The organism is Janthinobacterium sp. SUN100 (assembly GCF_030397705.1).
GTDB lineage: Bacteria > Pseudomonadota > Gammaproteobacteria > Burkholderiales > Burkholderiaceae_D > Janthinobacterium > Janthinobacterium kumbetense.
Genome location: NZ_JAPUBU010000003.1, coordinates 689,023 through 784,282, shown reverse-complemented (window position 1 = coordinate 784,282; position 95,260 = coordinate 689,023). Strand labels below are relative to the sequence as shown.

89 protein-coding genes, 1 tRNA gene and 1 rRNA gene (1 of these 91 cut by a window edge) are annotated in these 95,260 nt (G+C 64.0%); 54 read left to right on the top strand and 37 right to left on the bottom strand.

The genetic code is table 11. The annotated features are described in order from the left end of the window. A 16S ribosomal RNA gene (locus O0881_RS20070) occupies nucleotides 1–91 on the bottom strand; the annotation flags it as partial. A 481-nt stretch (nucleotides 92–572) separates the two neighbouring features. Here O0881_RS20070 and O0881_RS20065 point away from each other — a divergent pair. Further along, nucleotides 573–1,952 carry a sodium-dependent transporter gene (locus O0881_RS20065; protein WP_289912646.1) on the top strand — a complete coding sequence of 460 codons (1,380 nt, stop codon included), beginning with the start codon at nucleotides 573–575 and terminating at the stop codon, nucleotides 1,950–1,952. Here the strand turns inward: O0881_RS20065 and O0881_RS20060 are convergent, their stop codons facing one another. From O0881_RS20060 to O0881_RS20030, 7 genes are all read right to left on the bottom strand, one after another. After that, a complete protein-coding gene (locus tag O0881_RS20060; protein ID WP_289912645.1) occupies nucleotides 1,953–2,567 on the bottom strand; it encodes a M15 family metallopeptidase in 615 nt (204 codons plus the stop codon). It lies immediately after the preceding gene. Continuing rightward, nucleotides 2,567–3,469 carry a LysR substrate-binding domain-containing protein gene (locus tag O0881_RS20055; protein ID WP_289912644.1) on the bottom strand — a complete coding sequence of 301 codons (903 nt, stop codon included), beginning with the start codon at nucleotides 3,467–3,469 and terminating at the stop codon, nucleotides 2,567–2,569. Before O0881_RS20055 ends, O0881_RS20060 begins: the two co-directional genes overlap by 1 nt. Nucleotides 3,470–3,552: 83 nt before the next feature. Then, nucleotides 3,553–4,353, bottom strand: coding sequence for an N-acetylmuramoyl-L-alanine amidase (locus tag O0881_RS20050; RefSeq protein WP_289912643.1), 801 nt, complete (start codon nucleotides 4,351–4,353; stop codon nucleotides 3,553–3,555). After that, on the bottom strand, nucleotides 4,350–5,330 hold the full coding sequence (locus O0881_RS20045; RefSeq protein WP_289912642.1) for a BadF/BadG/BcrA/BcrD ATPase family protein: 981 nt from the start codon (nucleotides 5,328–5,330) through the stop codon (nucleotides 4,350–4,352). The genes O0881_RS20050 and O0881_RS20045 overlap by 4 nt, the downstream gene beginning before the upstream one ends. Before the next feature lie 94 nt (nucleotides 5,331–5,424). Continuing rightward, the gene (locus O0881_RS20040; protein WP_289912641.1) at nucleotides 5,425–7,086 is read right to left on the bottom strand and encodes a family 10 glycosylhydrolase; all 1,662 of its coding nucleotides are present in this window, start codon (nucleotides 7,084–7,086) and stop codon (nucleotides 5,425–5,427) included. 90 nt (nucleotides 7,087–7,176) lie between these two features. Next, entirely contained in the window at nucleotides 7,177–8,487 is a 1,311-nt protein-coding gene (locus O0881_RS20035) for an MFS transporter (protein ID WP_289912640.1), read from the bottom strand. A 45-nt stretch (nucleotides 8,488–8,532) separates the two neighbouring features. Continuing rightward, nucleotides 8,533–9,414 carry an N-acetylmuramic acid 6-phosphate etherase gene (locus O0881_RS20030; RefSeq protein ID WP_099666046.1) on the bottom strand — a complete coding sequence of 294 codons (882 nt, stop codon included), beginning with the start codon at nucleotides 9,412–9,414 and terminating at the stop codon, nucleotides 8,533–8,535. Nucleotides 9,415–9,750: 336 nt separating this feature from the next. Between O0881_RS20030 and O0881_RS20025 the strand changes: the two genes are divergently transcribed. After that, on the top strand, nucleotides 9,751–10,701 hold the full coding sequence (locus O0881_RS20025) for a helix-turn-helix transcriptional regulator (protein ID WP_289912639.1): 951 nt from the start codon (nucleotides 9,751–9,753) through the stop codon (nucleotides 10,699–10,701). 142 nt (nucleotides 10,702–10,843) lie between these two features. Further along, entirely contained in the window at nucleotides 10,844–11,977 is a 1,134-nt protein-coding gene (locus O0881_RS20020; RefSeq protein ID WP_289912638.1) for a nuclear transport factor 2 family protein, read from the top strand. A 2-nt stretch (nucleotides 11,978–11,979) separates the two neighbouring features. On the opposite strand, the gene O0881_RS20015 is transcribed toward O0881_RS20020, so the two are convergent. Then, nucleotides 11,980–12,720, bottom strand: a complete 741-nt coding sequence (locus O0881_RS20015) for a GntR family transcriptional regulator (RefSeq protein ID WP_289912637.1) — start codon at nucleotides 12,718–12,720, stop codon at nucleotides 11,980–11,982. A gap of 227 nt (nucleotides 12,721–12,947) precedes the next feature. Between O0881_RS20015 and O0881_RS20010 the strand changes: the two genes are divergently transcribed. From O0881_RS20010 to O0881_RS19945, 12 genes are all read left to right on the top strand, one after another. Further along, nucleotides 12,948–14,285, top strand: a complete 1,338-nt coding sequence (locus O0881_RS20010; protein WP_289912636.1) for a serine hydrolase — start codon at nucleotides 12,948–12,950, stop codon at nucleotides 14,283–14,285. Nucleotides 14,286–14,376: 91 nt separating this feature from the next. After that, the gene (locus O0881_RS20005) at nucleotides 14,377–15,663 is read left to right on the top strand and encodes a D-amino acid dehydrogenase (RefSeq protein WP_289912635.1); all 1,287 of its coding nucleotides are present in this window, start codon (nucleotides 14,377–14,379) and stop codon (nucleotides 15,661–15,663) included. Nucleotides 15,664–15,743: 80 nt separating this feature from the next. Further along, nucleotides 15,744–16,196, top strand: coding sequence for a YchJ family metal-binding protein (locus O0881_RS20000; RefSeq protein WP_289912634.1), 453 nt, complete (start codon nucleotides 15,744–15,746; stop codon nucleotides 16,194–16,196). 40 nt (nucleotides 16,197–16,236) lie between these two features. Then, the gene (locus O0881_RS19995; RefSeq protein WP_251349687.1) at nucleotides 16,237–17,859 is read left to right on the top strand and encodes a carboxyl transferase domain-containing protein; all 1,623 of its coding nucleotides are present in this window, start codon (nucleotides 16,237–16,239) and stop codon (nucleotides 17,857–17,859) included. Between the two features lie 21 nt (nucleotides 17,860–17,880). After that, nucleotides 17,881–18,669: an enoyl-CoA hydratase/isomerase family protein gene (locus O0881_RS19990; protein WP_251349686.1), complete on the top strand. Its 789-nt coding sequence runs from the start codon at nucleotides 17,881–17,883 to the stop codon at nucleotides 18,667–18,669. A gap of 45 nt (nucleotides 18,670–18,714) precedes the next feature. Next, nucleotides 18,715–20,043 carry an adenosylmethionine--8-amino-7-oxononanoate transaminase gene (gene bioA / locus O0881_RS19985; protein WP_289912633.1) on the top strand — a complete coding sequence of 443 codons (1,329 nt, stop codon included), beginning with the start codon at nucleotides 18,715–18,717 and terminating at the stop codon, nucleotides 20,041–20,043. A gap of 1 nt (nucleotide 20,044) precedes the next feature. Beyond that, nucleotides 20,045–21,241, top strand: coding sequence for an 8-amino-7-oxononanoate synthase (bioF, locus tag O0881_RS19980; protein WP_289912632.1), 1,197 nt, complete (start codon nucleotides 20,045–20,047; stop codon nucleotides 21,239–21,241). Beyond that, on the top strand, nucleotides 21,231–22,022 hold the full coding sequence (gene bioD, locus O0881_RS19975) for a dethiobiotin synthase (protein ID WP_289912631.1): 792 nt from the start codon (nucleotides 21,231–21,233) through the stop codon (nucleotides 22,020–22,022). Before bioF ends, bioD begins: the two co-directional genes overlap by 11 nt. Nucleotides 22,023–22,054: 32 nt before the next feature. Next, nucleotides 22,055–23,101, top strand: coding sequence for a biotin synthase BioB (gene bioB, locus O0881_RS19970; protein WP_099666034.1), 1,047 nt, complete (start codon nucleotides 22,055–22,057; stop codon nucleotides 23,099–23,101). Nucleotides 23,102–23,195: 94 nt separating this feature from the next. Beyond that, nucleotides 23,196–25,223: an acetyl/propionyl/methylcrotonyl-CoA carboxylase subunit alpha gene (locus O0881_RS29235; RefSeq protein ID WP_354670220.1), complete on the top strand. Its 2,028-nt coding sequence runs from the start codon at nucleotides 23,196–23,198 to the stop codon at nucleotides 25,221–25,223. Between the two features lie 21 nt (nucleotides 25,224–25,244). Further along, nucleotides 25,245–26,177, top strand: coding sequence for a glyoxylate/hydroxypyruvate reductase A (locus O0881_RS19950; RefSeq protein ID WP_289912659.1), 933 nt, complete (start codon nucleotides 25,245–25,247; stop codon nucleotides 26,175–26,177). 1 nt (nucleotide 26,178) lies between these two features. Further along, nucleotides 26,179–27,099 (top strand): hydroxymethylglutaryl-CoA lyase, encoded by a 921-nt coding sequence (locus O0881_RS19945; protein WP_289912630.1) that lies wholly within the window; start codon nucleotides 26,179–26,181, stop codon nucleotides 27,097–27,099. 105 nt (nucleotides 27,100–27,204) lie between these two features. Here the strand turns inward: O0881_RS19945 and O0881_RS19940 are convergent. After that, a tRNA-Pro gene (locus O0881_RS19940) sits at nucleotides 27,205–27,281 on the bottom strand. A gap of 112 nt (nucleotides 27,282–27,393) precedes the next feature. Here O0881_RS19940 and O0881_RS19935 point away from each other — a divergent pair. Beyond that, nucleotides 27,394–28,080 (top strand): hypothetical protein, encoded by a 687-nt coding sequence (locus O0881_RS19935; RefSeq protein ID WP_289912629.1) that lies wholly within the window; start codon nucleotides 27,394–27,396, stop codon nucleotides 28,078–28,080. Between the two features lie 40 nt (nucleotides 28,081–28,120). Here the strand turns inward: O0881_RS19935 and rsmI are convergent, their stop codons facing one another. Continuing rightward, nucleotides 28,121–29,029 (bottom strand): 16S rRNA (cytidine(1402)-2'-O)-methyltransferase, encoded by a 909-nt coding sequence (rsmI, locus tag O0881_RS19930; RefSeq protein ID WP_289906072.1) that lies wholly within the window; start codon nucleotides 29,027–29,029, stop codon nucleotides 28,121–28,123. A 213-nt stretch (nucleotides 29,030–29,242) separates the two neighbouring features. Between rsmI and O0881_RS19925 the strand changes: the two genes are divergently transcribed. From O0881_RS19925 to O0881_RS19895, 7 genes are all read left to right on the top strand, one after another. Then, entirely contained in the window at nucleotides 29,243–30,385 is a 1,143-nt protein-coding gene (locus O0881_RS19925; protein WP_289912628.1) for a penicillin-binding protein activator, read from the top strand. Between the two features lie 9 nt (nucleotides 30,386–30,394). After that, nucleotides 30,395–30,754, top strand: a complete 360-nt coding sequence (locus O0881_RS19920; RefSeq protein ID WP_289899750.1) for a YraN family protein — start codon at nucleotides 30,395–30,397, stop codon at nucleotides 30,752–30,754. Between the two features lie 57 nt (nucleotides 30,755–30,811). Next, nucleotides 30,812–31,408: a phosphoheptose isomerase gene (locus O0881_RS19915; protein ID WP_034752465.1), complete on the top strand. Its 597-nt coding sequence runs from the start codon at nucleotides 30,812–30,814 to the stop codon at nucleotides 31,406–31,408. Continuing rightward, entirely contained in the window at nucleotides 31,401–32,087 is a 687-nt protein-coding gene (locus O0881_RS19910; protein WP_215410182.1) for a BON domain-containing protein, read from the top strand. The genes O0881_RS19915 and O0881_RS19910 overlap by 8 nt, the downstream gene beginning before the upstream one ends. Before the next feature lie 93 nt (nucleotides 32,088–32,180). After that, nucleotides 32,181–32,702 (top strand): TlpA disulfide reductase family protein, encoded by a 522-nt coding sequence (locus O0881_RS19905; RefSeq protein WP_099666024.1) that lies wholly within the window; start codon nucleotides 32,181–32,183, stop codon nucleotides 32,700–32,702. A 218-nt stretch (nucleotides 32,703–32,920) separates the two neighbouring features. Then, nucleotides 32,921–33,511 carry a sigma-70 family RNA polymerase sigma factor gene (locus O0881_RS19900; RefSeq protein ID WP_077398290.1) on the top strand — a complete coding sequence of 197 codons (591 nt, stop codon included), beginning with the start codon at nucleotides 32,921–32,923 and terminating at the stop codon, nucleotides 33,509–33,511. After that, complete coding sequence (locus O0881_RS19895) at nucleotides 33,508–34,203, top strand: anti-sigma factor (protein ID WP_099666023.1); 696 nt, start codon at nucleotides 33,508–33,510, stop codon at nucleotides 34,201–34,203. Before O0881_RS19900 ends, O0881_RS19895 begins: the two co-directional genes overlap by 4 nt. Before the next feature lie 2 nt (nucleotides 34,204–34,205). Here O0881_RS19895 and O0881_RS19890 read toward each other — a convergent pair whose 3' ends face one another. Beyond that, a complete protein-coding gene (locus tag O0881_RS19890; RefSeq protein ID WP_076564607.1) occupies nucleotides 34,206–34,628 on the bottom strand; it encodes a PaaI family thioesterase in 423 nt (140 codons plus the stop codon). 90 nt (nucleotides 34,629–34,718) lie between these two features. Further along, nucleotides 34,719–35,876, bottom strand: a complete 1,158-nt coding sequence (locus tag O0881_RS19885) for a PepSY-associated TM helix domain-containing protein (protein WP_289912627.1) — start codon at nucleotides 35,874–35,876, stop codon at nucleotides 34,719–34,721. A gap of 220 nt (nucleotides 35,877–36,096) precedes the next feature. Here O0881_RS19885 and O0881_RS19880 point away from each other — a divergent pair, with 220 nt between their 5' ends. The 4 genes from O0881_RS19880 (at nucleotide 36,097) to O0881_RS19865 (ending at nucleotide 40,129) form a co-directional block, all read left to right on the top strand. After that, nucleotides 36,097–36,642, top strand: coding sequence for a YbhB/YbcL family Raf kinase inhibitor-like protein (locus O0881_RS19880; protein WP_099666021.1), 546 nt, complete (start codon nucleotides 36,097–36,099; stop codon nucleotides 36,640–36,642). Then, nucleotides 36,632–37,453 carry a helix-turn-helix transcriptional regulator gene (locus O0881_RS19875; protein ID WP_218965292.1) on the top strand — a complete coding sequence of 274 codons (822 nt, stop codon included), beginning with the start codon at nucleotides 36,632–36,634 and terminating at the stop codon, nucleotides 37,451–37,453. Before O0881_RS19880 ends, O0881_RS19875 begins: the two co-directional genes overlap by 11 nt. Before the next feature lie 67 nt (nucleotides 37,454–37,520). Continuing rightward, nucleotides 37,521–37,865 carry a hypothetical protein gene (locus O0881_RS19870; RefSeq protein WP_289906067.1) on the top strand — a complete coding sequence of 115 codons (345 nt, stop codon included), beginning with the start codon at nucleotides 37,521–37,523 and terminating at the stop codon, nucleotides 37,863–37,865. 92 nt (nucleotides 37,866–37,957) lie between these two features. Further along, complete coding sequence (locus O0881_RS19865; protein WP_289912626.1) at nucleotides 37,958–40,129, top strand: TonB-dependent receptor; 2,172 nt, start codon at nucleotides 37,958–37,960, stop codon at nucleotides 40,127–40,129. A 68-nt stretch (nucleotides 40,130–40,197) separates the two neighbouring features. Here the strand turns inward: O0881_RS19865 and O0881_RS19860 are convergent, their stop codons facing one another. The 6 genes from O0881_RS19860 to O0881_RS19835 all read right to left on the bottom strand — a co-directional run bounded on the left by O0881_RS19860 (nucleotide 40,198) and on the right by O0881_RS19835 (nucleotide 44,919). Beyond that, nucleotides 40,198–40,860, bottom strand: coding sequence for a uracil-DNA glycosylase (locus O0881_RS19860; RefSeq protein ID WP_289912625.1), 663 nt, complete (start codon nucleotides 40,858–40,860; stop codon nucleotides 40,198–40,200). Nucleotides 40,861–40,950: 90 nt separating this feature from the next. Continuing rightward, a complete protein-coding gene (locus O0881_RS19855; protein WP_289912624.1) occupies nucleotides 40,951–41,256 on the bottom strand; it encodes a Txe/YoeB family addiction module toxin in 306 nt (101 codons plus the stop codon). Continuing rightward, on the bottom strand, nucleotides 41,237–41,506 hold the full coding sequence (locus O0881_RS19850; RefSeq protein WP_289912623.1) for a type II toxin-antitoxin system prevent-host-death family antitoxin: 270 nt from the start codon (nucleotides 41,504–41,506) through the stop codon (nucleotides 41,237–41,239). Before O0881_RS19850 ends, O0881_RS19855 begins: the two co-directional genes overlap by 20 nt. Before the next feature lie 121 nt (nucleotides 41,507–41,627). Then, on the bottom strand, nucleotides 41,628–42,629 hold the full coding sequence (lipA, locus tag O0881_RS19845; RefSeq protein WP_289912622.1) for a lipoyl synthase: 1,002 nt from the start codon (nucleotides 42,627–42,629) through the stop codon (nucleotides 41,628–41,630). Nucleotides 42,630–42,666: 37 nt separating this feature from the next. Continuing rightward, nucleotides 42,667–43,371 (bottom strand): lipoyl(octanoyl) transferase LipB, encoded by a 705-nt coding sequence (lipB, locus tag O0881_RS19840; RefSeq protein ID WP_289912621.1) that lies wholly within the window; start codon nucleotides 43,369–43,371, stop codon nucleotides 42,667–42,669. A gap of 75 nt (nucleotides 43,372–43,446) precedes the next feature. Then, complete coding sequence (locus O0881_RS19835) at nucleotides 43,447–44,919, bottom strand: PLP-dependent aminotransferase family protein (protein ID WP_289912620.1); 1,473 nt, start codon at nucleotides 44,917–44,919, stop codon at nucleotides 43,447–43,449. A gap of 125 nt (nucleotides 44,920–45,044) precedes the next feature. Here O0881_RS19835 and O0881_RS19830 point away from each other — a divergent pair, with 125 nt between their 5' ends. Then, nucleotides 45,045–46,244, top strand: coding sequence for a multidrug effflux MFS transporter (locus tag O0881_RS19830; protein ID WP_289912619.1), 1,200 nt, complete (start codon nucleotides 45,045–45,047; stop codon nucleotides 46,242–46,244). Here the strand turns inward: O0881_RS19830 and O0881_RS19825 are convergent. Further along, entirely contained in the window at nucleotides 46,237–46,533 is a 297-nt protein-coding gene (locus O0881_RS19825) for a DUF493 family protein (protein WP_070257888.1), read from the bottom strand. The two genes, O0881_RS19830 and O0881_RS19825, sit on opposite strands and share 8 nt — an antisense overlap. Between O0881_RS19825 and O0881_RS19820 the strand changes: the two genes are divergently transcribed. Continuing rightward, a complete protein-coding gene (locus tag O0881_RS19820) occupies nucleotides 46,532–46,801 on the top strand; it encodes a hypothetical protein (protein WP_289912618.1) in 270 nt (89 codons plus the stop codon). The two genes, O0881_RS19825 and O0881_RS19820, sit on opposite strands and share 2 nt — an antisense overlap. An 82-nt stretch (nucleotides 46,802–46,883) precedes the next feature. Here O0881_RS19820 and O0881_RS19815 read toward each other — a convergent pair whose 3' ends face one another. Both O0881_RS19815 and O0881_RS19810 read right to left on the bottom strand, forming a co-directional pair. After that, entirely contained in the window at nucleotides 46,884–48,716 is a 1,833-nt protein-coding gene (locus O0881_RS19815; RefSeq protein WP_289912617.1) for a DUF6600 domain-containing protein, read from the bottom strand. A 112-nt stretch (nucleotides 48,717–48,828) separates the two neighbouring features. After that, nucleotides 48,829–49,470: a LysE family transporter gene (locus O0881_RS19810; RefSeq protein ID WP_099666012.1), complete on the bottom strand. Its 642-nt coding sequence runs from the start codon at nucleotides 49,468–49,470 to the stop codon at nucleotides 48,829–48,831. A 191-nt stretch (nucleotides 49,471–49,661) separates the two neighbouring features. On the opposite strand from O0881_RS19810, the gene O0881_RS19805 reads away from it, so the two are divergent. The 14 genes from O0881_RS19805 to O0881_RS19740 all read left to right on the top strand — a co-directional run bounded on the left by O0881_RS19805 (nucleotide 49,662) and on the right by O0881_RS19740 (nucleotide 65,445). After that, a complete protein-coding gene (locus tag O0881_RS19805; protein WP_251349665.1) occupies nucleotides 49,662–50,609 on the top strand; it encodes a DUF808 domain-containing protein in 948 nt (315 codons plus the stop codon). Nucleotides 50,610–50,693: 84 nt separating this feature from the next. Next, nucleotides 50,694–51,125 carry an inner membrane protein YiaA gene (gene yiaA, locus O0881_RS19800; protein WP_289912616.1) on the top strand — a complete coding sequence of 144 codons (432 nt, stop codon included), beginning with the start codon at nucleotides 50,694–50,696 and terminating at the stop codon, nucleotides 51,123–51,125. 42 nt (nucleotides 51,126–51,167) lie between these two features. After that, nucleotides 51,168–53,279, top strand: a complete 2,112-nt coding sequence (locus tag O0881_RS19795; RefSeq protein ID WP_289912615.1) for an EAL domain-containing protein — start codon at nucleotides 51,168–51,170, stop codon at nucleotides 53,277–53,279. Between the two features lie 195 nt (nucleotides 53,280–53,474). Next, nucleotides 53,475–55,133, top strand: coding sequence for a PAS domain-containing methyl-accepting chemotaxis protein (locus tag O0881_RS19790; RefSeq protein ID WP_289899735.1), 1,659 nt, complete (start codon nucleotides 53,475–53,477; stop codon nucleotides 55,131–55,133). 24 nt (nucleotides 55,134–55,157) lie between these two features. Further along, nucleotides 55,158–56,606 (top strand): oxygen-independent coproporphyrinogen III oxidase, encoded by a 1,449-nt coding sequence (hemN, locus tag O0881_RS19785; RefSeq protein WP_289912614.1) that lies wholly within the window; start codon nucleotides 55,158–55,160, stop codon nucleotides 56,604–56,606. Nucleotides 56,607–56,615: 9 nt separating this feature from the next. Beyond that, nucleotides 56,616–57,383: a sulfite exporter TauE/SafE family protein gene (locus O0881_RS19780; RefSeq protein ID WP_289912613.1), complete on the top strand. Its 768-nt coding sequence runs from the start codon at nucleotides 56,616–56,618 to the stop codon at nucleotides 57,381–57,383. 22 nt (nucleotides 57,384–57,405) lie between these two features. After that, a complete protein-coding gene (locus O0881_RS19775; protein ID WP_289912612.1) occupies nucleotides 57,406–59,844 on the top strand; it encodes a heavy metal translocating P-type ATPase in 2,439 nt (812 codons plus the stop codon). Then, the gene (gene ccoS, locus O0881_RS19770) at nucleotides 59,844–60,020 is read left to right on the top strand and encodes a cbb3-type cytochrome oxidase assembly protein CcoS (protein ID WP_251349659.1); all 177 of its coding nucleotides are present in this window, start codon (nucleotides 59,844–59,846) and stop codon (nucleotides 60,018–60,020) included. Before O0881_RS19775 ends, ccoS begins: the two co-directional genes overlap by 1 nt. A 237-nt stretch (nucleotides 60,021–60,257) precedes the next feature. Further along, nucleotides 60,258–61,685: a cytochrome-c oxidase, cbb3-type subunit I gene (gene ccoN, locus O0881_RS19765; protein ID WP_034782722.1), complete on the top strand. Its 1,428-nt coding sequence runs from the start codon at nucleotides 60,258–60,260 to the stop codon at nucleotides 61,683–61,685. A gap of 15 nt (nucleotides 61,686–61,700) precedes the next feature. Beyond that, on the top strand, nucleotides 61,701–62,315 hold the full coding sequence (ccoO, locus tag O0881_RS19760) for a cytochrome-c oxidase, cbb3-type subunit II (RefSeq protein ID WP_070278467.1): 615 nt from the start codon (nucleotides 61,701–61,703) through the stop codon (nucleotides 62,313–62,315). Between the two features lies 1 nt (nucleotide 62,316). Then, on the top strand, nucleotides 62,317–62,520 hold the full coding sequence (locus tag O0881_RS19755; protein WP_034782719.1) for a cbb3-type cytochrome c oxidase subunit 3: 204 nt from the start codon (nucleotides 62,317–62,319) through the stop codon (nucleotides 62,518–62,520). Then, on the top strand, nucleotides 62,513–63,433 hold the full coding sequence (gene ccoP, locus O0881_RS19750) for a cytochrome-c oxidase, cbb3-type subunit III (RefSeq protein ID WP_070278469.1): 921 nt from the start codon (nucleotides 62,513–62,515) through the stop codon (nucleotides 63,431–63,433). The genes O0881_RS19755 and ccoP overlap by 8 nt, the downstream gene beginning before the upstream one ends. A gap of 2 nt (nucleotides 63,434–63,435) precedes the next feature. Continuing rightward, nucleotides 63,436–64,818 carry a cytochrome c oxidase accessory protein CcoG gene (gene ccoG, locus O0881_RS19745; protein ID WP_099666002.1) on the top strand — a complete coding sequence of 461 codons (1,383 nt, stop codon included), beginning with the start codon at nucleotides 63,436–63,438 and terminating at the stop codon, nucleotides 64,816–64,818. 102 nt (nucleotides 64,819–64,920) lie between these two features. Beyond that, nucleotides 64,921–65,445, top strand: a complete 525-nt coding sequence (locus O0881_RS19740; protein WP_251349655.1) for a FixH family protein — start codon at nucleotides 64,921–64,923, stop codon at nucleotides 65,443–65,445. Nucleotides 65,446–65,582: 137 nt separating this feature from the next. On the opposite strand, the gene fnr is transcribed toward O0881_RS19740, so the two are convergent. After that, entirely contained in the window at nucleotides 65,583–66,341 is a 759-nt protein-coding gene (fnr, locus tag O0881_RS19735; RefSeq protein ID WP_092609777.1) for a fumarate/nitrate reduction transcriptional regulator Fnr, read from the bottom strand. Nucleotides 66,342–66,590: 249 nt separating this feature from the next. Here fnr and O0881_RS19730 point away from each other — a divergent pair, with 249 nt between their 5' ends. Further along, entirely contained in the window at nucleotides 66,591–69,665 is a 3,075-nt protein-coding gene (locus tag O0881_RS19730) for a response regulator (RefSeq protein ID WP_289912611.1), read from the top strand. A gap of 1 nt (nucleotide 69,666) precedes the next feature. Here the strand turns inward: O0881_RS19730 and O0881_RS19725 are convergent, their stop codons facing one another. Genes O0881_RS19725 through modA form a run of 4 tightly spaced genes read right to left on the bottom strand, consistent with a single transcriptional unit; the run spans nucleotide 69,667 to nucleotide 72,639 of the window. After that, complete coding sequence (locus tag O0881_RS19725) at nucleotides 69,667–70,434, bottom strand: TOBE domain-containing protein (protein WP_289912658.1); 768 nt, start codon at nucleotides 70,432–70,434, stop codon at nucleotides 69,667–69,669. 40 nt (nucleotides 70,435–70,474) lie between these two features. Beyond that, the gene (locus O0881_RS19720) at nucleotides 70,475–71,185 is read right to left on the bottom strand and encodes an ATP-binding cassette domain-containing protein (RefSeq protein WP_289912657.1); all 711 of its coding nucleotides are present in this window, start codon (nucleotides 71,183–71,185) and stop codon (nucleotides 70,475–70,477) included. 8 nt (nucleotides 71,186–71,193) lie between these two features. Beyond that, nucleotides 71,194–71,865 carry a molybdate ABC transporter permease subunit gene (gene modB, locus O0881_RS19715; RefSeq protein WP_289912610.1) on the bottom strand — a complete coding sequence of 224 codons (672 nt, stop codon included), beginning with the start codon at nucleotides 71,863–71,865 and terminating at the stop codon, nucleotides 71,194–71,196. A 15-nt stretch (nucleotides 71,866–71,880) separates the two neighbouring features. Next, complete coding sequence (gene modA / locus O0881_RS19710) at nucleotides 71,881–72,639, bottom strand: molybdate ABC transporter substrate-binding protein (RefSeq protein WP_099665997.1); 759 nt, start codon at nucleotides 72,637–72,639, stop codon at nucleotides 71,881–71,883. Nucleotides 72,640–72,805: 166 nt separating this feature from the next. Here modA and O0881_RS19705 point away from each other — a divergent pair, with 166 nt between their 5' ends. After that, nucleotides 72,806–73,588: a sterol desaturase family protein gene (locus tag O0881_RS19705; protein WP_289912609.1), complete on the top strand. Its 783-nt coding sequence runs from the start codon at nucleotides 72,806–72,808 to the stop codon at nucleotides 73,586–73,588. Here the strand turns inward: O0881_RS19705 and O0881_RS19700 are convergent. The 5 genes from O0881_RS19700 to O0881_RS19680 form a co-directional block, all read right to left on the bottom strand. After that, the gene (locus O0881_RS19700; protein WP_289912608.1) at nucleotides 73,585–74,589 is read right to left on the bottom strand and encodes a bile acid:sodium symporter family protein; all 1,005 of its coding nucleotides are present in this window, start codon (nucleotides 74,587–74,589) and stop codon (nucleotides 73,585–73,587) included. The two genes, O0881_RS19705 and O0881_RS19700, sit on opposite strands and share 4 nt — an antisense overlap. 212 nt (nucleotides 74,590–74,801) lie before the next feature. Further along, the gene (locus O0881_RS19695) at nucleotides 74,802–75,164 is read right to left on the bottom strand and encodes a BON domain-containing protein (RefSeq protein ID WP_034752546.1); all 363 of its coding nucleotides are present in this window, start codon (nucleotides 75,162–75,164) and stop codon (nucleotides 74,802–74,804) included. 267 nt (nucleotides 75,165–75,431) lie between these two features. Continuing rightward, nucleotides 75,432–76,799 carry a sigma 54-interacting transcriptional regulator gene (locus tag O0881_RS19690; RefSeq protein WP_289912607.1) on the bottom strand — a complete coding sequence of 456 codons (1,368 nt, stop codon included), beginning with the start codon at nucleotides 76,797–76,799 and terminating at the stop codon, nucleotides 75,432–75,434. Further along, on the bottom strand, nucleotides 76,796–77,338 hold the full coding sequence (locus tag O0881_RS19685) for a hypothetical protein (protein WP_251349649.1): 543 nt from the start codon (nucleotides 77,336–77,338) through the stop codon (nucleotides 76,796–76,798). Before O0881_RS19685 ends, O0881_RS19690 begins: the two co-directional genes overlap by 4 nt. Continuing rightward, on the bottom strand, nucleotides 77,335–78,747 hold the full coding sequence (locus O0881_RS19680; RefSeq protein WP_251349647.1) for an ATP-binding protein: 1,413 nt from the start codon (nucleotides 78,745–78,747) through the stop codon (nucleotides 77,335–77,337). Before O0881_RS19680 ends, O0881_RS19685 begins: the two co-directional genes overlap by 4 nt. Before the next feature lie 283 nt (nucleotides 78,748–79,030). On the opposite strand from O0881_RS19680, the gene O0881_RS19675 reads away from it, so the two are divergent. Beyond that, entirely contained in the window at nucleotides 79,031–81,901 is a 2,871-nt protein-coding gene (locus O0881_RS19675; protein WP_289912606.1) for an insulinase family protein, read from the top strand. A gap of 148 nt (nucleotides 81,902–82,049) precedes the next feature. Here the strand turns inward: O0881_RS19675 and O0881_RS19670 are convergent, their stop codons facing one another. Continuing rightward, complete coding sequence (locus O0881_RS19670) at nucleotides 82,050–82,460, bottom strand: VOC family protein (RefSeq protein ID WP_099668299.1); 411 nt, start codon at nucleotides 82,458–82,460, stop codon at nucleotides 82,050–82,052. A gap of 55 nt (nucleotides 82,461–82,515) precedes the next feature. Next, a complete protein-coding gene (locus tag O0881_RS19665) occupies nucleotides 82,516–83,412 on the bottom strand; it encodes an AraC family transcriptional regulator (RefSeq protein ID WP_289912605.1) in 897 nt (298 codons plus the stop codon). A 129-nt stretch (nucleotides 83,413–83,541) separates the two neighbouring features. Between O0881_RS19665 and O0881_RS19660 the strand changes: the two genes are divergently transcribed. Further along, nucleotides 83,542–84,582, top strand: coding sequence for a class I SAM-dependent methyltransferase (locus O0881_RS19660; protein WP_289912604.1), 1,041 nt, complete (start codon nucleotides 83,542–83,544; stop codon nucleotides 84,580–84,582). Nucleotides 84,583–84,748: 166 nt separating this feature from the next. Further along, the gene (locus O0881_RS19655) at nucleotides 84,749–85,048 is read left to right on the top strand and encodes a hypothetical protein (protein WP_289912603.1); all 300 of its coding nucleotides are present in this window, start codon (nucleotides 84,749–84,751) and stop codon (nucleotides 85,046–85,048) included. A gap of 87 nt (nucleotides 85,049–85,135) precedes the next feature. Here the strand turns inward: O0881_RS19655 and O0881_RS19650 are convergent, their stop codons facing one another. Continuing rightward, nucleotides 85,136–86,035, bottom strand: coding sequence for a LysR substrate-binding domain-containing protein (locus tag O0881_RS19650; RefSeq protein ID WP_289906038.1), 900 nt, complete (start codon nucleotides 86,033–86,035; stop codon nucleotides 85,136–85,138). A gap of 112 nt (nucleotides 86,036–86,147) precedes the next feature. Between O0881_RS19650 and O0881_RS19645 the strand changes: the two genes are divergently transcribed. Beyond that, nucleotides 86,148–87,425, top strand: a complete 1,278-nt coding sequence (locus tag O0881_RS19645) for an MFS transporter (RefSeq protein WP_289912602.1) — start codon at nucleotides 86,148–86,150, stop codon at nucleotides 87,423–87,425. Here the strand turns inward: O0881_RS19645 and O0881_RS19640 are convergent. Continuing rightward, nucleotides 87,422–88,081: a MarR family transcriptional regulator gene (locus O0881_RS19640; protein WP_289912601.1), complete on the bottom strand. Its 660-nt coding sequence runs from the start codon at nucleotides 88,079–88,081 to the stop codon at nucleotides 87,422–87,424. The genes O0881_RS19645 and O0881_RS19640 overlap by 4 nt on opposite strands. A 125-nt stretch (nucleotides 88,082–88,206) precedes the next feature. On the opposite strand from O0881_RS19640, the gene O0881_RS19635 reads away from it, so the two are divergent. The 5 genes from O0881_RS19635 to O0881_RS19615 are packed head-to-tail and all read left to right on the top strand — an operon-like array spanning nucleotide 88,207 to nucleotide 94,948. After that, nucleotides 88,207–88,689, top strand: coding sequence for a DUF2165 family protein (locus tag O0881_RS19635; RefSeq protein ID WP_289912600.1), 483 nt, complete (start codon nucleotides 88,207–88,209; stop codon nucleotides 88,687–88,689). A gap of 58 nt (nucleotides 88,690–88,747) precedes the next feature. Then, nucleotides 88,748–89,848 (top strand): efflux RND transporter periplasmic adaptor subunit, encoded by a 1,101-nt coding sequence (locus O0881_RS19630; protein ID WP_289912599.1) that lies wholly within the window; start codon nucleotides 88,748–88,750, stop codon nucleotides 89,846–89,848. Between the two features lie 15 nt (nucleotides 89,849–89,863). After that, a complete protein-coding gene (locus tag O0881_RS19625; RefSeq protein ID WP_289912598.1) occupies nucleotides 89,864–92,962 on the top strand; it encodes a MexW/MexI family multidrug efflux RND transporter permease subunit in 3,099 nt (1,032 codons plus the stop codon). Continuing rightward, nucleotides 92,959–94,347, top strand: a complete 1,389-nt coding sequence (locus O0881_RS19620; RefSeq protein ID WP_289912597.1) for a TolC family protein — start codon at nucleotides 92,959–92,961, stop codon at nucleotides 94,345–94,347. Before O0881_RS19625 ends, O0881_RS19620 begins: the two co-directional genes overlap by 4 nt. A gap of 25 nt (nucleotides 94,348–94,372) precedes the next feature. After that, nucleotides 94,373–94,948 carry a DUF1349 domain-containing protein gene (locus O0881_RS19615; RefSeq protein ID WP_289912596.1) on the top strand — a complete coding sequence of 192 codons (576 nt, stop codon included), beginning with the start codon at nucleotides 94,373–94,375 and terminating at the stop codon, nucleotides 94,946–94,948. Between the two features lies 1 nt (nucleotide 94,949). Here the strand turns inward: O0881_RS19615 and O0881_RS19610 are convergent, their stop codons facing one another. Beyond that, nucleotides 94,950–95,260, bottom strand: the 3' portion of a protein-coding gene (locus O0881_RS19610; RefSeq protein WP_289912594.1) for a DUF4440 domain-containing protein. 88 nt of this gene lie beyond the right edge of the window; only the last 311 of its 399 coding nucleotides appear in the window; the start codon falls outside the window, past its right edge — the gene reads right to left on this strand; its stop codon occupies nucleotides 94,950–94,952.

Genomic DNA, 95,260 nt, shown 5'->3' with positions numbered 1-95,260 from the left:
CACCAGAGCAAGCTCCGTGCTGCCGTTCGACTTGCATGTGTAAGGCATGCCGCCAGCGTTCAATCTGAGCCAGGATCAAACTCTTCAGTTTAATCTCTGTTACTTTGCCGTTTTACCGGCACCATCATTGCTGATGGGTCGCTCACTCAAAAAACTGACAGGCCACTACTTTCGTAGCGCCTATTTCATTATTTCTTGTGAACATTTGATATTTTAAGTTTGACGCTGCTTACGCAGCGCTGCACTTACATCAAATGCCCACACTTATCGACTGTTAATTGTTAAAGAACTGTATTCAGTACTGCTTTCGCGCTATCGACAAAGCGTTGTGTTTGTCAGCTGCGAAGAAGGAAGAGTATGAAGCATTTCAGCACAATCGTCAACACCTTCTTTTCTACTACCCAGCCCCTGAAGGCTGTCCCTTTTGTGCCGCAAACTAGTGCGTCTCATTGGGGAGGCGAACTATAGCAAAGCGCCCCGGGAGTAGCAAGGCTTTTCCGGGGTATTTGCGGCCAACTGCTACAATTTCGCCCCCTCAGCGCACATTCGCGTCCATCCATAGAAGATTCACCATGAAACAACAAGCTCAAGGATCAGGCCTGACCCTGAAACGAGCTGGCTTTACCACTGGCTTCGGCGTGCTCGCCGCCACCCTCGGTTCCGCAGTCGGTCTCGGCAATATCTGGAAATTTCCCTACTTGACGGGCGCCAATGGCGGCGCCGGCTTCCTGCTTATCTATTTACTCGCCACCTTATTAGTAGGGTTGCCCGTGATGATCGCGGAAATCACCCTGGGACGCCGCGCCAAGGTCAACCCAATTTCCACCATGGAACAGTTGGCACCGAAGGGCAAGCCCTGGTGGCTGGTCGGCGTCATCGGCATGGTAGCCGCCTTCCTGATCGTGGCGTTTTACTCGGAAGTGGTGGGCTGGGTGTTTGCCTATATCGCCAAGGCCATCGACGGTTCCATCCTCAGCAGCGACAAACTGGTGACGGAAGCAGCCTTCGCCTCCCTGATCAGCAATCCTTTGCAATCGCTGTTGTGGCAATGGGGCGTGCTGCTGTTTATCGGCGGCATCTTGATGCTGGGCGTGACCAAGGGCATCGAGGCGATTGCCAAGAAACTGATGCCACTACTGTTCCTGCTGCTGCTGCTGCTGTGCGCGGTCAGCCTGTCGCTGGATAAAGCGGGCGAAGGCCTGGCCTTCCTGTTCCGTCCCGATTTTTCCAAGCTGACGGCTTCCGTCGTGCTGACGGCCATGGGCCTGGCCTTCTTTAAATTGTCCGTCGGCATGGGCACGATGATGACCTACGGCAGCTATTTCCGTGACGACCAGAATATCCCCGTCACCACCTTGCGCGTGATGGCGGCCGACCTCGGCGTATCGATGCTGGCCGGTATCGCCATCTTCCCCGCCGTGTTCACGTTTGGTTTCGCTCCCAGTGCGGGGCCGTCGCTGGTGTTCATCACAATTCCTGCCGTGTTTTCGCAAATTCCCATGGGACAAGTTCTGATGGTGGTGTTCTTCATCCTGGCCGCCGTGGCCGCCACGGGCGCGATGTTGTCGCTGATGGAAGTGCCCGTGGTGATTTTCCATGAACGTTTCGGCTGGACGCGCACCAAGGCCACCGTCGTGACCATGCTGCTGCTGGCCGTGCTCGGCTCCGTATGCGCCCTCAGTAACAGCACCCTGGCGGACTTCAAGTTATTCGATTTGAATATGTTTGATCTGTTCGACTTTCTCTCGTCGAATATCTTCCTGCCCGTGGGCGGCATCGCCATTGCCTTGTTTACAGGCTGGGCCTGGGGCAAGCAGCATTTCATCGATGCGATCAGCAATCACGGCCAGTTGCAGAATCAAACCTTGGCGCATGTGCTGCTGTTCCTGCTGCGCTTTGTCTCGCCCGTATTGATCCTGATCGTGATGCTGAAGGGATTAAAGGTCTTTTAATCAGAGTACCCGGGTGTAGGTCTGGCGCACCAGCACCCGGTCGCCGCAATCGAAATGCCACCATTCGCTGTTGATGCCGAAGAAGCCCGCCTGGAACATGGCGTCGCGCAACAATCGGCGATGTGCCACCTGCTCCTGCGTAATTTCTCCCTTTTCCAGTAAAACCAGCTCCAGTGCCGGGTGCGAGCGCTCACTTAGATCGTCAAACCCTGTCCCCATATCCAGTTCCTGTCCGTCCGGCCCGACGATGGTGATGTCGAGTGCCATGCCGAACGAGTGGATCGAGCCGCGTGACGGTTCGGCGATATAGCCGAGCAACTCCGTCCCCTGCAACGCGTCCCACAGTTGCTGCTGCACCCGCTGCGGGCGCAAGGCGTCGAGCACCAATAAATGATGATCGGGGCGCCGCGCGGCCAGCCACGCCACGGCCCGCTCCAGCGCGGCGGCCGCATCGCGGTGCAGCCAGGCGCAATCAATGGGGCTGTATAAGTCGCGGCCGACGAAATTGTCGGGCGTGGCATAGCGCAAGTCGACGGCGATGCCGGCGATGCTGCTCAGGTGGCGAAATTGCGGATCGTTGCCAACCGCTTCCAATTGCAAACTTGCAACAGACATCAGACTCCTCTTTCCAGGCAATTACGCGCCGCCACGCCGATGCTGTCGGCCAGGCGCCGCGCGCCATGCGACAGCGGCGAGTGGCTCGCCGTCAATAAATACAGTTGGATGGGGATAGCTGGCGCCCAGGGACGGCGCTGCAGGCGTTCGGGCGAGCCGGAGGCGGCCGTAAACGGGTCGACCACGGCCATGCCGGCGCCCGCTTCCACCAGGGAACGGGCAATTTGATAGGTCTGCACCACGGTGGAAAACACGGGGCGAATGTCCTGCGCTTCGCAGGCGGCCACCACCAGTTCGCCCAGCGGATCGTTGTCGGCATGGCCGATCAGTTCGCCATTCAGGCCATGCGCCGTCAAGGGCGTACCGCAATCGGCCGCATGCCAGGTACCGGCGGGCGCGATCACCGTCATGACGCCATGCGCGAGCGGCTCGGCCACGATGCCAGGATGGCGCGGGTCTTGCAGGGACACGGCCAGGTCCGCTTCACCGAGGCGCAAGGTGTTGACGATCTCGCCAGTGTGGTGGGTGGCCAGCTGGCAACGCGTGTGGGGAAAGTCGCGCCGCCACTCCGTCATGGCGAACGGCAAGACGCTGATGGCGATCGTCGGCGTGGACACCAGGCGGATGGTTTCCACCGCATGGCCCTTCAGGCTGGCCGCCAGGCGGCGGATGCCCAATAAATCGCGGTTGAGCTTTTCCGTCTCGACAAACAGCCGGTGCGCCTCGGGTTTCGGGTACAGCTTGCCCCGCACGCGCTCGAATAGCGGCATGCCCAGTTGCAATTCGCAGTGTTGCAAGACCTTGGTCACGGCCGGCTGCGAGATATGCAGCACCTGGGCGGCGCCGCTGATGGTGCCAACTTGCATGATGGCGTGAAACACTTCGATATGACGCAACCGCATGAGCTATTCCTTTACCTTGCCGTGGCCGCCAGGGCCGTCAATGTTCAGCATATAAGAAAAAGTCACGGGCTGGAACGGCCATGCTACTTTGTTGCAACAGCCGGGGCCGGCGTCGTCAGCACTTCCAGCAGGGCCGCCGTTTCACCATCGGGCGTGCCATCGAACAGCTTGTTGCGGTATTTCATCTGGAAAGCGATCAGCACATTGCGCGTCGCTTCGTCGAACACGCCCGTAGTCGGCGTCGCATAGCCGTGCTGGGCCAGCTTTTTCTGGAACCAGACGGCGTCCGGCACTTGCTGCTCAAAAATCAGGCGTTGCGCGGCGACACGGTTGGCGTCCGGCCACACGATCAAGCCCGCATCGGCCAGCTGGCGCCAAGGGAACAATGGACCCGGGTCTTGCTTGCGCTGGGGGGCGATCTCGTTATGGCCGAGGATATTTTCCGGCGCGATGTTGTAGCGGGCCTGGATATCTTTCAACAGGGGAATGAGCTCATCGATCTGTGCCTGGGGAAACGGATACCAGAGGCGGCCTTCCGGCGTGTCCTTGTAGCCTGGGTTAACGATCTCGATGCCGATCGAGCTGACATTCAACTGTGTATAAGTCTTCCAGTTACTCACACCCGCGTGATTGGCCTGGCGCGATTCATCGACCAGCACGTAAAACTTCGGCTTGTCCGTGTCCGTCAGCAAATAATGGCTGCTGACCACTTGTTCCGTCAGGATCTTGATCGAGCGGGGCAGGTCGCTGACCGTGTAATGGATGACGATGAATTTCACGCGCGGGCTCTGGCTGCGCGCCGTCAAACTGTGGTCGAGGTGCGGCGCGGGCGTGGTACAGGCGGAGAGCAAGGCCACCAGCAGGGCGAGAGCGATTTTTTTCATGAAAGATCCGTGTTCGGGTTAATAAAATGTTCAGTGCTGGCCTGTGTCTTGACAGCCGTCTTGACGGCGATCCTGGCCGCCGCTTCATGTGGACGGGCAACTTTCTGTTCCAGCGTCAACGATACAGGCAAAGCGGCGCGCATGGCAGCCGCGATGGCCGGGTGCAACTGCGCCGCGCGGCCCGCCAGCACGACGGGACGCGTACCATGGCGCGCCGTCAGGGCCAGCGCCAGGCGCGCCAATTCCTGTCCCGCGCGCTGCAAGATGTCCAGCGCCAGCGGATCGGCATCCGCACTGGCGGCCACGGCCAGCGCCAGCCGGCCGATGGCGCCCCGGTCCTGGCCATACATGAAGGCGCGCGACAGCGACCAGTCGCTGCCGCCCAGTTGCGCAAACACGGCCTCGGCCATAGGCGAGCCTTGCCAGCTGCCCGGCGCCTCGTCTTCACGGCGCCAGATGTGGCGCAAGGCTTCGCGCGCGATCCAGTAGCCGCCGCCGCCATCGTCGAGCAGCACGCCGCGCCCGCCTGCGCGGTGAAAGCCGCCATCCGCATCGATCCAGGCGGCAATCGAGCCCGTGCCAGCGTAGACCAGATAACCTTCGCCGGGTTCAAAACTGTCGCGATAAGCGATATCGATATCGTTGCCCAAGCGCACGTCGCCGGCGTGCAGCGCCAGCAACTCTGCCAGCATAGGCGCCAGCGTTACATCGTCGCCGCCAAAACCCGTCAAGCCCGCCACCACGGCGCGCGGTTGGCCGACAGCCAGCACGGCCTGGCACAGCCGGGTAAACGTGGCGTGCACGGCTGCGCGGCCCGCATCGCTGCTCATTTGCAAGGCAGACAAGCCTTCCACGACGCCGTCGGCCACGATGGCGCCGTCCCCGTTGGCCAGGGCCCAGCGCGTCTGCGTGCCGCCCGCGTCGATGCCCAGCCCGAGCACGGCAGTATCAATATGGGTGGCAGGGAAGAAAATCATGGCATGAGTGTAAAGCCAAGCGGAGCTTGCAGGCATGAAAGCTTGCGCATGTTTCATGCCTGCAGGTTATGGACTACTGATAAACGCTCAGCAACTACTTGGCGAGGGCCGCAAACGGTTCGCGCACGGTGACGCGGGGGCTTTCATTGCCGAGGCGGTCGACGGCGCTGACCACCACCGCATTGACCTTGCCGGTGGCATCGTCGACCAGGGTCAGTTCGCCCTGCACGCCCGTGACCACGGTAAAGCGCCAGTCTTCGCCATAGCGGGCCCAGACGGCGTACTGCGCCACGGGTTTGCCGCCGCCCGCCGCCAATTTGACGTTCAGGCTGGTGGAATCGCGGCGCAAGGCCAGCACGGGCGTACCGGGCGCTTCCTTGCCCAGCCACGGCGTGGCGGGAATCAGGGCAGGGCTTTGATACACGGTCGCCTTGAGCTGGTCGCTGACACCCTTGCGGTTCTGCATCAGCGGCACCATGCTGAAATGCACCTGGCCATTCGCGCCGGGGCGCGTGCGCGTCACTTCGATCTGCTTGATGATCTCTTGCGGCGTGAAGGACTTGGCGGAATTGTCGATGCGGCTCGTATACAAACCCGGCCACACGTGGCGGCCATACGGGTTTTGCGCCAGCCAGTAGTCGAGCAGCACGCCGAACGCTTGCGGCGCCTGCGCCACGGGCCAGTACAGCTGCGGCGACAGGTAATCGAGCCAGCCCTTGGCCAGCCACAGTTCCGCATCCGCATACAATTTGTCGTACTGGCTGAAACCGACGATGCCGGCAGGACGGCGATCCGGGCGGCCGATGCCGAACGGGCTGATGCCGAAGCGCACCCAGCTCTTTTCGCGGTGAATGCCTGTATATAACGCTTCGATCAACTGGTTGACGTTCTGGCGGCGCCAGGACGGACGATCCAGCTGACCGCCAGCCAGCAGATATTGCTGCCAGGAAGGCTCATCGGGAAACGGCAGTTCGCGCTTGGCGCCGCCATTGCCCGCGTCCAGCGCGGCTGTTTCCGCACCGGCGCCGGCGCCAGGCGCGTCGATCGGATACGGGTAAAAGTAATCGTCGATGTGCACGCCATCGATATCGTAGCGGCGCACCACGTCGAGCACCACGTCCGTCGTGTGCTTGGAAGCGGCGGCGTCGCCCGGGTCCATCCACAGGTAGCGGCCGTATTGCTTGACGGACGCCGGGTTGGTGGACGCGAAACTGTCGCGCGCCAGCGGCGACTTGGCCGTCGCGTGGCGGGCACGGTAGGGATTGAACCAGGCGTGCAATTCCAGTCCCCGCGCATGCGCCTGGGCCACCCAGAAGGCCAGCGGGTCATACAAAGGCAACGGCGGCTGGCCTTGCTTGCCGGTCAGGTATTCCGACCACGGCTCCAGCTGGGACGGATATATCGTGTCGGCGCTGGGCCGCACTTGCAGCACAATCGCGTTCAAATTCAAGGACTTGGCGCGGTCGAGGATGGCCAGAGCTTCCGCTTGCTGCTTGGCCACCGGCAAATTGCTGCGGCTGGGCCAGTCGATATTCGCCACGGTTGACACCCAGGCGGCGCGGAACTCGCGCGGCGCCGGCGGCGGCACTTCGCCCGTGATGTGCTGCACGGGCGGCACGGCCGGCAAACCCGCTTCACCCGGCGTCACTGCGGAAGGCAGCTTGGTGCTGGTACAGCTGCTGAGCAATGTGGCGGTGGCCAGCGCGGCCAATACGCCGGCGCTGGCGCCCAGGCGTTTTTTAAAAGTAGACAACAAAACAATTCCTTGCAGTGGTGGAGCGCAGGTCTATCGGTGGGGCATTTTACTGTGCGCCCGCCATCCTTGCGGGCGCACCGTTCAAAAGAATCAGGCCTCGGCCTTCTTGCCGAATTCGGGATCGATCTTGACCAGCGCGGCCATGATGAAAGCAGGAATGGTGGCGATGCACACCCAGATGAAGAAATGCTGGTAACCGAGCATTTGCTGTATCCAGCCGCTGGCCATGCCCGGCAACATCATGCCCAGGGCCATGAACCCCGTGCAAATGGCGTAATGGGCCGTTTTATGCGCGCCATCGGAGACCATGATCATGTACAGCATGTAGGACGCGAAACCGAAGCCATAGCCAAATTGCTCCAAAGCAATACCGCCGGCGATCACATAAATGCTGCTGGGCAAGGCGGTGGCCAGGTAAACGAAGACCAGGTCGGGCAAGTGGACGGACAGCACCATGATCCACAGGCAACGTTTCAAGCCGAAGCGGGAAATGATGAATCCGCCCAGCAAGCCGCCCAGGGTCAGGGCGATGACGCCGATGGTGCCATAGACGAGGCCCACCTGTTCCGTGCTGAGGCCCAGGCCGCCTTTGGCGACGGGGTCGAGCAGGAAAGGTGCGGCCAATTTGAGCAGTTGCGCTTCGCCGAGGCGGAACAGCAGCAAAAATCCCAGGATGACGAAAATATCCTTCTTCCTGAAGAAGGCGGCAAAGGTGGCGACGAACTCTTGCAGAGGGGAAATACCGGCGCCCTGGATGCTGGGCCGGTCATCCTTGGGCTTGGGCAAAATAAAATAGTGATACAGGAAGAGGGCGATGAACAAGCCCGCCAGGATGGCGAACACGACGGACCAGGCCAGCTGCACATTGCCTGTCGCATGCGTCAGATAGCCGGCCAGATACACGAGGCCGCCCTGGCCGGCGATCATCGCCAGACGGTAAAACGTGCTGCGCACGCCCACAAAAGCCGCCTGCTGGTGCTCTTCCAGGCCCAGCATATAAAAGCCGTCGGCGGCGATGTCATGCGTGGCGGAACTGAAAGCCATCAGCCAGAAGATGGCCAGGCTGATCTGGAAAAAATGGGGCAGGGACGTCGTCAAGGCCACCAGCGCCAGCGCGGCGCCGATCACCAGCTGCAAGCCGACGATCCAGAAGCGCTTGGTGCGGTACATATCGATGAAGGGCGACCACAGGGGCTTGATAACCCAGGGCAAATACAACCAGCTCGTATACAGCGCGATATCCGTATTGGAAAAACCGTAGTTCTTGTACATGATCACGGACAGTGTCATGACAACAACATAGGGGATGCCCTGGCCAAAATACAGGGAAGGGATCCACAGCCACGGCTTATTTGACGGCTTATTCGCGCGCGCCGGGGCGGTTTGTTTCACAAGCTCCATACATCCTTCTTTGTCTCCCAGACAGAAGAATGCCGCGCCATCGGATCACGCCGCCAGTGCCGCCCGCACACTGCCGTCCGCGCCGGCCAACAATGCCTGTGCCTGGTTTGTGTTGATTTTTTTGATCAAGGCAACAATCGCCACCTTGACGTGATAGTGGCATTGCTCCAGCACGGTCCTGGCCTGCACTTCGCTGGCGCCTGTGGCGTGCATGGTCAGACGCACGGCCCGCCAGATCAGCTTGGCGTTGGTCGGCTTCAAGTCTACCATCAAGTTTCCGTAAGTTTTGTGCAAACCGACCATCAGGGCGCTGGAAATCGTGTTCAAGGTGATTTTTTGCGCCGTGCCCGCTTTCAGGCGCGTGCTGCCGGAAATGACTTCCGTGCCTGTGTCGAGCACGATGCCGCACTGCGCCTCGTGCGCCACGGGGGCGTCCACATTGTTGGCGATGCCGATCGTCAAGGCGCCCGCCTTGCGCGCGGCCAGCAGCGCGCCCAGCACATACGGCGTGGCGCCGGACGCGGCCAGCAGGATCACCACGTCATTGCTCTGCGGCTGCAGGGCCAGCAAGTCCGCCTCACCTTGCTGTAAATCATCTTCCGCCCCTTCGACGGCCGTAAACATGGCGCCCGCGCCGCCAGCCAGGATGGCGACGGCCCGTTCGGGCGGCCAGGAAAACGTGGGATTGAGTTCAACGCTGTCGAGCACGCCCAGGCGTCCCGACGTGCCCGCGCCCACGTACAGCAGGCGCCCGCCGGCCGCAATGCGGGGCAGGGCGGCCGTGATGGCGGCAGCGATGCCGGGCGACGCCAGCCGCACGGCTTCGACGGCCCAGAACTGGTCGTCGACCAGCGCCGCCACCAGTTGCTCCACCGGATACAGGTCCAGGTCCGGATGCCGCCGGCTCGGGGTTTCAGTTTTCAACATGATTTCAGAACATGGTTGACCGTGAAACCAGTTTAATACCAACGAGCGGGATCAACCATGAAAGGATGGCGGGCGGGCATAACGGGAGTTTATGGCCAGTGCAACTAGGCGTACTTCGCTACGGCGGCAAACCAGTTGCTGAATTTGTTCATTCAGTGGCCCAGAAGCAAGTTTTAGACCCGTTTATGTCTATACTTCAGTTCGACGCCAACATCCACGACACGCCCCATGATCGCTCGCCAATTGCTGTTCCTGTTTAGCGCCCTTGGCGCCATCAACGGCATTTTCCTGGCCGTCTATTTTTTCAGCCGCCGGCCCCGCTGCCTCGCCGACTGCATGCTGGGGGCATTGCTGCTTGCCGTCGGGGTGCGCACCGCCAAGTCCGCTTTCCTCTACTTCAACCCTGCGATCGCCATCGAATTCCGCCAGCTGGGCCTGTCGGCCTGCCTGCTGATCGGCCCCTTGACCTATTTATATGCACGCGCCTTCATCGCCGGGCTGGCGCAACGGCCTGCCGGACAAGCATGGCGCTGGCATCTGGGCTTGTCCTTCCTGCTGATCGGCATTGGTGTTGCCTTTCCGTATTCCGCGTATCGTGCTGTGTGGAACCAGTCGAGCCATGCCATTCATGTGTTCTGGCTATGCTACCTGCTGGCAACCGCCAGGCTGCTGTGGCAAAGCCGCCGCGCATGGTGGAACGAGGGACAGCGGATGGCGACCAGCAGCGTACTCCTGCTGAGCGTCTTTGCAGGCAGTTGTCTCATGTTGGCGGCGTACGCAAGCACGCCGTTCACGTCCTATATTGTCGGCGCCTTGTCGTTCACCTTCTCGCTGTATGTGGCGGTGATGGTCTTTCTGCTGAGAAAGGAAATCCTGGCGCCTGCCGACCCGCAGCAAAAGTACCGGAATAGCCGCCTGACGCACGAAGACACGCTTGCCGTGCTCGCCGCGCTGGAACAACAGATGAGCGGGCAGAAATCCTATCTGAATCCGAACCTGACCCTGGCCCAACTCGCCAAACGGGCGGGCTGCACGCAGGCGCAGGTGTCGCAGGTATTGAATGACAAGCTGGGCAAGAGCTTCACGACCTACGTCAACGAATACCGTATCGCCGAGGCGAAACAGGTATTGAGCGACGAGCCGCAATGGAACATGGATAGCGTCGCCGAGCGCTGCGGGTTCAATTCCAGTTCCACCTTCTACTCGACCTTCAAGAAAGTGGCTGGCCAGACTCCCGCCAGCTTCCGGGCCCAATCCAGCCAGGCGGCCAGGGCCATTTCCGCATGAAAGCACTCCGGAATCGCCATTCCGGAGTCTGAAATCATGTTTGGCGACATCAATTCCCCTGCATTTCGATAAATTATCGACCACCAGCGATCTGAAATAGTCGTTGCTCCGATAAACGCAGTTCTACATGCAGGGTACATCCATGATTCAGTTTTTATTGCGAACGATACTCGCCTGTTGCTTGTTAAGCATCACCGCCGTCAGCACCGCCGCAACCGCAGACCAGGACGAAAATGCCATCCGGGAAACCGTGCGCTTGTATATGCATGGCACCAGCTTTAACGTGCAGAGCGAGATCAACCAGGCCTTTTATGCCAATTCCCGCCTTTACCTGGATGGCAAAAACGATGCGGAATGGGAGTTGAGCGGTCCGGAATACGCCAAACTCTTTTCCCAAGAGAAAATAGGGCAATTCAATGGGCGCCACGGGCGGCTGATCAAGGTGGATGTGAGCGGCAAGGTGGCCACCGCCAAGGCCGAGATCCACATTCCCCAGCAAGGGGTGCGCTATGTGGATGTCTTTCTGTTGAAAAAGATCGCCGGCAACTGGAAGATCATCAGCAAGTCGGCAGATCGCGAGCCAGCAGCCCCGCGCCAGACACGCAAGGTGCTGCTGGTGGTGTCGAATGTGCATCAATATCCCGGTACAAAGGTTAACGCCGGCAATAATTTCCCCGAGCTGGCCTATACCTATGATGCATTTCGCAAAGCAGGGTACGCCGTCGACTTCGTCAGTCCCGAGGGGGGCGCCATTCCCCTGGAAATGATCGTCACGTCGGACGCGCTGCTCAAGAAGCATCTGTACGACAGTGATTTCATGTGGGCACTGGCCCATACCAAGCCCGTCTCCGAGATCAAGGCAAACGACTATGCAGGCATGGCTTTCGTCGGCGGCGGCGCGGCCATCGTCGGCATCCCGGACAACAAGCCGCTGCAGGACATCGCCTTGCGTATCTACGAACAACAGGGCGGGGTGATCGCGGCCATCTGCCATGGCACCGAGGGCATCAAGAATCTGAAGCTGCGTGATGGTACTTTCCTGATCCAGGGCAAGGTGCTCACCTCGTTCCCCGATGCGTTTCTCAACAAGGAATCGCCGGTATACAAGGCCTACCCCTTTTCGGCAGAAGCCAGCATCAAGGGCCATGGCGGCATATTCAGGCACGGCGCCAACGGCAAGAGTCACGTCGAGGTCGACGGCCGGCTGGTGACGGGCATGAGCTGGGAGTCGTCCGTCGGCGTGGCGGAATCCATGATCCGCCTGATCGAGCAGTAGATTTACGGAGCGCGGCGCATTTCCGCCACAAAATCGTAATGATCGCTGCGGCAATACGAATGCGTGAGTTCCACCGCTTCGCCCGACTCCAGGTAGGCGATGCGCGTGATGAACAGCACGGCCTGGCCATCGGGGATGCCCAGCTGCTTGGCCAGCACGTCCGTCGCATTCATGGCGCGGATGTGCTGCAAGGCGCGCACGGGGGCCTTCTTGATGCTGCTCAAGTATTCATACAGCGAGTCGCCCATGGTATCCGGGTCCGGCACCACGCTGAACGGCAGCACGCTCACTTCATACGCCATCACGACGTCGTCGGCCAGGCGCAAGCGCTCCAGGCGCGCCACTTTCGTGTTCTGCGCCAGGCCCAGGCTCAGCTGTTCATCGCTGCTGGCGATGACGACATCGCGCTTGAGCCAGCGCGAACCGGGGCGGTAGCCGCGCTGCTGCAGCTGCTCGGAAAAGCTCGACAGGTTCGACAGCGGCTGTTCGATGCGCGGGGCAATATAGTTGCCCGAACCGCGGCGGCGCACGACGAGGCCTTGCTCGACGAGCTGGTCGATGGCCTTGCGGGCAGTCACGCGCGATACGTCAAGCAGTTCGGACAGGGTACGTTCGGATGGCAGGGCCTGGTCTACCTGGTAGCGGCCGTTGCGTACGTCATCGCTCAGCTTGCGGGCGATCTGCATATATAAAGGCGAATTGTCATTTAAATCGACCTTGAGTTCTACGCTGGTCTGGCTCATACAGTTCTCCTTGTCCTCCTAGTGTAATAGCGATGGCGCCTGCGCGTAGCCCGTCCACCCATGAATAAATGGAAAATGACCATAAATAACGGTTATACACTTAAAAAAACAATGTTTTACCGTACGTATAGCTTTGCATTATAGATAAATAAGCAATTTTCATTAGCCATGTAAACCATCGCGCCCTATGCTGGTGACGCCTCCACCACATCGGACAACAGGGAAACATGCACAATAAAATGACGGGTTTACTGGGCTTGCTGCTGCTGGGCACGACCTGGAGCGCGCTGGCCGCCCCGCCCGGCAGCGGCAGCGACTTGGTCTCTCAAAACGCAGGGCCGCGCGCGCTCGATGCCACGCTGGCCGCCATCGTCGACGATACGGCCCACCCGCTGGCCAGCCTGTCCGTGCTGGCCATCCGCCATGGCAAGGTGTCTTATCAGCAACAATTTGGCTACCGGCACATAGCCGCCACGCCGGCGGACAGCTTGCCCGTGACGCCCGCCACCCTGTTCCGCATCGCTTCCGTCTCGAAGATGATGACCACGCTGGGCCTGATGCGGCTGGTTGAACAGGGCAAACTGAGCCTGGATCAGGACGTGGGCATTTATCTGGGCTTTTCCCTGCGCAACCCGCATTTCCCCCAGCAACCGTTGACCCTGCGCAGCTTGCTCAGCCACACTTCCTCGCTGCGCGACGCGGGCGGCTACGCCTGGGGACCGGAACGCAGCCTGCGCGACGTGTTTACGGCCGGCGGCGACAGCATGTGGGATCGCGCCGCAGCGCCGGGCCGCTACTTTACGTATTCCAACCTGAACTGGGGCGTGATCGGCACGGTGATGGAAAAAGTCACGGGCGAGCGCTTCGACTTGCTGATGCGCCGTCTGCTGCTCGATCCCCTCGACGTGCGCGGCGGCTACAACCCGGCCGCCTTTTCCCCGGAAGAGGTGGCCAATACGGCCACCCTGTACCGCAAGCGCACGCTGAAGACGGAAGTGTGGCAGCCGCACGGGCCATGGATCGCCCAGGCCGACGATTTTTACCAGCGCCCACCGGCCGGCCTGGCCAGCTATGTGATCGGCAGCAACGCCACCGTCTTCAGTCCCACGGGCGGCTTGCGCATTTCCGCCGCGGGACTGGGCAAGGTCATGCAGATGCTGCTCGACGGGGGCCGCTACCAGGACCAGCAGCTATTGCAGCCGGCCAGCATTGCGCTGATGTTTGGCCGGCAATGGCAATTGGCGCCAGACGCCAGCAATGGCGACAGCGAGCGGGGCCTGTACCGCGCCTGGGGGCTGGGCAACCAGCAATTCGACGCGGTGGCGGGGCAGGGCAACGGCCTGGTCGAGGGCGCCGGCTTCACGGCCGTGGGCCATTTGGGCGACGCGTATGGCCTGGTGTCCGCCTTCGTGCTCGATTTCAAGAACAGGAACGGCATGGTGATGCTGGTGGGCGGCACGGGCAGCGATCCCGAACGCTATCCGGGCACGTATTCCGCCATGGGCCGCAGCGAAGAATTGATACTCACCACCCTATACCGTGGTGCGATTGACAAGCATGAATAATTTGCACTGAAATAGTGCATTCCTGAAAGTTATGGCTGCACCATGATGTTTCATTGGCTCCCCGACCGGCCAGCCTCTAAGCTCTTCCCGAATGCTCCCGCACCATGGGAGCGCAACGCAGCGAGGCAACATGCAGCAACAAGTCATCATCATCGGCGGCGGCATCGTCGGTCTGACATCGGCCTGGTGGCTGGCCGAGGCCGGCTACAGGGTCACTGTACTGGAACGCAATGAACAAGTGGCGATCGCCGCCAGCTACCGCAATGGCGGCCAGCTCAGCTATCGCTATGTGGCGCCCTTGGCGGACGCGGGCGTGCCCTTCAAAGCCTTGCAGTGGCTGCTGCAAAAAGACGGTCCGCTGCGCTTCCGTCCCGAAGCGGACTGGCGCCAATGGCGCTGGATGGCCAGTTTCTTGCGCAATTGCAACAGCGCCAGCAATGCCCGCACGACGGCCAAGCTGCTGCAACTGGGAGAATGGAGCCGCGCCGGCATGGCGCAGCTGGAGTTGACGGTGCCGCCGGAAGCGTATGCCTGGCGCGATGCAGGTAAACTCATCGTCTACCGCACACCCGCCGTCTTTCAACGGGCCGTGGCGCGGCCCGAGTCGGAAGAGGCGCGCGTCGTGCTGTCGCCGCTGGAAGCCGTGCAGCGCGAACCGGCGCTGGCGGCCCTGCAGGGTGCCCTGGCGGGCGGTATCTTTACCGAAGGGGAAGCCGTGGCCGATTGCCACGCCTTTTGCCTGGCCCTGGAAGCGCGTTTGCTGCAGCACCCGAATTTTTCACTGCTGCTGAAGGGCGAGGCGCGCCGCCTCGTCACGCACAAGGGCAAGGTCACGGGCGTCGACACCAGCCTGGGGCTGTTGCAGGCAGATCACTACGTGCTGGCGGCCGGCATCCAGAGCCGCGACCTGGCCGCCACGGCGGGCGTCTACCTGCCCCTGTACCCGCTGAAGGGCTACAGCCTGACGGCGCCCATCCGCGCACAGGACCAGGCGCCCGAGATCAGCATCACGGATTTCGAACGCAAGGTGCTGTATGCGCGCATAGGCGGCGACCTGCGCGTGGCCGCCATGGTCGACATGGTGGGCGCCGACAACAGCATCGACTGGAACCGCATCGCCGGCCTGACGCGGCTGGCGCGCGAAGCCATGCCGCACGGCGCCGATTACGACCAGGCCACGGCCTGGGCCGGCCTGCGCCCCGCCACGCCGAACAGCGCGCCGCTGGTGGGCGCCAGCAAAGTCGGCAATCTGTGGCTGAACGTGGGCCATGGTCCGCTGGGCTTTACCTTTGCCGCCGGCACGGCGCGCATCCTGGCCGACCTGATGCAGAACAAGGCGCCGCCGTTCGCGCTGGACTTCCTCAGCCCGAAAAAATAGCAGCCCAAGGCGGCGTGCACGCGCCGCTGCCTTTATGGCGGATAATTGCGGAACTTTTCAGTTCTCCTGTCTGCCAGCGCATGCTCACACCCTCGACATCTGCCGCCTGCCCCTGTGGCGGCGCCTCCTACGCCAGTTGCTGCGGCCCGTATATCGCGGGCGACGCCGTGCCGCCCACGGCCGAAGCCCTGATGCGCTCGCGCTACACGGCCTTCACCTTGCGCGACGAGCCCTATCTGCGCGCCACCTGGCACGCCAGCACCTGTCCCACCGACGCCTTATTCGCCGAAGAAGAAAAAGTCCACTGGCTGGGACTTGAGGTAAAATCTGCTTTACGTTTACGTCAACGTAAAGCAGAATCAGCAGATCAAGCCGAAGAGATACAGCGCGACAGCGTGGAATTCGTGGCCCGCTACAAGGTCAACGGCCGCGCGCACCGCCTGCATGAAGTGAGCCGCTTCGTGCGCGAGGCGGACAATAGCGGTGGTGGCGCCCTGCGCTGGTTTTATCTCGACGGCAGTTTTCCCGAATAGCGCGACCCGAGAGACCGGGCGATAATAAAAAGGAACCGCAATGCCGCACATCGAAAGCAAACTCAATCCGCGCAGTGAAGATTTCAAGGCCAATGCCGCGGCCATGCAAGCCATCGTCGACGATTTGCGCGACAAGGTGGAGAAAATCGCGGCCGGCGGCGGCGAGGCGGCGGCCGCCAAGCATCTGGCGCGCGGCAAGCTGCTGCCGCGCGACCGCGTGCAGATGCTGCTCGATCCCGGCACGCCCTTCCTCGAGTTTTCCCAGATGGCGGCTTACGCCATGTACCAGGACGCCAAGGGCGTCGATGCGGCGCCCGCCGCCGGCATCATCACGGGCATCGGCAGGGTCTCGGGCCAGGAATGCGTCATCGTCTGCAACGACGCCACCGTCAAGGGCGGCACGTATTACCCGATGACGGTGAAAAAGCATTTGCGCGCCCAGGAAATCGCCGACCAGAACAACCTGCCCTGCATTTATTTGGTCGATTCGGGCGGCGCCAACTTGCCGAACCAGGACGACGTCTTCCCCGACCGCGACCATTTCGGCCGCATCTTCTACAACCAGGCGAACCTGTCGGCCAAGGGCATCCCGCAAATCGCCGTGGTGATGGGCTCTTGCACGGCGGGCGGCGCCTACGTTCCGGCCATGAGCGACGAATCGATCATCGTCAAGGAACAGGGCACGATTTTCCTCGGCGGCCCGCCGCTGGTGAAAGCGGCGACGGGAGAAGTGGTGACGGCCGAAGACCTGGGCGGCGGCGACGTGCACACGCGTTTGTCCGGCGTGGTCGACCACCTGGCGCAGAACGACCTGCATGCGCTGTCGCTGGCGCGCACCATCGTCTCGAACCTGAACCGTAAAAAACCGCAGCAGATGGCCTTGCGCGACTCCGTCGAACCGAAATACCCGACCCAGGAACTGTATGGCGTGATCCCCGTCGACACGCGCAAACCGTTCGATGTGCGCGAGGTGATCGCGCGCATCGTCGACGGCAGCGATTTCGACGAATTCAAGGCCCGCTACGGCACGACCCTGATCTGCGGCTTCGCGCATATCTATGGCGTAAAAGTCGGCATCATCGCCAATAACGGTATCTTGTTCTCCGAATCGGCCCTGAAAGGCACGCATTTCATCGAATTGTGCTGCCAGCGCAAGATCCCGCTCGTCTTCCTGCAAAACATCACGGGCTTCATGGTGGGCCGCAAATACGAAAACGAGGGCATCGCCCGCAATGGCGCCAAGATGGTGACGGCCGTCGCGACGGCTGCCGTGCCAAAGTTCACGGTAATCATCGGCGGCAGCTTCGGCGCCGGCAATTACGGCATGTGCGGCCGCGCGTTTTCGCCCCGCTTCATGTGGATGTGGCCGAATGCGCGCATTTCCGTCATGGGCGGCGACCAGGCCGCATCCGTGCTGGCCACCGTCAAGCGTGACGGTATCGAAGGCAAGGGCGGGCAGTGGAGCGCGGACGAGGAAGCGGCCTTCAAGCAGCCGATCAAGGAGCAATACGAACACCAGGGCCACCCGTACTACGCCACCGCGCGCCTGTGGGACGATGGCGTGATCGACCCGGCCGATACCCGCATGGTGCTGGGCCTGGGCCTGTCGGCCGCCTTGAACGCGGAAATCCCGGACACGAAGTTCGGCGTATTCCGCATGTAAGCGGCATTCAGGGAGAAGATAATGGAATTTGAAACCTTAAAGCTAGTCATCGAAGGCAATGTCGCCACCGTGACCCTGAACCGCCCCGACGTGCGCAATGCCTTCAACGAGACGACGATCGCCGAACTGGCGCGCGCCTTCGAGGGCCTGGGACGCAGCGACATGGTGCGCGCCATCGTGCTGGCCGCCAATGGCGCGGCCTTTTGCGCCGGCGCGGACTTGAACTGGATGAAGAAGATGGCAGGCTACACGCATGCCGAAAACCAGGCCGACGCGCTGCAGCTGGCGCAGATGCTGCGCACGATTTACCTGTGTCCGAAACCCGTGGTGGCGAAGGTCCAGGGCGACTGCTATGCGGGCGGCATGGGCCTCGTCGCCGCATGCGATATCATTCTGGTTGCGGAAGACGTGCATTTCTGCCTGAGCGAAGTGCGGCTGGGACTGATTCCCGCCACTATTTCACCGTATGTCATCAAGGCCATGGGCGAAAACGCGGCACGCCGCTATTTCCTGACCGCCGAGCGATTCTCCGCTCAGGAAGCGCTGCGCATCGGCTTTGCCCACGAGGTAGTCGAGGCAGACGCGCTGGACGCGAAAACGGCCGAGGTGCTCAAGGCGCTGACGGGCAACAGCCCGCACGCCGTGGCGCAAGCGAAAACGCTGGTGCGCGAGATCGTCGGCCAACCCGTCGACGAGGCGCTGCTGGCGGACACCGCCGAGCGCATCGCGCAGATCCGCGCCTCGGAGCAGGGACGCGAAGGCGTGCAATCGTTCCTCGACAAGCGCAAGCCGAGTTGGCTCATGGGCTAGTTAATAGTCCAAAGCTCATGGACTAAGAATATCATTGGAGCAGTTTTGAAAGCAGAAAAACAATCGGGCTGGGTCGAACGCAGTCTGCGCAGCGTGTGGCATCCGTGCACGCAAATGCAGCATCACGAGACGGTCCCATTGATCCCCGTCAGCCACGGCCGCGGCGCCTGGCTGTATGATCACGAAGGACGACGCTACCTGGACGCCATCAGCTCCTGGTGGGTGAACCTGTTTGGCCACGCGAATCCGCGCATCAATGCGGAGCTGAAGGACCAGTTGGACCGGCTGGAACACGCGATGCTGGCCGGTTTCACGCATGAACCGGTGATCGAGCTGTCGGAAAAGCTCTCCGCCTTGACGGGCGGCGTGCTTGGCCACAGCTTTTACGCGTCCGACGGGGCGTCGGCCGTGGAAATCGCCCTGAAAATGAGTTTTCACGCCTGGCGCAACAGCGGCAAGGGTGAAAAACAGGAATTCGTCTGCCTGAAAGGCAGCTACCACGGCGAAACCATCGGCGCGCTGGCCGTCACGGACGTGGCCCTGTTCAAGGATGCCTACGGCCCCTTGCTGCGGGCAACGCAGACGGTGATGTCGCCCGACTTCCGCCAGGCGACGGAAGGCGAGTCCGCCGAGGACGTGGCGCGCCGCGCGGCGGCCGAAGTGGAACAGCTGTTCCAGCAGAAATCAGAAAAAATCGCCGCCATCATCATCGAACCGCTGGTGCAATGCGCCACCGGCATGGCCATGCACGACCCGCTGTACCTGTCGCTGGTGCGCGCCCTGTGCGACCGTTATCAAGTCCATCTGATCCTCGATGAAATCGCCGTCGGCTGCGGGCGCACGGGCACCTTCTTTGCGTGCGAACAGGCCGGCATCTGGCCCGATTTCGTTTGTCTCTCAAAGGGCATCAGCGGCGGCTATCTGCCTTTATCGCTGGTGATGACGCGCGAAGACATCTACCAGGCGTTCTACAGCACCGACGTGCGCCGCGGCTTTTTGCATTCGCACTCGTACACGGGCAACCCGCTGGCCTGCCGCGCCGCGCTGGCGACGCTGTCCATCTTCGAGGAAGACGATGTGCTGGCCACCAACCGCGTGCGCGCCGCCAAAATCACGCAAGCGCTGGCGCCGCTGGCGCAGCATAACAAGGTAAAAAACTTCCGCCAGCAGGGCATGATCTGGGCGTTTGACGCCGTCGACGCGGCGCCCGATTTCTCGCGCCGCTTCTTCAGCACGGCGCTGGAACACGAACTGTTGATGCGCCCCATCGGCTCCACCGTCTACCTGATGCCGCCGTACATCCTCGACGACGCAGAGATCGCGGGCCTGGGCCAGCAGACCCTGGCCGTCTTCAATCATGTGATCGGGGCCTGAAATGGAACTGATCGCCCGATTACAACAGCAGCTGCAAGGGCTGGAAGAGCGCAGCCTGATCCGCCGCCGGCGCACCGTCGACACGCCGTGCGCGCCGCGCCTGACGGTCGATGGCCGCGCCATGCTGGCCTTTTGCAGCAATGACTACCTGGGCCTGGCGTCGCATCCGCGCATCGTCGCGGCGCTGAAAGAGGGCGCCGACCTGTATGGCGCGGGCAGCGGCGCGTCGCACCTGATCAGCGGCCATGGCCGCGCCCACGCGCAGCTGGAAGAGCGTCTGGCGACGTTTGTGGGCGCCAACCTGGAAAACGCCCGCGCCCTGTATTTCTGCACCGGCTACATGGCCAATCTGGCCGTGCTGACGGCCCTGTCGGCGGGCGACGCGGACGCGGAGATTTTCTCGGAAGCGCTGAACCACGCTTCGCTGATCGACGGCACGCGCCTGGCCCGCGTGAAAACGCGCGTATATCCGCACGCCGACCTCGACGCCCTGGCGGCCCTGCTGGCAGCCAGCACGGCAAAAACGAAAATCGTCGTCACCGACAGCGTCTTCAGCATGGATGGCGACCTGGCGCCGCTGCCCGCGCTGCTGGCCCTGTGCGAACAATACGGCGCCTGGCTGGTGGTCGACGACGCGCACGGCTTCGGCGCGCTGGGAGCCAACGGCCGCGGCGCGCTCGAACACTTCGACCTGCATTCGCCCTACCTCGTGTACGTGGGCACCCTGGGCAAGTCGGCCGGCGTGGGCGGCGCCTTTGTGTGCGCGCACGAAGCCGTGATCGACACCCTGATACAAAAGGCGCGCCCGTACATCTTCACGACGGCAACCGCCCCCGCGCTCGCGCATGCGCTACTGACCAGCCTGGACATCATCGCTGGCGAGGAAGGCCGGCAACGCCGCGCCCACCTGGCGGCGCTGGTGGCGCAATGGAACGACGGCCTGCAGCTGCAACGCTGGCAAGCCTTGCCCTCGGTGACCGCCATCCAGCCCGTCATCATCGGCGAGAACGCGGACATGCTGGACATCGCCGCCACCCTGTATGAACAGGGCCTGTGGGTCGGCGCCATCCGCCCGCCCACCGTGCCAGCCGGTACGGCGCGCCTGCGCGTAACCCTGTCGGCCGGCCATACGGCGCAGGAAGTGGCGCAATTGATCAACGCAGTCAACACCCTGGAAAGGACTCGCCATGAGCCTTGATGATCCTATCGTGGCGGAAGTGCTGGCGGACCTGGTGCCGGCCGTGCAGCCGGCTCCGGCCATTGCCGGCCTGCCCTCGCGCTTTGCCTGTTTCGTCACCGGTACCGACACGGAAATCGGCAAGACATTGACGTCGTCGGCCCTGCTGCACGCGCTGGTCGCGCGCGGCGTGCGCGCCTGCGGCATGAAACCGGTCGCCGCCGGCGCCGAAATGCGCGACGGCGAACTGCATAATGAAGACGCCGACAGCCTGATCGCGGCCGGCAACGTTACCATGCTGCGCAGCCTGACGACGCCCTACATGCTGAAGGAGCCGGCCGCGCCGCACATCGCCGCCGCGCTCGAAGGCGTCAGCATCGAATCGGTGCCCATCCTGGCCGCCTACCTGGAAATCGCCGCCGCCTCGGACGCCGTGGTGGTCGAAGGCGTGGGCGGATTCCGCGTGCCGCTGTCGCCCGGTTTCGACTCGGCCGACCTGGCGCAGCAGCTCGACCTGCCCGTGATCCTCGTGGTCGGCATGCGCCTGGGCTGCATCAGCCAGGCCTTGCTGACGGTGGAAGCCGTCGAAGCGCGCGGCTTGACGGTCATCGGCTGGGTCGCCAACACGCTGGAAGTGGAAATGCGCTTCTTCGACGAAAATATCGATGCGCTGATCGAGCGCATCCCGGCGCCGCTGCTGGGCAGGGTGCCGCGCCTGGCGCAGCCGAGCGCGCAAGCGGCGGCGGCGTATCTCGATTTCACCGGCTTGCCCAACTGGCCGGCGCAGCATCCCAACACTTAATGTAGCTAAAAAATAGAAGCGAAGGAATCACCATGTCTTTAGTCCAAGAAGCAGCAAAAACCGTCGAACTGCACCGCCCTGCGGCGCGCATCACCGTGCCGGAAGCGGCCACCTGGCCCGTCGCCGACGTGCTGGCCCTGTTCGACCTGCCATTCAATGACCTGATGTTCAAGGCCCAGCAAACCCACCGCGTCAACTTCCCCGACGGCGACGTGGAACTGGCGACCCTGTTGTCGATCAAGACGGGCGGCTGCGAGGAAGACTGCGGCTATTGCCCGCAGGCGGCCCGCTACGACACGGGCGTGGAAGCGAAAAAAATCCTCGACATCGACACGGTGCTCGACGCGGCCCGCCAGGCCAAAGCCAACGGCGCCACGCGCTTCTGCATGGGCGCCGCCTGGCGCAGCCCGAAAGAGCGCGACATGGAAAAAGTCGAAGAGATGGTGACCAAGGTCAAGGCGCTGGGCCTGGAAACATGCGCTACTTTGGGTATGCTGGAAGAAGGACAAGCGGACCGCCTGAAGAACGCGGGCCTCGACTTCTACAACCACAACCTCGATACGGCGCCCGAGTTCTACGACAACGTCATCTCGACGCGCGAATACCAGGACCGCCTCGACACCCTGGGCCGCGTGCGCGAAGCAGGCTTGAAAGTATGCTGCGGGGGCATCGTCGGCATGGGTGAAACGCGCTTGCAGCGCGCCGGCCTGATCGCCCAGCTGGCCAATCTGAATCCGTATCCGGAATCGGTGCCCGTCAACCACCTGGTGCAGGTGGAAGGCACGCCGCTGTACGGCATGGAAGCGCTCGATCCATTCGAATTCGTGCGCACCATCGCCGTGGCCCGCATCACCATGCCGAAGGCGCGCGTGCGCCTGTCGGCGGGCCGCCGCCAGATGGGCGAAGCCGTGCAAGCCATGTGCTTCCTGGCTGGCGCCAATTCCATCTTCTACGGCGACAAGCTGCTCACCACCGACAACCCGGAAGCGGAAGACGACCGCGTCCTGTTGAACAAGCTGGGCCTGCAAACGCGCGGCGCCATGCTGGACTCGGTACAGAAAGAGAAGTGCGGCTGCTGATCCAGCCATCGGAATGCGCCCCACCAGGGCGCATTCCTTCATCGCGACACCTCAGATAAAAAACTTCCAGCCACGAGCTGCAAAGAGAGAGACCATGTTCACTAAAATCCTGATCGCCAACCGCGGCGAAATCGCTTGCCGTGTCGCCGCTACCGCGCGCCGCATGGGCATCCAGACCGTCGCCGTGTATTCGGAAGCGGACGCCAACGCCAAGCATGTCGCCGTGTGCGACGAAGCCGTCCTGATCGGCCCCGCGCCGGCCAAGGAAAGCTATCTGTGCGGCGACAAGATCATCGCCGTGGCGCTGGCCACTGGTGCGCAGGCGATCCATCCCGGCTACGGCTTCCTGTCCGAAAACGCGGATTTCGCCGACGCCTGCGCCACTGCGGGCCTCGTCTTCATCGGCCCGCCGGCGTCCGCCATGCGCGCCATGGGCTCCAAATCGGCCGCCAAGTCGCTGATGGAAAAAGCCAACGTGCCACTGGTGCCCGGCTACCATGGCGAGGAACAGGATGCGGACTTTTTACACACGCAAGCCGACAAGATCGGCTACCCCGTCCTGCTGAAGGCTTCGGCCGGCGGCGGCGGCAAGGGCATGCGCGTCATCGACAACAGCGCCGACTTCAAGGCCGCGCTGGCCTCGTGCAAGCGCGAAGCGATCAGCTCTTTCGGCGACGACAAGGTGCTGGCCGAAAAATACCTGTCGCGCCCGCGGCATATCGAAATCCAGGTGTTCGCCGATACGCTCGGCAACTGCATCTACCTGTTCGAGCGCGATTGTTCGGTGCAGCGCCGCCATCAAAAGGTGCTGGAAGAAGCGCCGGCGCCGGGCATGCCGGCCGAGCGCCGCGCAGCCATGGGCGAAGCGGCCGTCGCCGCCGCCAAGGCCGTCGGCTACGTGGGCGCGGGCACGGTGGAATTCATCGCCAACCAGGATGGCTCGTTCTACTTCATGGAGATGAACACGCGCCTGCAGGTCGAGCATCCGGTGACGGAAATGATCACCGGCACCGACCTGGTGGAATGGCAGTTGCGCGTCGCCTTTGGCGAGCCGCTGCCGAAAAAACAGAGCGAACTGGCGATCCACGGCCACGCCATCGAGGCGCGCATCTACGCGGAAAATCCGGAGAAGGGCTTCCTGCCGTCGATCGGCACCCTGCGCCACATGCAGTCGCCATCGGCCGTCACGTTCGAACTGGGTGGCACGATCGTTCCGGCGTCCGTGCGCATCGATTCGGGCGTGCGCGAAGGCGACGCCATTTCGCCATTCTACGACCCGATGATCGCCAAGCTGATCGTCTGGGGCGCGGACCGCCGCGAAGCGCTGGCGCGCATGGCGCAAGCGCTGTCGGAATACCAGATCGTAGGACTGGCCAGCAATATCGCCTTCCTGAAACGCCTGGTCGAAGGCCGGGCATTTTCCAGCGCGGACCTGGACACGGGTTTGATCGAGCGCAATCAGGAATCGCTGTTCCCCGCCCTGCAGGCGGCGCCCGACACGGCCCTGGCGCTGGCGTCCGTGGCCCTGCTGCTGGAAGAAAAGGCAGCCGCCGAAACGCAATCGGCCAACCGCGCCGACCCATGGGGCAATGCCCTGGGCTGGCGCTTGAACAGCACCCTGGGACGCAGCCTGGCGTTTGCCGACGAATTCGCGCTGGCCGGCGACAGCAAGGCCTATGCCGCGCGCATCGCCTACCAGACGGATGGCTGGCTGTTCAACGGCCAGCCTCTGACATTGACGGCGCGTAAAGGCAACGAGCTGCACATCAAGCTGGGCGCGCGTGCCGTGCATGGCACCGTGCTGCGCGACGGCGAGCAATTCCACGTGTTTACCAGCGGCTTGCACCACACCCTGCACTACAGCGACCCGATGGCGCATGCGGGCGAAACGGAAGCGGAAGGCGGCCGCCTGACGGCGCCGATGCCGGGCAAGGTCGTCGCCGTGCTGGTCAATCAAGGCCAGGACGTCAAGAAGGGCGAGCCGCTGGTCATCATGGAAGCGATGAAGATGGAGCACACGATCGCCGCGCCGCACGACGGCCTGGTGGAGGAGGTGCTGTACGCGGTCGGCGACCAGGTGGCCGATGGCGCGCCGCTGCTGGCCTTCAAGGCCGCCGCCTGAGGAGCGCTCTTGGAAACCTCGATGCGCATCCTGTTACAGCGCGCGGACGGCAAGGAAGCGGCGTGGATCAGCGACTTCCGCGACTTGCTGCCCGAAGCCGAGATTGTCTTCTGGCGCGAGGGCGAGGCGGTCGCGCCCTGCGACTATGCCGTCGTGTGGCAGCCGCCCGCGGCCATGCTGCCCGTATTGAGCGAAGTCAAAGCCATCTTCAACACGGGCGCGGGCGTGGACGCGCTGCTGAAATTCGGCGAGGCGCTGCCGGCCCACGTGCCGCTGGTGCGCCTCGATGATGCGGGCATGGGCGTGCAGATGGCCGAATATGTGAGCCACGCCGTGCTGCGCCACTTCCGCCGTTTCGACGACTATGAGGCGCAGGGCCGCGCCGGCATCTGGCAACCGCTGCCCGCCTTCGACAAGGGGGATTTTCCCGTCGGCGTGCTGGGCATGGGCGTGCTGGGCACCCGCGTGCTGCAAGCGCTGGCGCAGTTCGAATTCCCCCTGCGCGGCTGGAGCCGCAGCCAGAAGCACGTCGACGGCGTGCAGTGCTTTGCGGGCGAAGAGGGACTCGAAGCCTTTTTACGCGGCACGCGCGTGCTGGTCTGCATGCTGCCTCTCACGCCGGACACGCACAACCTGCTCGACCGCGCGCGCCTGTCGATGCTGCTGCCGGGCGCCTACATCATCAACGTGGCGCGCGGCGCGCATCTCGCCGAACCGGATTTGCTGACCCTGATCCGCTCCGGGCACATCGCCGGAGCGACCCTGGACGTGTTCCGCAACGAGCCGCTGCCGCAGCAGCACCCGTTCTGGCAAGAACCACGCATCACCATCACGCCGCATATTTCGGCCGCCACCCTGCGCCGCGAAAGCGTGGCGCAGATCGCCGCCAAGATGCGCCGCCTGCACGCCGGCGACTCTGTCGCCGGCATCGTCAACCGTTTGCAAGGATATTGAGATGAACCCTACTACCAGTCTGCCCAAGCAGGTCAAGATCGTCGAAGTGGGTCCGCGCGACGGCCTGCAAAACGAGAAGGAAACCATCAGCGCCGCCGTCAAGATCGAACTGGTCGACCGCCTGACGTTGGCCGGCTTCGCCAATATCGAGGCGGCGTCCTTCGTCTCCCCGAAATGGGTGCCGCAGATGGCCACCAGCGCGGAAGTCATGCAGAAAATCGCGCGCCGCCCCGGCACCATTTATTCGGCGCTGACGCCGAACATGCAGGGTTTCGATGCCGCGCTGGCGGCGAAGGCCGATGAAGTGGTGATCTTCGGCTCCGCCTCCGAAGCGTTCTCGCAAAAGAACATCAACTGCTCCATCGCCGAATCGATCGCCCGCTTCGAAGGCGTGGCGAAAGCGGCCAAGGAACACGGCCTGCGCCTGCGCGGCAGCATCAGCTGCGCCTTCGGCTGCCCCTACCAGGGCGACGTGCCGCTCGACGCCGTGGCCGACGTGGTGAAACGCATGCGCGACCTGGGTTGCGACGAAATCGACATCGCCGACACCATCGGCGTGGCCACGCCGCGCAAGACGCAGGCGGTAATGGAGCGCGCGATCCAGGCTTTCCACGTGGGAGGCCTGTCCGGCCACTTCCACGACACCTACGGCCAAGCGCTGGCGAATATCTACGCCAGCCTGGAAACGGGCATCGCGATCTATCACTCGTCCGTGTCCGGCCTGGGCGGCTGCCCGTACGCCAAGGGCGCCACCGGCAACGTGGCCACCGAAGACGTGCTGTACCTGATGCAGGGGCTGGGCATTGCCACCGGCATCGACCTGGATCTGGTCGTCGATGCGGGCCAGTTCATTGCGCAGCAGCTGGGGCGCAAGGGTTCTAGCCGCGCCGGCAACGCCATCGCGGCGAAACGCCTGGGGTAAATGCAAAGGGGCTGCGGCCCCTTTTTGCTGCCGGCCTCGCGCCGCAGGCGCTACAGACGAAAAAAAACCCAAGAGCCTAAACTCTTGGGTTTTTTTCTACAAATTTGGTCGGAGTACAAGGATTCGAACCTTGGACCCCCTGGTCCCAAACCAGGTGCGCTACCGGGCTGCGCCACACTCCGAAGACCAAGATAATACAGGCCGTATCGACTTCGGTCAAGGGTCAGGTGAAACTCTGTGTAAATTATTTACGCGCGGCACTGGAACCCATGTATTTTTCAAAACGATTGAAGTATGCGACACTGGCTTGGCAAGTTTTCCCGATCAGACATGAAGGTGACGACGGCAATGGAGTTCAGGATAGAAAGAAGCGACGGTGGCCGGCCCCTGCCGAACCGCCGCGGCATCGTGCTGGGCATCGCCGTGTCCCTGCTGCTGCATGGCGCCTTGATCACTCTGTGGCGCCATGTGCAGCCGGCCGCGCGGATGGACACGGCCCCGCGCGTGGAATTGATCGCCGTGTGGATACGTCCGCTGGCCGCCAAGCCGCCTCCGCCGCCCGTCGAAGTGCTCAAGCCGAAACGCGAACCCAAGCCCATCAGCAAGCCGAAGGTCGCCACGGTCCGGGAAACGCCGGCGGCGACCACGGCGCCAGCGGCCAGCCCGCAAGCCATCACGGTCGTGCCGGCCACGCCGGCGGCCAGTGCCGATACCTTCAGGCAAGAAACCCCGGAAACACCGAAATTCGACATGGACGCGGCCAGGCGGACGGCGCGCAAGATGGCAGGCGAACGCGATCCGTCCAAGGTGGGCACGGCCGTGGGGCAAATCCCCGACAAGCCACTGCAAACGGAAACCCAACTGGCGCGCGACATCGCACAAGGCAAGCGCGGCGATTGCCGCACCGCCTATTCCGGTGCGGGCTTGCTGGCGCCCGTGCTGATGCTGCTCGACAAGAAGGATAGCGGCTGTAAGTGGTGATTATTTAGCAACATCCCATCATGGGTATGCCGCCATCAGATTATTCCTGCCCCTTCAACTGCAGCGCCCGCTCATACAGGGCGTTTTTCTTGCGGCCCGTGATCTGCGCCGTCAAATTCGCCGCCTGCTTGACGCTGCATTCGGCCAATAAAATATTCAGGATGCGTTCCGCTTCCACGTCTTCCGCGTCCTGCGCTTCCGTGGCGCCTTCCAGCAGGACGACAAATTCTCCCTTTTCCCGGTGCGCGTCGGCGCGTATCCACGCCTCCGCCTCGGACAGGGGGCAGCGGTGGATTTCCTCGAACAGTTTCGTCAGTTCGCGCGCGAACACCACCTGGCGCGTCGGCTCGAACGCCGCCGCCAGGGCCGTGGCGCAATCGAGGATGCGGTGCGGCGCCTCATAGAACACCATGGTGGCCGTCACGCCGCGCAGGCTGTGCAGCATGTTTTCGCGCTGCTTGGCCTTGGCTGGCAAGAAGCCGACAAAGTAAAACTGGTCATTCAGCAAGCCGCTAGCGGAAATGGCCGTGATCGCCGCCGACGGGCCGGGCAGGGGCAGCACGCGCAAGCCGGCCGCGCGCACGGCGTCGACGATGCGCGCGCCCGGGTCGGACACGGCGGGCGTGCCGGCGTCGGAGACGAGGGCGATGCGCTCGCCGGCGTGCAGGCGGGCAATCAAAGTTTGCGCCACTTCGCGTTCGTTATGTTGATGCGCCGCAATCAACGGCTTGTTCAAGCCAAAGCGCGTCAGCAGGTGCGCCGTATTGCGCGTATCTTCACAGGCGACGGCATCGGCAAGGCTCAGCAAATGCAGCGCGCGCAGGCTGATATCGGTCACATTGCCGATCGGCGTGGCCACTATATACAATGTTGCGATAGGATAGACCTGGTGCGCCGCCTCTGTCATGATGGGCAGGCTGGCGATGGAACTGATTTCTTGTACGGTCATTTTGGAGGTTAAATGCTTGCTAATAGTGTGAAGTTACTGCTTGTTTGTGCCGCGACCGGCATGCTGAGCGCTTGCAGCACGCCTTGCGACGCGCCCGGGCAATTGTGCGCGCCTATTGAATCTAACACAAGGGCGCTGCCGCCACCGAAGCCGCTGCCACCGCCCCTGCCGCCGAAGCCGCCCGCACCCGAACCCGTCACTTTCGCCGTGGCCGTGCCCGATATTACCGCGTACGACGGCAACGGCGCGCCACTCGCGCCTATCAAGAACAAACCGGCCACCGGCACGCCGCTCGACATGCCGGCCGCCACGGCACCGGCGCCGTCCGACGGCAATGTCCACCACATCGGCCTGCTGCTGCCGCTGCGCTCGGCTTCCCTGGGACCGGCCGCCGAATTGCTGCGCGCCGGCTTCATGGCCGCGTACGAGCGCGACCGCAGCGGCTTTGAAGTGACGGTGATCGATACGGGCGATGGCAGCAGCGACGTCCTGAACAAGTTTGCGCAAGCGCAAGAGGAACAGGACATCGTCGTCGGTCCCCTGTCGCGCTCGGCCGTCACGGCCGTGGCGAACAGCGACCTGGTGCGCAAACCCACGATCGCCCTGAACCACCCGGACAACCGCGGCGACGCGCGCCTGCCGGCCAAGCTGCTGGTGATGGGCTTGTCGATCGAGGCGGAAGCGCGCCAGGTTGCCGCCTGGGCCGCCAGCGAACAGCCGGGCGCCAGCGCGCTGGTCCTGTCGGCCGGTTCGCCCTCGCAGCGCCGCATCAGCGCCGCCTTCAAGCAGGAATGGCTGCGCCAGGGCGGCAAGATCGAGACCATGGACTTGACGGCCACGAATGGCTACCTGAGCGATGCCGAGCTGGTGCAGCTGCGCGCGCGCCTGGCCGCCACGCCGCCGGGCCTGCTGTTCGCCGCGCTCGACGCCGACCAGGCGCGCCAGCTGCGCGTGGCCATCGGCAGCGATCTGCCCCTGTATGGCACCTCGTCCTTGAATCCCGGCGCCGGACGCGGCGCCAGCGGCCCGGAACTCGACGGCGCGCGTCTGCTGGACTTGCCATGGCAAGTGCAGCGCGACCATCCGCAAGTGATGGTGTATCCACAACCCGAGCAGCCCGCCGAACGCCGGCTGACGGCCGACATGGAACGCCTGTACGCGCTGGGCATCGATGCCTTCCGCGTGGCGCGCGAAGTGGCGCTGCGGCCGAACGCGCCATTTATCCTCGATGGCGTGACGGGCCGCCTGGCCGTGCGCTTTGACGGTGATCAAAGCGTGTTCGAACGCACGGAACAGGCCGCCACCTACCAGCAGGGCGTGCTGGGTACCTGGCCGCCGGCCCCGGCAGCGCAATAAGGACACGCCATGCCGCCCTTCGCTTTCTGGAACAAACGGGAACGGGGACGGCAGGGAGAAGACGATGCGCTCGCGTATCTGTTGCTGCAAGGCTTGGTGCTGTTGCAACGCAACTATCTGTGCAAGGGCGGGGAACTCGACCTGATCATGCGCGACGGCGCCGCCATCGTTTTCGTCGAAGTGCGGCTGCGCAGCAGTACGGCCTACGGCGGCGCCCTGGCCAGCATCACGCCGGCCAAGCAGCGGCGCATGGTGCTGGCCGCGCAAACCTGGCTGCTGGGGCAAAAGACGCTGCCGCCATGCCGCTTCGACGCGCTGGCCATCGATGGCGGGCGCATCAGCTGGCTGAAGAACATCCTCGATATGTAAGCATTTTTAACAGTGCTTGTCCGCCATGCCGCGCGCCTGCACTATAATCGGCAGACTATGAATAATCAACGCATCCTCTCGCACTTCCACGAAAGTGCCGAACTCAAGATCCAGGCCGCCACCGTACTGGCGCAACCGATTGCGCAGGCGATCGACCTGATGTTTTATGCATTGTCCAACGGCAACAAGATCCTCGCCTGCGGCAACGGCGGTTCCGCCGCCGACTGCCAGCATTTCGCAGCCGAGCTGGTCGGACGCTTCGAACGCGAACGCTTTCCGCTGCCGGCCCTGGCGCTGACGACGGATACGTCCATCCTGACGGCCGTGGCGAACGATTACAGCTACCGCGAGATCTTCTCGAAGCAGGTGCAGGCGTTCGGCCAGGCCGGCGACATCCTGCTGGCCATCTCCACGTCGGGCAATTCGGCCAACGTGATGGCGGCCGTGGAAGCGGCGCTCGAGCGCGAAATGCGCGTCGTGGCGCTGACGGGCAAGGACGGCGGCGCCATCGGCAAGATGCTGACGGACGCCGACGTGCATATCTGCGTGCCGGCCGAGCGCACGGCGCGCATCCAGGAAGTCCATCTGACCACCATACATTGCATCTGCGACGGCATCGATGTCGCCCTATTCGGAGGAGACGTGAATGACTAAATTCGGTACTGGCCCAGGCTGGAAACGCGTACAACGCCCGCTGGCCACCGCACTGCTGTGCGGCGCCATGCTTACCTCGCTCACCGGCTGCATCGAATTGATGGTCGGCGGCGCGGTGATGGGCGGCGTGGCAGCAGCGGACCGCCGCACCCTGGGCGCGCAGACCGAAGACAAGTCGATCGCCCTCAAAGGCGAGTCGCGCATCCCCTCCATCGTGGGCGACGTGGGCCACGTGAACGTCACCAGCTTCAACCGCCGCGTCCTGCTGACGGGCGAAGTGCGCGACGAGGCGATGAAAAATGCCGTCGAGCGCGAAGTGCGCAATATCGAGGGCGTGGAATCGGTGGCGAATGAATTGATCATCGCCGGCCCGGCCAGCTATACCTCGCGCTCGAACGACGCGCTGATCACCACCAAGGTCAAGGCCAGCCTGGTCGACATGAAAACCATCTCGGCTGCCTCGTTCAAGGTCGTCACCGAGAACGCCACCGTCTTCCTGATGGGCAGAGTCACCCAGCGCGAAGGCACGGTCGCGGCCGACGTGGCGCGCGGCGTGGGCGGCGTGCAGAAAGTGGTCAAGCTGTTCGACTACATCTCGGAAGCGGAACTGAAGCAATTGCAGCCGGACCCGCCGCAGCAGCGCACGACGAACACCGTCAGCGATACGGTCCAGCAGTAAGCGCCTCCGCCATCCGACCTAGGGCGCGCCAACGATGCGGCGGCTATAATAGTCGCATCGTGGCCGCATCGCCCCGCTTTTCAAGTGAAAACCATGTCAACTTCGCCATCCGCAAGCAAGTCCTGGATCAAGCCAGCCCTGATCGCCGTCTTCGTGGCGGGCGTGGCGGCGGCAGCTTACCTGTCGCTGAATGACAAGCAAAGCGCGCCGGACGTGACCTTCCACGGCATCCATGGCGAGAAAATCACGTCAAACAGCCTGCGCGGCAAGGTGGTGATGGTCAATTTCTGGGCCACCTCGTGTACGACTTGCGTGGCGGAAATGCCGGAAATGGTCGACACCTACAACAAGTACAAGGGGCAGGGACTGGAATTCGTGGCCGTGGCCATGAAATACGACCCGGCCAACTACGTGCTGAACTTCGCCGAAACGCGCCAGCTGCCGTTCAAGGTAGCGCTCGACGTGACGGGCGAGGCGGCCAAGGCCTACGGCGACGTGGCCCTCACGCCCACCACCTTCGTCCTGGACAAACAGGGCAAGATCCTCAAGCGCTACGTGGGCAAGCCGGAATTCGCTGAACTGCACAAGCTGCTCGAATCCGCCATCGCCGGCTAAACGTCTCACATAAGCTACTGCGCGTCGCGATTTGCAGCCTGCGATGCTCACTGTGCTCAAGCACAGTTCCGCTTCTCTGCCGCAACTCACTTCCGCTCGCTACGCTTCTGTGAGGCGTTGAAGACGAGGGGAGCACCACACAAAACCCTGTTGCCAGGTGTTGCCAATCTGTTATAACCTTCCCTTGCGTGATCCCACTCACCTTGTGAAGGCCAGCCGTGTCCCCAGCCGCCCAATCGCTCGACCCGCAGCAACTGAAAACCTGGCTGCTCGCCGCCGGCAACAAGGACGCCACGGCGTTCCGCCAGCTATATAACTCCACCTCATCGAAACTGTTTGGCTTCGCGCTGCGTATATTGCATAAGCAAGAGCTCGCTGAAGAAGCCTTGCAAGAGGGGTTCGTCGCCATCTGGAACAACGCCGCCGCTTACCAGAGCCATCTGGCGGCGCCGATGACCTGGATGGCCACCATCGTGCGCAACAAGGCGTTCGATGTGCTGCGGCGCAGCGACGATACCGTGGAAATCGATGCCGAACAGTTTGATAGCGAAGTCATGAATGCACTCCGAGACCCCCAGGCCACGCCGATCGAGTCACTGCAACTGAGCGGTGACGCCAAGGCGCTGGCGTTTTGCATGTCCGCCCTGGAAGGGCTGCACCGGCAGGTGGTCGCCCTGGCGTTCTATCACGACCTGTCGCATAGCGAAGTGGCGCAGCAGATGTCGCTGCCGATCGGCACCGTGAAGACCTGGATACGGCGCAGCCTGGAACGGCTGCGCACGTGCCTGGCGAAACGGGAGGCATCATGAATATCCGCGGCAATGACGTGCTGCGCCAGAAACTGGCGTCCGAATACGTGCTGGGCACCCTGAAAGGGGGCGCGCGGCGGCGTTTCGAAGGCTGGCTGCACAACGACGCCGATTTGCGCAATATCACGGCCGAATGGCGCCAGCGCCTGGAACCGATGGCGGAATTCGCCACGCCCGTGGCGCCGCCCAAACGCGTCTGGCAACAGATCGAGCAGCGCCTGCACCTGCGTCCGCAGGGCGGCCAGTCCTGGCTGCGCGATTCGCTGGCGTTCTGGCGTGGCCTGGGCATGGCGTCGAGCGCCATCGCCGCGCTGCTGGTCATCGTCGTGGCCACGCGCGTGATGGATGCGCCGCAGATCAGCTATGTGGCCAGCCTGACGGACGAGAAAGCGCAAACGGCCCTGCTGCTGACGGCCGACAGCCGCCACGGCGCGCTCGAGGTGCGCATGGTGGGCAACGCGCCCGTGCCGAGTGATAAGGACCTGGAACTGTGGGCCGTGCCGAAGAGCGGCAACCCACGTTCGCTCGGCTTGCTGGCAGACAAGGGCAACGTGAAACTGGCCCTGTCGCAGCGCGCCATCGGCAGCGATGTGGCCTTGCTGGCCGTCACCCTGGAACCGAAAGGCGGTTCGCCGGATCCGAACGGACCGACGGGACCAATCTTGTACAAGGGTAACTGGGTAAAAATATAGTCTTACTTGGGATACAGAATCATCTGCGTGCAGCGGAACAGGGCAATCGTCTTGCCCGTTTCCTTGCTTTTCACCACGGCATCCCACACTTGCGTGTTGCGGCCCTTGTGCTCGACTTTCGCCGTGCAGGTGAGCGTGCCTTCGCGGGCCGTACCCAGGTGGTTCGATTTCAGTTCGATGGTCGTGAAATTGCTCGCGCCTTCGGGCAGGTTGACGATGCAGCCATAGCCGGAAGCCGTGTCGGCCAGGGTCACCACGCTGCCCGCATGCAGGTAGCCATTCGGCGCCAGCAAGTGCGGCAGCACGGGCAATTCCGCCGTCAGCTGGCCGTCGCCCACTGCCGTGATGACGATGCCCAGGTGGCCGGGCAGGCGGCCGGTGCCGCGTTCATTCAACATTGCTACGGTGATGTCGGGATTGCTCATGCTGGTCCTTGTGCGGGTGAATCCGGACAGCGGATCTGCCGGAAAATACTATGATGATAGCAACTTTCCCCGCATCGGTTTGGCAACCGCCTATTTCCGGCCACGCCGCCGTTTCCACCACACCAAACTGCCCGTCAGCAAGAACAGCAGCGGCATCAAACCGAAGACGGTAATGAAGGCGCGCCCGGCCACGCCGAACGCCTGGCCCGAATGCAGGGGGAATTGCCAGCCGAGGAAAACATCGCCGGCCGGCGCCCGCAAGGGATCGCGTATGCGCAAGGGCAAGCCGCTGCGCGCGTCCAGGGTAATGCGCGTGGCGCCGTCGCCGTGGGCGATTTCGCCGGACTGGCGCACGCGCACGTCATACGGCTGGTCCTTTTTCGCCGGCAGCACGATGCGCGACACGCGCGCCTGCGGATACAGCAACTGCGCGGCGGCCATGGCCTGGCCCGCATCGAGCACGGCGCCGTCCTGGGCCACATTCTTCAATTTTGCCGTATCCGGCACCGTCGACACCAGCTCCACCAGCGGCACGATCAATTGCGGCAAATTGAAATAGATGCCGGAAAAAGCGAGCACAGCCAGCACAGGCGCGGCAAAGAAGCCCGCCGCCTTGTGAAACGTGTAATGAAAACGGGGCCAGGAACCGCCATGCGACACCGTCAGCGCGCGCTTGATCGCCGTCCACTGCAGGCGCGGCCACCACAGATAGATGCCGGTGAGCGCCATCAGCAACAGCATCACGCCGGAAATACCGGTAATGGTCTTGCCCACTTCGCCGGACAATACATAGCGGTGCAAATGAAACATGCCCGACATCAACAGCGGGCGCGTGAGGCCGAAACGGCCCCAGTCGCGCTCGCCTTTGACTTGCAAGGTGTAGGGATCGACCATCACCTGGCGCACGATGGCCTGGCTGAAGGGCGACGGCTTGCCGGCCTGGCGGTACGACGCCACGTACACGTCGCGTGCATCGGCGGGCGGATTGAGCTGCGAAGGCTTGCCGTAGGCGGGGTCGGCAGTCAGCTGGTCCACCACCGCTTGCAGCGTGCGTGGCGTCACCTGGAACACCTGGCCGGGCGCGGGCGTGCTCGCCTGCAACAAATTAGGATTCAGATATGCGTCCAGTTCCGGCATCCAGGCGATGGCGGACCCCGTCAAGCCCAGCAGGACGAACAGGGCGCCGAACCACAGGCCCGCATACAGGTGCAGCTTGGCTAACAGCCATGGAATCGGGCGCTTGGACATGAAGGGGGACTCTGGGAATTTTGGGCTGCGAAACGATAGCATGAAAGCCCTGCAGTGAAAATCACGTGCGGCAATAAAGGGAAGAACCATACAACACGCTCATCAGAACGCGCGAATTGGAGGAAACCGAGCGTTTCGGCACCATCAGCGAGCGCATCGGCATCGCGGAGGAATGTTGCAAGGCATACACTTTCCCCTATACTTCATCGAAAGGAAAACCATGACCACTGCCCGCCTCTTCGCCGCCACCTTGGGCCTCGCTCTGCACCTGGGCGCCCACGCGGCCGATTTCACGGTATCGAGCACCGACATCGCCCCTGGCCAGACCCTGGCACCTGCGCAAGTGTTCCAGGGCTTCGGCTGCACGGGCGGCAACCTGGCGCCGCAGCTGTCGTGGCACGGCGCGCCAGCCGGCACCAAAAGCTACGCCGTCACCCTGTACGACCCGGACGCGCCGACGGGCAGCGGCTGGTGGCACTGGAGCGTATTCAATCTGCCCGCCGGCACCACTTCCTTGCCGGGCGGCGCCACGGCCGGCACCCTGCCAGCGGGCGCCATCCAAGGACGCAACGATTTCGGCGACAGCGCCTACGGCGGCGCCTGCCCACCGCCCGGCGACAAGGCGCACCGCTATCAGATCACGGTCTGGGCCTTGGGCGTGGACAAGCTGCCCCTGGATCAACAGGCCAGCGGCGCCATGCTCGGCTACATGCTCAACGCCAACGCGCTGGGCAAGGCACAGCTGACGGGACTGTATGGAAGATAAGATGGAAGCGGTGGCCCTGAGCGAACTGCGCATTGCCCACGGCACCATCGAGGCGCGCCGCGCGCAAACCCTGCGCCGCGTACCCGTCTTCCAGAGCGCCCTGTGCCGCGTGCGGCAGGGAGTAAAACTGCTGGAATGGGGCGCTCGCCAGGCGCGCGCCGGGACGCACGACGTGGTGCTGATGCCGGCGGGCCAGGAACTGGGCGTGGCCAACCTGCCCGGCACGCAAGGCTACCGGGCCGAAGTGCTGAGTTTTTCGCCAGCCCTGATCGCCCGTTTCCGCGCGCGCCATGGCGGCCTCGTCGATGGCCAGCTGCGCCAGGCGGCCACGGCCAGCTTGTGCGTGCCGCTCGATGACCACGCGGCGCTGGCCTGGGACCAGCTGATGGCCAGCCTGGCTGCCGGTAGCCCGCCCGCGCTGCTGGCGCACCAGGCCGAAGGCTTGCTGCTGGCTCTGGCCCTGGGCGGCCACTGCGGCCCCTTGCTGCTGGACCGCCGCGACCCGCTGGCCGCGCGCGTGCAGCAAGTGCTGCTGCTGGACCCGGCCGCCGACTGGAGCGTGGCCAAGGTCGCCAGCCAGCTGCACCTGGGCGCGTCCACGCTGCGCCGCCAGCTGGCCCTGGAACAACGTCACTTCCGCGCCATCCTGGAGGACGTGCGCCTGGGCCTGGCCTTGCAAGAATTGCAATCTGGCATCTTGCCCATTGGCGACATCGCCGCCGCCTGTGGCTATGCCTCGCCCTCGCGCTTCGCGGCCCGTTTTCGCCAGCATTACGGCCTGTCGCCGCGCGACTTGCGCGCCACCCTGTAAGCTCGCTCCGGCGCAAATGACGCAACAAGCGCTGACAGCGGGGCGATTTTCTTGCTACTATGCGCCCATGTCTTCCCGCCAGCCCACCCGCAAGCTTGCTCATCACGGTGCCGCCGCCCTCGCGCGCACGCCGTGGCGGCTGTGCGTGGCGCTGTTCAGTGCGCTGGCCCTCGTGTTCTTGCTGTCGACGGCCGCGTCGCACCTGCACAAGACGACCCTCGACGCGGAAGAGTGCGCGCTGTGCGCCACCGTCATCGACAAGGTGGCCGATATCGCCGTGCCGCCGGCCGTCACCGAGCCGCCCGCCCAGTTATTGCCGTACCGCTTGCTGGCCGTCGCGCCCGCCACCCTGGCGCCCGCCGCCGCCCTCATCCTGCCGCCCGTGCGCGGCCCGCCTGCCGCCTCGTTGTAGTTCCCACGCTGTTTTTATCCTTTTTTCAGGCTGCACCGCCGCGTCCTCATGCGCGCCGGGCCGCCTGGCGTAGACTATTTTCGAGGTTCACCATGCAACACACACCACGCCTGAGCGCGCTGTCGCTCGCCCTTGCCAGCCTGTTCAGCTTTTCCGCCCATGCCGCCGAGCCCGCGGATGCCAGCCCGGCAGCGTCCGGCGCCGATGCTGCGCCGCAAGAGATGCAAAAAGTGGAAGTCACGTCCGCCCATTTGAAAAGCGCGCGCATCGAGCTGTCGCCGAAAGTCGGCACCACCATCTACAGCATCGACAGCCACATGGTCGACATGCTGGGCCAGGGCGACAACACGCCGTTCAATGAAGTGCTGCTGCGCCTGCCGGGCGTATCGCAGGATTCGAAGGGTTCCGGCGCCCTGCACGTGCGCGACGACCATGCCAACGTGCAATACCGCATCAATGGCGTGCAATTGCCGGAAAGCATCAGCGGCTTTGGCCAGTCGATCGACACGCGCCTGATCGACAAGACGGATTTCATGACGGGCGCCTTGCCGGCCCAGTTCGGCCTGCGCACGGCCGGCATCGTCGACATCGAAACGAAGGAGGGCGGCATGACGCCTGGCGGGCGCATCGGCATCATGGTCGGCAGCCACGACCACATGGAGCCGAGTGCCGAATTTTTCGGCAGCGTGGGCAAGTTCAATTACTACCTGTCCGGCAGCTACCTGGGCAATTCCCTGGGCGTGGAAAACCCGCAGGATACGCGCAGCGCCCTACACGACAAGACGCGCCAAAACAAATCGTTCGGCAGCCTGTCGTATTTCCTCGATGACAACACGCGCCTGGGCGCCATGTTCGGCACGTATAACGGACGCTTCCAGATCCCCAACAATCCGGACCAGGCGCCGGGCTTCTCGCTGGCTGGCCACAGCGATGCGCAGGCGGGCACGTCCACCTTGCCGTCGTCGCAGTTGAATGAAAACCAGCGCGAAGTGAACCGCTTCCTCGTGCTGTCGCTGCAAAAGAGCCTGGGCGACCTCAATTACCAGGTCTCCGCCTTCCACCAGTATTCGGAACTGCACTTCACGCCGGACTCCATCGGCGACCTGATCTACAACGGCGTGGCGTCGGATTCGCGCCGCGCGAACAGCGCCTCGGGTGCCCAGTTCGATATCAGCTACAAGTTGCACCAGGACCATACCGTGCGCGCCGGCCTCGCCTACACGCGGCAGAAGACGACGAGCGACAACACGGTGGCCGTCTTCCCGGCGCTGGACGGCGCGCAAAGCGCCACCACGCCGGTTTCCATCGTCGACAACAGCGGTAAGACGGGCACCCTGGCCAGTTTCTACCTGCAGGATGAATGGCATATCAGCAAACCCTTGACCCTGAACTATGGCGCCCGCTTCGACAAGGTGTCGGCCTACACGAACGAGCAGCAATGGAGCCCGCGCGTGAACCTGGCGTACCAACTGGCGCCGGGCACGGCCCTGCACGCGGGCTATTCGCGCTACTTCACGCCGCCGCCGCAGGAACTGGCGGCACAAGGCAGCATCGACCTGTACGCGAACACGACGAATGCGCCGGAAATCGGCCAGTCGGACAACGTCAAGGCCGAACGCACGCATTACTACGACGTCGGCATCAGCCACCAGGTGAGTCCGAAGCTGACCGTGACGGCCGATGTGTACTATAAAAAGATCAACAACCTGCTGGACGAAGGCCAGTTCGGCCAGGCATTGATTTTGACGCCGTTCAACTATGCGGATGGCTACGCCAAGGGCCTGGAATTGTCGGCCATCTACAGCGAGAAAAACTGGGGCCTGTTCCTCAACGCCAGCACGCAAAAGGCGCAGGGCCGCAACATCAACTCGGGCCAGGCCCTGTTTGGCGCCGATGAGTTGAACTACATCAGCAAGAATTATGTCTACCTTGACCATGACCAGAAATACACGCTGTCCGGTGGCGGCCATTATCACTTCGGCGATTCGCAAGTGAGCGCTGACTTCCTCTACGGCAGCGGCCTGCGCATGACGCCGGATGGCGGCGCGCCGAATTCCGGCCATTTGCCGAGTTACTTCACCGTCAACACGGCGCTCACGCACACGTGGAAAAATACGCCGGTCGGCAAGGTGGAAGGACGTTTGGCCCTGATCAACCTGTTCGACAAGTCCTACCTGCTGCGCGACGGTTCCGGCGTGGGCGTGGGAGCGCCGCAGTACGGCGCCCGCCGCAGCATCTATGCGGGTTTATCAACAAGTTTCTAAGAGTTACGCGCGAAGACAGCGGCAGGGAGCAACGCCTGCCGCTGTCGGTTGCCGTACCGTGTCATGTCTCATCCCCAGGCGATGGCCGTCTGGCCGTGCGCCTGCAAATACGCATTCGCCAGGCTGAACGGCTTGCTGCCAAAGAAACCTTTATTCGCCGACAAGGGAGATGGATGGGGCGCCGTCAGCACCAGGTGCTTGCCGGGGTCGATCAGGGACCGCTTGGCTTGCGCGTAGCCGCCCCACAGGATGAAGACAAGATTGCTGCGCTCGGCGGACAGGTGGCGGATGGCGCTGTCCGTCAGCTTTTCCCAGCCCTTGCCCGCATGCGTACCAGCCGCCCCCGCGCGCACCGTCAATACGCTGTTGAGCAAAAATACCCCTTGCTGTGCCCAGTCGGACAAATCCGTGCGGGTGCGCATGACGCCTGCGTCGCTCTGTAATTCCTTGAAGATATTCTGCAGGCTGGGCTGCGGCGGCGTGCCTTCGGGGATGGAAAAGCACAGTCCCATGGCCGCGCCCGGCGTGTGATACGGGTCTTGCCCCAGGATCACGACTTTCACCTGCTCGAATGGCGTCAGGTCGAAGGCCCGGAAGATGGTTTTTCCGGGCGGGCAGCACGGCCCCGCCGCATATTCCGCCTTCACGAAGGCGGCCAGGCCTTCCCAGTAAGGTTCGGCGAAATCAGCCTCCAGCCGCGCCTTCCACGATGCGTCGATGCGTACGTCCATGGCTCCCCCGTCAATCATGTTTTTAAAACATTATTAATCAGTATAGCCGCGCCATGCCCGGCACCACGTTACGGTACGGCCGGGCAATGCCTATTTGTCGTCGTAGTGATAGCGGCACGCCGCCACGTAGATGCAGCCCCCGTCGGGAAGGTAGACGAGCCGGTGCTGGCGGTCGATGCGGCGCGACCAGAAACCCGTCAGCTCGCCTTTCAGCGGTTCCGGCTTGCCCGTGCCCTTGAATGGGTCCGCCAGGCACTCATCGAGCAAGTCATTGATTTTTTGCAGGATTTTCAGATCGGTATCTTGCCAGAACAGATAATCTTCCCAGGCATGATCGGTCCAGGCCAGCACGGCGGCGCGCGCCTGCTGCTTGTTTTCAGTCTTCCGGTTTTTCATGCTGCGCCAATTCCCTGGGCTTGGCCTTGCCCGCTTTGATCTGCGCCACGGACGCCATCAGCCGGCTGGCATTCTTGGCCGTGCCCAGCAAATACAGGGTTTCCTCAATGCTGTTGTAGTCGGACAAGGACAGCATCACCACGTGTTCGCCATTCACGCGCGTGATCACCGTGGGCGTGTGGTCGTTGCAGACGTCGTCCATCACGCTTTTCAGGCCCGCGCGCGCCTCGCTGAAAGTCAGGATATTCATGCCGTGCCACCGTTCCCTTGAAAGTACATGCAGATAATTGTACAGGATGTTGTACATCACCTCAATCAGGCAAAAAAAAGCCGCCAGCGCGAGCGGGCGGCTTTGATACAGCGCAAGGTGCTTAGAAATTCAGCGCCGATTCCACGCCGGCGCTGTGCGCCTGTTCATCCGCATGGTACGAGCTGCGCACCATGGCGCCCACGGCGGCGTGGGTGAAGCCCATTTTATACGCTTCTTCCTCGAACATTTTGAACACGTCCGGGTGCACGTAGCGGCGCACGGGCAAGTGGCTGTTCGATGGGGCCAGGTATTGGCCGATGGTCAGCATGTCGATGTCGTGCTCGCGCATGTCGCGCATGACTTGCAGGATTTCCTCGTCCGTCTCGCCCAGGCCCACCATGATGCCGGACTTGGTCTTCACGTCCGGGTACATGGCCTTGAAGTCTTTCAGCAGCTTGAGCGAGTGCATGTAGTCGGAACCGGGACGGGCTTCCTTGTACAGGCGCGGCGCCGTTTCCAGGTTGTGGTTCATGACGTCAGGCAAGCCATCCTTGAACAGGTTCAGGGCTTTTTCCAGGCGGCCGCGGAAGTCGGGCACCAGCACTTCGATGCGGGTGTTCGGCGACAGGGCGCGCGTTTGCTGGATGCACTCAACGAAATGGCCGGCGCCGCCGTCGCGCAAGTCATCGCGGTCGACGGAGGTGATGACGACGTAGTTCAGGCGCAGCTTGGCGATGGTTTTCGACAGGTTGGCCGGCTCTTCCTTGTCCAGCGGATCCGGGCGGCCATGGCCGACGTCGCAGAACGGGCAGCGGCGCGTGCACTTGTCGCCCATGATCATGAAGGTGGCCGTGCCCTTGCCGAAGCATTCGCCGATGTTCGGGCAGCTGGCTTCCTCGCACACCGTCACGAGTTTGTTTTCGCGCAGGATATCCTTGATTTCATAGAAGCGGGTCGATGCCGACGCGGCCTTGACGCGGATCCAGTCCGGCTTTTTCAGGCGCTCGACTTGCTCGATCGGAATGATCTTGATCGGGATGCGCGAAGTCTTGCTGGCGCCTTTTTGCTTTTCGCTCGGGTTGTAGGCGGCGGGGGCGGTGCTGGAAATGGTCTCAGAAGTCATGGCTGCAAGCCCTTGAGGGGCATGTTGGTTTGTTTGCTCAGGCATCCGCTGCCTGAGGCGCGCCTGCGGCGCTGTTTACTTCGCTTACATCGAGTAATACGGTCAATTCGTGGGCCAGGGCCCGCTGCACGTCGGCCAGCGGCGCCAGCACGCCCATGCTGCGCATGTCCACCGTCTTCAGGCCGGAATAGCCGCAAGGGTTAATCCAGGAAAACGGTGCCAGGTCCATCGCCACGTTGAGCGACACGCCATGGTAGGTGCAGCCGTTGCCGCGCACTTTCAAGCCCAGCGCGGCGATCTTCGCACCCTTGTCTGGCCCGCCGGCAATATAGATGCCAGGCGCGCCATCGATGCGTTCGCCAGCGAGATTATACGCCGCCAGCACGTTGATGATGGCTTGCTCGATTTTATGCACGAACTGGCGCGCATACAGCTTGCCGCCCGGCTTGTTGCGGCGCAAGTCCATCAGCAGGTAAATCACCACCTGGCCGGGGCCGTGGAACGTCACTTCGCCGCCACGGTCCGTCTGCACCACGGGCACATTCTCCGCGCCGGCCAGCAGGTGGCCGCGGTCGGCCGCCAGGCCCAGGGTGAATACGGGCGGATGCTCGACGATCCACAGTTCGTCGCGCGTCTCCGTCGTGCGCGCGTCGGTAAAGGCGCGCATGGCGGCAAAGGTCGGCTCGTAATCGACGCGGCCCAGCTCGCGGATCAGCGCCGTTTCGGTTCGGGTGGTGGTCATGACGGATTCTGTAATCAGCTGCCGGCGCCCTGCGGACGCTGCGGCGAAGCCGTGATTATAAGCCAGGCCGCCGTTTCATTCCGGGGCAGACTCCGGCAACAGCAGCAATCTGCCCAATTTTTGTGCAGCATGGCGTATCTGGGGCCCATTCAAGGCCGTGTAGCCGAGCAGCACGGCTGGCGCCAATTGTGCGCTGTGACAAAAATCACCGAGCGGCTGCAGCGCCAGCCCCTCGTGCGCCGCGCGCGCGCAAAACGTCCGCTCATCGCTGCCCGGCGGCAACCACAGCACGCAATGAAAACCCGCTTGCTGGCCGGAAATGGCGTAGCGCCCGGGGGCAATCTGCTCGAGGCAGGCCAGCAGCAGGTCGCGCCGCTCCTTGTAGGCCAGCCGCGCCTGGCGCAAATGGCGCACGAAAGCGCCATCCTCCATCCAGGCGGACAGCGCCAGCTGCTCCGTCACGCCCACGGACCTTCCCGTCAACTGCAGGATGCGCAGCAACTGCGGCCGCAAGGCGGACGGCAGCACCATGAAGCCCACGCGCAGGCCGGCAAACAGGGTCTTGTTAAAACTGCCACAGTAGATCACGCGCTGGTACTGGTCCAGCGCCTTCAAGGCTGCCAGCGGCGCACTCTGGTAATTGAATTCGCTGTCGTAATCGTCTTCCAGCACCCACGCGCCGTGGTCGTTCGCCCATTCCAGCAAGGCCAGGCGGCGCGTGACGGACATGGTCACGCCCAGCGGCGACTGGTGCGCCGGCGTCACGTAGGCGAGGCGGGCATCCGCGTGCGCGGCCAGGGCGGCGCAATCGATGCCCTCGGCGTCGACGGCAATGTCCACCGGCACGGCGCCAGCGAGGGTGAACAGGGCGCGCGCGGCCGGATAGCCCGGTTCTTCCAGGCACACCTTGTCGCCCTCGCGCACGATGCTGCGCGCCAGCAAGTCGATCGCGTGGCGGATGCCCGTGGTGACGACGATGTCTTGCGGGTCGCAGCGCACGCCGCGGTACTTGGCGAGGAAATCGGCGATCTGCTGGCGCAGTTCGGGCAAACCGGCGGGATCGGCGCTGCACAACTGCTCCGGCGTGGCGGCGGCCAGCGCCCGCGTGGCGCACTTGGACCAGGCGGCCATGGGAAACAGGCTGGCGTCGGCGCGCCGCGCCACGAAGGGCAAGCCGTCGCGCACGCCCGTATCCGAGGCAGGCGCGGGCGCCACGGCCAGCGGGGCGGGAGCGGCGTCGCCCAGGCCCGCCATCAGGAAGCGCTCCGGCACGACGGCGCACACGCGCGTGCCGGAACCGGGCACGCGCGTCACGTACGCTTCCGCGTGCAGGCGGTCGAACACGGTTTCGATGGTGCCGCGCGACAACTCCCACCGTTCCGCCAGGGTGCGGCTGGATGGCAAACGGCTGCCCGCCGGCAACATCTTCGTCAGGATGGCCGAACGCAGCGCTTCATACGCGCCATCCTGCTTGTTGACGCCCGCCTTGTCGAGCCAGCTGGTGGGGCGAGGCAAGTCCAGGGCGTGCGGTGATTTTCCTCGCGGCATAATAATCGTCCAAGTGGTCCAATGAATTTTCTGATGACTGGCACTTCGCATTACACCACAAACATTCTACTCTCACCGTTCCGGTGCGCCAGCGGGGCGCACGCTTGCCTGGATCGTGTAAAACAATGCAGAAACAAATCGCTTTATGGGCCTGGGGCGGCATCGTGCTGCTGCTGGTCTGCCTGTCGCGCATCAGCATCGACATCTATCTGCCTTCGCTGCCGGCCATGGCCGATGCCCTGCACGCCAGCGATGCGCAGCTGCAACTGACCCTGAGCCTGTTCATGGCTGGCTCGGCCGCTTCGATGCTCGCGTGCGGGCCGCTGGCCGACCGCTACGGACGCCGCCCCGTGCTGCTGGCCGGCACGGGCATTTTTGTGCTCGCCAGCATCGTCTGCACCGTGACTTCCGACGTGCACGTGCTGATCGCCGCGCGCGTGCTGCAGGCCTTCGGCGGTTGCAGCGGCACCATCATCGGCCGGGTCATGGTGCGCGACCGCTTCGATCCCGCCACGCAGGCGCGCATGCTGGGCAAAATATCGATGGTGATGGGTTTGTCGCCGATCGTGGCGCCGCTGGCTGGCAGCGTGCTCGACGCGGCGTTCGGCTGGCGCGCCGTGTTTGGCGTGCTGTGTGCGCTGGGCGCGCTGTCGCTGGGGCTGATCGCCGCCTGGGTGCCGGAAACCAGGCCGGCCAGCGCCGTGCCACAGGGCAATACCCTGGCGCTGTACCGCCGCCTGCTGGGCGACGCGTATTTCCTGCGCTATGCGCTGGCCATCGGTTGTGTATATTGCACGTATTTCCCCTTCATCGCGGAATCGTCCGTGCTGTTGCAAAGGGGCATGCACCTGTCGCCGCACGCGTACGCGCTGGTGTTCGCGCTGACGGTCAGCGGCTATATCGCGGGATCGAGCCTGTTTCGCGCGCTGGGCCCGCGCCTGGGCGCCGATTACCTGCTGGGCGTGGCGGTGCTGATCAATGTGGCGGGCGCGGCCAGCTTGTTGCTGGCGGGTACGTTGGCGCCGCGGCACGTGGCGTCGCTGGTGGCGCCCATGCTGCTGGTGATGGTGTCGGTGGGCATGGCCATCCCCGCCTGCCAGCTGGCCGTGCTGCAGCCGTATGGGGCCCAGGCGGGTAGCGCCTCGGGCCTGTTCTTCTTCGTGCAAATGCTCATCACGGCCGCCTGCGGCGCCGTCATCGCCGCCATCACGGACGGCAGCGAAAAGCCGCTGCTGTGGGTGACGGCGGCGGCCAGCGCGGCCTTTGCCGCCGTCTGGCTGCTCACGAAGAGCCGGGCCAGCGTGGCGGCAGCCAGTCTTACATGACGATCTTGACCATCGGGTGGCCCGACAGCGCCATGTACAGGGCGTCGAGCTGCTCGCGGCTGATGGCGCGCACGGTGACGGTCAGGCCCGTGTAATTGCCCTTGCCCGATGGGCGCTCTTCCATGCGGCCTGCGTGGAAGGTCGGATCGTGGCTGATCACCAGTTCCAGCATGGTCGGCGCGAAGTCGACATGCGTCGGGCCCATGATCTTGATGGGAAAGTCGCTCGGGTATTCGATCAGCGATTCGCTGGGAGGAATCGTCACTTCGGTGGGTGGGGTGGTTTGCATGGGAAATCCAATCAGTGCCGGTCAGAACAGACGGCGCGGCGCATGGCGCGCGGCGGCTGCAGAAAGGCGTATTGTAGCCAACTTTGGCGACGCCTGCGCCCGCCGCCATGGCGCCAGGGGCGCGGAAAAAAAAAGCCAGCTTTGTAAGCTGGCGAAAACTATTTCGTTTGGACAAAATAGCCGGAAAATCGGTGCTGTCAGCCGCGAAGGCATTGCGCTGTGCTGCAATGACTCCACTGTAGACAAAACACCGCGGCTTGACCGCTGAAATGTGACGAACTGTCGGTTTGGCGGCTTGAACGTCGATAATCCATGACCGGACGGACAGACAGCCAGCGCCAGCGGCCCGGTCAACGCTCCGTTTCCTGCATCCGGCCATTACGGCCGGGGCCGCCGCGCTCATTGCCCCGGTCAATGTTCCGGTCATTGCTCCGTTCGCGTGGCGGCCCGCTGCGTTCGCCCCCGCGCGCCTCCTGTGCCGGACGCGCCACAGGAGCCGGCATCGGCGGCGGTGCGGGCCGCGGCTGGGCCACGGGCGGTGGCGCAGGCATGGCAGGCGGCGGCGCCGTCTGCAGCACTTCGCGGCGGCCGCCACGCTCCCAGCGGTTGCCGTCCGGGCGCTGCACCTCGGCAGGACGCTCGATGGCGGGGCGCGGCTGCGGCCGCTCGGCGCGGGATCGCTGTTCACCACGCCAGCCGGGGTGCGCCACCGGGTCTTGCACGGGCGGCAAGGAAGGCGCCGCCGGCATCACGGGCTGGGCCGGTATCGGCGGCTGTTGCGGCTGTTGCGGCTGCGGCGGCTGCGCCGGCACGGGCGGCCGGTTCGGCTGCATGGGACGCGGCGCCAGGTGCGTCTGGCCATCGTCCGTCTGCAAACGGCCAGGGCGGTTGCCCCAGTCGCGCCGGAAACCATCTTGCTGGCGCGGCGCATCGACGGGACGCTGCCAGTTGCCCGCCGGCGCAGGCGGCGTGCTCAAAGGCATGCTTTGCAGCACGGGGGCCGGCATGATGGTGCGGTTGCGGCGCGGCACGTCCACCGTGCGTGCGCCGCCAAAACGCTCGCCCGGCAGCATCGTCATGCCTTCACGGCGTTCGCGCTCGCCCATCACGGAACGGCGCCCGTCGGCGACGCGGTTGAGGCGGCGTTCATACTCGGCACTGCTGCGGTAGCCAGGCACGTAGCGCTCGTGCGGCGACAGGGGAAACCAGCCCACGCCCGGCTGCTGGCCGTGGCCAGTCCCGTGATTGCCGCCGACCCAGCCCACCAGGGCCGGCGCCCAAGGCACGCGGCCGCGCTCGCGGCCCGGGGCCCAGCCCCAGCGCTGGCCCAGCAGCACCCAGCGGCCGTAATGCGAGGGCGCATAGCCCCACGGCGCATTGTCGACCCAGGTCCAGCCCCACGGCGCGATCCACGTCCAGCGCCCGTCGCTGTACGGCGCCCAGCCGGCCGGCACCGTGCTGGGCAGCCACAGGGGGCCGTATTCCGCATCGTCCTGCCAGGCGCCATAGCGGTCCAGCTCTTCATAGCCGGTCGTATCATCCGTGACATAGCGCAAGGCCGGCGCGGCGGCGGGCAAGGCTTCGGGCCAGTTGTCGAAGGCGATCCTCTGCACGGCGCCCGTGCGCAATTCCTCGTCCGTCAATTCGGCGCGCTTGCCTGCACGCAAGGTGACGCTGCCCGTCGCGCCATCCACGTCGGCCGCGCCTTCGAGCACGCTGACGATGCTGGTGCCGGGCTGGCGCCCCGCCTCGACGCGCACCCAGCCCGGCTGGGTCAGGACCACGCGGGCCTGGGCCGTGGTCAGCTCGAAGCCGCGCAGCGCGTCGGGATTGCGCACGCGCACGCTGACCGTGCCATAGCCGAGGTGCAATTTGAAACTGTCGTCATCGAGCTCGCTCACTTCCAGCTCGGAATCGCCATCGAGGCGCACGGCGGCCGCACCCACGCGCAATTCCGCCAGCGCGCCGCGCAGGGTAGTCAAGCGGTTATCCGTCGTGACGGGCCAGTTCAGCAGGGCATTTTGCGCCTCGCCCTCGCCGGCGCGCACCAGCACCTGCCCTTCGACGGTGGAAATGCGCGCCACGCGGGCGGGCGGGTCCTGCGCCAGGGCCAGGGAGCACGCCGACGACAGCAGCACGGCGCACACGGTGTTCAAGAAGGGGGAAGACAGGGTCGGACGCATGGCAGCGCTCCAGGCAGGACGGACAGAGATGAAAGGTAGACAACACCCCGATTACAGTCCTATCGGGCGGGCATCGCAAGCGGGCTTACAAATGTTTGCATCTTGATCTGGCTCAGGACGCCGTCTGGCCGCCCCGCTTGACGAAGAACAGGGCGGCGCCGACGGCCATCAGCAAGCCGCCAAAGAAGCGGTTCTGCTTTTTCACGGCGCGCGCGTCGCGGAAGAAGCGCTGCATCGAGGACGCTAAAAAGGCATAGCTGTGCATGACGATCTGGTCGATCGTGCACATGGTGACGGCCAGGATCAGCAATTGCGGCAGCAGCGGAGACGTGGGGCTGATGAATTGCGGCAACACCGCCACCATGAAGATGATGCCCTTCGGATTCGTCACGTTGGTCAGGAAACCCGTCAGCACGCGCCGGCGCATGGACGGCACCACGGCGTCCGCATGCAGGTCGCCCGTCACGGCCACCTTGGCGCGCCACTGCGACAGGCCCAGGTAGATCAAATACAGCGCGCCCACCGTCTTGACGATATTGAAGGCCACTTCGGACGCCAGCAGCAGGGAACCGACGCCGGCGCCCGCGATGCCCAGCACCACCAGCAGGCCCAGCTGCAGGCCGAGAATCGTGGCGCTGGCCTTTTTCACCCCGTAGGACAGGCCATGCGACATCGACAGCACGGCGCCCGAGCCGGGCGAGACGGCGATGATGGAGGCGGCGATGACAAAGGTGATCCAGGTGGCAAAGGGCATGCGGTTTCCAAAAATGATGATGAGAGGCAATTTTAACCCGGCCCGTGCGGCCTTGCCGGCCCCGCCTGAGGTAAGATCGCGGTCATGCCTTAGCCACATCGTTCCTTGCCGTACAACCAAGAATAACATCATGAAAAACAACACTTTCCTCGCTCCACAATTTCCTGCCACCACCGTGGGAGCGCGCTGAGATGGCCGGCTCCAGCCTGCTGGCCCTGCTCGACGACATCGCCAGCATCCTCGACGACGTTTCCCTGATGACCAAGGTGGCCGCCAAGAAGACGGCCGGCGTGCTCGGTGACGACCTGGCCCTGAACGCGCAGCAAGTGGCCGGCGTGCGCGCCGAGCGCGAACTGCCCGTCGTCTGGGCCGTCGCCGTCGGTTCGCTGAAGAACAAGGCCATCCTCGTGCCCGCCGCGCTGGCCATCAGCGCGTTTGCCCCATGGGCCATCACGCCGCTGCTGATGGTGGGCGGCGCCTACCTGTGCTTCGAGGGCTTCGAAAAGATCGCGCACAAATACCTGCACCCGGACGACAGCCACAAGGCCGAACTGGCGCAGGCGCTGCGCGACCCGCAAGTCGACCTGGTGGCGCTGGAAAAGGACAAGATCAAGGGCGCCATCCGCACCGATTTCATTTTGTCGGCGGAAATCATCGTCATCGCGCTGGGCACGGTGGCCGCGGCCACCTTCGCCGAACAGGTGGCCGTCGTCGTCGGCATCGCCCTCATCATGACGGTGGGCGTGTACGGCCTGGTGGCCGGCATCGTCAAGCTCGACGACGCGGGCTTTTACCTGGCGGCGCGCAAGGGCGCGGGCGCGCTGATGGACGGCGTGCGCGGCTTTGGCCGCATGCTCGTGTCGGCGGCGCCGAAACTGATGAAGTTTCTCTCCGTGGTGGGCACCCTGGCCATGTTCATGGTGGGCGGCGGCATCCTGACGCACGGCTGGCCGTGGGCCAGCGGCATGCTGCACCACGTCGAGGAAGCCGTCGGCGGCGTGGCCGGCATCGGCCCCGTGCTGGCGGCCGTCACGCCCAGCCTGATCAACGCGGTGGCCGGCCTCATCGCCGGCGGCCTGGTGCTGGCCGGCGTCACGGCCGTGTCGGCTTTGTTGCGCATGATCAAGCCAAGCAAATAAGCTTTCTGGTCTGATGGAGCGGCAGGCGCATCCGTGCCTGCCGCCCCGGCCATGCCGGCGGCGCCCGCTGCCCATGGAGACCCTATGCATGCTCCCCCCGCCCCACGCCCCAGCAGCGCCTTTATCGGCGCCTCCTGGGCGGCATTGCTGATCGGCATCGTCACCTATCTGTCCGGCTTGTGGAACGCCACGATGGCGCTCAACGAGAAGGGCTATTACTTCACCATCCTCATGTATGGCCTGTTCGCCGCCATTTCGCTGCAAAAATCCGTGCGCGACCGCAGCGAAGGCATCGCCGTGACGGGCATCTATTTCGGCCTGTGCTGGATCTCCGTGCTGCTGGCCTTGCTGTTATTGACTGTCGGCCTATGGAACGCTAATCTGCAAAACAGCGAAAAAGGGTTTTATGCCATGGCGTTCCTGCTCAGCCTATTTGCTGCCGTGGCCGTGCAAAAGAATGTGCGCGACGTGGCGCGCGCCTCGGCCAGCACACCCGCCGAGCTGCCGGGAACTTAAACACCAGCGGCGCGTCTATTCCTGTATCCATGTCGGGAGAGGATGATGGGCGACCAGCAGAAACGTTTGCAGATGGCGCTGGAGGCGGCGCACATGGCGATCTGGGATTCGCGTATCGTCGCTGGCCAGGTCATCGACGGCACGGTCAGCTGGTCGGCCAAGGGCGCCACCTTGCTGGGCCTGGAAGAACGGGCGCTGACGCAGCCATTCCGCAGCTTTCTCGATTGCGTGCACGCCAGCGACCGCGACAAGGTGGTCAACGTGCTGCAGGACGGCGTGCGCCGGCGCGGCGGCTACGCCCTGCAATACCGCGTCGTCTGGCCCGACGGCAGCGAACACTGGCTGGCGGCCAAGGCGCACATCTTCATGGATGCCGGCGGCCGGCCCGACCGCACCCTGGGCATCATCTGGGATATCACCGAGCACATGGCGCGCGAACTGATGATCGCCGAGCGCAAGGAACTGGCCGAAGTGACGCTCAGCTCCATCGGCGACGGCGTCATCACCACCGATCCGCAGGGCAAGACGCGTTACCTGAACCGGGTGGCCGAGCAATTGACGGGCTGGAGCAACGAGCTGGCGCAGGGCCTGGACATCGGCCTGACCATGCCGCTGGCCGATGAACGCACGGGCGAAGCACGCGAGCACGTGGCCATGCGCTGCCTACAACAGCACCAGGCCATCGGCATTTCACCCCGCTCGCAACTGGTCACGCGCGACGGGCGGCGCATCGCCGTCGAGGAATCGGCCGCACCCATCTGGTCGCGCGACGGCCACATCCTCGGCGCCGTCGTCGTGTTCCGCGACGTCAGCCACGAGCGCAAGCTGAGCCAGGAACTGTCGTGGCAAGCCACGCACGATACCCTGACGGGCCTGATCAACCGGCGCGAATTCGAGCACCTGGTGGCCGGCGCCCTGCGCACGGCCAAGCAGGATGGCCACGCGCATGCGCTGCTGTACCTGGACCTGGACCAGTTCAAGGTCATCAACGACACTTGCGGCCACGGCGCCGGCGACGTGCTGCTGCAGCTGCTGACCAAGATGCTGCAGGGGCGGATGCGCGACAGCGACATCCTGGCGCGCCTGGGCGGCGACGAACTGGGCGTGCTGCTGCCGCACTGTCCGCTCGAACACGCGCGCCTGATCGGCGAACAGCTGCGCCAGTCCGTGCGCGATTTCCGTTTCGCCTGGGACGAACGCAGCTTCGAGCTGGGCGTGAGCATCGGCATCGTGGAAATCAGCCAGGACAGCAAGTCCATGAGCGAGCTGCTGAGCGCGGCCGACCAGGCTTGCTACCTGGCCAAGGAGCAGGGCCGCAACCGCATCCATATCTATCAGGAGTCCGATGTCATGCTGGCGCAGCGGCATGGCGAAATGCTGTGGATCTCGCGCCTGAACGAAGCGTTCGCCCACGACTATTTCCGCCTGTACGCCATGCCCATCGTGCACCTGCACGACAGCCCGGAACACCACGACGAAGTGCTGATCCGCATCCGCAACAGCAAGGGCGACCTGATCTTGCCGGGCGCCTTCATCCCGGCCGCCGAACGCTACGACATGATGCTGTCCATCGACCGCTGGGTCATCCGCGCCGTCTGCGCGCATATCCAGAGCGTGCGCGACAGCCTGCCGCCGTTGGCCGCGCTGGCGGAAAGCCGGCGCCGCGCACCGGCCCTGTATTCCGTCAACCTGTCGGGCATGTCGCTGGCCGATGCCGGCTTGCACGACTACATCACCGAGCAATTCGTGGCATTCGCGATTGCGCCCGAGCAAATCTGCTTTGAAATAACGGAAACGGCCGTCATCGCCAACCTGCCCAAGGCACAAGTGTTCATGCGCCAGCTCAAGGCCTTGGGCTGCCGCTTCTCGCTCGATGACTTCGGCAGCGGCTTTTCCTCGTTCGGCTACCTGAAAGCCCTGCCCGTCGACTATTTGAAGATCGACGGCGTCTTCGTGCGCGACATCGCCACCAATGCCATCAACCGCGCCATGGTCAAGGCCATCAATGAAGTGGGCCACGTGATGGGACTGGAAACGGTGGCCGAATACGTGGAAGACGCGGCCACCCTGGCCGTCATCCGCGAACTGGGCATCGACTACGCGCAAGGCTACGCCGTGGGCAGCCTGCGGCCGCTGACGGCGGGCGCAGATTAAGCGCCGACGGCAACCAATATCTTTAAAACAATGCCGCATTGCTATCGCTAAATGCGTGCAAGCACGACCAATCTTGAGGATTTTGATCTACATCAATAAATTTGCGCAGGCGACTCCTTACACTGATCTCCATTCTTGCAATCGTGCAAGTCTTACTCACCAATTGCCTATTTAACTGATCAGGAAGCCGCGACCATGCGACAAAATTTGCCAGTGACTAACCGTGAAGTCCTCGTCTTGGACGATCAGGCCATCGTGTCGAAAACGGATATGAACGGCAATATCGTGTATGTGAACCCCTACTTCAGTCAGGTCAGCGGTTTCAGCGAGGCCGAGCTGCTCGGTTCGCCCCAGAACATCGTGCGCCACCCGGACATGCCGGCCGAAGCGTTCGCCGACCTGTGGACCTCGATCCAGGCCGGCACGCCGTGGACGGGCCTGGTCAAGAACCGCTGCAAGAACGGCGATTTCTACTGGGTGCGCGCCAACGTCACGCCCATCCGCGAAGCGGGCAAGACCATCGGTTACATGTCCGTGCGCGTCAAGGCGGACAAGGACCAGGTCAAGGCCGCCGAAGAAGCCTACGCGGCCATCCGCAACAAGGAAGGCGGCAACATCGTCATCAAGAACGGGCAGATCGTGCGTCCGGGCCTGGCGCACCTGCTGCACAGCCTGACACACATGTCGCTCAACCTGCGCATCTGGGCCGCCACCTCCATCGTCAACTGCCTGCAACTGCTGGTGTGCGTCATCAGCCTGTTCGCCAGCGGCGGCCAGATCACCAATTACGCCATCTTCGGCGCCACCCTGTTCGGTTTCCTGATCAACGTTTTCCTCTGGTACACCTTGCGCATGTCCGTGCTCAAGCCGCTGGGCAAGGCCCTGAACGGCGCGCGGGCCATTGCCGCGGGCGACCTGTCGGGCAGTTTTGAAACGGAGAGCACGGATGAAGTGGGTCAACTGCTGCGCGCGCTGCAACAGATGAACAGCAACCTGATCGCCACCATCCGCGACGTGCGCATCAACGTGGAAACCATGGCCGTGGCCACCAAGCAAATCGCCGTCGGCAACATGGACCTCTCGGGCCGCACGGAATCGCAGGCCGCCAGCCTGGAAGAGACGGCCTCGAGCATCGAGGAATTCTCGTCGACGGTGAAACAGAACGCGGACAACTCGGTGCAGGCGAATGAACTGGCCGTGGCCGCCTCGAAAGTGGCCGTGCAGGGCGGCGAGATCGTTTCCGAAGTGATCACCACCATGGACGAGATCAACACCTCGTCGAAGAAAATCGTCGACATCATCGGCTTGATCGAAGGCATCGCCTTCCAGACCAACATCCTGGCCTTGAACGCGGCCGTGGAAGCGGCCCGCGCCGGCGAGCAGGGCAGGGGCTTCGCCGTGGTGGCGGGCGAAGTGCGCAACCTGGCGCAGCGCTCGTCCGTGGCAGCCAAGGATATCAAGCAACTCATTGAAATTTCCGTCGGCAAGGTGGGCGCCGGCATGCTGCAGGTCAACCGCGCCGGCGCCACCATGGAACAGGTGGTCAGCTCCGTCAAGCAGGTGACGGCCATCATGCAGGAAATTTCCATCGCCTCGCGCGAACAGAGCATCGGCGTCGACCAGGTCAACCAGGCCATCGCCCATATGGACCAGGTGACGCAGCAGAACGCGGCCCTGGTGGAAGAAGCCGCCGCGGCCGCCACGCGCCTGGCGGAAGAAGCGGCCAGCCTGTCGCAAGCCGTGAGCCTGTTCAATTTCGGCAAGATGCCGCCACCGCGCCGCGTCGCCATGCCTGGCGGCAAGTCTGGCGCCGCGAACGCCGGCAAGCCCGCCATGAAACGCCTGGCCGCCTAAACCTTTCAAGACTTTACACACACCATGCCTACACTACTCAGCAGTGCTTCCGCCGACCTGGACGCCGTCGTCGAATTCGACCCGGTCATCATCGGCAAGATGAGCCAGTCCGGCCCGCGCTACACGTCCTACCCGACCGCCGACCGTTTCAATGCGGAATTTGGCTACGGCAACTTCCTCGAAGCGCTGGCCGCCCTGCGCATGCGCGGCGGCCGCCGTCCCCTGTCGCTGTACGTGCACGTACCGTTCTGCGACACCCTGTGCTACTACTGCGCCTGCAACAAGATCATCACGAAAGACCGCAGCAAGGCGGCCACCTACCTCAGCTATTTAAAGCAGGAAATCGCCATGCAGGGCAAGCTGTTTGCCGGCATGAACCAGATCGAGCAATTACACTTCGGCGGCGGCACGCCCACCTACCTGAGCGAAAAGCAGATGGATGAACTGATGGCGCATTTGCGCCAGCATTTCGAATTCGCTTCCGATGAAGACGGCGAATATTCGATCGAGATCGACCCGCGCACCGTGTCGCGCGAACGCGTGTTTTCGCTGCGCGCGCAAGGTTTCAACCGCATCAGCCTGGGCGTGCAGGATTTCGACGCCGACGTGCAAAAAGCCGTCAACCGCATCCAGCCCGAGGCGGAAACGGTGGCCATCATGCAGGCGGCGCGCGACGCGGGTTTCCGCTCGATCAGCATCGACCTGATCTATGGCTTGCCGAAGCAAAACCTGGACACCATGACGGAAACCCTGCGCAAGGTGATCAACGCCAGCCCCGACCGCATCGCCCTGTACCACTACGCGCACATGCCGCACCTGTTCAAGCCGCAGCGCCGCATCCTCGACGCGGACATGCCCGACAGCGCCACCAAGCTGGCCATGCTGGGCCTGTGCATCGCGCGCCTGACGGCCGCCGGCTATGTGTACATCGGCATGGACCATTTCGCCAAGCCAACGGACGACCTGGCCGTGGCGCAGCGCCAGGGCCGCTTGCACCGCAATTTCCAGGGATACTCCACGCGCGCGGAGGCGGACCTGATCGCCTGCGGCGTGTCGGCCATCAGTTCCGTCGGCGCCGTGTACAGCCAGAATGAAAAGACGCTCGACGCGTATTACGAAAAGCTCGACGAAGGCGTGCTGCCGATCACGCGCGGCATCAAGCTCGATACGGACGATTTGTTGCGCCGTATCATCATCCAGATGCTAATGTGCAATTTCGAATTGTCGATCGCCACCATCGAGCAGGCGCACCCCGTCAAATTCCGCAGCTATTTCGCCGCCGAACTGGACAAGCTGCGCGAACTGGCGCGCGACGGCTTGCTCGTCATCGAGGAAGACTGGCTGACGGTGACGCCGAAAGGGCGCTTGTTGATCCGCAATATCTGCATGGTCTTCGACCGCTACCTGACCCTGGCGCGCGCCAATACGGCGCCGGACGCGGTGCAGCCGCTGCGCTACTCGAAAACGGTGTAACGCCACGCGATGAACGCCCTGAGCCTCGTGCCCATGTTCCTGGTCGGCCTGGCCGGCAGCGTGCACTGCATCGGCATGTGCGGCGGCATCGTGGGCGCCCTGTCGCTGGGCGGTGGCACGCCCGCACCCGGCCGTCCCGTGATTGCCATCGCCGTGGCGCGCCCGGCGCTGCAGACCACCTTGCCGGCGAACGTGCTGCGCGTGCTGGCCTACAACGGCGGGCGCATAGTCAGCTACATGCTGGCCGGCGCCCTGGCCGGCAGCCTGGCGGGCGCCGGCATGCTGCACCTGGCGTCCCTGCAAGTGGCCGGCTACTGGCTGGCCAACCTGATGCTCGTCGCCCTGGGCCTGTACCTGATGGATGCCTGGCGCGGCCTGGCGCACCTGGAAGCGGCCGGCAACGTAATCTGGCGCCGCGTGCGCCCCCTGTTAAAGCCGCTGATGCCGATGGATACGCCGTTCAAGGCGCTGGCCGTGGGCGGCCTGTGGGGCTGGGTGCCGTGCGGCATGGTCTACAGCGCCCTGCTGACGGCCATGATGCAAGGCTCGGCCCTGAACGGCGCGGCCGCCATGGCCGCCTTCGGCCTGGGCACCCTGCCCACCCTGCTGGGCATGGGCTTGCTGGGCACGCGCCTGCGCGCGCAGATGCAGCGCCGTCCCGTGCGCATCGCCAGCGGCTTGCTGGTGCTGGGCTTTGGCGTGCTGGGCCTGCTGCGCGCCGCCAACGGCGTGTCGCTGGGCTGGCTCGACGCCCTGTGCGTCACGGGCCATCCATGAAAAGACGCATGAAAACAAACCCATGAATGCTGTGTTAAAACCGTCCGCCTGCTTCCATTGCGGCTTGCCCGTCCCCGTCGGCTCCAGCTGGCACGTCACCATCGACGACGTGCCGCGCGCCATGTGCTGCCCCGGCTGCGAAGCGGTGGCGCAAACCATCGTCGACATCGGCCAGAGCGCGTATTACCGCGACCGCGACGAATATGCCGTCAATGCGGCTGACGCCACCCTGGTGCCGCCCGAGCTGCGTCTGTACAGCAATGACGACGCGCAATTCGCGCGCGACGCCAGCAGTTGCGAAGCGACCCTGTCCGTCGAAGGCATCCGCTGCGCCGCCTGCGTCTGGCTGATCGAGCGTCAATTGACGCGTTTGCCCGGCGTGCAGGCGGCCAGCCTGAACGTCGCCACGGAGCGCCTGTACGTGCGCTGGAGCCGCGCCGAATGCGAACCGGGCGACATCCTGCAAGCCGTGCGCCAGGTCGGCTACACGGCCTATCCCTACGATGCCGTGCGCCATGGCGAGCGCCTGCAAAAGGCCAGCAAGACCCTGGGCCGCCAGCTGTTCGTCGCCGGCCTGTCGATGATGCAGGTGATGATGTATGTGGCGCCCGCCTACCTGGCCGAGGATGGCACCCTGGATGACAATATGGCCAGCCTGATGCGCTGGGCCAGTTTGCTGCTGACCTTGCCGGCCATCTGCTATTCGGCCATGCCCTTCTTCCAGGGCGCCTGGGCCAGTTTGCGCGCGCGCACCCTGGGCATGGACGTGCCCGTGGCGCTGGGCATCCTGGCGGCGTTTTTCGGCAGCGTGGTGGCGACCTTTACGGGCCGCGGCGAGGTGTATTACGACTCGGCCACGATGTTCATCTTCCTGCTGCTGTGCAGCCGCTATTTCGAGCTGCAGGCGCGCCGCAAGGCCGCCTCGGCCCTCGAGCGCCTGCAGCACGCCTTGCCCGCGTCCGCGTCGCTGATGGCGGGCTTCCCGGACGACCGCGCCACCACCCTGGTGCCAGCCGGCAGCCTGGCCGTCGGCGACGTGATTCTGGTCAAACCGGGCGAGGCGATCGCCGCCGACAGCGTCATCATCGAAGGCACGAGCGCGCTCGATCTGTCGCTGCTGACGGGCGAAAGCGCGGCACAACGGAGAAAAACGGGAGAGCGGGTGCCGGGCGGGGCGATCAACGCCAGCGCGGCGCTCATCTTGCGCGTGCTCAAACCGGCGCGCGAAAGCACCCTGTCCGATTTATTGAAACTGATCGAGCGGGCCGGCAGCGGCAAGCCGCAGATCGCCCAATGGGCCGACAAGGTCGCCGCCTGGTTCGTGCTGGGCCTGCTGCTGTTTGCCATCGCCGTGTTCGCCTTCTGGAGCTGGCATGACCCGTCGCAAGCGTGGCCCGTGGCCATCGCCGTGCTGGTCGTGTCCTGCCCCTGCGCGCTGTCTCTCGCCACGCCGACGGCGCTGGCGGCCGCCACCGACAGCCTGCTGCGGCGCGGCGTGCTGATCGTCCAGCCGCATGTGCTGGAAACCTTGCACCGCGCCACCCACATCGTCTTCGACAAGACGGGCACCCTGACCCTGGGCCGGCCCGTGCTGCGGCAAACCGAGGGGCTCGGCAGCATGGGCGAGGACGCTTGCCTGCAGGTGGCCGCCGCGCTGGAAGCGGGCAGCGCCCATCCGCTGGCGCAGGCCATCCTGGCAGCGGCAGAAGAGTTGCCAAAACAGTTGCTGCGCGCGCATGCGGAACAATTGCAAGAAGTGCAAGGCCAGGGCCTGGAGGGCATCGTCGACGGCGTGCGCTACCGCCTGGGCAATGCGGCCTTTGTCGCCGCCCTCGCCGGGCCGCCGCTGGGCGACACGGCCGTCGGCATGCAGGGCATGACGCCGCTGTACCTGGGCACGCAAGGCCGCTGGCTGACGCGCTTTTTACTCAGCGACGCGTTGCGCCCGGAAGCGGCTGACGTCGTCGCGTATTTCCACCGGCGCGGCAAGCAAGTCGTGCTGCTCAGCGGCGACCAGGAAGCGCTGACGCAAAGCGTGGCGACGGAACTGGGCATCAACACGGCATGCGGCGAATGCCTGCCCGATGAAAAGCTCGATTTCGTCCAGCAATTGCAGGCCACGGGCGCCGTGGTGGCGATGGTCGGCGACGGCATCAACGACGCCGCCGTGCTGAGCGGCGCCGACGTGTCCTTCGCCATGGGTTCCGGCGCCGCGCTGGCGCAGGCGCATGCGGACACGGTGCTGCTGTCGAGCCAACTGGTTTCCGTGCTCGACACGGCGAAAACGGCGGCGCGCAGCATGCGCATCATCCGCGAAAACCTGGGCTGGGCAACCCTGTACAATCTGACGGCCATCCCGGCCGCCGCGCTGGGTTTCCTCAACCCCTGGCTGTCCGGTGTCGGCATGGCTGCCAGCTCGGCCGTCGTCATCGCCAACGCCCTGCGCCTGCGGAAAGTCTAATGGAAGCTCTCTACCTCCTCATCCCCTTAAGCGTCGTGGTCGTCTTCATCGCCCTGTGGGTGTATTTCACGGCCTCGGACAGCGGCCAGTTCGACGACCTCGTCGGACCGGGCCTGCGCGTGCTGCAGGACGACGATACGCCGGCCAAGCCCGCGCCCGGCGAACCGCCGGCCTGACTTTTTCCCACGCAATACGCTGACGCCCGCCAGCGCCAGCAAGCGTCTTTTGACACAGGTCAAGCAGCGCTTGCAGGGATCTTGCATGGCTTTTTTGATCGAAATATCACTTTATTTCGATGCCACTTCGCTACGCTTATTTCATCCGGGGAATTTTGATCCACATCAAAGTTTTTTCCCGGTCAAACACTTACTCTCTGGCCACCATCATAAATAGTAATTCCAGGGAGAGTCTTTGTGGATCAATCGCTGAACTATAACTACAAGATCGTGAAGCAATTCGCGGTCGCTACTGTGGTATGGGGCATCATCGGCATGCTGGTTGGCGTTATCATCGCCGCTCAGCTGGCCTGGCCTGCCCTGAACCTCGACATACCATGGCTGACATACGGACGCTTGCGTCCGCTGCACACGAATGCGGTGATTTTCGCCTTCGGCATCTGCGGCCTGTTCGCTACTTCGTACTACGTTGTACAACGCACCTGCCAGGTGCGCCTGTTTTCCGACAAACTGGCCGCCTTCACGTTCTGGGGCTGGCAAGCGGTGATCCTGTGCGCCGTCGTCACCCTGCCCTTGGGCATGACACGCGGCAAGGAATACGCGGAACTGGAATGGCCTATCGCCATCCTCATCGCCGTCGTCTGGATCGCCTACGCCATCGTTTTCTTCGGCACCTTGATCAAGCGCAAGGTCAAGCACATCTACGTGGCCAACTGGTTCTTCGGCGCCTACATCCTGGCCGTGACGATTCTGCACGTGGTCAATGGCGCCGTCATGCCAGCCTCGTTCACCAAGTCGTATTCCGCGTATGCGGGCGTGCAGGACGCCATGATCCAGTGGTGGTACGGCCATAACGCGGTGGGTTTCATCCTGACCGCCGGCTACCTGGGCATGGTGTACTACTTCATCCCGAAACAGGCCGAGCGCCCCGTGTACTCGTACCGTCTGTCGATCGTCCACTTCTGGGCGCTGATCTTCACCTACATGTGGGCGGGTCCGCATCACCTGCACTACACGGCATTGCCTGACTGGACGCAATCGATCGGCATGGTCTTCTCGCTGGTCCTCCTGGCACCAAGCTGGGGCGGCATGATCAACGGCATCATGACCCTGTCGGGCGCCTGGCACAAGCTGCGCACCGACCCGATCCTGAAATTCATGATCGTTTCGCTGTCGTTCTACGGCATCGCCACCTTCGAAGGTCCGATGATGTCGATCAAGACCATCAACTCGCTGTCGCACTACACCGACTGGACCGTTGCCCACGTGCATGCGGGCGCCCTGGGCTGGGTGGGCTTCATCACCATGGGTTCGATCTACTACCTGCTGCCGCGCCTGGCGGGCCGCACGCAGATGCACAGCACGCGCCTGGTCGACGTGCACTTCTGGGTGGCCACCATCGGCATCGTGCTGTACATCGCCGCAATGTGGATCGCCGGCGTGATGCAGGGCCTGATGTGGCGCGCGGTCAATCCGGACGGCACCCTGACCTACACCTTTGTCGAGAGCGTGAAAGCGACGTATCCGTACTACGTGGTGCGCGTGGCCGGTGGCCTGCTGTACCTGTCGGGTATGTGCATCATGGGCTACAACACCTGGATGACGCTGCGCGGCAGCAAACTCCCCGTCGCCCGCATTCCGGAACTGAACGCGGCGCACGCCTGATAGGAGCGAAAGCAAATGAAATTTTCACATGCATGGATTGAAAGAAACCCCTGGCTGCTGATCGCCCTGGTCACGGTGGTGATCAGCATCGGCGGCGCCGTCGAGATCGTCCCCCTGTTCTTCCAGAAGAGCACGACGGAACCCGTCGCCGGCCTGAAGCCGTACTCGCCGCTGCGCCTGGCGGGCCGCGACATCTACGTGCGCGAAGGCTGCTACAACTGCCACTCGCAGATGGTGCGTCCGCTGCGCGCGGAAACGGAACGCTATGGCCACTATTCGGTCGCCGGCGAATTCGTCTACGACCGTCCGTTCCAGTGGGGTTCCAAGCGCACGGGGCCCGACCTGGCCCGCGTGGGCGCGCGCTACAGCGACGAATGGCACCGCACGCACTTGAACAACCCGCGCGACGTGGTGCCCGAATCGAACATGCCGTCCTACCCCTGGCTGGCGAAGACCAAGCTGGTGCCTGACGACATCATGCCGAAGATGCGCGCCCTGAAACGCCTGGGCCAGCCGTACAGCGATGAAGAGATCGCCGCCGGCCCCGCGCAGCTGCAGGACAAGACGGAAGAAGACGCCCTGGTCGCCTATCTGCAAGGCCTCGGTACATTAATCAAAACAAGGAATTAGCATGGCAATCGAAAACCTGTTTGACAGCGCCAGCAGCGTCATGACGGTGGTTTCCTTTACGACGTTCGTGGGCATCCTGTGGTGGACGTTCAGCCGCAGCAACAGCGACTTCGACGCGGCGGCACGCCTGCCGTTCGCCGACGACGCGCTCGACTATCCGGCCGAGGCCGAGATGACCCTGGCGAAGGAGCATAACCATGGCTGACTTTACCAATGGCTTCTGGAATATCTACATCATCGTGCTGTCCCTGCTGGGCATCATCGGCTGCGGCGTGCTGCTGTACTCGCAGTCGAAAATCAAAGTGGTCGAGGGCGCCCCTGCTGACGGCACCACGGGCCACGTCTGGGACGAGGACTTGAAGGAACTCAATACGCCGATGCCGCGCTGGTGGATGTGGTTGTTCTACATCACCATCGTCTTCTCGCTGGCCTACCTGTTCCTGTATCCGGGCCTGGGCAACTATGCCGGCAGCCTGGGCTGGAAATCGACGGGCCAGTACGAGGAAGAGCTGAAGAAGGCGGAAGCCGACTACGGTCCCCTGTTCAACAAGTACCTGAGCCAGGACTTGAAGACGGTGGCCGCCGATCCGCAGGCGCAAGCCATCGGCCAGCGCCTGTTCCTGACCTACTGCGCGCAATGCCACGGTTCGGATGCGCGCGGCAACAAGGGCTTCCCCAACCTGACGGACAAGGACTGGCTGTATGGCGGCGAACCCGACATCATCAAGACCACCATCATGCACGGCCGCAATGGGCAAATGCCACCGATGGGCGCCGCCCTAGGGTCCGAAAAGGATGTCGAGAACGTGGCCCATTATGTGCTGAGCCTGTCCGGCTCGACCTCGGATCCCGTCAAGTCGGTGCTGGGCAAGGCCAAGTTCGGCGCCTGCATGGCCTGTCATGGCGCCGATGCCAAGGGTAACCAGATGCTCGGCGCGCCAAACCTGACGGACAAGACCTGGCTGTACGGCGGCAGCGCCGACACCATCATGGAAACCGTACGCAAGGGACGCAGCAACACCATGCCGGCCTTCAGCGATTTCCTCGGCGAATCCAAGGTACACGTGCTGTCGGCGTATGTCTGGAGCCTGTCGAATCCGCAGGCACCCGCAAAGTAAAAATGGAACCTCAAGTCATCAAGATGTATGCGGCCCGCGAGCAAATCTACCCTCGCGAGGCCAAAGGACGCTACGCTACCTGGCGATGGGTATGCGTATGGCTTACCCAGCTCGCGTTCTACGGCTTGCCGTGGTTGACCTGGAATGGCAGGCAAGCCCTGCTGTTCGATTTGACCACGCGCAAGTTCTACATTTTCGGCGTCGTGCTGTGGCCCCAGGATTTCATCTATCTGGCGGCCCTGCTGATCATCTGTGCGTATTTGTTGTTCCTCGTCACGGCCATTGCCGGGCGGGTGTGGTGCGGGTTCTCTTGCCCGCAAACGGTATACACGGAAATTTTCCTGTGGGTCGAACGCCGCATCGAGGGCACGCGCAGCGCGCGCATGGCCCTCGACAAGCAGGGCCCCTCCGTGCGCAAGGCGTTCAAGAAGACGGCCAAGCACCTGGTATGGGGCGCCATCGCCCTGTGGACGGGCTTTACCTTTGTCGGCTACTTCACGCCGATCAAGGAACTGGCGCAGTCGGTGACCACGCTGAACTTCGGTCCCTGGGAATGGTTCTGGGTCTTGTTCTACAGCCTGGCAACCTACGGCAACGCGGGCTGGCTGCGCGAGCAGGTGTGCAAATACATGTGCCCCTACGCGCGCTTCCAGAGCGCCATGTTCGACCAGGACACCCTGATCATCACCTACGATGCCAAGCGCGGCGAACCACGTGGCGCCATGAGCAAGAAGGCCGGCAACAACGACAAGCTGGGCGATTGCATCGACTGTACCCTGTGCGTGCAGGTGTGTCCGACCGGTATCGATATCCGTAACGGCCTGCAGTATGAATGCATCGGTTGCGCCGCTTGCGTCGATGCCTGCAACAGCGTGATGGACAAGGTCGACCGGCCACGGGGACTGGTACGCTACAGTACCGACCATGCGATGGAAAACAACTTCAATTCGAAGCAGATACGCCAGCGCGCCATGCGCCCGCGCGTCTTGATCTACACTTCCATCCTGGCCCTGATCATCATCGCCGTGTGTACTTCGCTGGCCCTGCGCACGCCCCTGAAAATGGACGTGATCCGCGACCGCGGTTCCATGGGACGCGAAGTGGAAGACGGCATGATCGAAAACGTCTACCGCCTGCAGATCATGAACACGTCGGAGCAAAGCCAGCATTTCAAAATCAGCGCTTCCGGCTTGCCGGGCCTGACCTTGCTGACGCGCGAAGAAGTGACCTTGCAGCCGACGGAAACGCTGGGTTGGCCGATCCGCCTGCGCGTGCCGCACGGCGTGGGAGAGAAGGGCTCGAACAAGATTGCGATCGAATTGCAATCGCTGGACGACCCATCGCTGCATGTGCGTGAAAGCGCGGTATTCATCGTGCCGCGGTAACAAGGAAAGGCGGACGGGGACCGGGTGCCCTCGCCGCCGCCACGAAGTTGCAGGAAGGCCGGTCCCCATGCGGGGACTGGCTGATTAAACAGGAGAAATACCATGTCCGACAGTCTGAAACTGCAAGCACCCGTTGCACCGTGGTACAAGCACCGCTGGCCATGGCTGCTGATGATCGGCCCCGGCCTGTCCGTGGTCGTCGGCAGCTTCATGGGCTATATCGCGTTTACGCAGCCCGATGCGCTGGTGGTGGGCGATTATTACAAACAGGGCAAGGCGATCAACCAGGATTTGAAGCGCGACACGATCGCCAGCGACCTGGCGATGGATACGCGCCTGTCGTATGACGTGGCGCAAGCGCGCCTGACCGGTTCCGTGCACAGCTTCGGCAAGGCCTATCAGGCGCCTTTGCAGCTGCACCTGGCGCATGCGACCCTGCCGGAAAAGGATATCAAGGTGCTGGTGCAACCCGATGCGGCCGGCAATTTTTCCGTGGCGCTGCCGATGCTCGAGCGCAGCCGCTGGCAAGTGCTGGTGGAAAACGACAAACGCGAGTGGCGCCTGTCCGGCATCTGGACCTGGCCCCTGCAGCGCAGCATCGCGCTGCATGCGGATGAAGAGCTATAACGTACAGCGCCGGGAAAACCGTAGCGAGCGGCAGTGATTTGTGGTTGAGAAGCGCAGCTGTGCTATGCACGGGGGCGCCGAGCCAGCGAGCATCGCAGGCCGCAAAGCGCGACGCGCAGCAGGTTTTGACGGTGCTGTTACTTGCAGGTGTCCGTGCCGGCCGTAATCGCCTTCAGCTTGGCCGGCTGCAGGATTTCAATTTCCCGGTTGGAGACGCGCAGCCAGCCTTCCTTCTTGAACTTCGACAGCAGACGGCTGACGCTCTCGATGGTCAGGCCCAGGTAGTTGCCGATTTCCTCGCGCGACATGCGCAGCTGGAAATTGCTGCCCGAATAGCCGCGCGCTTCATAGCGCGACGCCAGGTTGACGATGAAGGCGGCAAAGCGCTGCGTCGCCTGCATATTGCCCAGCAACAGCATGACGCTTTGCTCGCGCGTGATTTCCTGGCTCATCATGCGGTGGAAATGGCGCAGCAGGGTCGGCATATTGCCCAACAATTGTTCCAGGCTGGAAAACGGGATTTCACACACTTCGCTGTCTTCCAGCGCCACCGCATTACAGTGGTGGCGGTCGGCGCTGATGGCGTCCATGCCCAGCAGTTCGCCCGCCATCTGGAAGCCCGTCACCTGCTCTTCGCCGCCCGGATTGATCTGGTACGTCTTGAAATGCCCCAGGCGGATCGCATACAGGTTCTGGAACGAGTCGCCGATACGGAACAGCGAGGCGCCGCGCACGATCTTGCGGCGGCGGCCGATGATCTGGTCCAGCCTGTCCATGTCGCCCACATCGAGGCCCATCGGCAGGCACAATTGATGCATGCTGCAGGTCGAGCATCGCGCACGCAACGCCTCCACGTTCACGGTGGGCAAGGTTGGAGTGAGTAGCGCTTCAGTCATGTCGGTACCTTTTAGAAAATGCAACAACAAGTTTACTGCATACAGCCGCATACAGGGTTGCCGTATGCCAATTTCACCGTAAATTCGGCGAATAAACGACGTCCAGCCTTTAATTATATGGCAACATCGTCAAAAGCCCGTACAGGGCGGGCAATTTGCGCGGCGGCGCTTGCCAAGCTGGGGTATTGATAGGAAAATTCCTGACAGCATTATCTGCCGCCTGTGCCGCCCGGTACTGAAAAGGAAATCATGAAGCCTCTCGGCATTAAAACAAAAGTCGCGCTGGCCACCAGCCTGACCTCGATCGCCATGATCGCGCTGGTCACCATGATCCAGGTGCAGCACATGCGCGACGACTTCACCCGAGTACTGCTGAGCCAGCAATCGTCCCTGATCACCCGCACCGCTGCCGAGCTCGACGACAAGCTGGGCATGCTGCTGCAGATCGTCACCCTGACGGCCAGGCAGCAGCCGCCGGAATTGATCGCCCGGCCCGCCCAATTGCGCGAATACTATTCGCGCCGCTCGATGCTGGTGCTGTTCGATGACGTGCTGGTGCTCGACGCGCATGGCGCCGTCGTGGCCGACATGCCGGAGGTAGCGGGGCGCGCCGGCATCAACGTCGCCGAGCGCGAGTATTTCCAGACCGTCCTGCGCACGCGCCAGCCCATGATCACCGAACCGATGCTGGGCAAGTCGAGCGGCATGCCCATCGTGCAGATGGTGGCGCCCGTGCTGGCCGCCGATGGCCAGGTGGCCGGCGTGGTGATCGGCGTGCTGCGCCTGTACAAGGACAACCTGCTGGGCCGCCTGCGCTCGGAAAAGATCGGCAAGAACGGCTATTACTTCATTCTCACGCGCGGCGCCGTGCCGCGCTACGTGCTGCACCCCGATACCAGCCGCTTGCTGCAACCGCGCAAGCCGAACGCCAACCTGACGACGACCCAGCTGCTGAAGGAAGATGGCGAAGGCAGCATGGTCAGCACCAACAGCCGCGGCATCACGGCCGTCAACAGCTTCAAGCGCCTGAAATCCGTGAACTGGCTGCTGGCCGCCTCGCTCCCCGTCGAGGATGCCTTCGAACCGTTCGATGGCGTGCTGTACCGATTGGTGCTGTGGAGCATCCTCGCCTCGCTGCTGGCCGCCTTTGTGCTGGGCTGGGTCACCGTGCGCCTGCTGTCGCCGCTGGTGCGCCTGCGCGACACCCTGCAAGCCCTGCGCACCAGCGGCAGCCGCTTCACGCCCGTGCCGGTGCAGCAGCGCGACGAGATCGGCGAACTGACGGAAGCGTTCAACGGCCTGATGAGCGAACGCGACCGCCTGCAGCAGGAACTCGAATCGCGCGCGGCGGAGCTGGAACAGGAACGCGACCGGGCCGAGGCGGCCAACCGCGCGAAGAGCGATTTCGTGGCCAACATGAGCCATGAAATCCGCACGCCCCTCAATGCCGTGCTGGGCATGGTGTATTTGCTGGGCAATACCAGGCTCGACACGGAACAGCGCAAGTATCTGACCATGGTCAGAGTGGCGGGCCAGTCGCTGCTGGGCATCCTCAATGACGTGCTCGACTATTCGAAGATCGAGGCGCGGCGCATGGAGTTGTCGCCCGTCGAATTCGACCTCGACGAAGTCATGAATACCCTGGCCACGACGATGACGATGAATGCGGGCGAAAAGGAGCTGGAACTGGCCATCGCCGTCGAGCCCGATGTGCCGCGGCGTCTCGTGGGCGACGCCCAGCGCCTGCAGCAAATCCTCGTCAACCTGGCCGGCAACGCCATCAAGTTCACCGAGAGCGGCGAAGTGGTGGTGGCCGTCAGCCTGGCCGAGAGCGAGAGCGGCCGCGCCTGGCTGCGCTTCGAAGTGCGCGACACGGGCATCGGCATGACGGAACTGCAGCAACAGCAGCTGTTTGCCGCGTTTTCCCAGGGCGACCAGAGCATCACGCGGCGCTTCGGCGGCACGGGCCTGGGCCTGGCCATCAGCAAGCAGCTGATCCACATGATGGGCGGCGACATCGCCGTCGCCAGCAGCGAAGGCAAGGGCAGCCGCTTCTGGTTCAACGTGCCCTTCGAGATGCTGGCGCAGCCGGCCGAAACGCGGCGCACGCCGGCGCTGGGCCAGCTGCGCCTGCTGGTGGCCGACGACAACCGCACCACGCGCGAACTGATCGTCAAGCTGATCGAGGCGTGGGGCTGGCTGGCCGACGAAGTGGACTCCGGCTTTGCCGCCATCGAGCTGTACCGCGAACGCCTGGCGCAGCAGCAACCGTATGACGTGGTGCTGGCCGACTGGCACATGCCCGTCATGGATGGCCTGGCCACGGCCAAGGCCATCCGCCAGGCGGCCAGCGGCCAGCGCCAGCCCATCGTGGTGATGGTCAACGCCTTCGCCCGCAACCACCTGGAAGAAATCTCCAGCGCGGCCGAGGCCGACGTCGTGCTGATGAAGCCGATCACGGGCTCGAGCCTGTTCGACGCCCTGCACCAGGCGCTGATCGCCAAAGACGACGGCGGCGAGCAACGCATGCTGCACCAGCCGCTGGGCACGGAACTGGCCGGCGTGCATTTCCTGCTGGTGGAAGACAACCATTTGAACCAGGCCGTGGCGCGCGGCATCCTCGAACACATGGGCGCCACCCTGGACGTGGTGGGCGACGGCTTGCAAGCCGTGGAACGGCTGCGCACGGAAGCGCTGCGCTACGACATCGTGCTGATGGACATGCAGATGCCCGTCATGGACGGCTTCAGCGCCACCCACATCATCCGCACGGAACTGCGTTTGCACCTGCCCGTGATCGCCATGACGGCGGGCGTGCTGGCGTCCGAGCGCGAGCGCTGCATGACGGCCGGCATCAGCGATTTCATCGCCAAGCCCGTGGTGGTGGAAGAGATGATGGAAGTCATCCTGCGCCACCTGCCCAAGCGCCCGCAAGTACAGACAGCCGAACCGGCACGCATCGCCGATGAAGAAGTGTTTTCCATGGCGCCGCTGATGCGCGTGATGGGACGCGATGCGAAGGGGCGCGGCGTGCTGCGGCGCATGGTGGAAGATGCGCTGAACAAGGGCATGACGCCCGTGCGCGACGCCGAAACGGCGTTGCGGGCAGGCCGCCACAGCGACGTGGCGCGCATCCTGCACAGCGTGCGCGGCTCCGTCGGCACCTTGGGCACGAAACGCCTGATCCGCGCCGCGTTCGCCACCGAGGAAGCCATCGATGCGGGCCGCCTGGACGAGGTGCCGGCGCTGCTGGCGCACACGGCGCAGGAACTGGAACAGGCGCTGGCGGCGGCGGCCGATTGGTTGTCGCGCCTGCAGGATTAAATCAGGCGGGCACGCCCAGAATCACGCTGGACGCTTTAAAAATCGCCGTCACGTTGCTGCCGAGTTCGATGCCCAGGTCGGTGCTGCTCTGGTTGGTGATGATGGCGGCAATCGTGCCGCCGCGCGGCAAGTCCAGCACCACTTCCGTGTTGACGGCGCCCGTCTGCACGCGCGTCACGACTCCGGCTAGCTGGTTGCGCGCGGAAAAACGCGCGCCCTGGCTGTCCGTCACGAGGATGATGGACGACGCCTTGATCAGCGCAAACGCTTCCGCGCCCGGCACCAGGCCCAGGCTCGCGCTGCTGCCCTGCGTGACGATGGCCACGATGTGCTGGCCACCGGGCAATTCCAGGGTGACTTCATCGTTGACGGCGCCCTGTTTCAGTTCGGTCACCTTGCCCAGGAATTGATTGCGTGCCGTGGTTTTCATGGCCATTCTCCGTATGAGTAAAAGATCGTCGGCGATGCCTTCCGCCTGGCTGCCCAGCTGGCGCAGGTAGCGGGCATGCTCGCGCTCGATGATACGGAAATTGTCGACCAGCTGGCGCCCCCGTGGCGTCAGCCGCGTGCCGCCGCCGCCCTTGCCGCCCGTCAAGCGCTCGACCAGCGGTTCGCCAGCCAGGTTGTTCATGGCGTCGATGGCGTCCCAGGCCGCCTTGTAGCTCATCTTCACAAGCTTGGCCGCCTGCGTAATGGAGCCGCACTCGGCGATGGCGCCCAGCAATTCCACCCGGCCGGCGCCGCCCAGGTGTTCTCCGCCCACCGTCATCCATACCGAGCCTTGCAGGCCGATTTCCGCTGCCGCTGATTTATCCAATGCGTTCACCCAATGCCTTATGTTCTTCCATGCTGTCAATTTGTCCGTCACGCAAGTAAAGCACATGTTCACCCAGAATGCGCGCATCTTCCGGATCATGTGTGATCAGGATCATGGGCACGTCCAGGCGCTGCTGCCACTGGCTCAACTCCAGGCGCATTTTGACACGCAGGGCCGGATCGAGGGCGGCAAACGGCTCGTCGAGCAGCAGCGCGGCCGGTTCGGCCACGAGCGCCCTCGCCAGCGCCACCCTTTGGCGCTGGCCACCGGACAACTCGTCGGGAAACTGGTGCGCCAGTTCCTGCAGGTGGAAGGCGTCGAGCCAATGCTCGACCTTCTGCAATTTTTCGCGCGCGCGCGGATTGAACCAGCCGCGGCGCAGGCCAAAGCCCACGTTCTGGCGCACCGTCAGGTGCGGGAACAGCGCGTAATCCTGGAACAGATAGGCGACATTGCGCTGCTGCGGCGGCAAATTGATGCCGGCGGCGGAATCGAACAGGGTGCGCCCGTTCAGGCGGATATGGCCCGCCTCCGGCGTGAAGAGGCCGGCAATGGCTTTCAGGGTCATGCTCTTGCCGGCGCCGGACGGGCCATACATGGCGATGCGCTGGCTGCTGGAGGTGCATTGCACCTGCAGGTCGAAGCGGCGTTTGCCGGAGCGCAAGGTGGCGCGGAGGTCGAGGTCGAGTTGCATAGGCGTCATCATCTGCGTCATTTGTGCGCGATGCGTCCGGGCGCCAGGCGGCCCGCCGACAGCAGCACCACGATGCAGACCAGGGAGATAATCAGGACCAGCGTATTGGCCACCTCATCCTGGCCCGCCTGCACGGCTTCAAACACGGCCACCGACAGGGTCTGCGTCTTGCCAGGGATGCTGCCGGCCACCATCAGGGTGGCGCCGAACTCGCCCAGCGCGCGCACGAAGCCCAGCAGCACGCCGGCGAGGATGCCGCGCCAGGCCAGCGGCAAGGTCACGCGGAGAAAGATCGCCATTTCCGAGATGCCCAGCACGCGGGCCGCCTGCTCCAGCTGGCCGTCGACCGCTTCGAAGGCGGCGCGCGCGGGCTTGAAGACGAGGGGAAAGGCGACCACCGTGGAGGCGATCACGGCGCCTTGCCACGTAAAGATGAGGTTGATGCCGAAGTTATCCTGCAGCCAGATGCCCATCGTGCCGCGCCGGCCCAGCAGCACCAGCAGGTAATAGCCGAGCACGGTGGGCGGCATCACCATCGGCAGGGTCATGAGGGCGTCGAGCAGCTCGCGCCCGGGAAAACGCGTGCGCGCCAGCACATAGCCCGTACCGATGCCGAGCAGCAAATTGAGCGCCGTGGCCCACGCCGCTACCTTGAGCGACAGGGCCAGCGCGGTCCAGGCGATATCCATGCGCGTTCGTTTACCTTATGGCTTCTTGAAACCGTACTTGGCGAGGATCGCTTGCGCCGGCGCCGTCTGCAGGTAGCTGACGAAGCGCTTCGCTTCAGCCTGGTTGGCGCTGTCCTTGATGGTGGCGATCGGGTACAGCACGGGCGCGTCCAATGGCACGTCCAGCACCACGTTCACCTTGTCTTTCATGATGGCCGCGTCGGTGGCATAGACAAAGCCCGCATCGACTTCGCCGCGCGCCACGTAGTCGAGCGACTGGCGCACGTTCTGCGTGCCGATGGCCTTGGGCTGCACGGCATCCCACAGCTTCGCCTTCTTCAGCGCGCCTTCGGAGTAACGGCCGACGGGCACGCTGGCCGGATTGGCGATGGCCACGCGGGTCACGCTCTTGTGCGTCAGGTCGCTCAAGTTCTTGATGCCCAGCTTGCTATCGTGCGGCACGATCAGCACCAGGCTGTTGCCGACGAAATCCATGCGGTCGGCCGGCAGGACGAAGCCCTGCTTTTGCGCCGCATCCATGGTTTCCTGGTCGGCCGAGGCAAACACGTCCACGGGCGCGCCCTTGACGATCTGTTGCAGCAGCACGCCCGAGGCGGCGAAGTTCAGGGACACCTTGCTGCCCGGATACTGCGCCTCGTAGCTCTGCGCCGCATCCTTGAACGCGTTCGTCAGGCTGGCCGCGGCCGACACCACCACTTCGCCGGCAAGGGCGGAGGTGGCGGCGGTGGCCAGCAGGGCGGTGCCAAGCAGGCGGGCGAGGGAGGTGAGGCGCATGATCGTATCCTTGTAAAGTGAACGGTGAACAAGGAGCGTAATATACACTTATATATAGCGTTCTGCCATTGCATGGGTCAAGGCAATGCCAATGACATTGACAGACGGGAATGGGCGGACTATTTTTAACAAGAGACAACTATCCACTACTTTCCAGGGTTAAACGATGGGATACGCAGCGCTACTGCTTGGCCCCCTGATGCTCCTGGCGGTCATTCTTCTGGCATTGCTCATCGAGAGGCGGCATCCCCTGCAGCAACAGCCTTCGGGGGCGTCGCGCTTCAATCTTGCGTATATGCTCATCTATGCCGCCAGCGGCGCCATGCTGGCCCCGCTCACGGCCATCGTCACGGTACAGCTTGTCAATGCGGCGGGCGGCGGGCTCATCAATCTAGCCTCTTCAGGGTGGATGCTGGCGCCGGCCTTCCTCGCGTATGCCCTCTGCATGGATTTTCTGGAATACATCTTTCATCGCGTGCAACACCGCGTACCCGCCATGTGGGCCATGCATTCCTTCCATCACAGCGATACGGCCATGAATGCCAGCACAACGACGCGGCACTATTGGGCCGAAGCGGGCATCAAGGCGCTCAGTATCTATCTGCTGGCGGGGATCTTATTCAAGACCAATACGGTGATTCTGGGAATGTACGGGATACTGAGCTTGTATCATGTTTTCCCGCACATGAATGTCCGGGTCGGCTTTGGCCGTTACTGGATGCTGTGCAATTCACCGCAGTACCATCGCGTTCATCACTCGGTGCAAGCCGAGCATTTCAACTGCAATTTCGCGGGGCTGTTCCCCGTCTTCGACTGGCTGTTCGGCACCCACCATATTCCCCACGCGGGAGAATATCCCCCGACGGGGCTGGACACGGGCAAGGCGCCGGGCACCTTGCTTGACGCGCTGACGTGGCCGGTGCGCAGCAAGGCCCCGTCCATCCCCTAGACGCGCACCGCCGCCGCCTCGTCGCGCCGCGCATACTTTTGCGCGATCACGGCGCAAATCATCAGCTGAATCTGGTGGAACAGCATCAGCGGCAAGATCACCATACCCAGCGAACGCGTGGAAAACAGCACCTTGGCCATGGGCACGCCGCTGGCCAGGCTTTTCTTCGAGGCGCAAAAGACGATGGCGATTTCATCTTCCTTGTTGAAACCCAGGCGGCGGCTGACAAAGGTCGAAATACCCAGCACCAGCGCCAGCAGCAGCAGGCTGATCAGGCCCAGGGCCACCAGCGTTTCCACCGAAATCGTATGCCACAGGCCTTCGCTGACGGCTTCGCTGAAGGCCGTATAGACCACCAGCAAGATCGAACCCTGGTCGACGTATTTCAGGGTGGCCTTGTGGCGGTCGACCCAGCGGCCGATCCAGCGGCGCAGGAACTGGCCGGCCAGGAAGGGCAGCAGCAGTTGCAGGACGATGGACAGCACGGCGTCCACCGACGACTTGCTTTCCGCGCCCTTGGCCACCAGCAAGCCCACCAGGAGGGGGGCGAGGAAAATGCCGATGAAGTTCGAGGCCGAAGCGCTGCAGATGGCGGCCGGCACGTTGCCGCGCGCCATGGCGGTCATGGCAATGGAGGACTGCACGGTGGACGGCAGCGCGCACAGGAACAAGATGCCCATGTACAAGTCGGGCGTCAGGAAGGTCAGCGCCAGCGGGCGCAATGCCAGGCCCAGCAGAGGAAACAGGACAAAGGTGCTGGCCAGCACCAGCAAGTGCAGGCGCCAGTGCATGGCGCCTGCCAGCACGGCTTCGCGCGACAGCTTGGCGCCGTGCAGGAAGAACAGGGCGCCGATGGCGACGGTGGTGATGTTGCCGAAGACCACGGCCGTCTGGCCCGTGCAGGGCAGGAACGTGGCCAGCGCCACGGTGACGAGCAGGGCGATGGTGAAGTTATCGGGTTTCAGATTGCGCAACAGGGCAGCGGGAGAAAAAGAAGACATGCGGTAGCCTGGTAACGGCGCAGCCTTGCAACAGAATGCTGTGCCGGGGATGACAAACAGCGCCGGGAGCGGCGCCAGTGCTGGCTATTCTACTTGTATTTCCCGGCTCCTTGCCTGGCGGCATCGGCATGGCTGGCCGGGTCAAACCGTGCGGACAAAAAAATGCCCTGTCCGCAGACAGGGCAACCCGGAGTAAAGTACAGCGCGAGGGCTTAGCCGGCGGCTTTGACTTTCAGCTCGTTCTTGATTTCTTTCACGCCGCTCACGGAAGCGACGATCTGCACGACGCGGTCACCCGCTTCGGCGCTCGGCACGTCGCCCGACAGGACGACCACACCTTGCTGGGTTGCTACCTTGACGGGCAGGGCAGCGGCTTGCGCATCGGCGCTCAGGGCGGCCTTGGCCGAGGAAGTGATGGTTTCATCAGGGACGGCAGCGGCGGCATTGGCGGCCACGACGGTGTCAGCAGGAGCTTGTGCTTTTGGTGCGGAGTCAGCGGCATGCGAAGCGGTGATCGAGGCGCCCGACAGTACGATAGCGGCAACCAGGGTATTGAACAGTTTCGATGTTTGCATGGTAGTTCCTCTCAATGAAGTTAAAAGCTTCTTACTTGGATAAAGCAACACTTTGAAGCGTCACATCTACCCATACAGCAAGCACCGTGCCAGCTTTTAATTTCCATTCAAAATCAACGACTTAGCTTTAGACTCGATTTTTCCTGCCCGTTTCGCGGCGTTTCGGGCCGAAAATCCGGGTTTTTTGTCGTCTGCCAGCGACAGCCTGTGGCAACAATATCAATGTTTTACAATAAGTCGTTGATTATTAATACTTTATTTTTGTCGCTATTCAGCGACAGGGTCGCCTTCGCCGCGGAACAGGGCCGGCGTCAGCTCGTATTTCTGCAATAAACGGTAGAACTCCGTGCGGTTGCGGTCGGCCAGGCGGGCCGCGTCGGCCACATTGCCATCCGTCAGGCGCAACAGTTGTATCAGGTAATCGCGCTCGAAGCGCTGCTTCGCTTCGTTGTAGCTGAGCGCTTCCAGCGACGGCACGCGCAAGGCCCGCTGCACCAGGCTCAAGGGCACCAGCGGCGCCGTGGCCAGCGCGCACACTTGCTCGACGACATTGACCAGCTGGCGCACATTGCCGGGCCATGGCGCCGCCACCAGGGCCGTCAAGGCGTCGGGCGCGAAGCCGTTCAGGGGTTTCTCATACTTGGCCGCCAGCTTCTGCAGGAAATGGTTGGCCAGCAAGGCGATGTCTTCGCGGCGCTCGGCCAGCGGCGGCAGGGTCAAGGTCACGACGTTGAGCCGGTAATACAAGTCTTCGCGGAATTGCCCCTCGGCCATCGCCACGTCCAGGTCGCGGTGCGTGGCGGACAACAGCCGCACGTCCACCGGACGCGTCTGGTCTGCGCCCACGGGGCGCACGGCCCGCTCCTGCAGCACGCGCAGCAATTTCACCTGCAGCGGCAGCGGCATGTCACCGATCTCATCCAAGAACAGGGTGCCGCCATCGGCCGCCTGGAACAAGCCTTCGCGGTTGCCGACGGCGCCCGTAAACGAGCCTTTGACGTGACCGAACAGTTCCGATTCCAGCAGCTGCTCGGGAATGGCGCCGCAGTTGACGGCGATGAACGGCGCCTTGGCGCGGCGGCTGGCGTTATGCAGCGCGCGCGCCAGCAATTCCTTGCCCGTGCCGCTGGGGCCGCGGATCAGGATGCTGGCGTCGGACCCGGCCACCAGCTTGGCTTCGGCCAGCAGCTCGGCCATCTGCGCGCTGCGGCTGATCAGCTCGGCACGCCAGCTCTCGTCGCCGGACGCGGGCGTCGGCATGACGGTGGACAAGTTGATGGCATACGCCACTTTTTCCATCAGCAGCTTGCCATCGAACGGTTTCGTCAGGTAGGCAAACGCGCCGCGCGCCGTCGCGTCGACGGCGTCGGGAATGGTGCCGTGGGCTGTGAGCAAAATGACGGGCAGGGCCGCATGCTGGCGGCGGATTTCATCGAACAGGGCCAGGCCGTCGCGGCCCGGCAATTGCACGTCGGTAATAACCAGGGCGGGCAATTCCACGGCCAGGCGCGCCAGCGCCGCTTCCGCGCTGCCCACGGCCGTCACGCGATAGTTGCCCGCCTTCAAGCGGATGGTCAGCAGGCGCAACAGGTCGGGATCGTCGTCGACCAGCAAGATGTGGGCGTGCTCGCTCATTTCGGCGCTCCCGCGGCGGGGCGCACGGACAGGCTGCGCTCGATGTTTTTCAGCGCCTCGAGTTTTTCATTGAGCTGGTCGATGCGGCGCTGGGCGTCGCGCAGCTGCGTGTTGAGCTTGTCGATGCCCTCGTCCTGACGGCGCAGTTCCGCATACTGGCTGCCCAGCAATTGCGCCAGCGGCGCCAGCAATTGCGCGTCCTTGCCCGTGGCCGTGGCCAGCGGTTCCAGCAGGGCTTGCGCGCGGGCCAGGTCGCCGGGGCCGCGCAAGGCGGCCTGCAGCATGGCGCGGCGCAGCGTGTTGTGCGGCGCGTGATCGGCCTTCGCCAGGTCCAGCTGCGCCTTCACCAGTTCCGACGGCGTCATCAGGCGCAAGGCGCCCTGATACGCCAGCAATTCCGCCAGCTGGGGATCGGCTACCACCACCACGCGCGGCGGCGTCTGCACCAGCACGGGCGTCTGGGTGGGGGGCTTGGCGGCGCAAGCGCCCAACAGCAGCGCGCAGGCGGCCATGCCGGCCAGGGGAATTCTCGTCATCATAAGGGCAGTTCTATCCGAAAATGCGCGCCGGCGGGGCGCGGTAAAAGAGTGACGCTGCCATCGTGGGCGGCGATATATTCGCGCACGATGGACAGGCCGATGCCATTGCCGTTGCGCGCGCCGGCCGCCTGGCGCACGCCCTGGTAAAACGGCTCGAAGATGCGCGCGGCATCCTCGGGCGCCACGCCGGCCCCCTCGTCGGTGCAATCGATGCGCACGCGGCCGCCTTCGCCAGACAGGGTGAAACGCACGGTGCCGCCTTCTGGGCTGAAACGCACGGCATTCGACAGCAGGTTCGCCAGGGCCGTGGCCAGCTTGTCGCGGTCGGCCTGCACGATCAGCGACGCGCCCTGCACCTCGACCGTCAAGCGGCGCGCCAGCCATTGCAGGCGCTGCCCGGCCACCACATCTTGCAGCAAGACCAGCAAGTCCACCTTGCTGCGCGCCAAATGCTGGGCGTCAAAAGCGGCGGTATTGTAGCGCAGCAAGTCTTCGATCTGGGTTTGCAGGGACGCCGTGTTTTGCTGCAGGATGCCGGCGATTTCCCGCTGGCCGTCGCTGAGCTTGCCCGCCACCTCGTCTTCCAGCAAGGCCACGCCTTCGCGCAGGGCCGCCAGCGGGGTTTTCAGCTCATGCGAGATGTGGCGCAGAAAACGTTCCTTGTCGGCATCGAGATCGGCCAGGCGCTGGCGCAGCCAGTCGAGCTGCTGGCCCAGGCGGCGCGTATCGGCCGGGCCGCCGACGACGATGGGCTGGTCGTAGCGCTTGTCGCCCAGGCGCTCGATGGCCGTCTCGATGCGGCGCAGCGGGCGCGACAACAGAAAGCCGAAGCAGGTGGCCAGCACGGCCGCCAGCAGCACGGCGCCGCCCACCAGCACGCCCAGCAAACGGCGCTGGCGTTCCAGCTCGGCCAGCAGGGCGTCGTTGCGGCTGCCGATTTCCGTCTTGCTTTCGCGCGCCAGGCTGTCATTGATCTGCGTCATGCGGGCAAACGCGCGGTACACGACGGCGTGGCCATCGCGCTTGCGGCGCTTACCCGCTTGCAAGACTTCCCACGCCGCTTGCGCCTGCACCGTCCATTCGTCGGCCAGCTGCGGGGCGAACTCGGGCGTGGCCCGGTTCAGCACTTGCAGCGCCGCCGTCGCTTCGTCGCGGGCCGCCGCGTAGCGCTCGCGGAAGACGGGATCGTCGAGCACGAGAAATTGGCGCGCGCTGCGCTCCATGGCCAGCGTGCGCTCGGACAGGCGCTGCGACTGTTCCGTCAGGGCAATCGCCTGCGCCGCCGTCTCGCGCCCCAGCCGCGCCAGGTGTTCCAGGGTCAGCAGGGCTTGCACGGAGGTAGCCGTCAAAATGCCCGTCGTCAAAATGAAGGCGGCAAATAGCAGTTGGCGAAAGGAAAGTCGGGACAAGGTGGGCGCCTTCGGTTCAGTCTGGAGTGCAAAAGGCGCATGGTACGCTAAGCGTTCATCGCGGGGCGCCACCTGTCAAAAAATAGCCTATCTGACAATGTTGTTGCTTTTGCGATCGGCAAGCAAGCCACGGCGGCGGCGCGCAGATACTCCTAGTACAATAGGGAAAAACTCCATACAGGCATCAAAGTGGCCCCGGCCCTGGCATTACGCCACTTTGCCCCCACATGTGATGCAGCCCCACCGACACTCCGAATCACCTACCGCAGAGATCCCATACCGCATGAGCACATTTGAAAAAGTCAGCAGCAACTTCATTCCAGTCTTGCAGGCAACCATCGAGCAATATGTCGAGCCAGCAACGGGCATGCGCCATATCCACATGCATACCGAGCAGGCTGAGATGGTGTTCCTGGTGGCCTTTCCCACTGTGCCGGAAGTGAGCGACGGGCGCGCCCACATCCTCGAGCACCTGGCCTTGTGCGGCTCGGCCCGCTACCCGGTGCGCGACCCCTTCTTCTCGATGCTGCGCCGCTCGACGGCCACCTTCATGAATGCGATGACCTATCCGGACCGCACCGTGTATCCGTTCGCCAGCACCGACCGCAAGGATTTCTTCAACCTGCTCGACGTGTACCTGGACGCGGCCTTCTTCCCGAACCTCGATTACCTGAATTTCCGCCAGGAAGGCTGGCGCCATGCGTTCGAAGGGGACAAGCTGGTGTACCAGGGCATCGTCTTCAATGAAATGAAGGGCGCCTTCAACAGCCCCATGCGCGCGCTCGACAGCGGCATCGCCAGCGCCTTGCTCAAGGGCACGACGTATGAAGTGGAATCGGGCGGCGATCCGCTGGTGATCCCCCAGCTGACGCATGAAATGCTGAAAGAATTCCACGCCAGCCACTATCACCCTTCGCAAGCCGTGATCATGACCGCCGGCAATATCGAAGCGTCGGCCGTGCAAGAGCAGGTGGCCGAACGCGTGCTGTCCAAGCTCAGCGGCTTCAGCCCGCGCCGCCTGCCGCAACTGGCGCCCGCGTGGACGGCGCCGCAGGAAAACGTGGTGAAAATTCCATCGCAGGAAGCGCGCGACGATGAATTCGGCCTGCAATTCGCCTGGCTGATGGGCGAGTCGAGCGATCCCATCGCCTACTACCACGCGCATTTGCTGTCGCACGGCTTGCTGGGCGAATCGTCGGCGCCCGTCATGCGCGCCATGGAATCGGCCGGCTATGGCCGCCCATCGGACATGAATGGCCGCGACGCGGGCATCCGCCAGATGGTGTTCCACATCGGCATGGAAGGCTTGACGCAGGAACAGATCGCCGACGCGCACCAGCGCATCTGGACGGCCCTGGAAGAGACGGCGCAAGAGGGCATTCCCGCCGCCGTGCTGCACGCGGCCTTGCGCGATATCAAATACAGCCAGCGCGAAATCAGCAGCGGCCGCATGCCTTACGGCCTGGGCCGCCTGCTGCACGCCTTGCCGCTGGCCATGTATGACGGCAACGTCATGGATGCCTTCGACAATGCGGACATCCTGGAAACCCTGGAACAGCAAATCGAAGACCCGGAATTCTTCAAGCAGCTGGTGCGCGAGCTGATCGCCAATCCAACCCGTCTGACCACCCACGTGGTGCCCGACAGCGCCTACTTCACGGACCGCGCCGCGCAGGAAGACGCCACGCTGGCGGCCCTGCAGGCGAAGCTGACGGACGCCGAGCGCGAGCACATCATCGCCGAGTCCGCCGCGCTGGAAGCGCATCAGCAACTGCCGTCGAATTCGGAAGTCTTGCCGCGCATCCGCCCCGGCGACGTCAGCGCGCTGCCGCGCCCGGCACTGCCGATTCCCCCGGCCGTCGACGGCGCCGTGGCGTTCAGCATTGCCTCGAACGGCATCAGCTATGCCAACGTGCTGTACGACGTGTCGGGCCTGCCGGAAGCGTCGTGGCCCTGGCTGCGCCTGTACACGGACCTGGCGCCGGAACTGGGCGTGGGCGACATGTCGTTCGACGATGCCAGCGCCTGGCGCCAGAGCATGGTGCCATCGTTCCACATCGGCCTGGAAGCCATTCCCCGCCCGCAACAAGCGATGCGCGTGGAATTGTCGTTCTCGGCCAGCGGCTTGCGCGAAGAACACGCGGCCATCGCCGCCGTGCTGTCGGCCTGGATCGCCAAGCCCCGCTTCGATGAGGAAGAGCGCCTGGCTTTCCTGATCGAAAGCCTGGTGCAAGACAAATTGAGCAGCCTGTCCGAATCGGGCAACCGCTACGCCATGCTGGCCGCGGCGGCACCGCTGTCGCCCACGCGCCGCTTCGACGACATCGTGGGCGGCCCGGCGGCCTTGCCGTTCTACCGTCGTCTGCAGCAGCTGAGCAAGACCTCCGATGGCTTGCAGGAAATCGCGCGCGAGCTCGACACCCTGCACGCGCACATCATCGCCCAGCAGCCGACCGTGCTGTGCGCCGGCCTGGAGCAAGATGGCATCACCCTGGCCCGCTTGCTGGAATTGCCGGCAGCCAACACGGACGCGGCCGCAGCAACTGAAACGCCAGCGCCGGCAGCCTTGCCGCTGGCCAACACGGCCCTGCATGCGACGAGCCAGATCAACCATTGTTTCGTGTCCTGGGCCGTGCCTGGCGTACACAATCCGGACGCGTCCGCCCTGGCCGTGGCCGCCGAACTGATGACCAACCAGGTGCTGCATACGGCCCTGCGCGAAAAAGGCGGCGCGTATGGCGGCAGCGCCAGCTATGCGGCCGGCGCCGGCACGTTTACCCTCAGTTCCTACCGCGATCCGCGCCTGGCCGGCACGTACGCCGACTTCGGCACGACCCTGGATCAAATCCTCGACGGCGATTTCTCGCAGGAACAAGTGGAAGAAGCCATCATCTGCGTCATCAAGGGCCTCGACAAGCCCCATTCGCCGTACGCGGAAGCGCTGACGGCGTGGAACATGCAGCAGCGCGGCACGACGGAAGCCGTGCGCCAGCAATTCCGCACGGGCGTATTGACTTGCACCCTGAGCCAGATCAAGGAAGTCACGCGCACCTGGCTGAAAAACGGCCAGCAGAGCCGCGCCGCGTTTGCGGGTAACACGACGCAAGACCTGGCCGGGCTGGACGTGGTCGATTTATTGGCGCTGGCCAGCTAAGGCGTGGGCTTAACAAGTGTTTTGACTTGGCTGTTGCAACGCCTGACAAAACCGTAGCGAGCGGCAGTGATTTGTGGCCGAGAAGCGCAACCGTACTCTAGTACGGTGAGCATCGCCGGCCGCAAAGCGCGACGCGCAGTAGGTTTGGTCAGGCGTTTCCAGGTACGGCGTTCGGCTCCATGAACATCAACTCCCATTGATGTCCATCCAGGTCCTGGAAACTGTGGCCATACATGAAGCCGAAATCCATCGGCTCCTTGTAGATGCTGCCGCCCGCCTGGACGGCCTTCGCCACCAGCGCATCGACTTCGCCGCGGCTCTCGGCCGACAGGCACACGAGCACTTCCGTCGCCACCTTGGTATCGCACAGCTGCTTGGGCGTAAATTGCTTGAATTTATCGTGCGTCAACAGCATCACGAAAATGTCGTCGGCGACGATCATGCACGTTGCCGTTTCATCCGTGAAATGGGCATTGAAACTGAAACCCAGCGCCGTGAAAAACGCCACGGAGCGTTCCAGCGACTGGACGGGCAGATTGACAAATATTTTGCGGGCCATCATGTCTCCTTCAGGTGAGATGAAAAATGCTGCCCGCCGATTCTACACCGGCTTTTTACGCGCCAGCGCGTCCCACGGTCTTCGGCGCGTAGCCGAAATAGCGGCTGAACGCGGCGCTGAAATTGGACGGATGGCGATAACCGGTTTGCCAGCCCGCCTGCGCCACCTGGCAACCATTTTCCAGCAGTAACTTTGCCCGCTGCATGCGCAGCGCCAGCAGGGTGCGCTGCGGACTGTCGTTGTAGCGGTAGCGCCATCCCTGCTTGAGTTTGAACAAGCTCAGGCCCGCTTGCGCGCACAGGTAATCGAGCGTCAGGTCTTGCGCCATCTGCTCCTGCATCAGCGCATGGACACGCTCCAGCTTGATCATCTCGGCCTCGGACCAGCGCCGGATGGAAGCGGGCGCGGGCGCCGGCCGCAGCGCCCGCAACTGTTCCGCCAGGACACTGAGCACGCCGATATGCACGGCCAGCGGGTCCGTCGCGCGCAGCAGCGCCCGCGCCTGCAGGGCGGACGCCGCCGTGGTGGCCGCATGCGCCAGTTGGCGCGCGCCACCGTGGGGCAGCAGGGATGCCAGGCCTTGCGGCCAGTAGCGCGCCAGCGCGTCTTCATCGACCAGCACGCGCAATTGCGCCGCCCGTTGATTCGCTTCGAAACGGCGCTCGCCGCTGACGTGGTGAAACGCCGTCACCGTCGTATGGCCGGCTCGGAAACGCAATTGTTCGCCATCGCGCGTGGTGTAGCCGGACACGCCTTCCAGGCCGATGGTGATCACCATGCCGCCCGCATCGTCATGCTTCGATTGCTCGACGAGCGCAAGGCGAGGACGGTAATCGGAATGCACGAGCAGCAAGCCCTGGTCGACCTGGCGCTGGTCAGCGCGGCACTCGCCCATCCCGGGGTCCAGCTGGCGCCGCGTCCAGCCTGCCGCTTCCCTGTCCTGTTCCCTCATCGCTCCCCCTGTTTTCCCGCGCGCCGTCGCGCATACGAAATTCGCCGTGTCGCATACAAATGCAAATGATAATTATTCTCATTGTTGCATAAAATAGGCGCTCTGCCCACCTCAGCGAAAGGAAGCACCATGCCATTCACCACACAACACGCCTTGCAACCGTATTGGGACCTGGCCGTCGCGCCCGTCCAGGCCGATGGACTGGCCGCCGCCCTGGAATTGGGCATTTTCGAATTGCTGGCCACGCCGCACACGCCGGCGCAATTGGCCGACGCCCTGTCGCTGCACGCACCGCACACGGCGCTGCTGCTGGAATTACTCTGGAGCATGCAAGTGCTGGAACGCGATGCGGCCGACGCAGATGCGCGGCGCTACCGCTGCACGGCCGCCACCTTGCAGTATTTCTGCCGCGACTCCGTGGCCTTTTGCGGCGACGCCTGGCTGTACCGGCTGCATGCGCTGCGCCATTTCGCCACCCAGCTGAGCACGCTGGTGCGCGAGGGCGGCAAGGCCGCGCCCTACAGCACGGCAAGTGGCATCAACTGGGCCATTGCCGCGCAGCAGCAGATTGGCCAGGAACAACGCGCCGTCACCATGCGCGCAGCCCTGTCCGTGATGCAGCGCATCGCCCCGTTTGCAGACGGCCACACGCCGCTGCGCCTGCTCGACCTGGGCGGCGGACCGGGCTGGGTTGCCATTGCGCTGGCGCAAGCCCATGCGGGCTTGCACGGCGGCGTCTTCGACTGGCCGGAAACGGTGGCCGTGGCGGCCGCGAACATCGCCCATGCGCAACTGTCTGACCGCCTGGAGACTGTGGGCGGCGACCTGGCCAGCGACGATATCGGCAGCGGCTACGACCTCATCTGGTGCTCGTCCGTGCTGCATTTCGTGCCCGACATGGCGGCGGCCTTGCGCAAGATCCATGCGGCGTTGACACCCGGTGGGGTCTTCGTTTGCGTGCAGGCGGAAATCGCCCCGGCAGCCGGCGACGCGGCGCGCGTGCTGCCGTATTACTTGCCGATGCGCATGCTGGGCCGCACGGTAACCCAGCAGGGAGAATTGGCGCAGCTGCTGCGCGACACGGGCTGGCGGCAAGTGGAGCAATACAGCGCCAGCGATTTCCCCATGGCGCCCGTGCAGGTGCTGATTGCGCGCAAGGATGGAGCATGAATCCGTCCCCGCGCAGCGCGCTGCCGCAAGCGCCATTTGAAGCATCGCATGGCAAGCGCTGCGCCCATGTGGTTGAATACTGGCTGCGCAGCGATAGCGCTGAACGCTGAACCATGACAAACCCCGCATCACGCACCTGAGATAGCACCAAAATGTCCATCGCCCTATGAGCCTGACACTATCTGATCGTTCTGGAACGATCCTCGGAGAAATTGTCGTCCTGTCCGAGAATGCGCTTGTTCTCGGGACTTTTCTTCCCACGGCTGCCTTTGCCGCATACGCGACCTTGTTCAAAAATCTGGAACAAGCCGCCAACGATCAGCTTTTCGTCGAGGCAGACCGGTTGGAACAGGAAATTCAGTCATGCGATTTTTGCGTACTCGACACGCACAGCGGCATGCAGCGAAACATAGCTGATGTGCAGATCATGCAAGATGGAATCTGTTTCCATTGGCGAGCAAACTGAGAACAGCCACGGTAAGCCTGCGCCGGCGGCCCGCGCCGGGACCGATGCATGCCGATGTCCCACGGCGCCCGTTTCCGCTCGCCAGTATCAAGCGGGGCTGTCCCGCAACGCGTCGATGATCAGGCCAGCCAGCCGCTCGACGGGCGGCCTGGGCACGCTGGAGGCGCGCAGCAGTTCCAGCGACAGCGGGGGCAGGGCGGGCAAGCCCGCCGCCACGTGGTCGAGCGCGCAGACGGAAGACGGCAAGCCCAGGCTGGTGCGCACCGTCACGCCCAGCCCGGCCGCGGCCGCCGCCCACAGTCCCGCCAGGCTGGGACTGGTAAACGCCGTGCGCCAGGCGATGCCCGCATGGTCCAGCGCCTGCGTGGCGCAGCGCTGGAACAGGCAGTCGCGGTCGAAGGTAATGAGCGGCAAAGGCTCGCCCGATTCGGGCTGCCAGGCCAGGCTGGACGAGGCGATCCAGCGCATGGCCGGCTCGGCAATATGCTGGCGCTGCGGCAGCGGATACTCGGCCACGTCGGCGATGCAGGCGCCGCCCCACAGCAGGGCCAGGTCCAGCTGGCCCATGGCCAGCCCTTGCATCAGGGCCGTGTTGCGCGCCACGTGCGCCTCGATGCGCACTTTCGGATGCGCGCGGGCAAATCGTCCCAGCACGTCGGGCAGCAAGGCTTCACCGAAATCCTCCTGCAATCCGAGCCTGATCCAGCCTTCCAGTTCCGCGCCGCGCAAGGCGACGGCCGCCTCGTCGTTGAGTTCCAGCAAGCGGCGTGCATAGCCGAGCAGCACTTCGCCGGCCGGCGTCAGCGCCAGTCCCCGGCCATCCTTGCGGAACAGGGGCATGCCCGCCTGCTCCTCGAGTTTTTTCAGCTGCGCACTGACGGCCGAGGTGGAGCGGCCCACCTTGTCGGCCGCGCGGGCAAAGCTGCCCAGCTCGATGCCAGCCACATAGCTGCGCAAGAAGGCGATGTCAAAATTCAGCAAGCTCATGGCGCAAATGCAATCGTCCTGTTTTATGGGATGGTGACCAGTAAATTATCTGATATTCAGAACGATCGTACTGCGCAACACTGTCAGGGTCAACCACTTTCCCCTCCCTGCCATGACCACCAGCTGCCCAGCCGTTCCTGTTCCTGTCCCCGCCACCGCGCCCGCGCTGGGCGATGCCCACCGCTGGAAGGTGCTGGCCGTCGGCGTGGCGGCCAATGCCAGCTTTTCCGCCGCCGCCAACGGCATGCCCACGACGGCCATCTGGCTGCGCAGCGGCTATCACCTGAGCAATACGCAACTGGGGGTGGCGCTGGGCGCCATGGGCCTGGGCGTGGCCCTGACAGAATTGCCATGGGGCATGGCCACCGACCGCTGGGGCGACCGCCCCGTGCTGCTGACGGGCTTGCTGGGCACCATGCTGGCCCTATTGGCCTTGCTGCTGTGGATCACGCCCGCTGACGGCGCCGTGCCGCCGTTATGGGCGCTGGCGGCCGGGCTGGCGCTGGTCGGCGTGCTGGGCGGCAGCGTGAATGGCGCCAGCGGGCGCGCCGTGATGCGCTGGTTTGGCGCGGGCGAACGGGGTTTCGCCATGAGCATCCGCCAGACGGCCGTGCCGCTCGGCGGCGGCCTGGGCGCCCTCGTCCTGCCCAGCCTGGCGTCACGTTACGGCTTCATGCCCGTGTTTGGCGCCCTGGCCCTCGTATGCGGCCTGTCGGCGTTTTTTACGTGGCGATGGATGCATGAGCCCGATTTCTCTGCCGAGGCCGCCACGGGGCCGCAAAACGCGTCCACGGGCCTGATGGGGATCAAGCCGCCTCCGCCGCTGCAAGGTCCAATCAAAAACCGCAAAGTCTGGCGCATGGTGGCCGCCATCGGCTTGCTGTGCGTGCCCCAGTTTGCCGTGCTCAGCTATGCCACCGTCTTCCTGCACGACCATGGCCGCCTGGGACTGGCCGCCATCACGGCCGTGATGGTGGCCCTGCAGGCGGGCGCCATGGTGATGCGCATCTGGAGCGGACGCCACACGGACCGCCACGCGAACCGGCCCGCCTATCTGCGCGGCTCGGCCCTGGTGGCGCTGGCGTCGTTCATTGTGCTGGGATGCATCGCCTGGCTGCAGGCGCCGGGCTGGCTGCTGATGGCCGCCGTGGTGGCCGCCGGCATCGCCGTGTCCGCCTGGCATGGCGTGGCCTACACGGAGCTGGCGACGGAAGCGGGCGGCGCCAACGCGGGCACGGCCCTGGGCATGGCGAACACGGCCGTCTACGCGGGCCTGTTCCTCACGCCGATCGCCATCCCGCACTTGCTGGCGGCCAGCAGCTGGCCCGTCGTGTGGTGGCTGGCGGGGCTGGTGGCGCTGGCTACGCGGCCCCTGTTTCCGAAAGACTAGGGCAACGTCCTGATCCGATAAACGCAGCGCATGGCATTGGCCAGCACATGCTGCTCGCGCACGATGCTGGCGTTCGGTCCCACCACTTCCTGGAACAGCTGCAATTCTGAGCGGCAAAAACCCTGGCAGGTGCGCGCGGCGGCGCAGATGGGGCAGTGGTCTTCGATCAGCAGCCAGTCGTCGCCATCCGCTTCCACGCGCGCCATATAACCCTCTTCATCGCGCACGGCCGCCAGCTGCTGCAAGCGCGTGGGCAAGTCCGGCGCCGAGCACGCCAGCGCATACGCGCTGCGGCTTTCCTCTTCGCGCTGGGTGATCAGTTTATCCAGGCCCGCTTCGCCGAACAGCTGGCGCACGGAACCGATCAGCTTGATCGTCAGCTGCGCATGCGTGTCGGGAAAGCGCGCATTGCCCGCCTCCGTCAAGACCCAGTTCTGGCGCGGCCGCCCGGCGCCCGCCTGCGCTTCCTGGCGCCCCTCGATGAGGCCCGCCGCCACCAGCTTTTGCACTTGCTGGCGCGCCGCCTCGCCCGTCATGTCCAGGGTCTTGGCCAGGGTCGCCGTGGAGACGGGTCCCTTGGTCTTGATGAAATACAGGATGCGCTCCGTCGTTTGCGGCGCCTCTTGATTATCCAAACGTTTACTTGTGTAATTCATTTCACTCAACTATCATGGGGCCAGTTAACCAACTAATTGCTTGCATAATAGGCCGGTAGCTCCCCGCTGTCGAGGAGTTTCCACGTCCGCATGCCGGCAAGGTACTCTTTTGACAGGATTTTCCCATGCAACTGTCTCACTCGATCTGGCTGTTTCACGCCATCCTCGCCACCGGCCTGGCCCTCTGGCTCACCCTGGCCGCCCTCAACAACCTGCACGCCTTCCACGGCGCCGTCTGGGCCATCGGCAACACCATGCGCATGGACCCGCTGCGCCAGGACCCGACCATCCAGACGCCGCTGCTGCGCCGCGCGCTCACGTCCCTGGTCTTGCACCGCCTGAGCCTGTTGACGGTGCTGGCGCTGCAACTGCTGGCCGCCATCGCCGCCTGGACGGGCGTGGCGCTATTGCTCGGCGCATCCCTGACGCAAGCGTTGCCCTGGCTGAACCTGGCCCTGTGCGCCATGGCCGCCTTCCTGCTGCTGATGCACCTGGGCGGCCTGTGGTTCGGTTACTGGATCGCCCAGGAAAGCTTACAGACGACGCACCTGGTGCTGCTGCTGTGGACCCTGGGTTTGTTCTTCCTCTTCAACGCGCAGCGGACCTGACCAGCCTCCGCTGCGCCTCTTCTTCTTTCTCCCTTTCAATGCAGTAAAGGACTTCATCATGAATACGAAACTCGTCGGCGTTTCCGCGCTGGCCATCGCCCTGGCCGTCGCGGGCGCCGCGCTGTACCCGCGCGCCAACTCGCATGCGGCCGATGCCGCCGCCTACCCCGCCACCAAGGTGGCGCTGGTCCCCGTCGTGCTGGGCACGCAGGAACGCTTTTTTGCCGGTGTGGGCGAACTGGAAGCGGCGCGCCAGGTGCAGGTGGCGGCCGAAACGGGCGGGCGCGTCACGCAGATCCGCTTCGAATCTGGCCAGAGCGTGGCGGCCGGCGCCGTGCTGGTACAGCTCAATGACGCCCAGGAACAGGCAATGCTGCTGCGCCAGCGCGCACAGCTGAAAAACGCGGAAAGCAGCCATGCCCGCACCGTGCAGATGGTCAGGGAAAAGGCCGCCACGCAGGAGCAGCTCGATGCGGCGCTGGCCGCGCGCGACGCGGCCCTGGGCGACGTGCGCCAGACGGAAGCGCTGATCGCGCAAAAGACCATCCGCGCGCCATTCGCCGGGCAGCTGGGCATCCGCAAGGTGCACGCGGGCCAGTACCTGAACGCGGCCGACACGGTGGCCAGCCTGATCGACACGAAGGCCTTGCTGGTGAACTTCGCCCTCGATGAGCAGAGCAGCGCAACACTGGCGCCGGGACAGGCCGTGCAAGTGCTGGTGGACGCCTATCCGAATGAAATCTTCACGGCGAAGATCAACGCCATCGACCCGCTGGTCGCCCGCTCGCGCATGGTGCAGGTGCAGGCGGCATTGAGCAATCCCCGCGGTGCGCTGAAAGCGGGCATGTATGCGAACGTGCGCGTGGCCCGCGAGGCTGGCCAACAGCTGACGGTGCCGGAAACGGCCGTGACCTACAGCGCGTATGGCGATACGGTGTTTGTGGCGCAGCAGGAAGGAAAACAGCCGCTCACCGTCAAGCGCGTGGGCGTCAAACTGGGCGAGCGGGCCGGGGGCCGCGTGGCCATCCTCGACGGCTTGCGCGAAGGGCAGCGCGTTGTCGCCTCGGGCCAGCTGAAACTGGCCGACGGCATGGCCGTGCAGGCCGTGGCCAATACCCTGGACGAGGCGAAACGCGCCGCGCCCAGGGCCGGTTCTTGAGGAAAGGCCAGCACCATGAAATTTACCGATTTATTCGTGCGCCGCCCCGTGCTGGCGCTGGTGATCAGCACCTTGATTCTGATGCTGGGCGTGATCGCCATCCTGCAGCTGCCGATCCGCCAATACCCGATGCTCGAATCATCCACCATCACCGTCTCGACCAACTATCCGGGCGCCTCGGCGGAACTGATGCAGGGTTTCGTGACGCAACCCATCGCGCAAGCCGTATCGTCGGTGGAAGGCATCGATTACCTGACGTCGTCGTCGGTGCAGGGCAGCAGCACCGTCACCGTGCGCATGGAATTGAACCGCGATTCCACGCAAGCGTTGACGGAAGTCATGGCCAAGGTCAACCAGGTGCGCTATAAATTACCGGAAGGCGCTTTCGACCCCGTCATCGAGCGCGCGGCCGGCGATTCCTCGGCCGTCGCCTATGTCGGCTTTGCCAGCGAGAGCGTGTCCGCGCCCGCGCTGACGGATTACCTGGCGCGCGTGGTGCAACCGATGTTCGCCACCATCGACGGCGTGGCGAAAGTCGACGTGTATGGCGGCCAGCAGCTGGCCATGCGTTTGTGGATCGACCCGGCGAAACTGGCCGCGCGCGGCTTGACGGCGGCCGACGTGGCCGACGCCGTGCGGCGCAATAACTACCAGGCGGCGCCCGGCAAGGTGAAGGGACAATTCGTCGTCGCGAACATCAGCGTCAACACGGACCTGACCAGCGTGGCGGAGTTCCGCGACATGGTCATCCGCAAGGGCGGCGATGAAAAGGATAGCGCCGCCCTCGTGCGTTTGAAAGACGTGGGCACGGTGGAACTGGGCGCGGCCGCCACGGAGACGAGCGGCATCATGGACGGCGTGCCGGCCGTGTATCTGGGCCTGTCGCCCACGCCCGGCGGCAACCCGCTGGTGATCGTCGACGGCATCAAGAAACTGCTGCCGGAAATCCAGAAAACCCTGCCGCCGGGCGTGAAAGTCGAGCTGGCGTTCGAGACGGCGCGCTTCATCCAGTCGTCCATCGACGAGGTGGCGCACACCCTGCTCGAAGCGCTGCTCATCGTCGTCATCGTCATCTACCTTTGCATGGGTTCCCTGCGCTCCGTGCTGATTCCCGTCGTGACGATCCCGCTGTCGATGCTGGGTGCGGCGGCGCTGATGCTGGCCTTCGGCTTCAGCATCAATTTACTGACCCTGCTGGCGATGGTGCTGGCCGTGGGCCTGGTGGTCGACGACGCCATCGTCGTGGTGGAAAACGTGCACCGGCATATCGAGGAAGGCAAGACGCCCGTGGCGGCCGCCCTGGTGGGCGCGCGCGAAGTGGCCGGCCCCGTGATCGCCATGACGATCACCCTGGCGGCCGTGTATGCGCCGATCGGCATGATGGGCGGATTGACGGGCGCGCTGTTCAAGGAATTCGCGCTGACTTTGGCCGGCGCCGTGGTGGTGTCGGGCGTGGTGGCGCTGACCTTGTCGCCCGTGATGAGCTCCTTGCTGCTGCAGCCAAAACAAGCGGAAGGGCGCATGGCGCGCGCCGCCGAGCATTTCTTCGAAGGCCTCACCAGCCGCTATGCGCGCCTGCTGGACCGCTCGCTGCACCACCGCTGGCTGAGCGCCGGTTTCGCCGCGCTGGTGATGGTCAGTCTGCCGTTTTTGTACCTGCTGCCGCAGCGCGAACTGGCGCCGGCGGAAGACCAGGCCAGCGTCTTGACGGCGATCAAGGCGCCGCAGCATGCCAATCTCGATTACGTGGAACGCTTTTCGTACAAGCTCGATGAGATCTACAAAAATATCCCCGAAACGGACTCGCGCTGGATCATCAATGGCGGCGAAGGCCCGGCATCGAGCATCGGCGGTATCAACCTGACGCCATGGGCCGAACGTTCGCGCAATGCGGCCGTCATCCAGGCCGAATTGCAGCACGCCGTGGGCGACGTGGAAGGCACCAGCATCTTCGCCTTCCAGCTGGCGCCCTTGCCGGGATCGAGCGGCGGCTTGCCCGTGCAAATGGTACTGCGCAGCGCGCAGGATTACGCCACCCTGTTCCGCACGATGGAAGACGTCAAGCAGCGCGCGCGCGACAGCGGCCTGTTTGCCGTCGTCGACAGCGACCTCGATTACAACAACCCCGTCGTCAAGGTGCGCGTGGACCGCTCCAAGGCGAACAGCCTGGGCATCCGCATGCAGGACATCGGCGAATCGCTGGCCGTGCTGGTGGGCGAAAATTATCTGAACCGCTTCGGCATGGATGGCCGCGCCTACGACGTCATCGCGCAAAGCCCGCGCGAACAACGCTTGACGGCGCAAGCCCTGACGCAGCAGTACGTGCGCGCCGACGATGGCAGCCTGCTGCCCCTGTCCGCCGTCGTCTCGGTGACGGAACAGATCGAGCCGAACATGCTGACCCAATTCAACCAGCAAAATGCGGCCACCTTCCAGGGCGTGCCGGCGCCGGGCGTGACCCTGGGCGACGCCGTCGCCTTCCTCGACGGCGTGGCGAAAACCCTGCCGCCCGGCTTCAGCTACGACTGGCAATCGGACGCGCGCCAATTCGCCACGGAAGGCAATGCGCTGCTGCTGGCCTTCCTGGCGGCCGTCGTCGTGATTTACCTGGTGCTGGCGGCGCAGTATGAAAGCCTGACGGACCCTTTGATCATCCTGATCACGGTGCCGCTGTCGATTTGCGGCGCGCTGATCCCGCTGGCGCTGGGCTACGCCACCGTCAACATCTATACGCAGATCGGCCTCGTGACCCTGATCGGCTTGATCAGCAAGCACGGGATCTTGATGGTGGAATTTGCCAACGAATTGCAGGTGCATGAACGGCTGGACCGCCTCAGCGCCATCCGCAAGGCGGCCCAAATCCGCTTGCGCCCGATCCTGATGACGACGGCGGCCATGGTGGTGGGCCTGGTGCCGCTGCTGTTCGCGTCCGGCGCGGGCGCCAACAGCCGTTTCGGCCTCGGCGTGGTGATCGTTTCGGGCATGTTGATCGGTACCTTCTTTACCCTGTTCGTGCTGCCCACCGTGTACACCTTTCTGGCCCGCCGCCACACGGCCGACCATGCCACGCCGCGCGCGCGCGATCTGTCGCACGCGCTGAAGGAATCCCCATGAAAAATTACCGCTATCTCATCTCCCTTTTCCCCCTGCTGGCCGGCTGCGCCGTCAGCCCCGCCTACGTCACGCCGGGCACGCCCGCCATCGCCCTGGCCAGCCCGCAGCAGGCGCAGTTTGCGCCAGGTCAAACGGCTGCCAGCGAAGCCGCCTGGTGGACGTTTTTCGACGATGCGCGCCTGTCGCGGCTGATCGCCAGCGCGTTGACCCACAACCTCGATATCGCGCAGGCACAAGCCAATCTGCTGGCAGCGCGCGCCACCTTCGACGAGCGCCGACTCGACGAACTGCCCGCCGTCACGGGCCGGGCGGGGTGGCAGCGCAGCGTGCAGCAAGATGCGCCAGACAGCCGCGCCGCCGGCACCAGCACGCGCGTGGGTTTCGATGCGCAATGGGAAATCGACCTGTTCGGCCGCCTCGCGCATATCAGCCGCTCGGCGCAGGCGCGCGCCGACGCGGCGCAGGCCGATTTGCGGCAAGTGCAGCTGACGATCGCCGCCGAAGTGGCGCGCAATTACTACGAGGCGCTGGGCTACCAGAAAAACCTGGCGCTGACGCAGGCGCAAGTGCAAAGCTGGCGCGATACCATCGCCCTGATCGATGCGCGCATCCGCGCCGGCAGCGGCTTGCCGGAAGAGCGCCACAACGCGCTGGCCAACCTGGCGCGCAGCGAGGCGGCCTTGCCGCCGTTGCAGGCGGGCTTGCGCCAGACGCAGTACCGGCTCGATGTGCTGAGCGGCCAAGCGCCGGGCGCCATCGCGCTGGCGACAGCACCGCGGCAGCAGGCGCCGCTGGCCGGCCAGCTGCCGCTGGGCGACGTGAACCGCCTGATCAAGCAGCGTCCCGACGTGGTGCGCGCCGAGCGACTGCTGGCCGCTTCCAGCGAAGACGTGGGGGCGGCAACGGCGGACCTGTATCCGCGCCTGAGCCTGGGCGGCTTTTTGGGCTTCTTTGCGCTGCGCGGCAGCGGCGTGTTCGACGGCGGCGCGCGCGCCTTCGACGTGGCGCCTTCCGTCAGCTATCCGGCCTTCCGCCTGGGCAGCGTCAAGGCGCGCTTGCGCGGCACGCAGGCCGAAGCGCAGGGCGCGCTGGCGCGCTATGCGCAAACGATGCTGTTGGCGCAGGAAGAGGTGGAAAACGCCGTTACGCAGCTGGCGGAAAACCAGACGCGATTGGCCTCGCTGCTGGAATCGGCGCGCCACGGCAACGCGGCCCTCGGCATCGCCAGCACGCGCTATGCGGGCGGTGCCGGCAGCTACCAGGCCGTGCTGGAAAACCAGCGCGCCTTGTACGATATCCGGCGCGAAGCGCTGCTGGCGGAAACGGCGTCCTACATCGATGCGATCGCCCTGTACAAGGCGCTGGGATGGGGGCACACTATGTGATCTTTTTAGCTCGGAAAGGCACGCGATGTTCACGCAAGGCAGCTGGCTCAATCCACCGGAAAACTGGTCCGCCGACGGCGCGCAATTGCGCGTGACGACGGACACAAATACGGATTTCTGGCGCAAGACTCACTATGGTTTTATCCGCGACAGCGGCCATTTTTTCGGCACGCAAATCGACGGCGATTTCACGGCGCAGCTGCACGTGGCGGCGCAGTACGCGGCGCTGTACGACCAGGCCGGCATGATGGTGCGCATCGACGAGCAAAACTGGATCAAGTGCGGCGTCGAATTTTCCGACGGCCTGCTCTTATTGAGCACGGTATTGACGCAGGACAAATCCGACTGGGCCGTCAGCAGCGCTCCCGCCATGCCGGACGGTTTCTGGCTGCGCGTGACGGTGGCGCAAGGCGCGATCCGCGTGCAGTATTCGACCGATGGCCAGCGCTGGCCGCTGCTGCGCCTGGCGCCATTTCCCGAGACCGGCAGCTACCGCGTCGGCCCCATGTGCTGCACGCCGGAACGCGCTGGCCTGGAAGTGGTTTTTTCGCGGTTTTCCATCGGCCCGGCGCAGCAAAAAGACTTGCACGATTTGAGCTAGATCAAGCGGTCCACGTCTCGTGCAAATGGCGCCACAGCAGCGTTCCAGCCGGTGTCTTCTCATACACGACGGTCGACAGCCGCTCCGTGTTTTCCGCGCCCGGCAGCGACTGGAACTCACGGTAGGACACGGTGGCGCCGGCCGCGTTGTCCTGGATCAATGCCAGGTCGGAAATACGCATGATGAGGCCCGGACGGCTGCCGCCGGCGCCCTGGAAAAATGCCGTCAAGCCGGCATGATCGAGCTGCTTGCCGGCGGGCGACACCATCGTGAAGCCGGGCGAGAAACGCGCGAGCAAATCGGCGCAATGTT

What these genes read in the sequence shown, in the direction of transcription:
- O0881_RS20000 (WP_289912634.1), top strand. Translation starts at nt 15,744, where the DNA reads ATGCTCACACCCTCGACATCTGCCGCCTGCCCCTGTGGCGGCGCCTCC.
- O0881_RS19740 (WP_251349655.1), top strand. Translation starts at nt 64,921, where the DNA reads ATGTCCGACAGTCTGAAACTGCAAGCACCCGTTGCACCGTGGTACAAG.
- fnr (WP_092609777.1), bottom strand. Translation starts at nt 66,341, where the DNA reads ATGACTGAAGCGCTACTCACTCCAACCTTGCCCACCGTGAACGTGGAG.
- O0881_RS19720 (WP_289912657.1), bottom strand. Translation starts at nt 71,185, where the DNA reads ATGACGCCTATGCAACTCGACCTCGACCTCCGCGCCACCTTGCGCTCC.
- O0881_RS20030 (WP_099666046.1), bottom strand. Translation starts at nt 9,414, where the DNA reads ATGTTGAAAACTGAAACCCCGAGCCGGCGGCATCCGGACCTGGACCTG.
- O0881_RS19660 (WP_289912604.1), top strand. Translation starts at nt 83,542, where the DNA reads ATGCCATTCACCACACAACACGCCTTGCAACCGTATTGGGACCTGGCC.
- O0881_RS19945 (WP_289912630.1), top strand. Translation starts at nt 26,179, where the DNA reads ATGAACCCTACTACCAGTCTGCCCAAGCAGGTCAAGATCGTCGAAGTG.
- yiaA (WP_289912616.1), top strand. Translation starts at nt 50,694, where the DNA reads ATGCATGCTCCCCCCGCCCCACGCCCCAGCAGCGCCTTTATCGGCGCC.
- O0881_RS19815 (WP_289912617.1), bottom strand. Translation starts at nt 48,716, where the DNA reads ATGCGTCCGACCCTGTCTTCCCCCTTCTTGAACACCGTGTGCGCCGTG.
- O0881_RS19795 (WP_289912615.1), top strand. Translation starts at nt 51,168, where the DNA reads ATGATGGGCGACCAGCAGAAACGTTTGCAGATGGCGCTGGAGGCGGCG.
- O0881_RS20050 (WP_289912643.1), bottom strand. Translation starts at nt 4,353, where the DNA reads ATGAAAAAAATCGCTCTCGCCCTGCTGGTGGCCTTGCTCTCCGCCTGT.
- rsmI (WP_289906072.1), bottom strand. Translation starts at nt 29,029, where the DNA reads ATGACCGTACAAGAAATCAGTTCCATCGCCAGCCTGCCCATCATGACA.
- O0881_RS19630 (WP_289912599.1), top strand. Translation starts at nt 88,748, where the DNA reads ATGAATACGAAACTCGTCGGCGTTTCCGCGCTGGCCATCGCCCTGGCC.
- O0881_RS19620 (WP_289912597.1), top strand. Translation starts at nt 92,959, where the DNA reads ATGAAAAATTACCGCTATCTCATCTCCCTTTTCCCCCTGCTGGCCGGC.
- O0881_RS19995 (WP_251349687.1), top strand. Translation starts at nt 16,237, where the DNA reads ATGCCGCACATCGAAAGCAAACTCAATCCGCGCAGTGAAGATTTCAAG.
- bioF (WP_289912632.1), top strand. Translation starts at nt 20,045, where the DNA reads ATGGAACTGATCGCCCGATTACAACAGCAGCTGCAAGGGCTGGAAGAG.
- O0881_RS19675 (WP_289912606.1), top strand. Translation starts at nt 79,031, where the DNA reads ATGAGCACATTTGAAAAAGTCAGCAGCAACTTCATTCCAGTCTTGCAG.
- O0881_RS19695 (WP_034752546.1), bottom strand. Translation starts at nt 75,164, where the DNA reads ATGCAAACATCGAAACTGTTCAATACCCTGGTTGCCGCTATCGTACTG.
- O0881_RS19820 (WP_289912618.1), top strand. Translation starts at nt 46,532, where the DNA reads ATGGGAAATCCAATCAGTGCCGGTCAGAACAGACGGCGCGGCGCATGG.
- O0881_RS19950 (WP_289912659.1), top strand. Translation starts at nt 25,245, where the DNA reads ATGCGCATCCTGTTACAGCGCGCGGACGGCAAGGAAGCGGCGTGGATC.
- O0881_RS19810 (WP_099666012.1), bottom strand. Translation starts at nt 49,470, where the DNA reads ATGCCCTTTGCCACCTGGATCACCTTTGTCATCGCCGCCTCCATCATC.
- modB (WP_289912610.1), bottom strand. Translation starts at nt 71,865, where the DNA reads ATGGATATCGCCTGGACCGCGCTGGCCCTGTCGCTCAAGGTAGCGGCG.
- O0881_RS20015 (WP_289912637.1), bottom strand. Translation starts at nt 12,720, where the DNA reads ATGAGCCAGACCAGCGTAGAACTCAAGGTCGATTTAAATGACAATTCG.
- O0881_RS20010 (WP_289912636.1), top strand. Translation starts at nt 12,948, where the DNA reads ATGCACAATAAAATGACGGGTTTACTGGGCTTGCTGCTGCTGGGCACG.
- O0881_RS19905 (WP_099666024.1), top strand. Translation starts at nt 32,181, where the DNA reads ATGTCAACTTCGCCATCCGCAAGCAAGTCCTGGATCAAGCCAGCCCTG.
- O0881_RS19865 (WP_289912626.1), top strand. Translation starts at nt 37,958, where the DNA reads ATGCAACACACACCACGCCTGAGCGCGCTGTCGCTCGCCCTTGCCAGC.
- O0881_RS20035 (WP_289912640.1), bottom strand. Translation starts at nt 8,487, where the DNA reads ATGGAGCTTGTGAAACAAACCGCCCCGGCGCGCGCGAATAAGCCGTCA.
- O0881_RS19895 (WP_099666023.1), top strand. Translation starts at nt 33,508, where the DNA reads ATGAATATCCGCGGCAATGACGTGCTGCGCCAGAAACTGGCGTCCGAA.
- O0881_RS19685 (WP_251349649.1), bottom strand. Translation starts at nt 77,338, where the DNA reads ATGATGACGAGAATTCCCCTGGCCGGCATGGCCGCCTGCGCGCTGCTG.
- O0881_RS19855 (WP_289912624.1), bottom strand. Translation starts at nt 41,256, where the DNA reads ATGAAAAACCGGAAGACTGAAAACAAGCAGCAGGCGCGCGCCGCCGTG.
- O0881_RS20005 (WP_289912635.1), top strand. Translation starts at nt 14,377, where the DNA reads ATGCTCCCGCACCATGGGAGCGCAACGCAGCGAGGCAACATGCAGCAA.
- O0881_RS19635 (WP_289912600.1), top strand. Translation starts at nt 88,207, where the DNA reads ATGCAACTGTCTCACTCGATCTGGCTGTTTCACGCCATCCTCGCCACC.
- O0881_RS20055 (WP_289912644.1), bottom strand. Translation starts at nt 3,469, where the DNA reads ATGCGGTTGCGTCATATCGAAGTGTTTCACGCCATCATGCAAGTTGGC.
- O0881_RS19915 (WP_034752465.1), top strand. Translation starts at nt 30,812, where the DNA reads ATGAATAATCAACGCATCCTCTCGCACTTCCACGAAAGTGCCGAACTC.
- O0881_RS19875 (WP_218965292.1), top strand. Translation starts at nt 36,632, where the DNA reads ATGGAAGATAAGATGGAAGCGGTGGCCCTGAGCGAACTGCGCATTGCC.
- O0881_RS19725 (WP_289912658.1), bottom strand. Translation starts at nt 70,434, where the DNA reads ATGACGGTGGGCGGAGAACACCTGGGCGGCGCCGGCCGGGTGGAATTG.
- O0881_RS19670 (WP_099668299.1), bottom strand. Translation starts at nt 82,460, where the DNA reads ATGGCCCGCAAAATATTTGTCAATCTGCCCGTCCAGTCGCTGGAACGC.
- O0881_RS19880 (WP_099666021.1), top strand. Translation starts at nt 36,097, where the DNA reads ATGACCACTGCCCGCCTCTTCGCCGCCACCTTGGGCCTCGCTCTGCAC.
- O0881_RS19650 (WP_289906038.1), bottom strand. Translation starts at nt 86,035, where the DNA reads ATGAGCTTGCTGAATTTTGACATCGCCTTCTTGCGCAGCTATGTGGCT.
- O0881_RS19780 (WP_289912613.1), top strand. Translation starts at nt 56,616, where the DNA reads ATGAACGCCCTGAGCCTCGTGCCCATGTTCCTGGTCGGCCTGGCCGGC.
- O0881_RS19790 (WP_289899735.1), top strand. Translation starts at nt 53,475, where the DNA reads ATGCGACAAAATTTGCCAGTGACTAACCGTGAAGTCCTCGTCTTGGAC.
- O0881_RS19640 (WP_289912601.1), bottom strand. Translation starts at nt 88,081, where the DNA reads ATGAATTACACAAGTAAACGTTTGGATAATCAAGAGGCGCCGCAAACG.
- ccoO (WP_070278467.1), top strand. Translation starts at nt 61,701, where the DNA reads ATGAAATTTTCACATGCATGGATTGAAAGAAACCCCTGGCTGCTGATC.
- O0881_RS19645 (WP_289912602.1), top strand. Translation starts at nt 86,148, where the DNA reads ATGACCACCAGCTGCCCAGCCGTTCCTGTTCCTGTCCCCGCCACCGCG.
- O0881_RS19655 (WP_289912603.1), top strand. Translation starts at nt 84,749, where the DNA reads ATGAGCCTGACACTATCTGATCGTTCTGGAACGATCCTCGGAGAAATT.
- O0881_RS19615 (WP_289912596.1), top strand. Translation starts at nt 94,373, where the DNA reads ATGTTCACGCAAGGCAGCTGGCTCAATCCACCGGAAAACTGGTCCGCC.
- O0881_RS19625 (WP_289912598.1), top strand. Translation starts at nt 89,864, where the DNA reads ATGAAATTTACCGATTTATTCGTGCGCCGCCCCGTGCTGGCGCTGGTG.
- O0881_RS20045 (WP_289912642.1), bottom strand. Translation starts at nt 5,330, where the DNA reads ATGATTTTCTTCCCTGCCACCCATATTGATACTGCCGTGCTCGGGCTG.
- bioD (WP_289912631.1), top strand. Translation starts at nt 21,231, where the DNA reads ATGAGCCTTGATGATCCTATCGTGGCGGAAGTGCTGGCGGACCTGGTG.
- O0881_RS29235 (WP_354670220.1), top strand. Translation starts at nt 23,196, where the DNA reads ATGTTCACTAAAATCCTGATCGCCAACCGCGGCGAAATCGCTTGCCGT.
- O0881_RS19835 (WP_289912620.1), bottom strand. Translation starts at nt 44,919, where the DNA reads ATGCCGCGAGGAAAATCACCGCACGCCCTGGACTTGCCTCGCCCCACC.
- O0881_RS20065 (WP_289912646.1), top strand. Translation starts at nt 573, where the DNA reads ATGAAACAACAAGCTCAAGGATCAGGCCTGACCCTGAAACGAGCTGGC.
- O0881_RS19920 (WP_289899750.1), top strand. Translation starts at nt 30,395, where the DNA reads ATGCCGCCCTTCGCTTTCTGGAACAAACGGGAACGGGGACGGCAGGGA.
- O0881_RS20025 (WP_289912639.1), top strand. Translation starts at nt 9,751, where the DNA reads ATGCTGGGGGCATTGCTGCTTGCCGTCGGGGTGCGCACCGCCAAGTCC.
- O0881_RS19885 (WP_289912627.1), bottom strand. Translation starts at nt 35,876, where the DNA reads ATGTCCAAGCGCCCGATTCCATGGCTGTTAGCCAAGCTGCACCTGTAT.
- O0881_RS19830 (WP_289912619.1), top strand. Translation starts at nt 45,045, where the DNA reads ATGCAGAAACAAATCGCTTTATGGGCCTGGGGCGGCATCGTGCTGCTG.
- O0881_RS19805 (WP_251349665.1), top strand. Translation starts at nt 49,662, where the DNA reads ATGGCCGGCTCCAGCCTGCTGGCCCTGCTCGACGACATCGCCAGCATC.
- O0881_RS19935 (WP_289912629.1), top strand. Translation starts at nt 27,394, where the DNA reads ATGCGACACTGGCTTGGCAAGTTTTCCCGATCAGACATGAAGGTGACG.
- O0881_RS19775 (WP_289912612.1), top strand. Translation starts at nt 57,406, where the DNA reads ATGAATGCTGTGTTAAAACCGTCCGCCTGCTTCCATTGCGGCTTGCCC.
- O0881_RS19850 (WP_289912623.1), bottom strand. Translation starts at nt 41,506, where the DNA reads ATGAATATCCTGACTTTCAGCGAGGCGCGCGCGGGCCTGAAAAGCGTG.
- O0881_RS19665 (WP_289912605.1), bottom strand. Translation starts at nt 83,412, where the DNA reads ATGAGGGAACAGGACAGGGAAGCGGCAGGCTGGACGCGGCGCCAGCTG.
- O0881_RS19700 (WP_289912608.1), bottom strand. Translation starts at nt 74,589, where the DNA reads ATGTCTTCTTTTTCTCCCGCTGCCCTGTTGCGCAATCTGAAACCCGAT.
- O0881_RS19890 (WP_076564607.1), bottom strand. Translation starts at nt 34,628, where the DNA reads ATGAGCAATCCCGACATCACCGTAGCAATGTTGAATGAACGCGGCACC.
- O0881_RS20060 (WP_289912645.1), bottom strand. Translation starts at nt 2,567, where the DNA reads ATGTCTGTTGCAAGTTTGCAATTGGAAGCGGTTGGCAACGATCCGCAA.
- ccoP (WP_070278469.1), top strand. Translation starts at nt 62,513, where the DNA reads ATGGCTGACTTTACCAATGGCTTCTGGAATATCTACATCATCGTGCTG.
- ccoS (WP_251349659.1), top strand. Translation starts at nt 59,844, where the DNA reads ATGGAAGCTCTCTACCTCCTCATCCCCTTAAGCGTCGTGGTCGTCTTC.
- O0881_RS19690 (WP_289912607.1), bottom strand. Translation starts at nt 76,799, where the DNA reads ATGAGCGAGCACGCCCACATCTTGCTGGTCGACGACGATCCCGACCTG.
- modA (WP_099665997.1), bottom strand. Translation starts at nt 72,639, where the DNA reads ATGCGCCTCACCTCCCTCGCCCGCCTGCTTGGCACCGCCCTGCTGGCC.
- O0881_RS19755 (WP_034782719.1), top strand. Translation starts at nt 62,317, where the DNA reads ATGGCAATCGAAAACCTGTTTGACAGCGCCAGCAGCGTCATGACGGTG.
- bioB (WP_099666034.1), top strand. Translation starts at nt 22,055, where the DNA reads ATGTCTTTAGTCCAAGAAGCAGCAAAAACCGTCGAACTGCACCGCCCT.
- O0881_RS20020 (WP_289912638.1), top strand. Translation starts at nt 10,844, where the DNA reads ATGATTCAGTTTTTATTGCGAACGATACTCGCCTGTTGCTTGTTAAGC.
- O0881_RS19910 (WP_215410182.1), top strand. Translation starts at nt 31,401, where the DNA reads ATGACTAAATTCGGTACTGGCCCAGGCTGGAAACGCGTACAACGCCCG.
- O0881_RS19730 (WP_289912611.1), top strand. Translation starts at nt 66,591, where the DNA reads ATGAAGCCTCTCGGCATTAAAACAAAAGTCGCGCTGGCCACCAGCCTG.
- hemN (WP_289912614.1), top strand. Translation starts at nt 55,158, where the DNA reads ATGCCTACACTACTCAGCAGTGCTTCCGCCGACCTGGACGCCGTCGTC.
- O0881_RS19860 (WP_289912625.1), bottom strand. Translation starts at nt 40,860, where the DNA reads ATGGACGTACGCATCGACGCATCGTGGAAGGCGCGGCTGGAGGCTGAT.
- lipB (WP_289912621.1), bottom strand. Translation starts at nt 43,371, where the DNA reads ATGACCACCACCCGAACCGAAACGGCGCTGATCCGCGAGCTGGGCCGC.
- O0881_RS19870 (WP_289906067.1), top strand. Translation starts at nt 37,521, where the DNA reads ATGTCTTCCCGCCAGCCCACCCGCAAGCTTGCTCATCACGGTGCCGCC.
- ccoG (WP_099666002.1), top strand. Translation starts at nt 63,436, where the DNA reads ATGGAACCTCAAGTCATCAAGATGTATGCGGCCCGCGAGCAAATCTAC.
- lipA (WP_289912622.1), bottom strand. Translation starts at nt 42,629, where the DNA reads ATGACTTCTGAGACCATTTCCAGCACCGCCCCCGCCGCCTACAACCCG.
- O0881_RS19705 (WP_289912609.1), top strand. Translation starts at nt 72,806, where the DNA reads ATGGGATACGCAGCGCTACTGCTTGGCCCCCTGATGCTCCTGGCGGTC.
- O0881_RS19990 (WP_251349686.1), top strand. Translation starts at nt 17,881, where the DNA reads ATGGAATTTGAAACCTTAAAGCTAGTCATCGAAGGCAATGTCGCCACC.
- O0881_RS19825 (WP_070257888.1), bottom strand. Translation starts at nt 46,533, where the DNA reads ATGCAAACCACCCCACCCACCGAAGTGACGATTCCTCCCAGCGAATCG.